Origin of the sequence: Acinetobacter sp. V89_4 (assembly GCF_029967875.1) — a bacterium.
GTDB classification, from domain to species: domain Bacteria; phylum Pseudomonadota; class Gammaproteobacteria; order Pseudomonadales; family Moraxellaceae; genus Acinetobacter; species Acinetobacter oleivorans.
Window position 1 is genome coordinate 1 of the sequence record NZ_JASCAI010000020.1, and the last position, 115343, is coordinate 115343.

Here is a 115343-nt window from a genome sequence, read left to right on the forward strand (position 1 = left end):
GGGGGCGTGGCGAAATTGGTAGACGCACTGGATTTAGGTTCCAGCGCCGCAAGGTGTAAGAGTTCGAGTCTCTTCGCCCCCACCATTAAAAGAAGCAAGACGATGTTCTTGCTTTTTTTATGATTAAATCATGAGTAGTTTAATCATAAATATAGAGGATTGGTGTAATGGTAGCATGACGGTCTCCAAAACCGTTCGTCAAGGTTCGAGTCCTTGATCCTCTGCCAATGATTTAAAAATGAAGCTCCTGTTTAGGAGTTTTTTATTGCCTGAATTTCTAAAAGCTAAATTATTTAAAGTCTATTTTCATATTTTTTATTCTGTTACTTAATACGTCATAAGTGATGATCTTTCTATTCTTCAACAACTGATCCAATCGGTTGTAAGTTGTTGGTTAAGTAGGGAATATATTAAGTTTTTAGTTGCGCTATTAAGTTATTGTTTTTTGGTTTTTTATTAGAATTTATAAAATTTTTCTCATAAAAAGCTTGAATAGAAATTTATTTCATGTATCATGCTCTTAACTAGAAAAAAGTCTTGTTAGTAAATCTTCTTTAAAGTATCGTAGTTTTAGTCATAATCCTTCGTTTTTTAAGATCTTAACTCAATTTGTTATTCTTTTTTCAAAGTTATGTTAGTGTCATTATTAAATGATACTAAAATATTAGAAATCAGTAGGATATATCATGTCTAATACAGTAAGCGGTACAGTAAAATGGTTTAACGAAACTAAAGGTTTCGGTTTCATTCAACAAGACAATGGTCCAGATGTGTTTGCACACTTCAAAGAGATCTCTGGTTCAGGTTTCAAAACTTTGCACGAAGGTCAACGTGTAACGTTTACTGTTACTCAAGGTCAAAAAGGCCCAAATGCTGTAAATATTATTCCACAATAATATTTCAGTAAGAAAAAAAGCACTATTTAGTGCTTTTTTTATTTTAGTCTTTTAAAAGAAATTTCGTTGTTCTTTTAGAAGCTATAAAAGCCCTCTATAAGAGGGCTTTTTATTTTCTTGTTAATATAAATTATTAGTAATAGAGATATGGTAGATTAAAAAATCTTTAAATAAAGAAATTTTATATTTCACGGAATTGCTAATGAACGTTCGCTTGTGTTATGCCAGTCAACGAAACGAAAAAAATGAAGATTTATTGCAAGATTTACGTGATATTTTGACAGAAGCACGAGATTTCAATGATTTGAATCAAATTTGTGGGGTGCTCTATTATGCAGATAATGCTTTCTTTCAATGCTTGGAAGGTGAACGGGAGGTAGTTGAACGATTATTTGAAAAAATTCAAAATGATCAAAGACACTACAATGTTAAATGGTTGTGTACATATTCCATCGAGGAGAACTCTTTTCAGCGTTGGTCAATGAAATATGTACAGCGTAATACAAATATTGAATCTTTCTTTTTAAAGATGGGAGAAACTAGTTTTAATCCCATTCGTCTTGATGAGCAAAATTTAAAAATTTTCTTAAATGAATTATTAAGTGCTGAACAAACCAAAATTAATACAGTTAAGAAAGTAGGTATGGTTAAGCGTGGGGTGAACCCTTTTTAGCTATAACACCGATATGGATGGTCTTGAATTTAGGAATCATTTTAGTCATTACTAGGTAGACAATCACTGAACTGGCGAGCATCCATATCACCTCTAAACTTTGACTAATTACAAACATTGCCCAGTAAAAAAAACTAAATAACGCGAGACATAGTCCGCTACCTTTGTAATACCAAGTAATAAATATTCCAAAAAGTGCTGAAGAGAGCAGAAGGTTAGTCGTCTCATTCATTCCAAGGTAGTTAAAGAAAATAATCAGTAAGCATAAAGCTAACATTGATAGTAAATATACAAATATATTTTTTGCAATAAACATTTTCTATACCCTATCTGATGATTAAAAAAAGATCTTTCCTCTGTTTCCAGAGGAAAGATAGTACATATTAATTTTTTGAGATTCTTTTTCTATTATTAAGAGTTTTTATATTAATAAAGATAACGTTACCGTTTCTCCAGATCTCTTCATTAATACTCAGCTTTCTATTTAATAGTAAAGAGTGCTTATATGTACTGAAATTAATTATAGGAAAAACAATTGGTTGTGTTGTACTCTTTGGCTTACATGATTGTGAGAAATTGCCTACATTTGTATAAAAAATATACAAATTTTACAAAATAAAATTAAAGAAAAATTATATTTAACAAATAGTTATTTGATTTTATTGTTAAGCTAAGCTTTACATAAATAACAAAAAGTAACATCTACTTGATAAGGATAATTTTAAAAATGAAAAATATTAATTTGATGGCAGATACTATGTTTGAATAATTTTTAACGATTGATAAAATATTTTATTCTTAAAATATATTCTTTATAAATAAAATTTATATTTTTGGATGATTTAAATACTTTTTTGTGAATTGAAATACTAATATATCTTTATAGTATCTATATATTTTAAAATAAGTTGCTTTTAAAATTTCTTAGAAAAATACGATTCAACATACATAAAGATAAACAGAATAGTTTTGCAAAGTTTGAATATTAACCAGTGTAGATATGACTACACTGGTCTGATGATGTGTGAGTGAGTTAATCTGAACGTGTAGCTAGCCAATGACTCATTTCTGGCCAAACCGCAGTAGGGGCTTGGCTTCCAGAAACGACACCCATATGACCACCAGGAACGACTTTAAAGGTTTTGTCTTGGCTGCTAATCAAAGTCATGAGTGGCTTAACAGCATCAGCGGTCACAATAATATCTGTGCTACCACCGACCGCGAGCACTGAACATTCAATATCTTTTAGATAAGCTGTAAGTTCGCCAAATTTAATTACACCATTGGATAGTTCATTATCAATCCAGAAACGAAGGATAATGTCACGCATGACTCCACCTGGATAGGCGAGCATATTATTGATAAATGAACTTGAGGTTGCATGGTCGACAATAAACTCTCGGTTATCAAGATTCTTAAAAAGTTCCCAATATGTTTTCAAATTTCCAATCGGGTCAGTTAATTTAAAGCCCAGCGTGTTTTGCCAGCCATGAATATGAAATGCTTCACTTGACACGTGGTGGCGAATACGAAATGGCGTATGTTTACGAACCCATTCGGCAGGTTTAGTCAGACTGCCATAAAGTTTCCCCATATAACCCGCTTTATGGGTATCGATAGGGGAAGCGAGAATAATTAGATTCTTAATATCTTTATCTTTAAATAATGAGGTATAGCAGAGTGAAAGTGCGCCACCTAAACTCCAGCCATGTAAAGACAACTGTTGCTGACCACTGTGCTCTCGAACCTGCTTTAGCATTTCGGGCATAAAGACTTTAATGTAGGTACCGAAATTGTATTTTGCTTGGTGGCGGGTTGGCACACCCCAGTCGATTAAATAGACATCAAACCCTTGTGCCAAAAAGAAACGTACAAAACTGCGAGTAGGAAACAAATCATAAATGAGCATGTTCACAGCTAATGGCGGAACAATCACTAAAGGAACACGGTGTTTAGGTGTAGAGATATCGGCTTCGTTTCTATAATGGCGTAAGCTAATAATTTCATGCTTATAGATCACGTCAAAAGGTGTTTTTCCTGACAAGGCAATTTCAGGCCCTCTAAAAAATAGATCCGATGCATTGATCAGCATGTGAGGTATTTTTTGACCAGCACGTGTCTGAAGAGATTTTTTAATAGACTGTAGCTGTGGAACGTTCTGACGAACTTTAAGCAATAAACTCATTGAACATAAAACCTATAAAGATGTTGCCCAGAACAATAACGAGCTGGTCTTTTAAGGATATTAAAGGGAATAAGAGCGAAGTTCAGTGACTTAAAAGACAGGATTTTTTGCTTAAGGTATCAAGGGGTAATTATTTTTAATTAAGAGTATTTGGGACTAGATTATTGAAATTAAATAATTAAATTAATTGTATGGGATAATTTTGTATAAAATATTTAAAAATTTAAGTTTTTCTTAAGAATCGTGAAAATTGATTGCTAGGGTAATTTTGTAAAGTTTATTTGTGTTTTTTTTACATATTAAAAAATAAAATATAATTATTTTACAATCCGTTAGGAATGTAATTAGAAAGTAGTATATATGGAATTTGTTTTTAATGGTTTTTATACACTAATTTCGGCGGTCATCGTTCTATTATTGGGCCGCTTTCTTGTTAATCGAATTGATTTTTTAAAACGCTACAATATTCCCGAACCTGTAGCAGGCGGTTTAGTTGCTGCGGTCGTCTCGCTACTTGTCCATACCATATGGGGATATAGCATTGTTTTTAGTAGCGAATTACAAACCAGCTTTATGCTCGTATTCTTTGCTTCTATTGGTTTAAGTGCCAATTTTATGAAGCTTAAAGAAGGCGGTATGGCTTTGGTTATCTTCTTAGTTTGTGTAGCATCCTTCATTGTTGTGCAAAATGCGGTCGGCATGAGCCTTGCAACTTTGCTTGGCCTTGACCCATTAATTGGTTTAATTGCAGGTTCAATTACCTTAACAGGTGGTCATGGTACAGCCGGAGCTTGGGGTGAAATTTTAGAAACTCAGCATGGCATTCAAGGTGCTTTAGCACTGGGTATGGCAAGTGCGACTTTTGGCTTGATTATTGGTGGTGTGATTGGTGGGCCGTTAGCTAAATTGCTCATCAATCGTTATAGCCTTGCACAACCGAAAACCAACGCTGAAATCCAACATCGTGATGGTCATGTTGAGCAAAATTCGGATGACCTTGCGCCGTTTGAAAACCCGCATCAAGTTCGTTTAATTACAGCCGACAATGCAATTACTACACTAGGTATGTTTGCAGCGTGTTTGGCATTTGCTGAATTTATGACAGGTTTTAGTAAGGGAACTTGGTTTGAGTTACCAACTTTCGTTTGGGCACTCGGCGGTGGTGTAATCTTAAGAAATATTTTAGAAAGCGTGTTGAAAATTGATATTTTTGACCGTGCGATTGATGTTTTTGGTAATGCGTCTTTGTCGCTTTATTTAGCAATGGCATTGCTTTCATTAAAGCTTTGGCAACTTGCAGATTTAGCAGGTCCACTTGTGGTGATTTTAGGTGCTCAAACGATTACGATGGCGTTATATGCAGCATTTGTGACGTTCCGTGTAATGGGCAAAAACTATGATGCAGCGGTGTTGTCAGCAGGGCATTGTGGTTTTGGTATGGGCGCAACGCCAACAGCAGTAGCAAATATGCAAGCGATTACCAACATGTATGGTCCATCGCATAAGGCATTTTTAATTGTTCCGCTTTGTGGTGCGTTCTTTGTCGATTTAATTAATGCCACGGTTATTCAGCTCATGTTGAAATTTGTTGTTTAATCAAAAAAAGCCCGTCAGGGCTTTTTTTATGGATTCTTCTTCTCAAAACTAATAATCGCCCTTAAACCTAGTTTCACATAGAATAAATTGCAGATAAATAAAATGAGAAATGTATGAGCTCAGAAGCACATTCAATTAGCTTGGTTGCCCCCGTAGTTTTATTGGCAGCAGCTGTCATTGCAGTCCCTATTTTTAAACGTATTGGCTTAGGTTCTGTACTAGGTTATTTAATTGCGGGTCTGATTATTGGCCCATTCGGTTTCGCCTTTTTTCAAGATTCCACCGCAATTTTGCATATTGCCGAGTTGGGAATTGTGATGTACCTATTTGTGATTGGTTTGGAAATGCAACCATCGCATTTATGGAGTCTTAGACGCGAAATTTTTGGCCTTGGTACGCTACAAATTATCATTTGTGCGTTGGCTTTGACTGGCGTCGGATTATTATTTGGTTTTACGTGGCAAGTCGCTTTTATTGGTGCGGCAGGTTTCGTACTGACCTCGACTGCTATTGTGATGCAGTTGTTGGGTGATCGGGGTGACTTGACTCAGCCTCGTGGGCAAAAAATTGTAGCCATCTTACTTTTTGAAGATTTACTAATTGTACCTTTGCTGGCTATTGTTGCTTTTATGGCACCGAATCATGTGGTCGAAAGCACATCTGTACGTCTAGAAAATATAGGAATTGGCTTGGTCGCAATTGCAGGTCTGATTGCGGCAGGGTATTGGCTACTGAACCCATTATTTAGGCTTTTGGCTGCCGCTAAAGCCCGAGAAGTCATGACTGCCGCAGCATTATTAGTGGTGTTAGGGGCAGCGTTACTCATGCAAGTCAGCGGTTTGACCATGGCAATGGGTGCTTTCTTAGCAGGTGTGCTTTTATCTGAATCGACCTTTAGACATCAAATTGAAGCTGATATTGAACCATTTCGAGGAATCTTGTTAGGTCTGTTTTTCCTTGGCGTGGGCATGTCACTGGATTTATCAGTTGTCGCTCAGAATTGGCAACTGATTGTGAGTGGGGTAATTGCCCTGATGCTTGCCAAAGCGCTCATGATTTATATAGTCGCCCGAGTAACGAAAAGCTCTCATACTGAAGCGTTGGATCGCGCTTTACTTATGGCTCAGGGTGGAGAATTTGCTTTTGTGCTTTTCTCTGCCGCGCTAAGTGCACAAGTTATTGATAGTACGGTTAAATCTAATCTTACTGCTATTGTGGTACTTTCAATGGTGTTGACCCCAATTGTCGGTATTATTTTCAAACGTTTTACTCAAACTAAAGCGGATGTTTCATTAGAAAACGTCAATATTGCCGAGGGTTTAAGCGGTAGTGTTTTAATGATCGGTTTTGGACGTTTTGGACAGGTCACCAGTCAATTATTGTTGGCAAGAGGTGTCGATGTCACCATTATTGATAATAATACGGACATGATTCAAAACGCCGAAAAATTTGGTTTTAAAATTTATTATGGCGATGGCTGCCGTCTAGATATTCTACATGCTTCTGGTGCTGCAACAGCACAAGCGATTGTGGTGTGTGTGGACAGTAAAGAAACCACAAATAGAATTGTGGAACTCGTCACCCATGAATTTCCTTTAGCGAAACTATTAGTCCGTTCATATGATCGTGAGCACTCACTGCATTTAGTTAAACAAAAAGTGGACTTTATGATCCGTGAAACCTTTGAATCTGCAATTAAGTTTGGCGGCGTGATTTTGCAAGAACTGGGTGTAGATGAAGACGAAGTAGAACGAATTACCGAGGAAATTCGAGATCTCGATAACGAGCGTTTTGAAACTGAAATCGCAGCAGATGACGTCAATGCGGGAGTAGGAATGCAATATACACATACGCATCCACGACCAACTGCACCATTGATTCGACCAAAACGGGAAGGGCGGATTTTAAATAAAGAAGATAACTCAGATAACGATTCTTGATATATATGAAGTTCAGTAGAAGCCTCTTTAGAAGAACTTCTACTGAACAATTTTATGGACAGAAAAGCTTAGACCGCTAAATCCGACTATAAGTGCTCTAATGCTGTGCCTTTAACTGGGTTTCTGCGCCAGTAATAAGGTTGCAAAAATCTAAGAAAAAGCTTCCAAGGTGTAATCCACGCGATGCGTCGGTTGGCTTTTTTGTTTTGCATAATTTGCTTTGCTAAATAGGCACAAACCACTTCTGGTGAATCAATCACAAAGAAAAATAAGCGCTTCATTTTTTTCCAGTTTTGTATGTTGCCATTGGTCCAAGAAGAAACTAATAAATCGGTTGCCACCATGCCTGGGCTTAGCGTGCCAGTTAAAATTGCTGTCGATTTGGTCTCTTTATAGAGTGCTTTACTAAAGTAACTGACTGCTCGTTTGGTGGTTGCATAAGGCGTCATGCCAGCACTCCATTCGCCGTTGCTTCCCCAACCTTCCATATTAAAGATTTGACCATGACCTTGTTTGAGCATGCCTTTTAGAGCTACTTGTGAGCCCAACATCGTGCCTAAAATATTGGTTGAAACGGCCGTGTTTAATTCATCAGGTTGAAGGTCAACAAAGTCTTTGGTTGGGTGGCAGCTTCCTGCGTTATTAATCCACACATCGACTTGCCCAAAACGCTCAATTGCACCATCCCATAGGGTTTGCACATCAGACACTTGAGTCACATCGCAACACAGACCAATGAATTTTTCTTTATTGAAATGAGTTTCTAAATGAGAAAGAGCCTGCTTAAGATGCTCTGGGTTTCGTCCAGCAATGACAACTGAACATCCAAGATCTAAAAAAGCATGGGCAAGGGCTAAACCAATACCTTTTGTACTGCCTGTAATGACCACACTGCAAACTTCAGTTTTGGGTAAACTCATTGCACTCTCTATATAAAATCTTTAAAAATAGTTACATGAATGGCTGTAAGTTAATTTAGCTCATTTAATAAGATGAGATAGACAATAGATAAACTTATCATCGAAAGATTCATTACGATAGGGTTATAGGGCAAGATCAGGGTAGATGGTATTAAGAAACCAATTAAAAGAAGTAAGCCAAGCAAACCCCAAATGCTTAAATAGTGAATATATTTATGTGCAGTAAAGAGAAAACATAAACCAAAAATCATTTCGGCAATACCACTTGCATGGCCTGCAAGTTTTGCATGTTCAAGTGATAGTCCTACCCATTGCCACACAAAAATTTCATCAGAATTAAGAAATAGGAATTTGGGAACGAGGCCTTGATAGATCCATAAAAAGGCCAGCACAAGGTTTATAAATTTGAAGATATTAATATTTTTCATGCAAATTACTTTAAGAGTTTAAAATTTTCTTTAGATCAAGCTTATTATATTAACTCATCAGATATAGTATTGAAGTAATTCACTATAGAACAATTTAGAATATTTAGAAAAATAGTAGGGCTGAAGTATTTATAATGTCTTATTCCAATTCTTATTCGAGTAGGGCGGGCAATTGGTTCTTTTGGAGTAGTATTCAATAGGTGAGTTCAGATGTTTTTTAATTGAAATGTCATAAAGAAAGGTTAATTTAAACCCATAAGAAAAATTGATGAAAATTGTTGCGAACAATAAAATTAAAAACAATTTTTAAAGACGTGGTCATGAGGTAATTAGAGCTAATTCGAAAGAGTTGGCTTTTTTGTTTTAGTGCATTTGCTTAGATCAAGATGTCCTTTATTAACATTCAATTGCAAATTATCAAGTTCTAATATGGAACTTCATTTTTTAAGTAGATAAAAATAAAGGATCTTAAAAATGCTAATCTCAAGCCATAGATTACCGAAGAGTCTTAAAGACAAAGCCAATCAAAAAGTTGCTAAACTTTCAGGGTCATTGTTAGGAGCTGTTACACCAGAGCGGCAATCGGTATTGCCAAAAGAGTTTGAACTTACTCCTCATACTCTTTATAAACGCTTTGGGAGCACACATTACGGGATCATGGTACCTGACTTACCTGAACCATTTCGATATTTATCTTGGGCTTCAGTTTTAGGTTATGTAGGATTTACGATTACAGATACCAACTATCAAATGTCTAAGGATGGAAAAGGGGATACAGCTTCGTTAGTGCATGGAACAGCCTTATCGACAACTTCTGAAGCTTACAGAACATATTCAATTAAAAATGATATTAAATTTAGCCAAAATCCTTTTGCGATTAATTTTGACAATCAAACTATCATGCATGAGCAAGGCGATGGATTCTTACTCATTACTAAAAGAGAAGATTTAGAGCTAGAACTTTATTTAAAGCCCACAAAAGCTATTTCATGGTTTGCCTATAGTGGCCTGTATAAGCACTTTAGTGTGCTCATGCAATATGAAGGTCATATCAAACAAAAGGGAAATAGTGAAACCGTTCAAGGACTTTGCACGTTGGAGTCTTGGAAAGCTGTAGCTACCTCAATGCTCAAAAACAAATGGTTAGTTGAGAATATTCAACTTCCTGTAAAAGTCTTTAGCTATCAAGTTATTAATATTGACCACGAACAGCAGTTATTGCTGGCTTTTATTTGCTATGAAGACCAACCCATTTTGACTTCTGTTTACTATCGTCATATTGATGGAACGTCAATTCAATATAATGGAGATATACTTTTTGAAGTAACGAGTCTTCAAGAAGAACCGCAGATTACTCCCGATAATTTTTCAATGAATGTACCAAATACTTTTCGCTGGGTTGCTTATCACAACAATCAAAAGGTTTTAGATATTTCAGCACATGTAGATACCCCGTATTGTTTCGGATTGGCAGCTGGTTTTGTTTCTTCATATGCATGGCAAGGTGAATTCTATGATCAGCCATTAGTGGGAAGGGGTTACTTAGAATATATCGACCGAAGGTAGAAACTTATTGCTTTTAACTTGCCAAATAAGCAAGGTAAGTTGATCAGGTTTATCAGTGGATGGGATTTATTGTCCAGAAACTCTAGACGAAGCTAATTTTGCTGTGCATTCTGTTTTCTGAATGTACAGCCTATTCAGACTTTAATTTTTTTCTATATTGATGAGGAGTTATACCTGAATATTTTTTAAAAGCCCTAACAAAGTTAGTAGACTCTTCATATCCAATCAAGTTTGCAATATCTTGAATATTATATTGTTCTTTTGCTAAAAGTTTTTTTGCTTCCTTGAAACGAATCTCATTAAGAAGTTGAAGAAAGCTAGTTCCTTGTGTCTGTAAATGGCGTTTAATCGTTCTTTCAGACATATTTAAACGTTTAGCAATCTCGGGAAGAGAAGGATAGTTTTTATTAAAATTATGTAAAAGTTCCATCTTTATCGAGTTTTGCAAATGATGTGTGGCATCTTTTACTATTAAACCTTTATCTTTTTCACAGTATTGAATAGCTTGTTGGAAGGCAACTAAATCACCTTGTGGATTGGACTGTTTTAAATATTTTAAAGGAAAAGCTATAGCATTCCGCTTACTATTAAAATGATATTTTATATTTTTATTTAAAATCTCTTCATAATCTGAAGATTCACACCAATCTAGAAAAATTTCACATTCCTCTAAATTTTCTTGAATAAGTAGTTCTAATAAATGAATTCCACCAAATAAAAGACTTTCAATTAAAAATGCTCTTAGTTGTTGAGACTGCTGTTCATCACCTAATTTTACTGGATGAACATCGTCTAGATAAATGTATACAAGTTTTTCGTCGAAAGTCCAATTAGGTATGAAACTTTGAATACGTGTACAGAAAAAATGTTGGCAAAGATTTAGAGCTGTTTCTACATCTACGCAACTCAAAAAAGCAAAACCTAATGAGCCATGGGCCGTTGGTCGTAAAGCTGATCCGTATTCTATTCCTAGACGGTTGTTACCAGTCAGCCGAAGTGCATTGGCTACTAATTTAGACCATTGATGTGCACTCATCTTTGCATCATATTGCTTGATGTCTAATAAGGATAGCCCTGTATTTTCTAGAAGAATCGCAGCACTAATATCATATTTTTCGCAAATCTCTAATAAAAGACGGGCATAAGAAATGGATATGGTCTCATGAAATAATCCAAAAGGATCTTGCATATATTTAGTCTTGGCCTAAATTGATCATTAATATGGCATATCTACACCTATTGTGTGAAGAGTTTTTTTAATAACTTATAAAAATAATATTTGATCATTTTGAGTTCCCAGATGCTGGATAAATATTCTTATGCAATTGTTGAAAATCCAAGTGCAATGAAACAGTTTCCTTTCAATGTAGCCTCTAGATTTTTTAATAAAGATGCACCGAACGCTACAGAAGCACAGATAGCATCCTTTAATTGCTTTAGACAAATTGGTGATCCTATAGCAGATAATTTAGTTGAATGTATGCATAGAGTTGGATCTTCATCTAGGCATATGTTTAATCAAGCTCTTGAATATGGAATTGAGACGCTTGATAACCCACCTCAAGAACTCATAGATTTTTTTGCTGTAGTGGATGACTTCCCATATTGGGTAGATCATAAAAGGCTGGAGCGTGCTACTCGTTTTTATCAATTAATAGGTAAAGAAGCTTTTGCCATTTTTATTCCTGGTTTGGCTGTGAGTTATGTCGCTCCAGTTGCCAATCACGTTTTATTAAGATCGGGAGATCTTTATAAAAAAGCAGGAAAGCGTGCTGTAGAAACATTAAATTGGTTTAATGATGTCACTGCTCCGAATGGTATGTCTAGTCGTTTTAGTCCGGGATATAAGGCATGTATACGAATAAGAATGATCCATGCACATATGCGCAAAGCTATGAAATCCAAAAATGACTGGGATTTTGATCAGTGGGATGAACCTATTCATCAAGTTATTTACACTGCAACAATTTTACCATTCGCCTTACTTGCAACTTTGGGTGCAAATATTTTAGGAGTACTTTATGCGAAACAGGAGCGTGAAGATATTTTTCACCTGTGGCGTTTAATAGCACATGTTGTTGGGGTGCATCCTTCACTTGTTCCAACGAATGAACGAGATATTTGGCGTTTAACTTGGATCGAATTACATCAAGTTTTTATCCCTGATGAGACATCTGCCATGTTAGGAGGTGCTCTGTGGCAATCCTTAGATGAAATAATACGCATTGATCAAAATAAACTTATAGACCGTATTCAAAGAAAAATGACCCAAGATTATATTAGTACTCTTGCTCATTTAATGCTTGGTAAAGAGATCGCAAGCTCATTAACTTTCCCAAAAAAATCAATGACAGGCATCGCACTAGTCGGTGGTTCATTTGCTAAGAATTTTGTTGTCACTTCAGTTGCACGTGTTCTACCTAATGGTATTGATCGTTTAGGTAAATATAAAGCTAAACAACGCAATGAGTTCATGCAACAAATCATTAAAAATACTCAGGCTGATCTTAGTTATGAGAGGGGATAATGATTAAATAGTTGTATAAACCAAATTTAATAATAAATTTTAATTATTTATCCTTACTTTTTTAATGATCTAATTTAAAACAGATGTCATTTTGTGTGCTTGACTGTAATAGTGTTGAGAACTATCCTTTGCCTGCTGGTCACATTGCCAGTGGGTTTTAGCAGACCCTTTATACACAAGAGTACTGAAGAGCTTGCTTTTTAGTACTGGATCCTCACGTCCCCCTTTTTCGCTATGGTAGGACGGAGGGGGACGCGCTTGCGCGTGCTGGGTCCTTGTGTACCAGTCTGCTAACCCCTTTCGTTCTGCCACCATTATTTAGCAGTAATCGTGGTAGTTCTTCTTTAATACACAAGGAGTCCGCCATGCGTACTATTTCTTCTTATTCTTTGGCCTTTGCCAAGCTCTCTCTATCCATACCGCTTAACTGGTCTTTAAAACGGTTTAAACATTTATAGGTTTAGCCTTTAGATCGTTACGACTAAAAAATCATATCAACAATAAAGCTTGAGATAGGTTAGCGCATCCTTTTTGTGCAGCTTTCGCATGCCTGTTTTTAGCACTCATTTTAAGAGTGAAGGCCTTTCTATCTCATTTACTTACAACAAAAAAATATTTTATGCGGTACATATGAAAAATTTAGAGGCTTCATCTAGAGCGACGCGAGCGCTTCACATAGCAGCAGATTTATTTAAACAATATGGCTTCAATAAGGTCGGGGTGGACCGAATCATGATTGAGACCAAAATTCCCAAAGCCACTTTTTATAACTACTTTCATTCAAAAGAAAGACTGATTGAAATGTGTCTGGTTCTTCAAAAAGACCAGTTAAAAGAAAAAGTGAGAGCAGTGTGTGAATCTTGCCAATATCCAGATTTGTCTCTTAAGCTTAGACAAATCTATCTTTTACATGCTGACTTAAAAAGTGCTTATTATTTGTTGTTTAAAGCGATTTTTGAAATTGAAAAGCTTTATCCCAATGCTTATCAAAGTGCGGTGAGATATAGACAATGGCTTAAAAATGAAATTTTCAGCCTGCTTATGGAAAATAAGAAAACAGCTTCGTATGAGGAGTCTGATATTTTTGTATTTATGATTGATGGCGCAATTCTTGGGCGTTTAAGTTCAAGTAAAAATGAAGAGCCTGAGAGGTTACTGGATTACTTTTTAAATATGGTTTATTAAGTTGAACTTATTAAATTGAAATAGAAAATTAAAGAACAGAAAGGAAAAAGTGAGGCTGTTAGAGCCTCACTTTATATAGGTACTTATTTTCCTTTTTTAGTTTTTAAATATTCTGCATAAGCTTCATCCGCAAAGCGTCTTAAAGAGTCACCAATAGCGGCATATTGGTATTCATTCAAGTTTGCTAAAGATGCACGGGCAGAAGGGTGCTGAACACCAAAGCCAGAACCCGGTAATAAAACTACACCTGTTTCATCAGCTACTCTAAATAAAAGTTCTGTCGGATTTTTATTTTTCATGACCCAATCCGCAAACTCATCTCCATAGAGAGTACGTGAGGTATTTTCAAGGTTAACTAAGGTGTAGTAGTCAACAGCATTTGGATCTGTTGGTACTTCAACACCAAGTTGTCGGTAAAGTGCCGCATCGCGTTCACGTACAACAGACTTAACGGCTTTTTTGTAGCTCTGACGTGAGTCCATTAGATTAAACAAGGCAAATAAAACCATTTGAACTTGTTGTGGGGTAGATAGGCCCGCAGTATGGTTTAAAGCAACATTACGGCTGTCTGCAACTAAACGGTCAATAAATTTAATGCTTGCAGGGTCGGTAGTTAAAGATGAGTAGCGCTCTTCAAGCTCTTTCTTCTCTTTTTTTGATAAGTTCGAAATTTGTTTATCAAGCACATTGTTATTTGAAAGTGCAATAACACCAAGTCGCCAACCAGTTGCACCAAAATATTTAGAGAATGAGTAAACCAGAATTGTATTATCAGGACAGATTGCAAAAAGTGATTTGAAGTTATCTGCAAAAGTACCGTACACATCATCTGTCAAAATAATTAGATCAGGACGTTTTTTGACGATATCGGCCAAAATCGCAAGTCCTTCATCACTCATTTTTACAGATGGGGGGTTACTTGGGTTGACTAAAAAGAACGCTTTAATAGATGGATCTTCTAACTTTCTGAGTTCCGATTCCGGATATTGCCAACCGAGATTAGGGTCTGCCTCAATGAGTACCTCTTCAAGCTGATAGTCATTAAGTTTTGGAATTTCCAGATATGGCGTGAAAATTGGGCTACCAATAGCAATACGGTCGCCGTTTTTAATAATTTTATTTTCTTTTAATGAGTTAAAGATATAGGCCATTGCTGCTGTTCCGCCTTCAACAGCGAACAAATCTAAGTCTCTTTTTTGCATGCCTTGTACGCCCATTTCCTTTAAGACGTACTCTTTAATAATCGTTTCACTCACTCTAAGCATTCTGTCTGGCACAGGGTAGTTACAGCCTAAAATCCCTTCAACCATTTCAAGTAAAAAAAGATCTGGGTCGAGACCTAATTGGTCACGTACATAAGACACGGCTTTACCTAAAAAGACCACACCAGGTTTGTCGCGGTTTTCCAAAATGAAGTTATCAAAACGTGACTGAAGTCCAACAGGGCGCGGGAAACCACCTAGACCTTCTGGCATATATGAAAATGAAAATTCGGATTCGGTCGCTGAAAATAGACCGAGTTGAAAGAATGCTCTACGCGGAATAGTCGCAAGAAAGTTCGGATTACCACGCCCAGCATTTAACATCATTCGGTCAGTTCTGCTTTGAGCTAATTCTATTAAATTATCTTTAAGCTCAAATGGGCTGAGTTTTGCATATTTAGAATAATCGACTTTCCCCATGGGACGTCTCCTTAATTATAGTGAGATGAATAAAATTTCTAATTCAATGTACAAAGTTAGGCCAAGCCTACGATCAGTGGTCCGAGTAAGGTCAAGAACACATTTGCTAGGGCATAGGTAATTGCAAATGGAACGGTCGGAATTGAGTTTCCTGCTTTATCTAAGATTGCCCCAAATGCAGGGTTTGCACTGCGTGAACCAGATAGCGCACCAGCCATCACTGCAACGTTGTTATAACGCAGAACATAACGAGCAAAGAGCATAGAAAGCAGCAGTGGAACCAGTGTTACCACAACCCCGATCATAAAGAGTGAAAGGCCACTTTCTTTAATGGTTTGAATGGCTTGTAAACCTGATTGTAAGCCGACGGCAGCAACGAATCCTGCCAGACCCAAATCTTTAAGAAGCTGAGAAGCCGCTAACGGCATATTGCCATGCACCTGATTTCTGCTTCGAATCCAACCAAAAAGCAGTCCTGATAGTAAAGCTCCGCCACCCGCACCAAGCGTTAAGGGTACATCACCTAAACGAATAACAAACAGACCAATCACTAAACCGACTACAAGGCCTGCACCATGGAAAATCCAGTCTGTTTTTAAGCTTTCAGGTAAGGCTTTACCAGCTTCTTTCACTAAACGATCGAGGTCACTTTTCGTACCGTAGACGGTGACTACATCACCTTGGCGTAAAACGGTGTCATCACTTAAAGGTTGTGGCTCATCGTTATGCTTAATCGCAAGTACATAAATACCGTGCTTTAAATACGCAGGCGTATTGGCCTTAATATCTCCTAATGTACGGTTAATGTATTTAGAATTTCTTAGGATGACATCGCTGGTATCCATAATCATTTCCATACCTTGCGATGACTGTAATTCGCTACCGATTTGCTCGGCAACTGAAACTACATTGGCACGACGACCAACCAGCAAGACGACATCATCAGTTTGTAAGGTCAGTTCGGGAGCAACATCAATAAATTGATCTTTACGTTTTAACCGTTCAATCGTAATACTCGGTTCTTTTGCTTCAATCTCCGCAATAGTGTGTCCATTGGCTTGCTTAACTTTATAAATACGACCAACAATTTCCGGCATTGCCAGTTCTTGACCTGGGGCTAATTCGAAAGCACCTTTGAGTCGTTCACTTTGAGCTTTTAATGCATCGTCGTGAATTTCTTTACCCATAAATTTAGGCAAGATATTCACACAGACAATAATTGCTCCCAATGATCCGAAAATGTAAGTCACTGCATAGCCAATCGCGACATTGGCTTGAAGTCTTTGAATTTCTGCGAGTGGAAGATCGAGTCTGGAAATAGCATCTCCAGCAGTCCCAATAATGGCTGATTGAGTCATGCCGCCCGCAGCGAGACCCGCAGCCAAGCCTTTATCAAGATGAAAAATTTTAGCCATCACTAAGACGGTGACTAAACCACACACTGCCATGAATACTGCTAATAAAATTTCTTTTATGGACTGTGGACCCAGGGATTTAAAAAACTGAGGGCCACTTTCAAAACCTACTGCATAAATGAAGAGGGCAAACAAAATTGCTTTAACACCATTATCGACAGGTACGCCAATAAGGCTTAAAACAACTGCGACGAGTAAGGAGCCTGCGACTCCACCAAATTGAAATTTTCCAAATTGGAATTGTCCAATCCAGAAGCCGATTGCGAGTGATAAGAACAATAATATTTCGGGGCTGTGCTTTAAAACACCTTGTAACCATTCAATCATTTTGATCTCACTTTTATTATTAGATCTATCTTTAATATATGAAATTATTTATTTTTCCTTTTTTAAAATACAGTATGAAAATTGCTTAAGCAAACCTTCAAATCTGGTGACTTTCTTAAGTTTAATTGTAGAAATAATATATTTAAAATGCTTGTGATCCAGATATATCGGTAATTCTGAGTGATTAAATCAACTTTCGTTTTTAACTTGGAGTAAAATTTAATTACAATAATATAAAGAATGTTTCATAATGTAAAAGAGCACACATACTAATTTTTGATTTAAAATTTTTATTAAAGTATTGATTTTTATAATTAATTATTTTTTTATTGTTATTGGGGATGTTAATTTGTAAAAAATTAAAAAATAATCTACTTAAAATTAAATTTTTGTTAATTGTGTCGCATAATTTATTTTTTATATTTAATTTAATCTTCATAATAATATTTAAGTTTTTAAATCTGCTTATATTTAAGTGAGGTTTTGTTGGTATTTAATTTTTATATTTAAATAAATTTATCATATTAAAAAGAGAGCTTTATTGTGATTTTGAATTTGAGAGCTAGTTTATCGATACTAACTTTTTTAATAAAACATTTACTCGTTTGCATGACCAAAGTACCAATCTTCTGCTCTATTTTGCCCAATCACAAACATGACATCCTGCTTAGGAATGCTAAATTTTTTGCAGGAACTGTTCTGTCACATGCTGCATTAAATCTGATTCTTGTTGCAGCGTTCAAGGGATAAAAGTGATCTAGAGCATCATGAACTTTTCAATAGGGAAAGATGTTAAGCAATAGTTAGGGTTTACTTATTTGACGCTCAGCTACTTGGGGCAAAAAGTGTATTATCTGAACTTAAGCTTATGACTTTATATAACTATTTTTATTTGATCACCGAATGTGTACAGATTATTTAGCAGTTTCAACAATATATTGAACAGTACTTATGGTAATTTCCATTGTCTGATATAGCTTTTAGATTGATTTATATTTTAATTTATCTTAGTAATAAAAAGAGCTTTGTGTGACACAGTAAAACGATAAACCTTAGAGTATAACTATGAAGCTTAAAGAATTAGCAGGTTGTGAAGAATGCGATACTGTCTATCGTAGAACCCCACTTGCTTATGGAAAAAGAGCTTATTGCTTATGCTGCGGTGCTGAGCTCTATCGGCACACCAAACCTTTTTCGACATTATTAGCTTTAATCTTAACGGCATTAATCGTATTTGTTATTGCCAATAGCTTTCCTATTGTAAAAATTGAATTACAGGGAAACACATCTGAAACCACCTTACTTGGAGCAGTTTGGGTGATGTTTCATTATGATCGGGCTTTCGTTGGTGTACTGATTTTAATCACTACCTTTATTGTGCCGCTTTCCTATCTTCTCTTACTTTCTTATGTATTGGGCACAGTAAGCGTATTGAAAAAAAGACCAACATTTTTGGTGATTGCCTTACGCACACTTTTTTTTATGAGAGTGTGGGGAATGGTTGAGGTGTTCTTAATCGGAATTTTGGTCACGCTTGTGAAGTTAATGGGAATGGTCTTGGTAATTCCTGAGATTGCTTTATGGGCGTTTGCGATCTTAAGTGTATTGTTGGTCTATATTACTTCCATAAAGGTGAGTGATATATGGAATGAAATTGATAGGTCACTGCCATGAAAACGATAAAAAATGTGACCCAAACCCAAAGCTCGCAGCAAGGGTCAGTGCTTAAGCAATATCCAAGAGCCAAAGATCTTTCATTAATTGTGTGTCACTGCTGTGGTGTTGTAAATTCTGCTCAAAATGAGAAAAGAGGACTCAAGCAAAGCCCTCAAGTTTTACGTTGTATTCGATGTAATAGCGTGCTGCATTCACGTAAACCAGCGAGTTTAAATCGAACTTTTGCTTTAGTGGTGGCTGCGACTATTCTCTATATTCCGGCCAATGTACTTCCCATGACGGTGACTGACTCACTTTTGGGAAGTCAGCAAGATACCATCATGAGTGGGGTCATTTACTTTTGGCAAAGTGGGGACTATCTGGTTTCAGTGGTTATTTTCATGGCTAGTATTTTTATTCCCATGTTGAAGCTACTGATTTTGTATTTTTTATTAGTGGCGGTCTATCTTCAACAATCGGCAGGTTGGAAATTTTTACCCGAGCAGTGCGTAAAATTATATCGAATTGTTGAGTTTATTGGCCGTTGGTCAATGATTGATGTATTTGTTGTGGCATTATTAACAGCACTCATTCAGATTCAATCGCTTGCTACCATTTTAGCAGGGCCAGGTTCGATTGCTTTTGGCGCGGTCGTGGTGTTAACCATGTTTGCATCGTTAAGTTTTGACCCACGTATTATTTGGGATAATTTCTACGTATCTCAAAATACAAATAAACCTTCTTCTTTTGCTTCAGAAAAACCAAAGATTATTCACGCAGAACATCCTCCGTTGAATAATGATTCCATTAATCCCAGTCAATAAAAGAACAATGAGTATGTCTGAAAATGAAATAACCACTGGTAACTCAGATCATCGTGATCCGGAAGTTGAACTGGATAACATGAATGATTTGCCAGAACCCCAAGAAAAGAAAAGTCGATGGAAGCCTTTATTAATCTGGCTTATTCCATTAATTGCTCTTTTAATCGCGCTTTCATTGGCTATAAAGGCGTTACTGTCTCATGGCCCTAGCATTGATGTGTCTTTTCGCACGGCTGAAGGGCTAGTTGCCGGTAAAACAACAGTTCGTTATAAGCAGGTGGATATTGGTGTAGTACGGCAGATTGATCTTTCAGATGATCGTTCACACGTTATTGCCAGAATTGATTTACGTAAAGGCGCCAGTAACTTTGCAGCAAAAGATTCACGATTTTGGGTCGTGCGACCGCGTATTGGGACGAGTGGAGTTTCAGGAATAGAAACCTTATTGTCAGGTTCATACATTGAAGTGGATGGCGGTAAATCAGAAGAGGATAAGTTTGAATTTACTGGATTAGAAGTGCCACCAGTCATATCTTCAGACGTTCCCGGAAAAGTATTTTTCTTAAATGCAGATGATTTGGGATCTTTAGATATAGGTTCTCCAATTTATTATCGTCGAATTAACGTAGGGCAAATTACAGCCTATAAATTATCTAATGATGGTAAATCTGTAGAGCTGCAAACTTTTATTCGTGCGCCGTATGACAAGTTTGTCACTACTGATGCACGTTTTTGGCAGGCGAGCGGGATCGATGTAACCTTAAATGCTTCAGGCTTTAATTTAGATACTCAATCTTTGGCAAGTATTGTCGCAGGTGGTATTGCATTTGGATTCCCTGAAAGTTCACATGCCACAATGGCAGCGAATCAGAGTCGCTTTAATCTTTGGGATTCAAAATCTGAAGCATTAAAAGAACCTGACGGGCAACCTCGTGGTGTGATTATGTATTTTGATCATTCATTGCGTGGGCTTTCTGTTGGAGCGCCAATTGATTTCATGGGTATTGAAATTGGTAATGTTAAATCAATTAATGCCGAGTTTTATGACCACTATAAACAGATTCGTATGCGTGTTGAGGCAGTTATCTATCCTTCACGTGTTGAAAATGGTCAAGCGCTTAATCCAAATAGTGAAATTTTCAAAGATTTTGTTGAACATGGCTGGCGTGCTCAAATGAGAACAGGCAATCTGCTCACGGGTCAAAATTATATTGCATTAGATAAGTTCCCTAAAGCTAAACCAGCGACATTACAAATTTTGAGTGATAACCGTGTAGTAATTCCGACTACACCAACCGAATTGAGTGGCTTACAAGCTCAAGTTTCTCAGATTGCTGATAAGTTAACGAAATTCCCGTTAGTTGAGATTGGGCAAGATGTACGTAAAACGCTCAATAATATGAACACCGCCATTGCCTCTACAGACAAACTGATTAAACAGTTAGATGGAAAAGTTGCCCCTGGTTTACAAGCAACTTTAGACGATGTTCGTAAAACTGTAAGATCGTCTGAGTCTATTTTGTCGAGCGATGCGCCGTTACAACAAGACGTACGTAAAGCATTGCAGCAAATGACACGTGCGGCAGCTTCACTACAGTTAATGGCAGATTATATTGAGCAACATCCCGAATCAATTATTCGTGGTAAGACACCAGAGGCCGATGATGAAAAATAAAAACACTCTATCTTTTCAACATCCTAAAGCAGCCAAATGGCTGCTTGGGAGCGGCCTGTTTTTAACGGCAGTTGCCATGACGGCATGTTCGAGTTCGCCAACGCCAAACTATTATACGATTTCCCCTAAAATTACTCCGGCAGTTAGCTCGAGTATTCGAGTCATTGAAGTTTTACCAGTTGGACTCCCTGACCGTTTAGACCGTGCGCCTTTGGTGCTGCAAGACAGTAGTGGCAAGTCTACGGTGTTAAACAATGAGCGCTGGACATCAACCATGAGTACGCAATTACGCGATACTTTGTCGGCGGGTTTGCAACAAAAATTAGGCGCAATTGACAGTTATAGCAGCGGCCTAGCTGGAAACAATCAGCCTTTATATCGAGTTTCTACAGACTTTTCTCATTTTGATATTGTAGATAAAAGCTATATTAATATTGCAGTGTCTTGGGTGGTGAAGCGTCAAATACCGCCTAGTCAATTAGAGTCAAACAATGCAAAAGTCATCACGAATGCAGGATCTCAGTTAAATTGTCGAATTGCTTTTCAGCAGCCGATTGATCAAAAAGCTAAAAAGATGGATGCGATTGTGAATGCTTCAAGTGAGGCAATGACTCAAATAATTAATACGGTTTCTTCTTCAATTGTGGCATTAGATTCAAACAAAAAATCGGTGATTAGCAATGGTGTTTGTTCGTAAAACATATCGCTTTTAACCAACCCCTTTATTTGTGTACAACAGATAAAGGGGTTTTCTATTTTAGTTGCCTCGATAGGTTGAGTAACCGTAAGGGCTGAGTAATAAAGGAATATGGTAGTGGTTTACGCTTCCATCGACTTTAAAAATTACAGGTACTTCGGCAAAAAAAGTTTGTTGTTTATTCTTTTTAAACCAGTCTTCAGTTTTAAAAGTAACTTTATAAACCCCTTGCTCTAATTTTTTATTTTCTGGATAGAGCGCAGTAATACGTCCATTTGAATCGGTCACTTGCTGATTAAGTTTAATCCACTGGTTATTGGTGTTTTTTTCTAAAACCACTTCAACCTGAGAAGAGGGCAAACCCGTCTCTAGATTTAACACATGCACACTTAGCGGATTAGTTTGTGCAAATGTAGCCGAAGCAATAAATAACGAAGATAAAGCAATAAATGATTTAGGCATGTTGAAGCTCCTTATGAATGAAAAACGGTTTCAATGGCTTTGCTTGCGCATTGATTGTCATTTTGTGCGCCGCCAGCACCCGCAACGCCAATCGCGCCGATCACTTGGTTCTCAAAGCGAACAGGTACGCCGCCTCCTAACAACAATAAATTTGCCAGTGTGGTTAAATTTTTTGCATCGGGGTTTTGGTTACTATTTTGGCTTAAAACTAAGGTCGATGTTTTGGTAGATAACGCGGTATATGCTTTTTTCTCGGCAGCCATTAAGTTATGCGGGCCCACCAACTCATGCCGTTCGGCAGTTAATGGATTACCGCCGCGATCTACAACAACAACCGCAATATTTTGATTTAATTTTTTGCATGCCTCTTTTGCACTGTCGGCTAGCAGGTGGGCAGTTTTTAGATCTAACGAATAAACTTGATTCAAAGCAGGGGGCTGTGCAAAAGTACTATTACCGAATAGCACGACTGCTAACATCAGCCAGTTCAATTTTTTCATAATGATTGCCTCTATGTCGCTTTGAAAATCTTAAACAAATTGCTTAACTTCAAGCGTGACAATCACATTACAAAGTTGTCATCTTTCAAATGAGTCTCTATAAAATGCGTATCCTTATTATTGAAGACGAGATCAAGATTGCCACTTATTTGGTCAAAGGATTAAAAGAATCTGGATATCAAGCGGAGTGTGTTCACCTAGGGCTTCAAGGTTTGGAAATGCTAAAGAGAGATCAATATGACTTACTTATTCTTGATGTGATGTTGCCGGACATAGACGGCTGGAGCGTATTACAAGTATTACGTCAGTTTTCAAAAATTCCGGTGATTTTCTTAACGGCAAAAGATCAGGTGATGGATAGAGTGAAAGGGTTAGAGCTGGGTGCAGATGATTACTTGGCTAAACCATTTTCCTATATTGAACTGTTGGCACGGATTAAAAGTCTGTTAAGAAGACAGCAATATTTGCAAGAAAATGAGCTGTCTGTTAGCGATTTAAAAGTGGATGTGGTCGCTCATAAAGTATGGCGTAATGGAAACTTAATTGAGCTGAGCAAAACCGAATTTAATTTGTTGCGTTACATGTTGCTTAATAAAGAACAAATCGTGACACGCAGACAAATTGGCTCCGAAGTTTGGAACATTAACTTTGACACCGATACCAACTTTATTGATGTCGCTGTACGCCGTTTACGAAGCAAAATTGATGAGGGATATGAATTAAAACTCATTCATACCATACGTGGTTTGGGCTATAAAATTTCGGTTAGCTTATGAACTTTACATTTCTGCGTTCTCTTGAAGTCCGTATTACATTACTGGTCACGCTCTGTTCTGCCTTAATTTTATGTTCCGTCGGCTTTATGACCTATTTAGGCATTAATCAGATTTTATTAAAGCAGCAAGATAAAGCTTTAGCAGACAGAATTAACCGTTTGGAAATTTTGCTGCAAGATAGCGAAAATGTAGAGCAAATCATTGCGCGGCCTAAGCTGTATCAAAACATGCTTGGCAATCAAGACAACTTGTTTCTGCTCATCCATAAAGACAAAACTTTAATTAATATCAATCCGCTCCATATTCAGTTACCTGAACTTGCACAGCGCACGGATCTTCAATTTCAAGATTTAGCCAACAACTCATATCCAACGCGCATTGCTTGGAAAACCATAAAAATTAATAACGAGCCTTATCTACTGATTGCAGGTAAACAATGGTCGGAACGCATTAATATTCTTTTACCTTTTCAAGAAAGTCTTTTGATGTATGTGGTCGGGGGCGTGTTTGCAATCTTTGTGCTTTGTATTCTAGCGTGTCATTTAGGTTTAAGATCGCTGCAACAGCTTCGCAAACAGACTCACTCTATTAACGTAAATCAGCTACAAAAACGATTAAACCTCCCAAATTCACCTTTAGAAGTTGAGCTACTTTCCAAAGATATAAACCATATGCTTGAGCGTATTGAAAAGGGCTATACGCAGCTCAACCGTTTTTCTGAAGATATCGCTCATGAGTTCCGTACGCCTTTAAATAATTTGATTGGGCAAACCGAGATTGCTTTAACTGGTGAACGTTCGGTTGAGCAATATGAAGATTTGCTGGTTTCTCATTTAGACGATTACCACAGATTAAAACGCATGATTGATAGTATGCTTTTCTTGGCAAGAGCCGATCAGAAAATGGTGCTTGTAAACAAACAGGAAATAAACGTCCAAGACGTTATAGATGGCCTATGCCAGATTTTTGAATATCAAGCTGAAGAACAAAAGTGTCATTTTAGTTTTAACTTAGAAGCTCAAACGTTATTTGCAGATCCTGAGTTATTTCAAAGAGCTGTTTATAACCTGATTTTAAATGCGCTGGTTCACGGTGGTGACAAGCGGACTATTTATATCGCAACCAAATATAAAATGATTGAGCATAGGCAATGGGTCAGTCTGACTGTGGTAACGGCTGGTGTTTCAATTGCGGATCATCAACTTGAGCATCTTTTTGAAAGATTTTACCAATGCCATTCAAGCCGAAGCGATGAGAACCAGACAGGTGGACTAGGTTTATCGATTGTTGCTTCAATTATGGATCTACATCATGGCCTCTATCGAGTTTATAACACAGTCGAAGGTGTGTGCTTTGAGCTTGCTTTTCCAATTGCAGATGCTGCAAAGGAATACAATTAAATCCTTATTAATGTTCCTTAATTTTTAAAATTCACACTTTGTTCACAGCCCTCTGACGTATGTTTAATCATATGAAATAAACAGAAGAGGGTAGTCATGAAATTATTATTTAAGTCACTGGTCATGAGCAGCAGTCTTACAGCGGTCAGCTTAATGCTTCCTTTGAGCACCTTTGCCGACACAAATACTAAACCTGTCGCTGTTGATTCTATCGATATTAATAAATACGCGGGTAAGTGGTATGAAATTGCGCATTTACCCATGTTTTTTCAGCGTAATTGTGTAGCCAATACAACTGCAAACTATTCTATTAACGCGGACAAAACCGTTGGTGTTTTAAATAGCTGTACGAATAAAAATGGAGAAACGATCTCATCTGAAGGCGTTGCTTATTCGCAAAATGAAGGCAACAGTAAATTGAAGGTGAGCTTTCTACCTTCTGGACTAAGATGGATTCCTTTTACAAAAGGCGATTATTGGGTTTTAAGAGTTGACCCAAATTATCAGGTCGCTTTAGTGGGTGGCCCAAGCCAGAAATATTTATGGATTCTTTCTCGTAGTCCTCAAATTGATGAGGCGACATATCAATCTTATCTGCAAACCGCAAAGAGCTATGGCTACGACGTTTCTAAACTCGTTAAGACAACACATTCTAAATAGCGAAGTGCTGGTTGCGTAGATGCTCATATTTATCTCGTAACTGAGTGAACTTCACATAAAATTCATTGCGCATTTTCTAAATTAGAACCAAAAGAAATGCTTTAGATCAGGAAGAATCAATGTCTAAATTTTTTCTGCGCTGGATCGATAGCTGGTCAGATTCAGAAAATGCGCAAGTGGGTGCTTCTAGCGAATATGTCATTGAAAAGAAAATTCAATGGTTAAGAATTATTCCTTTTATTTTATTACATATCGCTTGTTTAGCAGCATTTTGGGTGGGCGTATCTTGGTTCGCGGTTGTTTTCATGCTTGGATTTTATTTTCTTCGCATGTTTGCAATTACTGCTTTTTTTCACCGCTATCTTTCGCATAAAACTTTTCAGACATCACGTATTGTTCAATTCATTTTTGTACTGATCGGGACGATGAGTGCGCAGCGCGGGCCGTTATGGTGGGCAGCACATCACCGTTATCACCATCATTTTACCGACACTGATCAAGACCCGCATTCATCGAAAGCAGGCTTTTGGTATTCCCATGTAGGCTGGTTTTTAAATGAGCAGAATTTTGCTACTCGAAAAAAAGTCATTAAAGACTGGTTGAAATATCCTGAGTTGATTTGGCTAGACCGATTTAGTTTGCCTATTGTGATTTTGACGGCCTTAGCAATTTATGGTTTAGGTTCGTGGCTTGCACAACATTTTCCTGAGTTGGGCACGAATGGTTTACAGCTTTTAGTGTGGGGATTTGTGATTTCCACTGTTCTATTAACACATGCAACCTTGTGTATTAATTCACTCGCTCATCGTTATGGGTCACGTGAGTTTAATACCCCAGATGATAGCCGTAATAACTTCCTACTTTCTTTAATTACCTTGGGTGAAGGATGGCACAACAACCATCACTTTTACGCGGGCAGTGTGCGTCAAGGCTTTTATTGGTGGCAGATTGATATCACTTTTTATGTGCTCAAGCTGATGTCTCTATTTGGTTTGGTGTGGGGACTAAAGCCAGTACCAAACAAGGTTTATCAATATAAAAAGATTAAAGACTTATCGCTAGAGAAAATTGAAAACGGTGAAGTGTTATGAAAATTGCCATTATTGGTTCAGGTATATCTGGACTTTACGCAGCTTGGAGATTGTCAGAACAACATCAGGTCACTGTGTATGAAAAAAATAACTATTTTGGCGGTCATACTGACACTCACGAGCTAGAGATAGAAGGCACTAAAGTCGCGGTAGATAGTGGTTTTATTGTGTTTAATGACTATAACTATCCGTTATTTACCAACATGCTTAAAAAATTAGGTGTAGAAACTCAAAGTAGCGATATGAGTTTTTCAGTAAATAATTTGGTGAGTGGACTTCAATATAATCCTTCAAAAAAATGGTCACTCTTTGCCCGTCCGCAGAACTTTTTAAACCGTAAATTCCTGCAAATGCTCTCAGATTTGCTGCGTTTTTATGATGACAATAAAGATATAGATGTGGCGGATATTGATCCTAATTTATCGATTGAAGAGTATTTAGACCTTCACAAATATAGTCATGAGTTCCGTTATGAACATCTTTATCCGATGTGCGGTGCCTTATGGTCAGCTCCGGTTGAGCAGGTAGGCCAAATTCCATATCGATTTGTGGTGAGCTTTTTTCAGCATCACCGCATGTTACAGCTAAAAGAGCGGCCGCAATGGCAAACGATTAAACACGGTTCAGCAAGTTACATTCGTGCTATTCAAAAGAATTTCCCATCCATTGAGTGGAAGTTTGCAGAAGTAAAAGCTGTGAGCCGTTCACTAGAAACAGTTTTGATCGAAACTTCAGAAGGACAAGCCCAATACGACTGGGTAATTTTTGCAAGCCACGCTGACGATAGCCTAAGTTTAATTAAAGATGCATCAGAGCTTGAAAGGGAAATCTTAAGCCAATTTGGTTATCAAGATAATCGAATGGTGGTTCACCGTGATCTTTCAATTATGCCTAAAAGCCGTTTGCAGTGGGCAAGCTGGCATGTACATGTAACTCCTGCATCTCAAGTTCAAAACGAAGTATCCGACATACATTATGGTTTTACCTACTGGATGAATAATTTGCAGAATTTATCCTGCGCTACTCAGATTTTTTCTACGTTAAATCCGAATATGAAAATTAAAGCTGAAGACATCTTGGTTGAGCGTAAATATCGTCATCCTGTGTTTGATACAAAAGCGATTAAAGCTCAATCTCGTTGGCAAGAAATTAATGGACAAAATCGGACTTCGTTTTGTGGAGCGTATTGGGGCTGGGGGTTTCATGAAGATGGTGCCCGCAGTGCAGCACGTGTTGTAGAGCAACTCTTAGCGTTATAAAAATAGGTAAGGAGCTTTCAAATGTTATTAAATAAACTTGCTATCGCTCCTGCACTTATTCGTCACAGACGCTATAGCCCGAAACCGCATCAATTCACATCGACCTTAAATTATTTATGGTTCGATCCAGACCAATTAGATGATATTACAAAAGATTGCTCACTTTGGTCGACCGATCATTGGAATGTACTAACACTATCTAAAAATGATTTTTTAAACATGTATCGCGGTTCTATAAAGGATCGAGTCGAGAAAGCGATACTGCAAAATAACAACTCACATCTTCGGCCAGACTGGCAAATCAGAGTCTTGGCTTTGCCTCGTAGTTTGGGTTTTAGGTTTAATTCGGTCGTATTTTATTTTGTTTTAAATAAAACTGGAAAACCCGTATTTATTGTCAGTGAAATTACCAATACCCCGTGGAATGAACGAAAAGTTTATATACACGACTGCTCAAAACAACAAAGAAATATGGGTGATTATCAGAGTTTTGATTTTCATTTTGAAAAATCATTTCATGTTTCGCCGTTCATGCCTATGCAGTTGACTTACCACTGGCGGTTTAGTTTTTCAGATCAGCAAAATGTCATTCATATGCAGCTCTTTGAAGAACAAAAACAACTCTTTGATGCCACTATGTGCTTTGAACTTGTGCCCATCACATTTCCTTCACAGCAATATCGATATGCTCTTATAAACAGCCTAGCGCCTTTTAAAATGTTGTTTTCAATATATTTAGAGGCATTTAAGTTGTGGCGAAAAAAAGTTCCATTTTATCGCCATCCTAAAAAGATCAAGGTAGATAAGACATGATAAAAACATTTCTTTATGGTGAAGATGAGTCACTACCATTGTTACTCAAGAGTCTTCTTAAGCTACGTCATGGACAGATTACTTTTCAGGGCGCGTGGAGTGGTACGGTTGGCGAGGTTTCAGACTTACATGCTGTGATTGAAGTTCGCAATCCTTTGTTGATGGATCTGATTTTAAAAAATGGAGTTTTAGGGGCAGCGGAAGGCTATATCCGTGGGGATTGGAGCAGTGAACAACTAGTAGAATTGGTTCAGATATTGGCACGTAATCGAGATGTATTAGACCAGTTCAACCAGAATGTTATTGCACAGGCGAGCCAGCTTTTTCTTAAAGCTTGGTATAAAAATAGAAAGAATTCTTTAAGCGGTAGCCGTAAAAATATTGCCGAGCATTACGACTTAAGCAATGATTTTTTTAAATTATTTTTAGATCCTTCTTTAATGTATTCGAGTGCATTTTTTGAAAATGAAAATATGACACTCGAAGACGCATCTGATTTAAAAAAAGAGCTCATTTGTAAAAAACTAGATTTAAAACCAATGGATCATTTGGTTGAAATCGGAAGCGGTTGGGGCGGTTTTGCAATTTATGCGGCTCAACATTACGGCTGTAGAGTGACCACCATTACCATTTCACAAGCTCAATATGATGAAGCGATTACTCGTGTAAATGACGCAGGCTTAGCACATCGAATTGATGTGCAACTCAAAGACTACCGTTTGCTCGAAGGCAAGTTCGATAAGCTGGTTTCAATTGAAATGGTTGAGGCCGTTGGTGCGCAATATTTATCGACATACTTTGATCAGTGTAAAGCGCTATTAAAACCAAAAGGTCTAGCATTTATTCAGGCCATAACCATTGAAGATTTTCGATATAAAAAAGCATTAAATACAGTTGATTATATTAAGCGCTATATTTTCCCAGGTAGCTTTATTCCTAGCATAAGTGTATTGACTCAAACTGCCTCTGAGAGTGGTTTAAGGCTAAAGCATTTAAATGATATCGGTTTAAGTTACGCACAAACAATTCATCACTGGAGAGCACGGTTTTTAACCGCACGAGAAGAAGTATTGGCTCTGGGTTTCGATGAAAACTTCATTCGCATGTGGGATTTCTATTTATGTTATTGCGAGGGTGGTTTTAAAGAAGGCGTGATAAGCAATGTTCACTTGTTGTTTGAGAGTGCTAGTTATTAACTCAAACAGCTCAAGTAAGGAGACTGCTGATGTTTTTGAATTTACTGATTCTAGATTTAATGATCATGTTACTGAGCTGGCTACTTGCCACTCTAAATGGTCGAGCTGGAATTGTAGATGCTGCATGGAGTTTCTGTCTGGCAGTAAACATTATTGTGTCTTCTTTACTCATTTCAGTTGCTCCTGTTGAGGTGCGTCTGTTTATTGGTATTTTTAGCGGCTTATGGTTTCTAAGATTATTTTGGCATCTGTTAAGACGTTATCAATCTGAACAAAAAGAAGATGGCCGTTACGCGAGCATGCGTAAAGCCATGGGAAAATTTCAGCATTTTGGCTTCTTCTTATTTTTTATCTTTCAAACATTTTTAGTGCTTTTGTTCTTCTTACCAATGTGGACGCTACTGAATGTAGAAGCAACTGAATGGAGTAGTGGATATAAAGTCACTTTAGTGATTGCGGCCGTCATCATGGCGATTGCCTTTATTGGAGAGCAGCTCGCTGATCAGCAACTATACCGATTTAAATTAAATCCAGATCATCATGGCAAAACGATGGATCAGGGTTTGTGGCGTTATTCACGTCACCCCAATTATTTTTTTGAATGGTTACATTGGTTTGCCTATCCAATCATTGGTTTAGCGGCAGGCCAATATTTATTGTGGATTTATCCGTTAATGATGTGGCTGTTTTTATATTACGTCACGGGTATTCCATTTAGTGAAAAACAAGCAATTAAAAGTCGCGGTCAAAATTATCGTGATTATCAGCAAAAAACATCAATGTTTATTCCGCGAAAACCCAAAAAATAGGTGCGCATATGGATTTTATTGTTCATCAGTCTTTGAGAATTGTTGAAAGTGGTGTGCTTCCAGATCATGCAATTCGAACTGCAATCCGTGCTTTAAGCAAAAAACGCTTAATTCAAGAAGGCCGTTATGACCCTGAACAAGGGGCGCAGCGATACATTGATGTGCTTAATATGCTAAAACGGAGTGAAATCGCCGTTGAAACGGACAAGGCAAACGAGCAGCACTATGAATTACCGACCGAGTTTTTTCAGGCGGTGCTTGGAAAAAGACTCAAATATAGTGCCTGTTATTTTCCGACTAAAACGACAACTTTAGATCAGGCAGAAGAGCTCGCACTTCAGCTTTATTGTGAAAGAGCACAACTCAAAAATGGTCAACACATTTTAGAATTAGGCTGTGGTTGGGGTTCTTTAACTTTGTGGATGGCAGAAAACTATCCACGCTCACAGATTACAGCTGTTTCAAATTCTGCCACTCAGAAAAAGCATATTCTCGGGCAAGCAGAATTGAGAGGTTTAAACAATATTGAAGTGCTCACCTGTGATGTGAATGTACTTGAATTAGACCAAGCCCAGTTTGATCGTGTTGTATCGGTTGAAATGTTTGAACACGTTCGTAACTATCAACGTCTTTTTGAGAAAATTCAGGGCTGGTTAAAGGCAGATGGCTTACTTTGGTGTCATATTTTTTGCCATCGCTTTTTACATTATCCTTTTGAAGTGAAATCAGATTATGATTGGATGTCCAAGTATTTCTTTACTGGCGGATTAATGCCGTCGACTTCAACTTTTTTGCATTTTCAAGAGCATTTAGAGTTGGCTCAACAGTGGCAATGGTCAGGTGAGCATTATATGAGAACGGCAAATGCTTGGCTTGAGAATATGGATAACCAAGAAGTCGAACTGAAGCCACTGTTTAAAAAAATCTATGGAAAAGATGCCAATATTTGGTGGCAACGCTGGCGTATTTTCTTCATGGCTTGTGCTGAGCTATTCGGTTTTGAGCAAGGACAAGAATGGGTCATTGGTCACTTTTTATTTAAAAAGAGAGCATTGTAATTTCTACTGCCTATCCCGGCGATAAAGATATGATAAGAACTCGAAACGATGGCAAAGCGAGTCATCCATTAGCCCAAATGTTCAATCGATATTATTGGTTGCAGATTGGTCTGATTGCATTATCGATCGTGGTCGGGTTGGCGTGTAGTGCTTGGGTGATTAAAGGCTCTTTACTTAAAACTGCTTTAGAGCAGGAAATGGAACACTATTGGTTACGCATCGAACATAATCCAAATGCAGATTTACCAGATACCAAAAATTTATATGGATATCGGTGGAATACAGAGGTCGCACCTCAACCTTTTAAAGACATGCGTTTAGAAAGTGGTGTGCACCGAGTATTTGTTGATGGTAAAGAACGGATGACGGTCTATGGTGAGCATAACGGTCAGCATGTTCTATTGGTATTTGGCGAAAGTAATGTCAATAAGCTGATCTGGTTATTTGGACTTGCTCCACTCATGTTCAGTTTATCTGTTTTATATAGTTTTTTATGGTGGTCAAACCGAAGAGCAAGACGCTATTTTTCCCCAATTACGCGCTTAGCGAATGCTTTAGAAAATATTGATTGGGCACATCAAGACACTCAAGCTTCTCCTTTTAGAGATATTAATACCAATGGCAATATGGAAGCAGAATATCTCAAACAAGCCTTGGAAAAATATCATCAGGTTTTAAGCGATTTTATTCGACGCGAAAGAGAATTTACGGGAGATGTGAGTCATGAGTTGCGCACTCCGCTCACAATCTTAAAGGGTAATGTGCAACTTTGTCAGGCGAAATATGGAGAGGATAAAGCCCTGGTTCGACTTCATAATACAATTGAAGATATGCAGTTATTAGTCGATACCTTGCTAGCAATCGCACGTAATACAATAAAAAGCTTACCATCTGAAAAGAATTTTTTATCTAGAATTGTGAAGGATTTAGTCGAAAGTTTAGATGCGGTCAGCGAGAGTAAGGGCATACATATTCATATTCAACCCGATCTTTCTGAACAGCCGCGTTGGTTATATCCCTCTATGACACAAATGGTGTTAAGCAATATTTTACGTAATGCGCTGAACTATTCTCAAGGCTCACAAATCGACATCATTCAACAAAAAAACAGCCTAATTATTGCAGATAATGGAATTGGAATTTCTTTACCAAACGATGTGAAGGTGCAAGAGCTCAGTGATTCACAACTTTCTTTAAAGGCTAAAGGCCATGGAATTGGTTTGCAATTGGTACAGAAGCTTTGCAAACAATTAGGGTGGCGAGTCGAATTGTTTGATCGACAATATTATTTAACCACTCATCCTGAACTCGATTTGGAGCCGACCACGGGCTTAATTGTTGTGGTCTATTTAAGTTAAGTCGCGGAATCTTCCAAAGCAATTTTTAAACCGACACCTGCTACTGTGTGTAATAGTTTTGGGTCAAAAGGTTTATCAACCATTTTTCTTAAGTTGTAGATATGACTGCGTAACGCATCGCTCTCAGGTTCTTCGTCGCCCCATAATTCCATCATCAGTTCTTGCTTGGTCACCACTTTTGGAGACTGACGCATCAAAATTTTTAATAGTTTAAATTGAATAGGGGGTAACTCGATATTATTGCCGGCACGAACTACAGTTTGAGTTGCGCTATCAAGAATTAAGTCGTGAATCTGAATTTTATGATGAGTAACTTCACCAGCTGCTCTTTTTATTAATGCACGAATCCGCATCACTAATTCATTAAAATCAAAAGGTTTGACTAAATAATCATCTGTGCCAGCAGTAAAACCTTTAAGTTTGTCATCTAAAGTATCTCTTGCTGTGAGCATAAGAACTGGAATATCAACACCTTGTTCGGTACGTAACCAGTTGCATAGGTCATAACCCGAGCCATCGGGCAGATTTATGTCGAGCAGTAAAAGGTGATAATGCTGAGATTTAAGAAAAGTCCGTGCAGCATCTAAATTACGCGCATGGTCGACGACATAACCATGCACTTCAAGAAATTCGCAGACCGTTGCTGCAAGTTCAAAATGGTCCTCAACCATGAGGATAAAGTGATTACCCATGAGATTTTATTAAGCCATTAATTTAATAGTTGTTGTTTTAATTTAGCATTAAACGGTTCGCTACCAAACCAGATTTTAAAATATTGATTTGCATTCGGATTGTCTATAGAACCGAGCAGCTTCTGGTTTAATTTTAGTTCTAGTTTTTGATTTTCATGTTGATAGTAAAGACTGTAAAGATCTCCACTCTTAATTGGTCTGTATAGTTCATTAATATGATTAAGCGGAGATTTTGCATCAAAGCCGCTAACATTTTTCTTCAAAAAGTGGGTTGCTGCGCGTTTAAATGCCCACTCGGGAATATCGCGGTTATAGCTAAAGTCCATTTTGATGCTTTGACTTTGCCAATTTTTTAAGCAATCTTCAGCAAAGTAACTAACATTTCCCACTTTCTTGCTCGTCACCATTAAAGGAGCTGAACTGCATTTTTTTAGTTCAGCCGCATTCGCTTGAGATACGATTAAGATTCCCAGAAATATCAAGATTCGACTTTTTTGAACGGTAATACCCATTTATATACTCCTCCAAATATTGGTAAAGAACGATAAAGGCCATTCGCCGGATCCCAATAATCTTGCTGGAAAATAATTTTTTGCTGCTCATTAATCTTAATTTGACTAATTCCATAAGAAGCCATGGTTTTTGAGCGACCTAACATTTTAAAGTCATAGGTCATGTACCAATGAATGTAGGCTGTATCTTGGTGATGAGTTGCACTAATGAGTTTTACAGTGACATTACTCACTCGGGCATTCATACCTTCAAAATGCTTAATCAGATCTTTTTTCTGAGAGAACTGCGAGAGTGTATCGTTGATATAAAGTTGATCAGCGTAAAGATGACTCGCGTTATTCACAAAAGAAGGGGTACCAAGCGTATTAAATGCGGCAACAAAACGGTTGCCAATGTCTAGCGCTTGTTGGTCATTTAATTCTATTCCAGTAATTTTTTGTTCGGCTTTGCTGTAGTCACCCGAGTAACTAGGCACACTTTTACACGCTGTTAAACCTACCAAGGTAATCAACCCTAGGGCTGTAGTTATAATTTTCATGTCTATATCCGAGCCAACTTTATAAGATTAAATTAAAGAGCTGGTCGTGAAGTTTGCGTGAATTCTTGTTTTATGATTTGGGTTTAATGGAGAGCATTTTCTGTTTTAGAATTTTCATCAATTAGGTCTATTCAACTTAGACGTTTCTTTGGACGTCACACCGTTTAAAATTAATAAATAAGATAAGCTAGAAAAAATTTAATAAAGCAATTTTATTCTAGCTGCGCTTTACCCATAAGAGATATAGATAAGTTTTGCATAAATAGAAGGATTCAATAATGAAAACAATCGGTTTATTAGGCGGAATGAGTTGGGAATCTACAGCGCTTTATTACCAGCAAATCAATAAAATGGTTCATCGTAAATTAGGAAAATTGCACTCTGCTAAGGTCGTTATTAATAGTGTCGATTTTGAAGAAATAGCAGCCTTGCAAGCGAAGGGTTTATGGCAAGAAGCTGGCGCATATTTAGCTGAGCAAGCACAAAATTTAGAAAAGGCAGGAGCAGATTGTATTTTGGTGTGTACGAACACCATGCATAAAGTTGCTGCACAGATTGAAGATTCAATTACGATTCCGTTCTTACACATTGCTGATGCAACGGCAAAAGAAATTTTGAGTCAAAACATTGGTAAAGTTGCACTGTTAGGGACAGCTTTTACAATGGAGCAAGATTTTTATAAAGCTCGATTGCAGGATTATGGAATTGAAGTAATTATTCCCAATGAAGTCGATAGAAAGATAGTTCATAGCATCATTTATGAAGAACTTTGTTTAGGTGTGATCAACCCAAATTCACAGCAACAGTACAGAGCGATTGTAGAAAGACTCATAGCTGAAGGCGCCCAAGGCGTTATCTTGGGTTGTACTGAAATTTGTATGTTGATTGGTGAGCTTAAATTCTCAGTTCCTTTATTTGATACGACCACCATTCATGCAAAAGAGGCGGTCAGTTTTAGCTTAAACGAAAATAAAAACTCTAGTAGCACCAATCTACATAAGTCTGCTGCAATTGCTGGGAGTATTCTTTAGCAATATTTGGAATATCCTTTGTCATTAAACGTTAAGCTTGTGTCGTGAAATGTAAAGTGGCCCATATCCTAACTGTTGTAATTTTGGTTATTGCTTTTATAGGCACTCAATAAAAAACCAAAATATGGAATAGGACATGACGTTGACGAAAGCTATACGTTTCTATGGAACAGGAACGCCAGAAGTAATGCGCTATGAAGATGTAGAAGTAGGAGATCCAAAAGCTGGAGAAGTACGCCTACGTCATGTGGCAGTCGGTCTAAATTATGCCGATACATATTTTCGTAATGGAACCTATCAAATTCCAATGCCTAATGGCATGGGCGTCGAAGCTTCAGGTGTCATTGAAGCTTTAGGCGAAGGAGTGACTCAGCTTAAAGTTGGTGATCGAGTTACTTATACAGGTTTTTTAAATACCTTAGGTGCATATAGCACCCACCGTCTAATTCCAGCAAATGCTTTAATTAAATTACCCGAAGAAATTTCTTGTGAAACAGCGGCTGCCATGACCATGAGAGGGCTGACCGCTGCTTATCTGATGCGCCGCATTTATGACTTTAAAGCGGGCGATTCAATTTTATTACATGCAGCCGCTGGTGGTGTTGGGCTGATCGTTTCTCAATGGGCTAAATTACTTGGCTTGACTGTTATCGGTACCACATCTTCAGAAGAAAAAGCTGCCGTAGCGCGAGCTCATGGTTGTGATCATGTCATTAACTACAGCTATGAAAATGTTGCCGAACGTGTACGTGAGTTAACAGGTGGCGTTGGTGTAAATGTCGTTTTCGATAGTGTTGGCCAAGCCACTTTCATGAGCTCATTAGACTCTCTCAAACGCCGTGGTTTGTTGGTCTGCGTAGGAACAGCGTCTGGTCCAATTCCTGCTTTTGATCCGGTATTACTTGCCGTGAAAGGTTCATTGTTTGTCACACGTCCAGCTTTGGCAGATTACATTGCAGATCCAACCGAGAAGAAAGAACTTGCAAATGAATTATTTGATCATGTTCGGCATGGACGAATCAAAATTGAAATTAATCAGCGCTATGAGCTAAAGGATGCAGTACAAGCTCATCGTGATTTGGAAGCACGTAAAACAATAGGTTCATCAATCTTTGTAATTTGAAGGGATTTCTTATGCAAATTGAACAGTTAACTTGCAATATTGGTGCAGAGCTCAGTGGCGTCAAACTCGCTGATGCGATTTATGATGATGGATTATTTGCTGAAATTCGCACACAACTACTTAAACACCGTGTGTTGTTTTTACGAGATCAGCATTTAACCCGTCAGGATCATGTCGCATTTGCAGAAAAATTTGGACAGCTCGAAGATCATCCTGCGGTAGGCAGCCATCCTGATCATCCGGGTTTGGTGCAGATTTATAAACATCCTGAAAGTCCTGTTGATCGTTATGAAAATGCTTGGCACAGTGATGCAAGCTGGCGCAAGGTTCCACCGATGGGATGTGTGTTGCACTGTGTTGAATGCCCACCAGTGGGTGGCGATACTATGTGGACCAATATGGTCATGGCCTATGCGTCTTTACCCGACGATATTAAAAATAAGATTGCTGACTTACGTGCCTACCACAGCATAGAGGCGAGTTTTGGTGCTGCTATGCCACTTGAAAAACGCTTGGACTTAAAAGCAAAGTTTCCCGATGCTGAGCATCCAGTGGTACGTACTCATCCTGAAACTGGTGAGAAAATTTTATACGTCAACGCGTTCACAACCCACTTCAGTAACTATCACACCAAAGAGCGCGTTAGATTTGGACAAGATGCCAATCCGGGCGCAGCTGAACTACTGCGTTACTTAATTTCTCAAGCGTATATTCCAGAGTTTCAAGTGCGTTGGCGTTGGAAGCCTAACAGCATTGCCATTTGGGATAACCGCAGCACACAACATTATGCAGTCATGGATTATCCACCTTGCCACCGAAAAATGGAGCGGGCCGGCATTATTGGTGACGCAACCTATTAAATCTATAGGTTAATAATTTTATCTAATTGAAAATTCTAAAAAATATATGAGGAGATGCACATGCAATTCTTTGACGACTCATTGCACCCGGAAAATATGGAAAAAGTGGTAATCACGGTTGCGCCGTATGGTCCCGAATGGATGCCAGAAGACTTTCCTGAAGATATTCCAGTGACCATGGATGAGCAAATACAAAAAGCGGTTGAGTGCTATGAAGCAGGCGCGACGGTGCTGCATTTACATGTCCGTGAGCTTGATGGCAAAGGCTCTAAACGCTTGTCAAAGTTTAATGAGCTTATCGCAGGTGTTCGTGAGGCTGTGCCTGACATGATTATTCAGGTAGGTGGTTCGATTTCATTTGCACCAGAGAGTGAAGGTGAAGCGGCTCTATGGCTAAGTGATGACACCCGACATATGTTGGCTGAACTTACACCAAAGCCCGATCAAGTTACGGTAGCAATTAACACCACACAAATGAATATTATGGAATTGCTCTATCCTGAATATTTAGAAGGGACTTCATTGGCACATCCAGCGACTCAGGCAGCATATGCAGAGATGACTGTGCCAGCTGGGCCTGCATGGGTAACTGAACACATCAAACGCTTATGCAAAAACAATATTCAACCGCACTTTCAATTAACCGGTATGCATGGGCTTGAGACGCTAGAACGTATGGTGCGTAAAGGATTGTATATGGGGCCGTTAAACTTAACTTGGATTGGAATCGGTGGCGGTTTCGATGGTCCAAACCCATTTAATTTCTTTAATTTTATTCATCGCGTACCTGATGGATGTACTTTGACATCTGAGTCTCTACTCAAAAATGTATTGCCTTTTAACACTATGTCGATGGCAATGGGTTTACATGCTCGTGTAGGTAATGAAGACACGATCATTGATCATCACGGACGCCGTTTTTCATCTGTAGAGCAAATTAAGCAAACCGTTCGGATTGCCCATGAACTAGGCCGTGAAATTGCCTCAGGAAAAGAAGCCCGTGAAATTTATCGTATTGGGGTGCAATACAACAGTATTGAAGAAACCCTAATCGCAAATGGTATGGCACCCAACCGTAAAGCAGGGCAAAAAGGCGTGCCGCAGCGTAACTAATGTGACAGGGTCTAACGGAATTTAGACCTCAAATGTAGTGCAGCTTATTCGCTTTGTTTTTAAAAGTGCGTTGCTGCACTAGCTAAATAGAAATTATAAAAAATACAAGGAGGTCGTATGAATGCACATCAGTATTCAGATCAGATGAGCGATGTTGATACGTCAATCAGTATACCTCGTCGTTACGCATGGCTTGTTTTTGCTTTGACATTTGGTTTGCTCATTTCAGATTACATGTCTCGACAAGTCTTAAACGCAGTCTTTCCTTTACTTAAAAATGAGTGGTTACTCAGCGATAGTCAGTTAGGTTTGCTCAGTGGCATTGTCGCGTTAATGGTGGGTTTATTGACTCTGCCTTTGTCTTTAATGGCAGACCGTTTTGGAAGAGTTAAAAGCTTGGCCATTATGGCGGCTTTATGGAGTTTGGCGACTTTAGGATGTGCACTGGCTGAAAATTATGAGCAAATGTTTATTGCTCGTTTTATGGTTGGTGTGGGTGAAGCTGCTTATGGCAGTGTGGGAATCGCGGTGGTTGTGGCTGTTTTCCCAAGAGAAATGCGTGCAACACTTGCCAGTGCTTTTATGGCGGGTGGTGTATTTGGCTCGTTTTTGGGTGTGGCTTTAGGTGGTGTACTCGCACAGCATTTCGGTTGGCGTTGGGCATTTGGAGGAATTGCTTTATTTGGTCTTATTTTGGCTTTTCTATATCCAATTTTAGTGAAAGAAAACAGAATAAACGCAACACCTCAAAATAAAATTCGTAGTAAAACCCAGCACATTAAAAGCCCTTTAAAAACTTTATATTCAAGTCGTTCAGTCATTGCCACTTACATTGGTAGTGGTCTGCAATTATTTGTTGGTGGCACAGTGATTGTCTGGATGCCGAGTTATCTCAATCGCTATTACGGCATGAGTACCGACAAGGCAGGTGTGATGGCAGCGGTCATTTTGCTATGTAGTGCAGTAGGCACAATTCTATGCGGCATGTTGTGTGATTATTTGGGCCGTAACCGTCCAGATCGTAAGGTCAGTTTAGCGATTACATACTGCTTGCTCGGTTGTGTTCTTTTATTCATTGCTTTTGCTGTGCCTGCGGGACGTAACCAGTTACTTCTCATCTGCCTCGGAATGTTTATTGCCCTAGGAACCAATGGGCCATCTAGTGCCATGGTCGCCAATCTCACACATAACTCAGTTCATGGTTCTGCATTTGCAACACTCACCTTAGCTAACAATTTTCTTGGTTTAGCGCTTGGTCCTTTAGTCGTTGGCAAAGTATCTGATGTGATTGGTTTGCACAGCGCATTTCAACTCATGCCATTGGTCAGTATTGCAGCAGCAGCCGTATTTTTTTATGCCAAACGCCATTATCACAAAGATATTGCACGCTTTGAGCAGCAAGGAATAACTGAGCTTAAAAATCATTCAGATAACCAAATACAAAAATGCGGGATGAATAACAAATGATGATTCGGCAATTACACATTGATGTATTTTTTGACTTTATTTGTCCTTGGTGTTTGATCGGAAAACGTCAGTTACTGATCGCTATAAATAGATTTTATCAGCTTCACCCCAGAGTCAAAGTTGTTGTGCATTGGCGAGGTGTTCAGCTCATACCTGATTTAGCTGTTGAAGGTGTACCGTTTCAAACGTTTTATTTGAAACGGTTAGGTAGCTTGACAGCAGTTCGTATGAGACAAGAGCAGGTCAATAAAGCCGCTAATAAAGTGGGGCTTAAGATCGATTTTGAACAAATTAAACGGATGCCAAATACGGCCAAAGCTCATCGCTTATTTGATAAAGCTTTAAAAATAGGGACTCCTGAGCAGTGCAATGCGTTGTTAGAACAACTCTTTTCTGCCTATTTTTATGATGGGTTAGACATCGGAAATACCACCACTTTATACAAAATAGCGAAACGTTGTGGTTTTTCACCTGAGCTTATCAAAGATTTACTTATTCAAGATCATCAAGATTTTATCTCTGCAAGTACAGGAGGTAATGGCGTGCCTTACTTTATTTTTGATCGGGCTTCAGCCTTGGTGGGCGCACAGTCAGCAGATGCACTTTATCAAGCGATGCATGAAGCACTTTTGGGGCAAGGAGAGTTGATATGACCAACCGATTTGAAGTGCCTTTTGAGAAAATACCGAATTCAGGTGAGCGGGCTTTTTTAAAAGTTGGAGATAAAACTCTCGCACTATTTAACGTTGCGACTCAATTTTATGCAATCGATGACAGCTGTCCTCATCAGGGGGCATCACTGTTTAGTGGACGTCTAGAAGGACGAGTGATTCAGTGCTGTGCGCATGGTCTACGCTTTGATTTAACAAATGGCTGTTTGGTTAATTCTGCTCATCTTAAAGTTGCAACTTATCCCGTAGAAGTGGCCGAGGACAAGGTATTTATTGTGATGGGTTGTGGGGAAAATCATGAGTAGTTTAGTTTTGAAAAATTTTTCCCAGCGTACAAGAGAATTAGCACCAGGCTTTGTGGTCAGTTCGGTCGTTGCTGCGGCTGCCTGTTTTTTATCAGAGCACTATGGTGCGCCAGTCATGCTATTTGCACTACTGCTCGGCATGAGCGTGAATTTTTTAGCAGCTGAAAGTAAATGCAAGGTAGGTATCGAGTTTACCGCACGTAGTGTGCTTCGGATGGGTATTGCCTTACTCGGAATGCGTATAACTTTGGGGCAAATTACTGCACTAGGTTGGCAGCCTGTTGCGTTAGTCGTTACTCTGGTTATTGTCACAATCGCCGTTTCTGTCATTGCTGCTAAGATTTTAGGTTTCCAAAAACTATTTGGCATGTTGACTGGTGGATCAACGGCAATCTGCGGTGCCTCAGCCGCACTGGCACTATCCGCTGCTTTTCCAAATCATCCGCAAAAAGAAAAAGCGACTTTGTTTACCGTGATTGGCGTGTCGGCACTTTCAACATTTGCAATGATTGTCTACCCGATGATTGCGAAGTGGCTAGAGTTATCGCCACAAGCGGCTGGTGTGTTTCTTGGTGCTACGATTCACGATGTGGCGCAAGTGGTCGGCGCTGGTTATAGCATGTCTACTCAAACGGGGGATACGGCGACTGTAGTTAAACTCATGCGTGTGGCAATGTTGCTTCCAGTAATTGTTTGTGCGGCTATGATTACCCGTATGCAAGGTGCAGATTCAACGGGGGAACGACCGCCATTACTGCCTTGGTTTGCTGTTGGCTTTTTAATACTCGCTTGTATTAACAGTACAGGATGGGTACCAGCGATGGTTCAAAATGGAATCAATGATTTATCACGCTGGTTTTTAGTCATCGCAATAAGTGCTTTAGGTATGAAAACTCAGTTAAAAGAATTAGCATCGGTCGGCATTAAACCGATTCTTTTAATGATCGGCGAAAGCATATTTTTAGTGGTATTGGTTCTTGGGCTTATGCGCTTGTGGTTTTAATTTTAAAAATTAGATTTTTAAGGAAGTTCTGGAGCAGTTCTCCAGCTTCCTTACATTTTAAATGACTTCATTTCGCTTCAAATAAAGAGGAATTAATTGAGCAGGGCTTTATTGTGACTACGCCACATATTTGGTGACATACCAAATTGGCTAATGAACCAACGAGTAAAAGAACTCGGCATTGAGTAACCTAAAATATCAGACACTTGAGCAAGTGAATAATTTAGATTTTTTAAATAACGAAATACGAGATCTTTGCGTACTTCATTCATTAAATCACTAAAACTCGTCTGAGCTTCTTCTAATCGACGTTGTAAAGTCCGTACGTGAATACCGTGTGTTTGAGCGACTTGATCAATCGTAGCGCGGCCCATTGGCAAAAGAAGATAAATACTTTTACGAATATCAAAAATCATGGTCGATTCATTACTATTCTGCAAAATATCTAAATAACGCTGTGCATGGTTGGCCATCGCCAAATTTGCTTGAGGGTTTGTTGTATCTAGTTCAGCAGTAGTACAAACAATGCCATTAAAGTCACTACCAAACTCGAGCGCACAGCCAAAAATCCGCCGATGCAAAGTTAAATCACTAGGTGGGTTATGAGTGAAATGTACACTTAACGGTCGCCATTTTTGCATCATGAGTGCTGCGCAAAAACGATGGGTGATTCCTAAAGCAAGTTCCGTCGCTTGGCGACTATACCCGCAAGTTGTGGTTATAACTTCTTCTCGAATAACAACCGTATCATCAATTTCTTCTATATATATTTCAAGTGAGTTATTGAGTAAATTCCTATAACGAACAATCGTTTGCAGCGCTTCTCTCAAGGTATATTGGTAACTTAATAATAAGCTCAGTTCACCAAAATCCGCGATTTCGCGTTGCTCTGCCATATGTAATCCGAAAACATCACAATTACTCATCTGGGCTGAGTCTTCAAGCAAGGTAATGGCCTTATCTACAGGAATACGTTGCTTAAGATCATTCAATTGAGTTTGGCTAAGCCCAACACGTGATAATAAATGGTAGGGATTTATATCTAATTGCTGAGCAACTGCCAAATAATTTTTTAAAGAGGCGGTATGCGCAAGAGGCACCATTTTATTATCTCCTGTTCTTAATCAGCCATATTCCTTACAGCTCATATCTAGTTATAACTAAAATATCTACATTACAAAAGCTTTTATTTAAGAGCCTAATCGTGATGTCGAATCAATTTTAAACCTGTTCTTTTAATTCACTTGTAATTACAAAAACTATTGTAATTAATTTACGAAATTTTAAAAAGATGTGTCGTCAAATGAAAAGTGCGTGACGCCTTATGTACACCATTCACTGAAATGAGCCTTTATTGTGAATGGAGTTTTATAAAAATTCTTATGCATCCTAGATGGCAAAATTCACAGGCGTCGAAATGGAAAAAATACAAACCAAAGCAACAATTTTAATTATTCCGGGGTTACGCGATCATGTTCCCGAGCATTGGCAAACGATCTTAGAAACAAAGCTAGCAAAGGTTCGCTCTGTACCCCCTGTGCAAACCAATAAACTCAATTGTGAAAATAGAGTTGCTGCTATTCAGGCACAACTCGAACAAATACAAGGGCCTGTCATTTTGGTTGCACACAGCGCAGGTGTGCTGATGACAACACACTGGGCTGCAAAATATCAAAGACCAATTCAAGGAGCTCTACTTGTGGCTCCCCCTGACTTAAACGAAAGCTGGCCAGAAAATTATCCAAGCCCAACTTTACTTCATCAAGAAGGATGGAGTCCTTTACTAGATCAAACACTACCTTTCCCCAGCATTTTGGTTGCAAGCACCAATGACCATTTAGCTCGTTATGAAGCTGTAAGTGAAATGGCAGAAAAGTGGGGTAGTCAACTCGTAAATTTAGGTGAAGTAGGACATTTAAACCCTGCATCTGGCTTTGGCTATTGGCCTTTAGCTGAACAATTCATTCAACAGTTAGATCAGGTCGAACAACCTGCCTAGTACAAAAAATACCTGCTTATGTAAACCATTTAAAAGCCAATGGATGGCTTTGAGTAATAAGCAATAAATAAAAAAATCATATTTATAGGGAGATAATATGATGGGTCATTACGTCTATTTAAATCAAAGAAATAATCACGTTTTATATATTCAAAAAATAGGTGTTTCATTAAGCCTAATTTTATTCATGTTTAAAGCGAACGCAGCCAGTTTTGATATTGATAAAGACTGGAAGTTCGAGACAAAAACGACATTAAGCCTAGGTGCCAGTTGGAGTACCCAAGATCCATCTGTTTCATTACTTTATCGGCCTGACGCAAACAAAATAGGGAAACAAGGCGCTAGCATTGATGTGAATGGTGATGATGGGCGTATGAATTTTAGTAAATATGATGCCATTTCACAGATTATTAGAGGCATAACTGAAGTTAAGCTAAATGGAAAACAACAAGGTGCGGTCATTAGCACTAAATACTGGTATGACCATGCCTATGAGACAGGACAAGGAGACTTTAAACCCTTTAATGATTCAGCGTGGCCAAGGCTCGCAAAGTTTAAAGGTATCGATTTATGGAATGCCTATATATGGAAAGATTTTGAATTAGATGGTGGAAAAAGCATCAATTTAAAATTAGGCAAACAGACTTTAAATTGGGGGAAATCTCAGTTTTTTCAAAACGGTTTAAATTCGGTGAGTGCCTTTGATTTTGCTGAAATTAACCGACCGGGTGGTGATGCAAAAGAAAGAATCATTCCAACCGAAATGTTTTCGTTCGACACAAGCATTAATAAAAATTTGAAAATAGAAGGGTTCTATCAATTTAAATTTAGACCTTCAGTTGTTGATGGTAACGGAACTTTCTTTGAGATTTCAGACTTTGTGCCCGAAAATGCAGGTCCAGTTCTGATTGCTGGAGGGGGAGATAAATTATCGGATACCGCAATTCGTTTACGTACCTATATTCCACGTGCAGAAAGTAGAAAAGCAAAGGATAACGGCCAATATGGTATTGCTTTAAAACAGACATTACCAAGTTTAAATAATGCTGAGTTAGGTATTTACTATGCGAACTACCATAGCCGTAATGCAAACTTTGATGGAACCGCTGTAACGGCATCGGGACCTGAACATTTTAATACCGCGAGTTATTTTTCTATCTATCCTGAAAATATCAAAATGTTTGGATTAAGTTTGACTGGGAAAGTAGGAACAACAACTGTTTTTAGTGAGTTAACTCACAAACCTAATCAACCTTTACAACTAAACGGTACAGACATTGTCTATGCTCAAGTGCTATCGGAAGGAACACCATTTACGCCGCCGGGAAAAACTGTTGAATTAGGTCAATATATTCAAGGATATGTACGCTTACCCGTAACACAATTTTCGGTTGGTGCAACTGACAGCATATTCAATATTTGGGGCGCAAATTCGCTGACATGGTCTACAGAGTTTGCCTTAAACCATATTGCAGATATTGGTAATCATCGGATTGGCCGGACAGGCGCATTTGGCCGTAGTGAGCTTTCAACAGGGGCTTATAATCCTGAAACAGGTGAGTTTAAATGTACGCCGTATGGTACAGCTCATCTTACAAATGCAGAAATAGACAATTTAAATGAACGCTTTTGTAATAAAAACGGATTTTTTAATGAATGGTCATTTGGCTACCGATTACGTGGCGCATTAAATTATCAAGATATTTTACCCTCTACAGTGATTACGCCAAGTCTTAGTTTTAGACATGATGTTTATGGATATAGCCAAAACTTTCAAGAAGGGCAAATGAGTGTAAGTGCAGCGTTATCTATGACTTATCAGCAAAAATATACAACAGAGATTGCCTATAATAACTTTTTTGGTTCTAATGAATTTAGCACGATAGATGATCGAGATTTTGTATCATTAACATTTAAAGCTAATTTTTAGTTCAATTATTTTATAAAAAATATATAGAAATACTCGTTATAAATGAGATTTAGACGTGGAGGATAACTTTTGAAATTTAGATCAAAAATTGATTGGTGGCTTTTATTAATATTTGTTGTTATCACTGCCAATATCCTTATGAAGATTTATGAAGCAAATCATCATTATTCTTTAGCTTCAAATTTTCCACATCTCGTCATTTATAGTTTAATCATTTTTCTTATTTGGCTTCCCATCTTTAATACTTATTATGTGATAGAAAACAACACTTTAATGATTAAGAGTTTGGTATTCCGATGGAAAATTAATATTGATGATATTACCCAAATAGAGCCTACTCATAATCCACTTTCATCTCCAGCACTCTCATTAGATCGACTCAAAATTTATTATATGAAAAATGGAGAAATTACTTCAGTGATGATTTCACCAAAAGATAAAGAACGTTTTTTTCAAGCCATAAACAAAAGACTCCATTAAAGTTGCTTGTTTAATTGCAAACATAAATTACGCTATTTCCATGACGACAAAAAATAAATGGAGATAACCCATGACGACACGTTTTTTACTGCCAATTTTGGGCACTACGGTTTTAATTACATTAGCTGGATGCGCTTCATCCTCTCAATATCCAATTACCGACAGTTATGGGCCAGACCCAAAACTTCCTGAACCTAAATCAAGCCTATTACCAACTGTTAATATAGCTCCAGCAGAAGGCTGGCCGAGTGGGGTAATGCCAAAACCAGCAGAAGGTTTAAAGGTCAAAGCATTTGCCAAAGGACTTGAACACCCACGTTGGCTTTATGTATTACCAAATGGCGATGTATTGGTTGCTGAAACGGATGCCCCGCCTAAACCAGAAGACAGCAAAGGGATTAAAGGTAAAATTATGTCTTTTGTGATGAGACGTGCAGGCTCATCTCATCCAAGTGCAAACCGTATTAGCTTACTTCGTGACACCAATGGGGATGGCGTCGCTGACCAGAAAACAGTATTTCTTCAAAACTTAAATTCTCCATTTGGTATGGCATTGGTCGGTAATAACTTATATATCGCTAATACAGATGCACTGGTGCGTTTTCCTTATCAAGAAGGTGAAACTCAAATTACGGCCAGTGGAACCAAAGTGTTGGACTTACCGGGTGGCCCTTTAAATCACCATTGGACCAAAAATGTGATTGCTAACCCAGCTGGTACCAAGTTGTACATTACCGTTGGTTCTAACAGTAACGTTGCTGAAAATGGTTTAGATCAAGAAAAAGGCCGTGCACAAATTACGGAGTTTGACATCGCAAGTGGTCAGTCACGCCCATTTGCAACGGGCTTACGTAATCCAAATGGTATGGCTTGGCAACCTCAAAGTGGAAAACTCTGGACGGTGGTTAATGAGCGCGATGAAATTGGGAGTGACCTAGTACCCGACTATATGACGTCAGTTCAAGATGGAGCTTTTTATGGCTGGCCTTACAGCTACTATGGTCAACATGTTGATGTACGAGTTAAACCACAAAATCCAGCAATGGTTGCCCGTGCAATTAAACCAGACTATGCACTAGGCAACCATACGGCTTCTTTAGGTCTAACATTTTATGCAGCAGAACTCATGCCGCAATTTAGAGGAGGTGCATTGATCGGTCAGCATGGTTCTTGGAACCGTAAGCCTCACAGTGGTTATAAAGTCATTTTTGTACCATTTAGAAGTGGTCAACCTTCTGGTCCGCCGCAAGATATTTTGACTGGATTCCTCAGTGATAAAGGCAAAGCGTATGGTCGTCCCGTGGGTGTGGCAATTGATTTCTCAGGTGCCGTGTTAGTTGCAGATGATGTGGGCAATACGATTTGGCGCGTTTCGCCAGTTGCAGAGACAACTTATGACGCTCCAATGAAATATGCTATTGGAACCCCGCCAGGCACACCATAAAGTGTTTTAACCATCATTTCTTAGCATGGGCGGCCTTTAGGCTTTATAGAGGCTCGCCCAAATGGCTATTATTTAATTTTTAAATAATTGAACAAAAAAAATACTAATTGGACTTTATAAGCCAACTTCTCAAAAATGAATATGTGAAAACGATAATGATGTTTAAGGAACAAACACATGAATACACATATTCGAATTGCCGTGGTCGGTGGCGGTATTGCTGGTCTGGCTTTAGCAAGTAATTTAAGTAAACACGCCCATTTAGATGTCCAAATGTTTGAATCTGCACCTCAGTTTTCTGAAATTGGGGCAGGGATTTCTTTGGGTGCTAATGCTGTCAAAGCCATTGAACTGTTAGGTTTAGCCAACGAATATCATGGAATTGCAGATAAAGTATCGCCACCATTTCAAGATGTTTGGTTTCAATGGCGCAATGGTTATACCGATGAATATTTATCTGCATCCATTGCGACAGGTGTTGGACAATCATCTGTTCATCGTGCTGACTTTCTTGATGCCATTATTCCTCACATGCCTACGCAAAATGTCCACTTTTCTAAACGCCTAGAGGCTATTGAAGAACAAGATGATCAGGTGATTCTGCATTTTAATGATGGTAGTCAGCATGAATGCGATTATTTGATTGGAGCTGATGGTATCCGCTCGGTAGCTCGCCAATATGTTTTAGCTTCTCATCATTTACCACCAGTTCATCCACGTTTTTCAGGAACTTGGGCTTATCGTGGCATTATTTCTCACGCTTCATTTAAAGAAGCTTTGCAGCAAATAAATGGCGATACAGATTTAGCAGATATTCCTCAAATGTTATTGGGCAAAGACAAACATATTTTAACGTTCCCAATTCGTAAAGGTGAGCAAATTAATATCGTTGCTTTCAGCTCAAACCGTCAAGATACGGTATTACCAGCTGATACACCGTGGACTAAGCCTGTCGATAAAGCTCAAATGCTTTCCGATTTTTCAGACTGGAGTGAAAGCTGCCAAACATTACTCGGTTTAATTGAACAGCCTACCATTTGGGCCTTACATGAAATTGAAGAACTTTCGACTTATAAAAGTACCTCAGGTCATGTCATTGTCATGGGCGACGCTGCACATGCCATGTTACCTCACCAAGGTGCAGGAGCAGGTCAAGGTCTTGAAGATGCATTAATCCTTGCGGCCTTATTATCGACAAAAAACTTACAAGCAGATCAGTTAAACGATGTGTCTTCGATATATGAAAAGCTCCGTTTAAAACGTGCTTGTCGTGTTCAGCAAACTTCTCGTGAGTCTGGCGAAATTTATGAGTGTTATTCGACTCAGTACCCAACGTTTGCCGAAATTGGCGAACATCTTGAGCATCGCTTTGATTGGTTATGGCAACACGACCTAGAAAAGGATGTTGCAGAAGCACAGCAACAATTACATCAATTAGGAATGGCAACCATTTAAATAAATTTTTGTTTTACACACAATTTGCTAAGGAAAGCAATTATGGAAAAACTAAATGCAAATCAATTGATTGATGATGCAAGATTAACACCATTACATTGGCGGGTGATCTTGCTGAGTGCGCTCATTATTATTTTTGATGGCTATGACTTAGTCATTTATGGTGTGGCATTGCCTAAGCTCATGCAACATTGGCAGTTAGATAGTATGACTGCTGGATTGCTGGGCAGTGTTGCATTATTTGGCATGATGTTTGGTGCAATGATTTTCGGTAGTTTGGCCGACAAATTAGAGTCCTATGGCTTTAGCCGTAAGCGTTTAATTATGCTGTGTGTCTTTATTTTTAGCGGTTTTACGGTGTTATGCGGTTTTGCCAACAGTCCTAAAGAGTTTGCCATTTATCGTTTTATTGCCGGCCTCGGTTTGGGCGGCGTAATGCCAAATGTTATTGCCATAATGACCGAGTTTGCCCCAAAGAAATTACGATCAACTTTGGTATCGCTCATGTTTAGTGGCTATGCAATTGGTGGCATGAGCTCAGCACTTTTAGGCATGTGGTTGGTTCCTAAATTTGGTTGGCAAATCATGTTTATTTTGGCGGGTATTCCACTCATTTCATTACCTATTATTTGGAAATTTTTACCCGAATCAATCGATTATCTAGTTCGCCAGAAAAAATGGAATGAGGTGCATGATTTACTTCAACAGCTAGCACCAGAACAAAACATAGCTGATCATACAAGCATCGTATTACACCAAGAAAATCAACAAACCGCCGCTCGTCCTTTGGTTGCTCTATTTACCGAGAACCGTGCTTTAGTCACTGTGTTTTTCTGGATGAGTGTATTTATGGCTTTACTGATGGTGTATGCGCTCGGTAACTGGATACCAAAACTTATGGTCGAGGCCGGATATGATTTATCAACCAGTCTGGTCTTTTTATTGGCGCTAAACTTGGGTGGGATGTTGGGTGCAATCGGTGGTGGTTACTTTGCTGATCGTTTTCACCTAGGCAAAGTCATTTGTTTACTCTTCTTAGCGGGTGCAATTTCACTTTACTTGCTGAGCTATGCTTTACCCATGGTCATTTTATATCTCTGTATTGCCATTGCAGGAGCGGCTTCTATCGGCGGGCAAATTTTATTGCTCGCTTATATGGCTCAGTTTTACCCTTCACCAATTCGCAGTACTGGCATTGGTATGGCTTTGGGCGTAGGCCGTATTGGGGCGATTTTAGGTCCGATTTTATGCGGCTGGCTTTTAAGTTTGCATTTACCCATTGAATATAATTTTATCGCGCTAGCCATTCCTTGTGTGCTGGCAACCTTAAGTGTTATTGCCATAAGTATTTGTAATCGAACCAAACGTGTAATGCTAAATTCAAGTATATCTCCATAAGAATTAAGCATTTTCATTCCTGTAAAAGGAACTAAACTCTAAGCAAAGAAGTTAAAGTCTTTGTTTAGAGTATTTAAAGGATCAGAACCATGGATTTAGGTTTGATTAAAGTTTTTGTCTGTATTTATGAGTCTCGGCATATTAGTAAAGCTGCTGATAAATTGAATTTGAGTCAGCCTTCTGTGACTTATAATTTGAACCGTTTACGCCGTCAATTAAATGACGAGTTGTTTACCCGAAGCCGAGGTGGGGTCGAACCTACAAAAGTTGCACATGAGCTTTATCCAATTTTTCATCAAGCGATTTTTAATATTGAATCAGCGATTGCTCAAGCACAGGAGTTTCATCCTCAAAACTCCAATAAAACTTTCCGAATCGGACTGTCCGACGCAGGGGAGATTTGCCTATTGCCTAGTCTTATGGCCTTTTTGCAGAAAACAGCGCCCTATATTCAAATTGAGATTGAAGAGATTCAGTCGTCTAAGGTTGAACAGTGGCTTATTGATGGCTTTTTAGATCTAGCTGTATTTAATAGTACACAGACCATAATGCCTAAAATAGAAACACGTACTTTATTTGAAGAAAGATATGTATGCATTGCTAGAGCTGACCATCCAAGGCTACAGCAGCAACTGACATTAGAGCAATATTTGCAAGAAGATCATATTGCTATCAAGTCATCGACAGGGCATATCCAAGTTGAGCAATATTTAAAAACAATGGATTTGAAGCGACGAATTCGTTTAGAGGTTCCACATTTTAGTGTTTTACAAGGTGTTTTGCAGAGTTCAGATATGTTGGTGACATTACCATCGCGAGCAGCTCGACATTATCTAGCTCATGGTAATGTCCAAATGTTTGAATTACCTTTCGCTATGGATTCTTTTAAAGTGAGCTTGAACTGGTTTAATCGTAGTGATGATATTATTGCCAGAAAATGGCTGATTCAATCTGTCGGTCAAATATTTGAAGTTTTATAAAAACTATTTACAGCTATTTAAAATTTCATTTTCAGATTAAGCGCTTTGATCTGAGAACTTAAAGTTCTTTCCAATTTATTATTAAATTTTGATAGCATTCGCGTTATACACAATAAGAATTGTATATGAATTATGACAGATCAATTAAGAGCAAAATTTGAGAATTTAGAACTGAACGCAGGTTTAGGGAAAATCAGCGCCTTTATTTCAATGTCACTCAGCTTACTTTGTCTGTTTGGTGCATTATGCTTTTTATTTCCCAGTGTATTAACGACTCCAGAACTCCGTCCTCTTTACGCAAAACATTATCATATTTTTTATTATGGCCTGATTACGGGCATTATTATTAGCGCTGGTTTCGGTGCATTTAGTGCAATTGTCCGTCAAAATCGTTATGGCTTTTACGGACTGTGTTTTTCACTTGTGGCAGCAGTTTTAGGCTGTGGTGTAATTGAGGCGCCCGTTTTACCAAGTGTACCATTTTATGCAGGTATCGATTATTTTGTACTGACCTTATTCATTTTAGCGTTCATTTTTATCCCCCTTGAAGGTTTTTTTGCTAAAAATCCTGAACAGAAAATATTAAGGGTGGGCTGGGTGACCGATATGAAGTATTTCATGGTCAGCCATGTGGGAATTCAATTATTCAGCTTTTTAACGGTCATGCCGATTCAATATTGGATTACGCATCTACCTGATAATCCAATTGTACCTTATGTACAAGCTCAGCCGATTTGGCTGCAATTTATTGAATTACTAATTGTGGTCGACTTCACGGTGTATTGGTTACATCGTGCCATGCATGAAGTTAATTTCTTATGGCGCTTTCACGCGATTCATCATTCGACTGAATATATGGATTGGTTAGCATCTTCTCGTTTGCATGTCATTGAAGTGCTAATGACTCGCTTTATTGCCACTTTACCGATTTTCCTATTGGGTTTTCATACTTCAGCTGTTTTTGCTTATTTAGTTTTTATTTCATTTCACGCTATTTTCATTCATTCCAATGTACGTTTTCGTTTTCCATATTTGCGCTGGATTATCGCAACACCAGAATTTCACCATTGGCATCATTCTTCAGAAAAACCTGCCATTGATAAAAATTACGCTGCGTTTATTCCACTCTATGATGTCATTTTTAAAAGCGTATATATGCCTAAACATTTGGCGAGTGTATATGGAACAGTAGGCTATAAAATCCCAAATAGTTTTGTAAAACAGTTTACTTGGCCTTTTAAAAAGTATGTAAAACGTTTTTTGAAGCCTTGGCGTGATCAGTAAAGTAAAAAAACAGCCTCGGTGGAGGCTATTTTTTTTAATCCTTATTTACTTTTAATATTTTTAAAAATCATTAGAAGAGCAATCACTGCAAGACCAATAATTAAACTCATATAAATATTGGCGCTGTTCATAAGTCCGATTTTACCCACAAAGTAGCCTGCTAGAATTGCTGGAACACTAAAAGCCAAATAGCTTTCAACAAAAAATGCAGCCATTAAACCTGCGCGTTCTTCCGGTAAAGCGAGGGGCATGACTGTGCGAATTGCTCCCATGAAAGCTGTACCAAAACCCACTCCGGTAATAATAGAACCAATAAGTAGAACCACAGCACTTGTAAAATTGATCGCTAAAAATAAAACGGTTGCACCAATAATGATGGATAAGGTGCCCGTGAGCAAAATACGAAAATTGGTAGATTTTCTAAGCGTCAGAATCCCTGCCGCACCTGAAAGGGCGAGTGCCATAAACATACTGCCGTTTAGCCAAGCTGAAGATGTCTGAAAAATTTTTGCCAGTAAAGAGGGCATAAGTGATAAGAAAAAACCACTCACCATCCAAAGCGCAATATTAATAGGGCTAATACTTAATAGAGCACCTCTTGCTTGATGAGGAATAGCCATGTTGGGTTTTAATGAAGCCAAAGCTCCTGATCTTTTGCGTACAGTCTCAGGGTTAAAGAAACTTAGAATAAGTTCAAGTGCAAACAAAACACATAAGAGTTCAAAAACCAAATGTAAGGGTTGAGCTGAAAATTGCAGAATAAAACATGTAATAAAAACGCCTACTGCCATGCCGACCATTGGAGCAATACTATTAATTAAGGAACCATGATGCTTACTAAAATCTAAGATTGCAGCTCCAATGGCAGAAACGGCAAGACCTGTTGCGATACCCTGTAGGCCACGCGCAATAAATAACATAGAAACATCTGAGGCAAAAAGAAAAAAACTCATTGAAGCGATTTGCAAAAAAATTGCTGAAATAATGACGGGCCGACGTCCGATATAATCAGATAAAGAGCCAATAATGAGTAAAGAAGCAAGTAAGGTAAACGCGTAGGTTGCAAAAATTAAAGTTAAGATAACGGGCGAAAATTGCCATATCTGCTGATACAAACGATATAAAGGCGTAGGGGCACTAGACGCCGCCATAAAGGTCATAAGCGTGATTGTGTTTAAGGTCAACGCTACTGTTGAATCTAACTGAAAAACTGATCCAGACCGTTTTGAACTTGAATTGTTCATATAAGATGAATAACATAAAAGCGAATATTTAGCTTTTATACATGATTTTTACACTAAAGCAAATCATTAGCTTTAGTGTATTTTGTATATACAAATATTATTTTAATCGTTTTTATTGAAGTAGAGCTAATTAATGGCAAAAGTTGTTACTGGGTTACGCCCGGGTGGTCGTAGTGAAAGAATTCAAACTGCGGTACATCAAGCAGTAAAAGAGCTTCAAAAAAACTTGGAGCAAAGCCAAATTACTATACCCATGATTGCTGATAAAGCAGGTGTAACACCTTCTACAATTTATCGTCGTTGGGGAGATATCAATCAGTTATTTTCAGATGTAGCCCTTAATGAACTGAAACCCGATATGGAGCCAAAAGATTTAGGCTCATTTCAGCTTGATATCACGACATGGGTCGAACAATATTTCGAAGAGTACTCTTCTGAAGTAGGGCAAACACTGCTACGAGATTTGCTATATGCAACTGAATCTTCAAACGCTCGAAAGTGCGAAACTTTAATTGTTCAACAACTTGATATTATTCAAGCTAGAGCTAAGGCGCGTAGTGAATTAACTATAGAAAATCAAGAAATTATCGAAGCTGTGATTGCACCAATGTTATTCCGCATCTTATTCACTGATCGTACATTAAGCTTAGACTACGTCCATATTTTATTAGAGCGGTTATTTAAGGCCAACCCTAATTTTAATTAATTTATCACATCTTATTAGTGTAATTTTTTAACAAGAAATAGACATTTTCTCTTGTTAAAAAATTATATATCAATTTTTCTTATTATTTTTAAATTAAATTTTCATAATTTATAATTTACATGTTTTTAATAAAATCATTTATTTAATAAATGGTGGTCCTGAATCAGTTAAACAAGTTCTTAAAGCCAATTTTATTACCTTTAATAGAGTTAAATTTTAATATAAACAATAATTTAATCTTATTTTTAATGAATTTTATAATTTTTTAAATCTTAAAATAAAAAGTATTCTATACAAATTAATGCATGATTTTTGAATTTGACATTTTTTAAATTTATAACACAGGGTGTTTTTTATTCTTTACAATGGCTTTTCCTTGTTAAAGCGGCTTGTGGTGCTAGCTTTATATTTTATTTTTTTATCCCCATCGAAAAGGTATTTAGATAATGGATTTCAATACCCTTGACCAAGAAACGGTACAGAAAAAACAGAAATTTCACCAAATTTTGTATGTACAGGTCATTTTTGCAATTATTTTGGGCATTTTAATTGGTCATTTTTACCCAGAACTTGGCGAAAGTTTAAAACCGCTTGGTGATGCATTCATCAAGATCGTTAAAATGATTATTGCTCCCGTCATCTTTTTAACAGTTGTTACAGGCATTGCCAGTATGACAAACATGAGCCGTGTGGGCCGTGTAACTGGTAAAGCGATGCTTTATTTTCTGACCTTCTCAAGCTTGGCTCTTGTGGTTGGTATGATTGTGGCAAATATTATCCAACCGGGTAAAGGCCTTAACATCGATCCTGCTACCTTAGTCAACGACAAAGTAAATACTTATGTTGAGAAGGCACATGCAACAAATATTACCGATTTCTTCATGAATATTATCCCGCAAACCTTAGTCAGTCCTCTGGCTGGTGGCGAGATTTTGCAGGTTCTATTTGTAGCGGTTCTATTTGGTATTTCTTTGGCTGCTTTAGGCGACCGAGCGCGCCCAATTACCGATTTCTTAAATAACTTAACAGCTCCAGTTTTCTACTTGGTTGGTATGTTAATGAAGCTTGCTCCAATTGGTGCTTTTGGTGCAATGGCTTTCACGATCGGAGCTTATGGAATCGAATCAATTGGTAATTTATTACTATTAATTATGACGTTCTATATTACTGCGGTGTTATTTGTCGTAGTGATCTTAGGTGCAGTAGCTCGTTACAACGGTTTTTCAATTATTCATTTAATTCGTTATATCAAAGATGAGCTTTGGTTGGTTTTAGGAACAAGTTCTTCAGAAGCAGCTTTACCATCTTTAATGGACAAAATGCAAAAAGCAGGTTGTGAAAAATCGGTGGTAGGTCTAGTCATTCCAACAGGTTATTCATTTAACCTTGATGGTACAAATATCTACATGACTATGGCAGCTCTGTTTATTGCACAAGCGTGTAATGTAGATTTATCAATTAGTGAACAAATTGCATTACTTCTTGTTGCAATGGTAAGTTCTAAAGGTGCAGCAGGGGTGACTGGTGCAGGCTTTATTACTCTGGCTGCAACTCTATCCGTTGTGCCGGCTGTTCCTGTCGCAGGTATGGCTTTAATTCTTGGTATCGACCGTTTTATGTCTGAATGCCGTGCATTAACAAACTTAGTTGGTAATGCTTGTGCAACAATTGTGGTGGCACGTTGGGATAAGGCTTTAGATAAAGATCTTCTTGATAAAGCATTAAAGAACCATAAAGCAGATTAACCTTACAAAATAAAAAAATCTGTAGCTAAGGGCAATTTGGGAGAGTAGCCCTGCTACAGATTTTTTATTTAATAACTAAAAAATATATTTTAATTAAGCCATTCTAAAGTTCTGCAAGATTACTTGTCTTTCAAGAAAGACAGTACTGTAATTAAAATCAAGTCGTAAAAAATTATGCTTTTAAGTGATCCTCAAACTCTTCACCTAATTGCATAGCTAATGAATTACCTGCTAACTCACAAGTGACCAAACCATATTCTTTTTTAAAACTAAAAGTAAAACCTTTCCCGTCAGCGAGATTTTTAACTGAATACCCTAACTTTTCTAACCAAATACGAAACGCAATCAAATTTTTAGCTTTAACAACCTTTTTCACGTGAGAACTCCTTCTATCCGTGGCATTACATCTTATTTATTAATAGGGTTTTAATTGGATTTTTTAAAGGGGTAAAACTTTTTTTTTATTTTTCAACTTGTAAAAAAGTAAGAAAAGATTTTATTTTTATAAAATAATAAATTCATTATGTGTATGAAAAATAATAAATTTTTATTTAAAGAGCAGTCTTCTTGAGTGTTTTTTGAAAATATAAACTCAACGTTATTTTTAGAATAGTGAGTAAATAAAAAACAGAGTAAATGTAAAAAATAATTACAGACAACAGCTAATAAGCAAAAAGATACAGCTCTTAAAATGAAACCGTATCTTTTTTTAAAGCTCAATTTTAGAAATTATCTTTAAGAGTACGTATATGTGCGAAGTCTTCAACACTTTCTGCGCGAAGAAAGGGGTTGGTCGCCAATTCAAGTTCAATCGTACTTGGTAGCGTGATTAAACCTTGTTTTCGTAGTTCACGGACTTCTTGAGCTCGTTCTGCTAAGGCAAGATTATGCGGTTCTACTGTTAAAGCAAATTCGGCATTTGAAAGCGTGTATTCATGTGTGCAATAAACTTTTGTGTTGGTTGGTAATGCTGCTAGACGGCTCAGTGAGTGATACATTTGTTCAGCCGTACCTTCAAATAAGCGACCACATCCCATTGCAAATAAAGTATCACCACAAAATACAGCTTCTAATTCTTCAATAAAATATACAATGTGCCCTAAGGTATGACCTGGGGTTGCAATAATCTCTACTTTTAAATCATTAAATTTTAGATGATCGTCATGTTGTAAGGGGTGGGTAATTCCCGGAATTTTTGTGAGCTCATCACGGGGACCATAGACAGTAATATTTTGGGCAGCCGTTAAATCAGCAACACCACCTATATGGTCTTTATGCCAATGAGTAAGCCAAATTTGTTTTAAATTTAACTGATACTTCTGACAAAATTGGGTGACTAGTTCTGCTTCTGTTGGGTCAACTGCTACAGCTTCTTGGGTTTCAGTATCTTCTAAAATCCAGATATAGTTTTGGAGGGCATTCTGCACATCAATAAAATGAATTCTATAACGCATTGTTTTATCCTGAAACTAAATCCAAAGAGTAAATGAATAATAATGACTAAGTCTGATCATACCAGAAAATGGTATTGAGCCATGTACTCAACTATCTTTAAGAAAAGAGTTGTATAAAACAAAAAAAGCCCTCTAGAAGAGAGCTTTTTTGTATGGATGACTTAACGGAGTTTAGCGAGCCAGTTTCCTAGCGTTTGTACAATCTGTACTAATAGTAATAGGATAATGACTGTTAAAATCACAACGCTGGTATCAAAACGTTGATAACCATAAGAAATCGCTAAATCACCAATACCACCTGCACCAACTGCACCAGCCATAGCGGTTGCACCGATAAGACTGATTGTCGCTGTTGTAAGGTTTAAAATGAGCGAACTGCGTGCTTCAGGCAAAATAAAGCGATAGATAATTTGCCAAGGTGTAGCACCCATTGCTTGAGCAGATTCAATAATTCCTTCATTGACTTCAAGCAATGAAGTTTCAATCAGACGTCCCATATAAGGACCAACATAAATAGTCAATGGAACAATAGCTGCCCATGTACCAATTGAAGTACCTACTAACAGCTTAGTAAGAGGAATCACTGCAATAAGTAAAATAATAAAAGGGAGGGAGCGTAAAGCATTTACAATTGGATTAAGTAAATGATAAATCACTTTATTCGGTAAAATGCCATCTGGACGGGTAACTAATAAAATAATTCCCTGAATAAATCCCCAAATACCACCAAACAAAAGTGCGAAGAAAACCATATTAAAGGTTTCTTGCAAAGCTGTAACGAATTGATCAATAGAAAGGGAGCTGTGCCAGAAAGGTTGAGTAAGTTCAGTTAACCATTGTACGATTAAATCTCTCATACTTGATCTCCTGATTGAACTACACCTACTTCATTTTGTTCCAAAAACTCAATAGCCTGCTTAATTAGCTGAGGATCACCTAAAAGCTGCACAAACATTTGACCAATGACTGTGCCATTAATTTCAGTCATGTTGGCAAATAAAATATTTAAGCTAATATCGAATTGTTTAATCAGTGACTGAATTACAGGTTCTTGAGCAGAACGCCCTAAAAACTGTAAACAGTAAATACTATGATGATGCTGGTTTTCAAGCTGATTTAAAATGTTCACAGGCAACTGTTGATGTAAAACAGTTTGAATGAAGTTTTTAGTCGTTGGATGTTGAGGTTTACTAAAGATATCAATCGTTGAACCTTGTTCAATGACTTTACCTGCTTCCATCACAGCCACATGATCACAAATAGTTTCGATAACATCCATTTCATGGGTCACCATAACAATCGTGATTTTTTGCTCTTGATTAATTTTCTTCAGCAGTTCTAAAACTGATTTGGTAGTTTGCGGATCTAGAGCAGAAGTTGCTTCATCACACAAAAGAATTTTTGGATGATTTGCCAAAGCACGGGCAATACCGACACGTTGCTTTTGTCCGCCAGAAAGTTCATCTGGGTAAGCATCTTTTTTATGCTTAAGATCAATGAACTCCAATAACTCATTCAGGCGTTTTTCACGTTCTACCTTATTGTAATTCAGTAGGCGCATTGGCATTTCAATATTTTCAGCAACTGTCTTGGTTTGTAGCAAATTGAAGTGCTGGAAAATCATTCCAATACTTGCACGTTCCTGACGTAATGAGCGCGCATCCAAAGCGGTGAAATCTTTCTGATTAATAATGATTTGACCTTCTGTTGGTCGCTCAAGTAGGTTGATCAGGCGGATTAAGGTACTTTTACCTGCACCACTATAGCCAATGATGCCAAAAATACTACCCTCTGGAATCTCTAAATTGATTTCGTCGAGTGCGCGTATGGTTTGACTTTTGAGCTGATAGTGCTTTGAAATGTTTTTAAATTGAATCATATCTTCAGAAACTATGCTGGAAAGAAAAAACAGGCAAAGAGAATTTGCCTGTTTCACGTTTGGGCTATTATATTACTATTTAGCTTCTGAGAGATAGCTGATTGGTTTGTCTACGTCAACTTTTGTTCCACCAAAGTGTTCTTCAATGTATTTTTTAACAGCTGCATTGTGGTAAAGCTTACCAACTTTTTGCAAGACAGGATCATTTTTACGTGATTCAGCAGTTGCTAGAACGTTGACACTAATTTTTGAGATTTGATCAATAGGTTCATAGAACATAGAATCTTTGAGTACGTTTAAACCTCCCTCGAGTGCTATGGTATTATTTAATACAACTGCATCAAATTCATTTTTAAGACGTAATGCAGTTTCCATTTTGATTGGTTTGATGTTGATCTTTTTGGGATTTTCGATAACATCAATTGGACTGCCTTGAATAGGATTAAAGTCAGCTTTAAGCTTGATTAAGCCAGCAGTTTGTAACAAGAGTAGCGCACGAGATTCGCTGGCAGCATCATCCGGGATTGAAATAATTGCACCTTCAGGAAGTTCTTCAATTTTTTTGTATTTACTTGAATAAATCCCCATTGGCTCAATATAAGTGGTAGAAACCGCTGCAATCTTATCCGGGTTTGAATTATTAAATGCAGTAAGATAAGAATAAGCTTGGAATGCGTTCAAATCTACTTCTTTATTTGCAATTGCTGTATTCATTGAAACGGAGTCTGTGAAGTTTTTCACTTCTAACTTTAAGCCAGCAGCTTGGGTTTCAGGTAAAGTTGCGATATAACGCCAAATATCAGCATCTGAACCTGTAGAGGCAATTACTACCTTTTGTACTTTGGAACTATCATTGTTTTGTTCGGCTTGTTGAGCATTTTCTTGTTTGCTACATGCTGTCAATAATACTACTGACATGCTTAAAAAAAGGCTGATCAGCTTTTTCATTTAAAAAAGTCCTAAGATATAGAACAATAAAGATTGATCTATATCAATATGAAAAGAGAGGAGTTGAAATTACAACTAGTCTAAACTCTGTGATCTTTTTCTGGGGTTCCATAATTTGCTTGCATATTTTGGCTATAACAGAGGGTAATTGTTTAATAAACAAAAACTGTTTCCCCAAACAGTTCATCCCCAACAGTAGCCAAACGAGCATTCATAAATTTAGAATATTAAAAAACTCTCTACAGTCATAATGTGTAGAGCAAGTCTTTATGGAAATTATTAAAACAGCAGTGTCTGATGACAGTTACAACGTATGCTAATGATATCAATAAAAGTATGCTTGATATAGGGGGCTTCTTTTTATTTGTTGATATCTTTAGCAAAATTTTAAAGATTTATACGATTTTCTTATATCGTGATACGTAATAAAAAAGCCTCTATATAGAGGCTTTTTTATTAGCATTTTAAACTTGTAGGTTTTTTAAGCTTTTTCACGTGCAATTGCGCGGTAGCCAATGTCATTACGATATTGCATACCAGTAAAGGTAACTTGACCACATACTTCTAGCGCATTAATTTGTGCTTCAAGAACGCTGTCGCCCAATGCTGTTACGCAAAGAACTCGACCACCAGAAGTCACAATGTGACCATCTTCACGAGTTGCAGTGCCTGCATGGAAAATTTTAGTATCTTCAGGTGATTGTCCGATACCAGAAATTACATCACCTTTGCGTACGCTATCAGGATAGCCTTCAGCTGCGAGTACAATACCGATTGACTTGCGTTCATCCCATTCAGCTTCTTTTGGTAAATTACCAGCAATACCAGCTTCTACCAATTCCACAAGAGATGATTTTAAACGCATCATGATCGGTTGAGTTTCAGGGTCGCCAAAACGACAGTTAAACTCGATCACACGTGGTTGGCCTTGTTCATCAATCATTAGACCAGCATATAAGAAACCAGTGTAAACATGTCCATCAGCAGCCATACCATCAACAGTCGGACGCATGATTTCAGTCATAACGCGTTCGAAAATGTCAGAAGTTACCACTGGAGCAGGAGAGTAGGCACCCATACCGCCGGTATTAGGACCTTGATCGCCTTCAAAAATACGCTTGTGATCTTGTGAAGTTGCCATTGGTAAAATATTTTTACCATCAATCATACAAATGAAAGAAGCTTCTTCACCCGCAAGGAACTGTTCAATCACAACGCGTGAACCAGCATCACCAAATTTGTTGCCAGCAAGCATGTCATCAATTGCTGCAAAAGCTTCTTCGTTGGTCATTGCAACGATTACGCCTTTACCAGCAGCAAGACCATCAGCTTTAATTACAATTGGTGCACCATTTTTTTCAACATATGCTTTAGCTGCATCTACTTCAGTGAAAACGTCATAGAAAGCAGTTGGAATGTTGTGACGCTTTAAAAAGTGCTTAGCAAATGCTTTTGAACCTTCAAGCTGCGCTGCATATTGAGTAGGTCCCCAAATTTTTAAACCTGCTTCACGTGCAGCATCTACCACGCCATTAACTAATGGTGCTTCTGGGCCAACAATAATAAGATCAACATTATTTTCTTTAGCAAAAGCAATGATTGCTGAGTTGTCTAAAATATCAAGTTGAACATTAACACATTTGTCTTCTGTTGCAGTTCCAGCATTACCTGGTGCAACAAAAACTTGAGTAACATTGGTATCTTGCGCAATTTTCCATGCTAAAGCATGTTCACGACCACCACTACCTAAAACTAAAATATTCATTTTTAATTTGTTCCTTAACTTTAATCCTTTTCATCTCCCTCTATCCCTCAAGTTGGAGAGTTAGCTCCATTATTGTGGAAAACCCTCCTGAATAAAAGGAGGGTTAGGGAGGACTAAATTTAAATTAGTGGCGGAAATGGCGCATACCAGTGAAGACCATTGCAATACCAGCTTCGTCAGCTGCTGCGATTACTTCTTCATCACGCATAGAACCACCTGGTTGAATAATGCATTTAATGCCAGCTTTAGCTGCATTATCAATCCCGTCACGGAACGGGAAGAATGCATCAGATGCCATTACAGCACCTTCAACAACCAAACCTGCATGTTCAGCTTTGATGGCAGCAATACGAGCTGAGTTAACACGGCTCATTTGACCTGCACCAACACCAATAGTCTGGCGATTTTTCGCATAAACAATTGCATTTGATTTTACATATTTCGCAACTTTCCAAGCAAAGATGAGGTCATCAATTTCTTGTTCAGTTGGTGCGCATTTAGTTACTACTTTAAGATCATCTTTAGTAATCATACCTAAGTCTTGATCTTGAACTAATAAACCGCCATTAACGCGTTTGTAGTCAAGTTGTGGTGCACGTGCATCAATCGCAGGTAATTCGCCACATACTAAAACACGTACGTTTTTCTTAGCGCCAGTAACTTCAAGCACCCCATCAGCAATACTTGGAGCAATAATCACTTCAACGAATTGACGGTCAACGATTGCTTGAGCAGTTGCAACATCTAACTCACGGTTAAATGCAATAATGCCACCGAAAGCAGATTCTGGATCTGTTGCATAAGCTAAATCGTAAGCAGCTTTAATGCCGTCTAAAGAAACAGCAACACCACAAGGGTTAGCATGTTTTACAATTACACAAGCAGGTTTTGCAAATGATTTAACACATTCAAGTGCAGCATCTGTGTCAGCAATGTTGTTATAAGACAATTCTTTGCCTTGTAACTGTTTTGCTGTAGAAACTGATGCTTCTTTTGCATTTGCTTCAACGTAAAATGCAGCAGATTGGTGTGGGTTTTCACCGTAACGTAGATCTTGTGCTTTGTTCAATTGAGTATTGAACGTACGAGGGAATAAATCAGCTTCACCTTCGGTCTTACCAACGCGAGCGCCTAAGTAAGAAGCGATCATGCCATCATATTGAGCAGTATGTTCAAATGCTTTAACAGCTAAATCAAAACGTGTTTCATAAGAAAGTGAACCAGCAGTTTTTAATTCATTGATTACGGTGTCGTAATCTGAAGCATTTACTACAATACCTACAGAAGCATGGTTTTTAGCAGCTGCGCGAACCATTGTAGGACCACCGATGTCGATATTTTCGATTGCATCAGGAAGGGTACAGTCAGGTTTTGCAACTGTCGCAGCGAATGGATAAAGGTTTACAACAACTAGATCAATCGGATCAATGTTGTGTTCTTCCATTACTGCTTCGTCTAAGCCGCGACGAGCAAGAATACCGCCATGAATTTTTGGATGTAATGTCTTAACACGACCATCCATCATTTCAGGGAAGCCAGTATGTTCAGATACTTCAACAACTGCGATGTTATTATCTTTAAGCAACTTGTATGTGCCGCCTGTAGATAATAATTCTACCCCTAAAGCTGCAAGGTTTTGAGCAAATTCGACAATTCCTGTCTTATCAGATACAGAAATCAAAGCACGTTTAATAGTCATGATGTTTAATTCAACAATTTCAAGTCTACGGATTAAAACCAATAAGCATAAAAAAATGCCCACGAAGTCGTGAGCATTTTATCATTTATTCACTCATTAAACCGTGAGCTTTTAACTTTTTACGTAAAGTGCCACGGTTGAGTCCAAGAATCTCTGCAGCACGGGTTTGATTACCACGTGTATATTCAAGAACTACAGATAAAAGAGGTTTCTCCATTTCTGCTAGCACCATGTCATATACCTGAGATGGTTGCTCACCTTGCAATTGTGCAAAATAATGACGAACTGCGCGATCCACGTGGATGCGAAGAGCAACATCAGATTGTGCAGTAAAAATAGGAGATTTGCTATTCATGCGAGTTAATCCGAAAATCAAATACTAACTTGGATAAAGTAGTATATAAATGTGGTCTAAAAATACGGAGTCCTGTTTTAGATCCTAAAACAGTGACTCTAAAACATAAGAACAATTAGCTTGCCATATTTCTTCGTATTGAATAAAAAATAAGCGTAACAATAGTTAAATATTTGTTACAGCTCCCTCAAAAACAAAAAAAGTTAGGCTATGTGCTTAAAGTAGAAAAGCACACATGCTTAACAGTATTTTTTTTGGATTGAGAGCGAGGAGTATATGAGTCAAAGCTTTCGTGGCGCGTATCATACCATTGTCTAGGAAAAAGTGAGCAAATTAACTGCATTTTTTTTTATTTTTTTTTCACTTTTTTTACATTTTAGGGGTGGACAATTTCTAATCGATAATTTAATAGGCTTTTTTTGCTTTTGTTTAGCTCAAATTGGAATCGGAAAGGAGTATCAGAGGGGATGCGCTGAATACCTCTTAAGTTTTCAACAAGATATTGTTGAGGAGTCAATATAATTTCTTCTGTTTTATTTGGCTCTGTTGAAAAACTCAACTTTAGGTTGGGAAGTTCAATACTTTTATCATTTTGATTAAGCAATATGCCTGAGAATTGCGTATGACTTGTGTCAACTTTGCGGAGTTTTAACTTTTCTATATAAATGAGTTGATATTGTTCGGCTGACTTATTGCAGTGCATTATTCCGCAAACATAATTAAACGCATGGCTAACGGTCGGGCTTGCATGCATGAGCTTAGGATTAAACCAGAGAATTTGAAAAGTAAAAACTAAAATTAAAATAAGGTTAGCAGAACTCCAGAGCGTGTAGTACAGCCAACTATGCTTTTTATTATTGTCTTGTTCTTGTGAGGAAGTTTGTTCAGCTAAATTAAGATTTGGTAGGGCGTTAATAGGTTCGTTATGAAAATAATTTAAGTTGTTGAGATAGGTTAAAAGATCAATATTCGAATTTTCAACTTTTTGATCGAAGATATCTAATACGTGCGAATGTGTCATATATCTCGTTTGCATTGAGCCGTTGGCTAATGTAGATGAGTTGACTATGACAGGATTTTCAATATTAATCAGATGGGTGAGTGCATTAAAGCTTGAATCACATTTAGGGCAACAAACCATACCCTGAGCAACAGTCAATTGAGTAAGAGATACTTTATAAACTGTTAAACACTTAGGGCAGCGGGTTTGTTTTTCATTCATGAGTTAAAAGTCTCAATTTATTGTTTTACGTTTTCCTGAAATGCGACACCAGTTCTCTTCGCGCTTTTCGACATCTAATATATCAAAAAATTCAGAATAAACACCTGAAACATCAGCAACTTGCTCTTCAATTACACCTGCGAGTGCGAACTCACCCTCAGATTTAATTAAATTTGCAAACTCTGGCGCAAGTGCCATTAATGGACCAGCCAAAATATTTGCAACTAGAACATCTGCTTGCTGAGGTTTGAACTCTTCATCGAATTCTTCAGGAAGGCCTACATATAGTCCATCTAATACCCCATTAAGTTCAGCATTTTGTTTTGTTGCTAAAACAGCTTGAGGGTCAATATCTGTGGCATATACTTTTTTTGCGCCTAATAATAAAGCGGCTACACCTAAAATGCCTGAACCACAACCATAATCAATCACGATCTTATCTTTGACGTCAGTTTTACCTAGCCATTGTAAGCATAAGAAGGTACTTGCATGGTTACCTGTACCAAACGCAAGACCTGGATCTAACTTAATATTAGTTGCATCTGCTTCTGGTGGCTCTAGCCATTCAGGTACGATCCAGAACTTTTCCCCAATTTGGATTGGTTCGTAATAATCCATCCATGCACGTTCCCATACTTGGTCTTCAAGTTCTTCGTGACGTATAGGAGCATCTGGAAGTTGAGCTTTTAAGAAAGCTTCTAAAGTGTCGACATCAATTGGGTCTTGTTCGTCTTGTTGATAGATGCCTGTCACGATTACTTTGTTCCATAAAGGCGTTTCACCTGGTAATGGTTCAAGTAAAGCCTGATCTTCAGCATCATCCAGAGTTACGCTTACCGCACCTAGAGACATTAAAAGTGTTTCTGTGAACTCAACTTGTTCTTGATCAACGGTAATGTGTATTTGTAACCACTTCACGAAAAGGACCTAAAAATTTTATTTAAAGGCGTATTGTAGCGGACTAGACCATTTTAAAAAAGAAAGCGGCTCATCTTTAATGAGCCGTCTTTGAAAATACTGATGAGATGTGGCGGAAAATAAATGACTTCTTCTCTACCTTATTTCAAAACTGCTTAAGGAGCAGGGGCTTTAAATTGTAGTTTACCGTTTTCGTTTGGTTCACAAGTACCATTAAAGGTTACACCATTATGGCTATAAGATACCCATTCACCTTGCTGTTTTTTTACACAAGCTCTAAGTTCTTTTTGCGCAACTGATTTGCTCGAATCTGCAGTATGACTAGCTGTTTTACTTGATTTAGCCGTATGAGTCGATTTAGCAGTATGATTCGTCGCAGCGTGGGTAAACGTTACGCCTGAAAAACAAAGGAGAGATGCGGTTAAGATTTTTAACATAGTCGTTTTCATTTTGTGTTCCTTCTCGTTGCGTTAATTTTAAAGTCGTAGAAGTGCTGTACATTTTTTATTCTAAGATGAAAAATTCTTAAAAACATTCACTTTGTATTGAATTCATGCAACAAAATGTCAAAACATGTGGAGTACCGTAAACCATGTGAAGACAATTTTGTAATTATGTACATCAATAAGCAGATAATTTTGCTATAATGTTCCGTCTTTTTTTTCTGGTGTTTTGTACTCATGCACTACCCTAAAGTTTATGATGTTATTGTTATCGGCGGCGGTCACGCAGGTACGGAAGCGGCCCTTGCTGCTGCGCGTATGGGACGACAGACTTTGCTTTTGACCCATAACATTGAGACTTTGGGCCAAATGAGTTGTAACCCAGCAATCGGTGGTATTGGTAAGTCGCATTTAGTACGCGAAATTGATGCACTTGGTGGCGCCATGGCTTTAGCTGCCGATAAAGGCGGTATTCAGTTCCGTATTTTAAACTCGCGTAAAGGTGCAGCAGTGCGTGCAACACGTGCTCAAGCTGACCGTGTGCGCTATAAAGCTGCCATCCGCGATACTTTAGAAAATCAAGCAAATCTTGATATTTTCCAGCAAGCAGCTGATGACCTGATTGTTGAAGGTGATACAGTTAAAGGTGTAGTTACCCAAATGGGTATCCGCTTTGATGCTAAAACTGTTGTGTTGACTACAGGTACATTCTTAGGCGGTGTAATCCACGTTGGTTTAGAAAAATCAAGCGGTGGTCGTGCTGGTGATCCACCTTCTATTGCACTTGCTCAACGTTTACGTGAATTAAAACTACCTGTTGGTCGTTTAAAAACTGGTACTCCACCACGTATTGATGCGCGTTCGGTTGATTTTTCAGTCATGATTCCACAGCCAGGTGATTTCCCGTCTCCGGTCATGTCATTCATGGGTGATGCTTCTATGCATCCAGAACAAGTAAATTGTTATATCACGCATACGAATGAAAAAACTCACGACATTATTCGTGGTGGTTTAGATCGTTCACCAATGTATACCGGTGTTATTGAAGGTGTTGGTCCACGTTACTGCCCATCAATCGAAGATAAAATTCACCGTTTCGCTGATAAAGACTCACATCAAGTATTTTTGGAACCAGAAGGTTTAGATACACACGAGCTTTATCCAAATGGTATTTCGACTTCGCTTCCATTTGATGTGCAGTTTGAGCTTGTTCGCTCTATTCGTGGTATGGAAAATGCGCATATTTTGCGTCCAGGCTATGCGATTGAATACGATTATTTCAATCCGCAAGCTTTGAAATTCACCCTCGAAACTAAAGCGATTAATGGTCTATATTTTGCTGGCCAAATTAATGGTACGACAGGTTATGAAGAAGCTGGTGCTCAAGGTTTACTTGCAGGTTTAAATGCTGCTCGCCGTGCGTGGGAGCAAGAAGAGTGGACACCTAAGCGTGACCAAGCTTACATGGGTGTGTTGGTTGATGACCTTATCACTTTAGGAACCAAAGAACCGTACCGTATGTTTACCTCACGTGCGGAATACCGTTTGATGCTACGTGAAGACAATGCAGATCAGCGTTTAACGACTGTTGGTCGTGAACTTGGTTTGGTTGATGATGTGCGTTGGGCTGCTTATTGTGAAAAAATGGAAGCGGTTGAGCGTGAAACCTCTCGTTTACAACATTTGTGGGCAGCACCAAATAACCCTATGGGTAAGAAATTCGTTGAGATGACGGGTGCTGACTTAAGTAAAGAATGTAGCGCAATTGATTTGCTTAAACGCCCTAATATTAGCTTTGGTCAAATTGCAGAACTTACAGGTTCTGAAGTTTCTGAGCATGTTGGTGAGCAAATCGAGATTGCTGTGAAATACGAAGGTTATATTAACCGTCAGCATGAAGATGTGGCACAGTTAAAGCGTCTTGAAGAAACTAAAATTCCTACCGATTTTGATTATGACGTAGTGTCTGGTTTATCTCGCGAAATTACCCAGAAATTAAAAACAGTACTTCCGGAAACATTAGCTCAAGCAAGCCGTATTCCTGGTGTTACACCAGCAGCTGTTCAGCTTGTAATGATCACAATTCGTAAAAACAATATGATTAAGAAAACAGCTTAATCATTTAAATGTAAAAAAGCCCAGTTAAGACTGGGCTTTTTTGTTTTCTGTTCAAAAAATATATGGAAACTTCCTAAGGAAGAAAATAGATTTCGCTTCCTTTTTTTCTTATTTCACATATTTCAGGTAGCCAGTTATATTAAATTCACGTTCAAACAAGAGGGCTTTAACCATGACAATGAAATCAATTCGCTACAATGGATATGAAATGGCATGCCAATGTTCATGTTCAAAATAGCGCAAAAGAAAGAGCAGATCAATTTTGTAGGGGGAGAACAGATTGATCTGAAACAACTATAAATATAAGAGACAATATAAAATTAAGAAAATTATAATTCAAAATCTAAAGAGAACCTTATGGTTCTCTTTTTTATATCTATTTATTCTCAGATTCAATTTCTCGTACAGCGTTGTGTACTTGAATTGGTTTGATATGCAGTAATTTTTTGCCAAAACTACGTAGCCACCACACAAGTTGAGATGTAAAAGGTACTGTTGCGGTAACTTCTACAATATTTTCTTCAAGTGGAATGATAGTTTGGTCCTTACTTAACTGACTTTCATAGAAAGTTCGAGCAGTTTGCTCTGTCATAGTTAATGTGAGTTGGATTGACTCAGTTGGCTGTTTATAGTCCACTCTGAAACCTAAAGCACCTGAATCAATATAATGATCAATATCAAAATTGACAGGATGCAGTGCTCGGCTATCTAAGACTTTTGCTGATTTAAAACGGTGCAAGGCAAACGTTTGAACTTCAGTTTTGTCATGCCGTGTGCAAATCAAATAAATTACTGCACCTTTTTGTACCAAAGCTAGAGGATTTAAAACATAAGTTTTGTCTTCACCTTGATTTACTCGAGCCTGATAAACACATTCAATTTGTTTGTCTTGTAGCAATCCTTCATAAATTGCTTGTTGAGCAGCACGGTCGACTACAGGTGGAATAAGTGGTTGGCTTGCTGGTACGATACGTACGCGGTTAATCCACTGTCTCACATTATTTTGTGTAGAGAGACTGCGTTTAGCTAAGTCAAACCAAGGCCCCATCTCATCAAGTAGACTAGGTGGAAGCAAGTGTTTAAGATGCTCCTCAACCATCATAAAGGTTACTGCCTGAGAGCTCGTCATGTGAGGTAAGCTCTGAATAGGCGCATCGGATTGCCACCGCCAGCCCTGAGGTACGGCCTTATTGCTTTCAATCGGAAAGCGCTGAGCAATTTGATTTAAATCACGCTGAATAGTCCTTAAACTGATATCAATACCTTCACGTTCAAGCATTTCTTGTAATTCCCGTGTTCCGATCCATTTACCGGTTGGAAGGCGCGACAAGATCTGCCATTGGCGATATAAACTATTCGAAGTTTCTTTTTCTATTACAGACATAAGCGTAATACATCTATATCCAATTGCTTTGGTGTCAACACAATAAAAAATCTTTACACATTTAGCAAGTTTGTCAGATTCGGTTTACTGAACCTTTTACAATCGATGTTAAGATTTGGAAGAAGAAAGTTATAACAAAACACCGTAAAAAATATTAAACATATATAAATGGCACTGAAATTGCTTATTTAAAAATGAAATATAGATAAATGATAAGACGAGGTGGTTATGTCAGAACAAGAGCATGAATTACATATTGAAAATGATTTTTTTATACAAGAGCAGACAACTACGGCACTCATTGACCCAACCTCTTTTTTAGAACATATTTCCGTACAAACCAATTTATTTGAACAGCTAAAATCAGAGTTTTTTAATGAGATGCTGGATGATGTGACATCAAATGGAGCGGCTTCTAAAAAAATTGAACAATGGTTGAGTATTCGTACTTTAGATGAGTTAAAAGAATTAAATGCTCAAGCGAAGCAGCATTTTCTTTATCATGGAATTACTTTTAACGTATACGGTGATAAAGAAGGTACAGAGCGAACGATTCCTTTTGATTTAATTCCACGGATAATTGAAAAAAAACAGTGGGAGAAAATAGCTTCGGGCTGTGCGCAGCGCGTTAAAGCATTAAATTATTTCCTAGATGATATTTATCATGGACAACATATTTTAAAAGAACAACTGATTCCCGAAGATCAAATCATGGGGAATGAGGCTTTCCAACCCCATATGCTCAAACATGCTTTGAAAGGTAAAATTTATTCACAAATTAGCGGAATTGATATTATCCGTGATGGAGAAGGAGAGTTTTTTGTATTGGAGGATAATTTAAGAACACCTTCTGGTGTGTCTTACATGATCGAAAGCCGAAACATTAGCCAACAATTGATGCCGGAGCTATGTGCAGCCAATAATTTACAGGGAATTGAGCATTATCCAAAACTTTTAAAAGAAATCTTGCAGGAGAATTCACCTGCGGATCAACCTTTTGTGGTGGTACTAACACCGGGACGTTTTAACAGTGCTTTTTATGAGCATGCTTTTCTGGCACGTGAAATGGATGTGCCGCTGGTTACAAATCGGGATTTATTTGTAGAAAATGATCAAGTTTTTGTCAAAACTATTCGCGGTCGTCAAAAAGTAGATGTAATTTACCGCCGTTTAGATGACGATTTTCTAGATCCTTTAGCATTTAGACCAGATAGTGCATTAGGCGTGGCAGGTCTTATGTCTGCTTATTTGCAAAAAAATGTGGTGATTGCAAATGCACCTGGAACTGGAGTGGCTGATGATAAATCTATTTATCCTTACGTAGACCAAATGATCCAATACTATTTGGGTGAAACTCCAATTTTAAAAAATGTACCTACTTATCAGTGTCGTAAAGATGAACATTTAGATTATGTACTGTCTAATTTAGATCAATTGGTTGTTAAAGAAGCACAGGGTTCAGGTGGTTATGGCATGTTAATTGGGCCTAAAGCTAGTTCGTGTGAAATTGATGACTTTAGGAAAAAATTAATCGCTACGCCTCATATGTACATTGCACAACCTACCTTAGCTTTATCTGTTGCTCCGACTTTAACTACAGGAGGGGTGGCTGAACGTCACATCGACTTACGCCCATTTGTATTGAGTTCACCTTATCGTACAGAAATAGTACCGGGTGGTTTAACACGTGTGGCTATGCAGGCTGGCTCTCTAGTCGTAAATTCGTCCCAAGGTGGCGGTATAAAAGATACATGGGTTGTCGAAACATTACATTCCTGATTGTGGGTTAAAGAGGAACTTTATGGTTTTACTCAATTCGAGTGCGCATCAAATATATTGGTTGGGTCGATATTTAATGCGAGTTAAATTCGCAGCTTCTCATTTACCTTTTACACAAGATGAGAAAGCAACAAAATTTGCAGCAGCATTTGGTTTGGTCATAGAAAATGCTGAATTACTAAATCACTATATGTTAGACAAGAAGCAAACATTTTCATTACTGAACCAGTTCATTATTGCTAAAGATAATATTCAGGGACTAAGAGGTATATTGTCATCAAAAGCTTATGCAGAATTAAATCATGTTATTAACACGCTTGAAGCTCAACCTGAAATCTTGAGAAAAGCTGTTGAACAATGTACTCAAATATTAGAAGCGGAAAATGAAGATGTTTGTTTATTTCTGCATTTAGGTCAAAAAATAGAGCAATTTGATATTGAGTTACGTTTTGGACAAGATTTATCAGCTCTTATTACTGAGCTAGATATTTTGGTGAAACGGCTTGCTGATTTAGGGTGGAAGACTATAGATCAAAATTGGCAAGTGCTGAAACAGCAACTTACGTGGGACGCTTATTATACTTTTACGCAGCAGTTGGAAAATATGTTTGAGGTCTAATTATGAAATTGATGGTTAATCATCAAACGCATTATAGCTATACGGAAACTGCTCAAAACAGTATTCAGTATATTAAAATGATGCCTCAAACATCACCGCATCAACATGTTATGAATTGGGCAATTAGCGTGCCGGGTGATAAAACGATCAAAAGGGACATATTTAACAATGTCTGGATGACGGCTAGTCAGCGCTATCAATACCAACATCTTACATTTATGGCTCAAGGGATTGTTGAGCTTCAAGATTTAGAGCTGGGTTGTGTAAATTTATCTACACCTACAAATTTGTTTTTGCAGATGACAGGTGCAACACGATGTGATCCAGAAATGTTGGATTTTGCTAGAAATATTGTAGTAGTCAAAGATCGACAGCATATTGCATTATTAAGTGAATATATTTTACAGAAAATACTTTATCAGCCTGAAAGTACTTCAGTTCAGACAACTGCAGCTGAAGCCTTTCATGCTGGAGAAGGTGTATGCCAAGATCATGCTCATGTTTTAATTGCAATGTGTCGTGCGCTACAATTACCAGCACGTTATGTCTCTGGTTATCTATTTGATCAAAACTATCCGCACCTTGCCAGTCACGCTTGGGCGGAAGTATTTGTAGAAAATCAGTGGTATTGTTTTGATGTAAGCAATCAGTTGTTTACACCCAAACATCATATCTACCTTGCAGTTGGCCGTGACTATCTCGATGTGGCACCTATTCGTGGTGTAAGAGAACAAGGTGGGGTTGAGAACATGATGTCTGTGGTTCAAGTGTTGGCATGTTGAATGTAAAGAGAATGAAATGACTTATTGTTGTGCGCTAAGATTGGAACAAGGTTTAGTGTTTATTAGTGACACGAGGACTAATGCAGGAGTTGACCATATTTCTGTGTTCCGAAAATTGCATACTTTCGGCGTTACCAGAGAACGTTTTATTGCTTTGCAAACAGCCGGTAATTTAGCCACAACACAAGCTGTTATAGGTCATTTGCAAAATGCGCTTACTTTACAGCAAGAGCCTAATTTATATAGTGTTAATACGATGTTTGAGGCAGCAGAACTGATTGGTAAAACTTTAAAAGCAGTTTTAGAGGATATTAGTTCGGACACCCAAGAACAAATGAATTACGCCTGTAGTATTTTGGTGGGTGGACAGATTAAAGGTGGTGACATGCAACTTTATAATGTCTATCCACAAGGCAATTTTATTTGCGCAACGACGGATACACCTTATTTTCAAATTGGTGAAAGTAAATATGGCAAACCGATTCTGGACCGGGCTTTATATTATGCAATGCCATTAGATGATGCATTACGTTGTAGTTTAATTTCTTTTGATTCAACTTTACGTTCAAATGTTTCTGTTGGTTTACCACTAGATGCGTTGATTTATATGAAAGATAGCTTTGTAATTCCGATGGGAAAACGAATTACAGAAGATGATCCTTATTTTTCACAAATCAGTCGGCAATGGTCCGATACTCTACGTCGTGGCTTACAGGAAATGCCAAAACCGACTGATGACTACTGGCGATAAAGTTTTGAATACTTAAATAAAAAAATCCAAGCATGCTTGGATTTTTTTATATTTTATTATTTAACTACTTTTACGAGTAGGGCGATTGCTTAGGCGACAGAGTAATTCATATCCTATCGTTCCGTTTGCATCCGCAACATCATCCACTAAACGGTGTGCACCCCAAAGTTCGACTGGCGTATCTAATTTTACTTGCATACCTGTCACATCGATTGCAAGCATATCCATGCTCACTCGGCCTACAACTGCACAGAGCTGTTTATCAATAGCGACATAGTTCTGTTTAATATAAGCTCGTGGGTAACCATCACCATAGCCTATAGAAACAATTGCGATATCCATTGCTTGCTTTGCACAAAAGGTGGAGCCATAACCGACATGCTCATTAGTCTGAATATGGTTTAGTGCAATGACTTCTGCTGAAAAAGTCATGACTGGTTTTAAGTCAAGATCATGGACTTTTTTATCTGCAAAAGGTGAAGCGCCGTAAAGCATAATACCTGGACGAACATAATCAAAATGTAATTCGGGCCATTTATAAATAGCAGCAGAGTTACAGCAAGATGCTAAAACAGGATCACAAGCTTGTTTAACTTGTAAAAATTGTTGCTTTTGTTGTTCGTTAAGCGGGTGCTCTACATCTGCATTTGCGAAATGCATCGCTAGCACACAGGTAAATCCTTCAGCTTTTAAAATTTTAATAACTTCAATAATTTCAGTAACTTTAAAGCCTAAACGGTTCATGCCGCTATTAAGCTTAACCCAGACTTTTAAACCGTGAGCGATGTATTTTTGCTTATGTTTAATTAACCATTCAAATTGTTGTTGATGGTGAATCACACATTCAAATTGTTGTTCAATTGCAATTGGCATTTCATCTTCAGAAAATACCCCTTCAATTAAAGTAACAGGTTGTTGAAATCCGAGTTCACGAATTTCTAAACCTTCTTGTAGGCAGGCGACACCAAAGGCATCTGAGGCATTTAAGGCTGCTAAACAGTCTTTGATTCCATGTCCATAAGCATTAGCTTTCACCATACTTACAATTTTTGAATTTGCTGCGAGTTGTTTGACACGGTTTAAATTATATTGAAGCGCATTGCGATCAATATAAACTGTTGCTTGGCGCACCCTCATTTACTCCTTTGTGCTAGAGATAGAGTTTATTCTTCATCATCATATTGGCTGTAATACTCAGGAGAGAGATTACTAAATCGAGTATATTGACCTTCAAAGGCAAGACGGACTGAACCAATTGGACCGTTACGCTGCTTACCAATAATAATTTCTGCGGTACCAGCTTCTTTCGACTCTTTGTTATAAACCTCATCACGGTAAATAAACATAATTAAGTCGGCATCCTGCTCGATCGCACCAGATTCACGTAAGTCGGACATTACTGGGCGTTTATTTGGACGGTTTTCCAGACTTCGGTTGAGCTGGGAAAGTGCGATAACTGGGCATTGCATTTCTTTTGCTAATGCTTTCAAACTACGTGAAATTTCTGAAATCTCACCTACACGGTTATCACCCATGCCAGGAACTTTCATAAGCTGCAAGTAATCGACCATGATACAACCAATTTTGCCATCATGCATTTTAGCAACGCGTCGAGCACGGGCACGAAGTTCCGTTGGAGGTAGGGCAGATGAGTCATCAATATACAAATGCATTTGTTGAAGTTGTAAAATGGTACCAGTCACCTTGGTCCATTCATCTGCATCTAAGTTACCCGAACGTAAATGTCCTTGGTGAACTTTACCCATTGCGGAAATAAGACGCATCGCAATAGAGTCTGCTGGCATCTCCATAGAGAAAACCAGAGCGGGTAACTTGTTATATTGCAAAACACTTTCAACCAAATTCATGGCAAAAGTAGTTTTACCCATCGATGGACGTGCAGCAACAATAATTAAGTCACCAGGCTGCATACCAGATGTTTTATTATCAAGTTCTAAGAAGCCTGTGGTTAAACCTGTAATATTGCCATCGAGTTTTGAGAGTTCATCAAGTTTACTAATTACATCGGCGGTAACAGAGCTAATAGATTTAGGACCTGCATCCTTTTTATTGTTATTGTGCTGTTCTGCTAAAGAGAAAATACTTGTTTCGGCCAAGTCTAGAATTTCACTAACACCACGACCTTTTGTGTCATAAGCATTTTGTAAAATTTCCGTACTAACTTTAATCATGCTACGAAGCGTAGAGAATTCTTTAATTTTACTGGCATACGTTTCTAAGTTATAGAAACTTGATGGTGAATCAGCCATAAGCTGCATTAAATACTCTTCGCCACCAATTGCATCGAGTAAATTTTGTTTTAAGAGCCAGTCACTTACTAATACAGCATCATAAGGAGAGTTTTCTTGTGCTAGTTTCTCAATGGCACGATAGATATATTTGTGACGTGTTGCATAAAAATCATTTTCTTTTAATAAGTCGCTGACTTGTTCAAAAGATTCGGCAACTGTCATTAAGGCCGCAAGAACAGCCTGTTCAATGGCTAAATTGTGTGGGGGAGTGCGAAACTCTTTAAGTTGGCCTGATTCACTCGTCTTATTTTCTGTTGGAGATGAAAGAGTTAAAGAAGTGGCATTCGCCTGAGACATAATTAGACCTGATGATAAAGAAAGATGTACGCAAATAGCCTGTGAGGCCGAGAACTATCTTAAAACAAAATGAAATAAACTACCTAATTAAAAAACCAATTAAACTAAAGAACTGATCAGGAATTAATATATCTTATTTTAAAAATAGGGCGCATAAAAAAAAGAGCATGCAGAAGCATGCTCTTTTTTTGATGAGAAATTACTCAGATACGATAGTAACGAGAACTTCTGCAACAACATCATGGTGCAATTGGATTGCGATGTTGAATTCACCAGTGTGACGAAGCGCGCCATTCGGTAAACGAACTTCTGCACGGTCAACTGTAAGACCAGCATTCGTTAAAGCGTCAGCGATGTCACGAGTACCGATAGAACCGAAGAGTTTACCTTCGTCACCAGCTTTAGCAGTGATAACGATGTTAACTTCATTCAATTGTTCAGCACGTGCTTGAGCAGCAGCTAAAATTTCAGCTTCTTGCTTTTCAAGTTCAGCGCGACGAGCTTCGAAAGCAGCAGTGTTAGCTTCAGTAGCTGCAACTGCTTTACCTTGAGGGATAAGGAAGTTACGGCCGTAACCAGCTTTAACTGATACTTTATCGCCTAATTTACCAAGGTTCTTAATGCGTTGTAATAAGATAACGTCCACAGATCACCTCACTTATGGTTGTCAGTGTACGGAATCAAAGACAAGTAGCGAGCTTGCTTGATAGCAAGAGCTAATTGACGTTGATAACGAGCTTTAGTACCAGTGATACGGCTAGGAACAATCTTGCCGTTTTCAGTGATGTACTGTTTTAAAGTATCGATATCTTTGTAGTCGATGTACACAACATTCTCAGCTGTAAAGCGGCAGAACTTGCGACGACGGTAAAAACGTGCCATTGATGTTCTCCTTATTCAGCGTCTTGAGCAACTTGCTGTGCTTCTTCACGTTGAGCTTTACGCGCACGCTTTTCTTCAGCACTTTTAGCAAGCAATGACTCTTCAGTGATTGCGTGTTCACGACGAATGATAAGGTTACGAATGATCGCGTCATTATAACGGAACAATTCTTCTAACTCATCAAGTGTAGTTTGACCACACTCAACATTCATAAGAATGTAGTGCGCTTTGTGAATTTTGTTAATTGGGTAAGCCAATTGACGACGGCCCCAATCTTCTAAACGGTGAATTTGACCTTCAGCTTCTTTGATCTGAGAGATATAGCGTTCAACCATACCTACAACTTGATCGCTTTGATCTGGGTGTACTAAAAGTACGATTTCGTAATGACGCATTGTCAGCTCCTTACGGTTTAAACAGCCCCTAATAAATAAAAAAATTAGAAGCAAGGAGTCATAACTTGAAAGTTATGCCGCAAAATTTGCGAAGGCTGAATTATAAGTAAAAGTTAGACTAAAAACAAATCTTTTGATGAGAAAAGTAAAACTTCTTTACTATCGAGGAGGAAATCCTCCCTTATTTAAAAGAGAGGAAGATTTGGAGCAGGGGATTGATAGGTAAAGCTAAAGCTCAAACTTAACAGGGTAATTAATATGACCGAGTAAAGGAAAAAACGTTTAGCCCAAAGTTGGTCATTTTCAGCTTTAAAGCCAATAATTGATAAATAGAACCAATACGCTGTTAATGCATTAAAAGTTACTAGAAAAAATATATTGGTATAGCCAAAACAATATAAACCATTCAATACGGCTGCAAACAACACAATATAAATGACACACTCTATTTTCGTACGATAAATAGAACGTGCAACAGGCAGAATGGGGATTCCCGCATTTTTGTAATCGTCAAAACGATAAATAGCAATTGCCCATGAATGTGGCATTTGCCATAGCGCGTAAGCTAAAAACAAAAGTAAAGCGGCTACATCAAAATGATGAGTTACTGCTGTATAACCAATAACAGGAGGGCTCGCTCCGGAAATACTACCAATGACGGTTTGATGGATTGAGGTGCGTTTTGTCCACAAACTATAAAAACCGACATAGACAACAAAACCAATCATTGCAAACAAGAAAGCGTAAGCATTTACACCGAACCACAAAATACTAAAACCGATAAGTCCAAGAACAAATGCATATATAAGTGCAACAGTAGGAGAGATGGTTTTTTTGACTAATGCACGGTTTTGCGTGCGCTGCATTTTTGTGTCGATGTCTTGGTCTATCACATTATTTACAACACAACCAGAAGCGACAACTAAAGTTGTTCCAAGTAAGGTGAGTAGTAATAATAAGATGTCTATAGAGCCTTGGGCGGCTAAGAAAAAGCCGCCCAAGGTGGTAATGAAATTACCGAAGAGAATTCCTGGTTTAGTCAGGAATAGATATTTTTTCAACATGACAATCAGTTTAGATCATCATATTGTAGTGAAGGTAATTCATAATCCACACAGAACCGATTAAAAGCACAGCGATACATAAGATTGTGTAGATGAATGCAATCATATTCCAGCGTTGTTCAGATGATGTATTCATGTGTAGGAAGTACACAAGTTGTACAAGAACCTGAGCAACAGCAGCGATAGCAATTACTGTAACTAAAATTCCACGACTGAAACCGCCCGCCATCACCATCCCGAATGGGATGATGGTGAGGATAACAGAAAGGATAAATCCAACAGTGTATTGCTTAAAGTTACCGTGTGACGCACCTGCAGCATTATGGTCATGACTACTCATTAGAGAACTCCCAGTAAGTAAACGACGCTGAATACACAGATCCAAACGATGTCAAGGAAGTGCCAGAACAAGCTTAAGCAAGCTAGACGACGTGTATTCGGTAATGTCAAACCTTTAGTTTTGATTTGATACATCAATACCAACATCCACACTAAACCAGAAGTTACGTGGATACCGTGTGTACCAACCAAAGTAAAGAACGATGATAAGAATGCACTGTGAGTTGGACCATGACCTTCTTCTACAAGGTGATGGAACTCATAAAGCTCCATTCCAATGAACGTTGCACCAAAAAGGAATGTAATAAATAACCAAGTGATAACTTGATTCACATTCTTTTTATAAGATGCAAGTACAGCAAAACCGAAAGTTACCGATGAAATCAATAAGGCAAATGTTTCAGTTAAAACGTAACCTAATGAATCATGGAACAGGTCATATGCACTTGGAGTTCCTGGTGGAATATGACTGCTTAATACAGCGAACGCAATGAAGAGTGATCCGAAAAGAATCAAGTCACTCATCAAGTATGTCCAGAAACCAAAGACCGTTAAGTCAGTATCATCATGTTCATGATGACCATCGTGGCCGTGGTTGTCGTGATGAAGTACTTCAGCCATTTCCTTAGTCCTTCTTCAAGTGTTTTTCAAGTAAAGCATAGCGTTCGTTTTCAATACGCTCAACTTCAGCAGCAGGAACGTAGTAATCAACATTCTTAGTGAATGAGCTTACGATCAAGCTAACAACAGCTGAAACGAATGAAACAACAACGAGCCACCAAATATGCCAGATGAGTGCAAAGCCAAGAAGAGTAATGAACATTGCAATGACAAAACCAGCAGCACGATCAGTCGGCATGTGGATGTCTTCATATTTAGTGTTACGTGCGTATGCTACACCATTTTCTTTGTCAGTCCAGAAACGGTCAATACCGCTTGCATCTGGTTCATGCGCAAAGTTATAGAACGGAGCAGGGGAAGAAGTCGCCCATTCAAGCGTACGTGCATCCCATGGATCGCCTGTAAGGTCCATGTTGTCTTTGCGTTGTAAGAAACCAACAATGATTTGCATTAAGAAACATGCAATACCAATCGCAACGAGAACAGCACCAAATAATGCAATTGCAAGGTAAGGGTCCCATTCTGGGTTGTCATATGTATTCAAACGACGAGTCATACCCATGAAACCAAGGATATAAAGTGGCATGAATGCAAAATAGAAACCGAAGAACCAGAACCAAAACGCAGCTTTACCCCATGCTTCATTGAGCTTCCAACCAAACATTTTTGGCCAGTAGTAAATGATGCCGGCAAACATACCAAACACCACACCACCGATAATTACGTTATGGAAGTGAGCGATCAAGAATAATGAGTTGTGTACAAGGAAGTCCGCAGGTGGAACAGCCATAAGTACACCAGTTAAACCACCGATACCAAATGTAATAAGGAAGCCAAGCGTCCATAACATTGGAGTAGTAAAGGTGATGCGACCTTTATACATGGTGAATAACCAAGAGAAGATTTTCACACCAGTAGGAATCGCAATAACCATGGTCATGATACCGAAGAACGCGTTAACGTTCGCACCAGCACCCATGGTAAAGAAGTGGTGAAGCCATACAACGAACGCAAGAACTGTAATCGCGATAGTTGCATACACCATAGACTTGTAACCGAACAACGCTTTACGAGAGAAGGTTGCAACGATTTCTGAGTATAGACCAAATGCTGGTAATACTAAGATATATACTTCAGGGTGACCCCATGTCCAGATCAAGTTCACATAAAGCATTGGGCTACCGCCAAGCTCATTTGTGAAGAAATGGAAACCGAAGTAACGGTCTAGAGTTAACATTGCAAGTGTACCTGTTAATACAGGGAACGATGCAATGATTAATACAGCCGTACAAAGTGAAGTCCACGTAAAAATAGGCATGTCCATTAATTTCATGCCAGGTGCACGCATTTTGATGATGGTAACGAAGAAGTTAACACCAGATAAAAGCGTACCTAGACCAGAAACCTGAAGTGCCCAGATATAGTAGTCAACACCTACACCAGGAGAATATTGAATGCCAGACAGAGGAGGGTAAGCCATCCAACCAGTCGCAGCAAATTCACCTAATACAAGTGAAAGCATCATCAAACCAGCAGCACCAGCGAATAACCAGAAGCTTAAAGAGTTCAATAATGGGAATGCAACGTCACGAGCACCAATCTGTAATGGTACAGAGATGTTCATCATGCCAACAACAAGACCCATTGCTACGAAGAAGATCATGATTACACCGTGTGCGGTGAAGATCTGGTCGTAATGGTCTGGGTGTAGATAACCTTCGCCGCCGCCTTTAGCGAGGAAAAGTTGTAGACGCATCATAATTGCATCGGCGAAACCACGCAAAAGCATGACCACAGATACAAGAATGTACATGATACCAATTTTTTTATGGTCTACCGTAATAAACCACTCATTCCACAAGTATCCCCATTTTTTGAAATAGGTGATACCTCCAAGCACAACAATTGCACCAAGTGCCATAAGGACCATGGTGACAAGCACGATTGGCTCTGTCGGGATAGAGTCCCAACCCAGTTTACCAAAAATCATATCCATGTCTTATTCCCCTTGAGCAGCGTGTTCAGCTGTTGCATGCGCAGCAGAGTGGTCAACACCATGATAGTTACTCATATAATGGTTGATAATTGTTTCAAACAATTGTGGTTCAACTGAAGAGTAATAAGTCACAGGGTGTGGCTTAGTCGGGAACGGTTTCATAGCTTCAGCTTTAGCAAGTGCTTCTTGATCACCAGCAGCTTTAGCACGATTTACTAAATGCTCGATCTGGTGCTTAGAACGGTCACCATCACGTAAGGTTGCTAATTCAGCTTGGTCAAGCGTAGTTTTTTGAACTGCTTCTGGGTTAATAGTAGAACCATTACCCGCTTTTACAGCTGCTACCCATTCGTTGAACTGTTGCTCTGTAACACTATGCGCCTTGAAACGCATTTGAGAGAAACCGTAACCTGAGTAGTTAGAAGAGAAACCACGATATACGCCAGTTTCATTTGCTAACAAATGAAGGTGAGTTTGCATACCTGCCATTGCATAAATCTGGCCGCCTAACTGTGGAATGAAGAATGAGTTCATTGTAAAGTTAGAGGTGATTTTAAAGCTTAACGGAGTTTTTTCAGGGAAACGTACTTCGTTAACAGTTGCAATGTTTTGTTCAGGATAAATGAAGATCCACTTAAACTGTTCTGCAACAACTTGAATAGTTAAAGGAGCTTTATCTGATTCTAAAGGACGGTATGGGTCATACTTGTGGGAACCCCACCAAGTTAACCAAGCTAAAATACCAATAATAATGACAGGGATACCCCATACTACAACTTCAATTGTAGTTGAGTGTGCCCATGTAGGTTTATAGTCTGCATCTTTATTTGACGCGCGATATTTCCAACCAAACCATAATGCCATGATGATTGAAGGAATCACCACAAGTAACATTAAATAGATCGCAGTCATCATAAGGTCACTTTGACCTTGACCAACTGGACCTTTAGAGTTTAGAAGTACCATATCACCACCACACCCAGTCAAAAGTGCGGCAAGCGTTGATAAAGACAATACAGCTAAAATCGTTTGTCTCATTTTACAACCTCGGTGAAGAGTCCCATTCCCTAATTAAATATGGGATAGCGATTAAAGTGTCGCATGATTGAGAACGCTAATCCTTAAATTTAGACTTCTCAATTATATGACACCGCTACGTTGTAGGGCATTATGCCTCATATCGACAAACTAAGCTATACATAAAGTAGTCTGAAATAATTGTTTTAAAACCCGATTTTTTTTGTAGGGTATCGAATCAATATGAAGCTTTTATTTAAATATCAACTCTCTATAGAAAAAAGGAGGCGGGGTGCCTCCTTTTTTTTTAGACCTTAAATGAATGAGTCATTCACTATCATTTGATCACTTTTGTTCTTGCAATTTTGTCATGTAGTGCCTGTCTCTTTTGCCCTAATGCAAAAGCGTAGTCAATAATTGTACTAATAGGCATAAACAACAAGTTGAGTATGATGAAAACAATACTTCTTAATAAGAAGATGCGAGTTAAATTAACTTTACCACTGCTTTCGGCATCTACAATTTTAATTCCAACAATTTTCTTACCTATACTTTGCCCATATTTTGTTAAAAGAAAGGCTTGAATTGCAAGCATGATTACGACGTAAGCAAGCATAGAATGCCAAGCTTCAATAGGAATTAAAGTAAAAAGTTGATGTTGTAGCTCTGCTGCTTTAGTTGAAGCAACTTCAGCTGATTGCATTTGTTTTTGCAATTCAAATAATTGCTTATATTGAGATTCATTAAAGAAAAAAGAAGGAATCGCAGCTATGGGTAACCAAAGTAATAAATCAATAATTTTTGCCAAAGCTCGAGATTGAATTGAGGCAAGTTCGTGAATTTTAGGCTCTACACGAATTTGACGAATAGTTTCATTAGGTGAGCTACTGGTGTTTATAACAGGTGCAGAATAACCGATAGGTTGATATACAAGTTTACCTTGGGTTAATTCTCCTAAAGCTTTCCATTCTGTCATGCCTTCATGCCAAGCTAAATCAGTTAACAAAATTTGTTGGCTAGCCAACATTTGATTTACTTGTTCTAAGGTGTAAGGCCCAGCTTGTTGATTATTACGTGCCAAGTAAATTTGCATAAATAAAAATTCTCTATTCTAAAGATGAAAAAAGACCCACGGATGGGCCTTTTTTTATAACATATTAGATTTGCTTGATTTTTTCTTCAGCAAGGAAGAACCATGTATCTAAAACTGAGTCTGGGTTAAGAGAGACAGACTCAATACCTTGTTCCATTAACCATTTTGCAAGATCTGGATGGTCTGAAGGACCTTGACCACAGATACCTACATATTTACCTGCTTTACGGCAGGCATGGATTGCCATTGAAAGAAGGGCTTTAACTGCTGCATCACGTTCATCAAATAGGTGTGAAACAATGCCAGAGTCACGGTCAAGACCGAGCGTTAACTGAGTTAAGTCATTCGAACCAATAGAGAAGCCATCAAAATGCTCTAGGAACTGTTCAGCTAACAAAGCGTTAGTTGGTAATTCACACATCATGATTACTTTTAAGCCGTTCTCACCGCGTCTCAAACCATTTTGTGCAAGTAACTCAATAACGCGTTTTGCTTCAGATACAGTACGTACAAAAGGAATCATGATTTGAATATTGGTTAAACCCATCTCATCACGAGCTTTTTTAAGTGCACGGCATTCTAATTCGAAACAGTCACGGAAGTTATCAGATACATAACGGCTTGCTCCACGGAAACCGAGCATCGGGTTTTCTTCTTCAGGCTCGTATAATTTACCGCCAATCAAGTTTGCATATTCATTTGATTTGAAGTCAGACATACGAACGATAACTGGCTTGTCACCGAATGCAGCAGCAAGAGTCGCAATACCTTCAACCAATTTTTCAACATAGAAATCTACTGGTGAAGCATAACCCGCAGTACGCGTTAGAACCGCAGCACGAGTTTCACGCGGTAGGCTATCAATGTTGAGTAGGGCTTTAGGATGCACGCCGATCATACGGTTAATAATGAACTCAAGACGAGCAAGACCAATACCTTCATTTGGAATTTGAGCAAAGTCAAACGCGCGGTCAGGGTTACCTACGTTCATCATAATTTTGAACGATAGCTTAGGCATAGATTCAATTGAGTTACGTTGAACTTCGAAATCTAAAGCACCTTCATAAATGAAACCAGTGTCACCCTCAGCACAAGAAACTGTTACTTCTTGTCCATCAGTCAATACTTCTGTTGCGTTACCACAGCCGACAATAGCAGGTACACCAAGTTCACGTGCAATAATTGCCGCGTGACATGTACGACCACCGCGGTTAGTAATAATTGCCGCAGCACGTTTCATTACCGGTTCCCAATCAGGATCGGTCATATCTGATACAAGAACGTCGCCTTCTTGAACTTTGTCCATTTCCTTAATTGAATTAATGATACGGACTTTACCAGAACCAATACGTTGACCAATTGAACGGCCTTCACAAAGAACAGTACCTCTTTGTTTAAGAAGGTAACGCTCCATTGTGCCTACATTTTGACGGCTTTTTACTGTTTCAGGGCGAGCTTGAACAATATAAATTTGACCATCATCGCCATCTTTTGCCCATTCGATATCCATTGGCGCACCGTAGTGCTGCTCAATAATAAGTGCTTGTTTAGCTAGCTCTTGTAACTCATGATCATTTAAAGCAAATTGTTGGCGCTCTTGTTTCTCAACATCAACAACAACAACTGATTTACCAGCAGAACCTTCTTCACCATAAATCATTTTCTGGTGTTTTGAACCAAGGTTACGGCGTAAAACTGAATGTCTACCAGCATTTAATAATGGTTTAGATAAGTAAAATTCGTCTGGGTTAACGGCACCCTGTACCACCATTTCACCTAAACCATAAGATGCTGTAATAAATACAACGTCGCGGAAACCAGACTCAGTATCAAGTGTAAACATTACACCCGCAGCGCCAGTTTCAGAACGAACCATACGCTGAACGCCTGCAGAAAGTGCAACGACGTCATGGTCAAAACCTTGATGTACACGGTAAGAAATTGCACGGTCATTATATAAAGAAGCGAATACTTCTTTAATCGCAATAAGAACGTTATCAATACCGCGAATATTCAAGAAAGTTTCTTGCTGACCTGCGAATGAAGCATCTGGTAAATCTTCAGCAGTTGCAGATGAACGAACGGCAACCGCGATTTCTGGGTTGCCGTTAGAAAGTGTTGTAAAAGCGGCGCGAATTTCTTGTTCTAGGTTTGCAGTGAGTGGAGTCTCTACAATCCATTGACGAATTTTAGCACCTGTTTCAGCAAGGGCATTTACGTCATCAACATTGAGTTGAGCAAGTTCTGCTTGAATTCGAGCGTTAAGACCGCTTTGATCTAAGAACTCACGATAGGCATCAGCAGTAGTTGCAAAACCGCCAGGTACCGATACACCAGCATTTGATAAATGGCTGATCATTTCACCCAAAGATGAGTTTTTCCCACCTACGAGTTCGACATCGTGTTTCCCTAATTTTTCTAGACCGATTACGCGCGCTTCCAAAGTTTTCACTCCACTTTTGCAGTATTAATGTCTATCTTGGCATGAAATTATAAAAATAAAGTGCTTAGTTGAGAATTATACTAAGCGACAGTCATGTAAGATCAGTTTACTATAAAGATTATATAGCACTAAGACAAATGTTTAAGGAGAATTTTAATGTCAGAAAGTAAACAGTTTAGACGGAGCGTTTTTTTTATTTCTGATGGAACTGCAATTACTGCCGAGACTCTTGGACATTCGTTATTAGCACAATTTCCCAATGTTGATTTTGATATTCATATCATGCCGTATATTACAACTGAAGAGGCGGCAATGGATGTTGTGATTGAAATTAATAGATGTCAAACCAAAGATGGTTGTCTACCTTTAGTCTTTGATACTTTAGTTGATCCACACGTACGAGAAATCATTAATACTGCTAAAGCAGTTAATCTTGATGTGTTTGAAGGTTTAATCAGCAAATTGGAACAAGAGTTAGGTACGCCTCCTACGACATTAGTTGGGCAGACACATGCCGTAACCGATTCTGAATCTTATAAAGCTCGTATTGATGCTGTTCATTTTGCGCTTGATAATGATGATGGGGCGCGTACTCGTCATTATGATAAAGCTGATTTAATCTTAATTGGCGTTTCTCGTTCGGGTAAAACTCCAACTTCTATTTACTTATCTCTTCAATTCGGTATCCGTGTTGCAAACTATCCTTTAACAGAAGAAGATTTGGATGATAACCGTTTGCCAGCAGTACTAAGACCGCATCGCAGTAAATTGTTTGGTTTAATGATTGATGCTGAGCGATTAGTTGCGATTCGTAGTGAGCGTAAAGCGAATAGTCGTTATGCAAGTTTTAGTCAATGCCAAATGGAACTTAGAGCAATTGAAGGAATCTATATTTCAGAAGGGATTAAATATTTAAACGTGACGGAAATGTCGATTGAAGAAATTTCAACGCGCGTTTTACAAATGACAGGATTAAAACGTCGTATTGGTTAATTTAATCAACTCTTTATTTTAACCATTCAATTTATATATATTTATTTGTGATTAAATTGAATGGTTTTAAATATAAAACATGAGAAAAATAAAAGTTTTAAATATAAAACAAAAAGTTATTAAAACGTTTTTATTAGTTATCAGCCTGTAAGGTTTTTATAATTCAATTGTGAAATAAAATAAGAATATTGAAAAGAAATGTATATATTTGAGTAAGTTTAAAAATTCTAATTATTTAATTTTGCTAAATATTTTTAAAAATCATGTAAAAATACATTAAATATTTAAAAATGATAAATAGTTCACATTATTTTTGTGTTGTGTGATTAGTTTTTTATTTTAATTATACTTTCTCACCTCGATATGGGACTATCCGATTATCAAAATGCTAAAAAAATGTGTTTTTTCATTGGTATACATCTTGCCTCTCAATTTATATGCTGCTCAAGTGGATGAATTGAGAGAGCAGGCTATTCACACCTACAAAACTGGACAAACTCACCAAGCAATATTTCAACTGGATCAATTGCTAAAAACCTATCCGCATGATCAAAAATTGCTAGCTGATTATTTAGTTGTAATGTCAAATGAAAAAAAAGATCTAGTAACTTTTTCTCAGCATTTAGCGAATATTAATTTAGTTACTTTTCCAGAATATGGACAGCTACCTTTAATACGTAATTTTCGTGATTTTAAACACTTTAAAGATGCGATTGCTTGGTCAAATAAATTTAATATTCAAAAGACGCCTGATGGACAGATTTTGCTGGCAGTTTTATATGCTGAAGCTAAAGATATTGTAAATGGCAAAGCACAGTTAGCAAAGATTAATACTAAAAATCTGAAGACTGAGCAACTTGTACAAATCGCCTATGCATATCGGCTCATTAATTCGCCTGTAGATGCTTTATCTGTAATTGAACAAGCATATAAGCAGCAGCCGAAGTCTTTTGCCGTTTTACAAGAATACAGTTATGACTTAGCAGCTGTAGGGGCCTATAACAAGGCTCAGCAATTATTGCTTGCCAGCGATACAAACCCACAAACAGAATCGTTACAACACTGGCTACAAGTGAGTGAATTTTCTCAACGTGTAAATAACGCAATTACTCGTTATAAATATTTGAATCGGGAAGGCATTGCAGATAGTGAAGCTTTTGCTGAGCTTGATGCTGTGTTAAAGCAAGGCGAACAAATGCAGTCTTTGATTCAACCGTCAGATCCTAATTATTTAAGATTCCATTATGACTATATATATGCGTTAGATTTCCGCGGGCGTAGCCGTACGGTATTAGATCAATTTACTAAATTAAATGTACCTCTAGAAAAACTACCTGCTTATATTCGTCATGCGATCGCTGATAGTTATTTGGCTGAAAGACAGCCGCAACAAGCTGAGCTTGCTTTTAAAACCTTGCTTGCTGAAAAAAACTATTCAGATATGACGGTATATACTGGACTGTACTACTCATATATTGAACAAGAAAAATATAAACAAGCTGAACAACTTTTAAGTGATGTTGATCGGTTAATCCCTACGTATAAATATAGTCAAGCGAAAGGAGTAGATAAATCAAGCCATCCTGATCGTGATGATTATATTGCTTTACAAGGTATGCATTTAGCTTATGCAAATCATTTGGATCAATCAGAAAAACACTTCAACAAACAAGTAGATCTTGCACCTGCCAACGAAGGTTTAATTAATAATTTGGCTCGTGTTGAGCGTTGGAGAGATAAACCTTTACAGTCCAAACAAACAATTGCTCGTTTAAATGGTTTAACACCAGTTGCCAAAGATACTCGAATTAACCAGATGCAAAATGCTCAGGCTTTAGGGAATATTCCTGAATGGCGCAAAAGCACAGAAAGTCTTTTGCAATATTATCCTGAAGATAGCGGTGTAGTTAAAAGTCGAAAAGAGTTGGATGATCGTGATAGAGCAACCATCTCACACTCAACGACTTGGGGGCAGAGTAAAGCAGAGAATAGCGATTCTGTGAGTGGGCAAAATGGTTTAAAAGACCGCGAAATGGAAACTCGTCTTAATAGCCCGTGGATTAAAGATAATTATCGTCTATTTGCTTGGCATCAAGACCGTTTCGGAGAATATCGTTTTGGTGATGTGCATGACCAACGTTATGGCGTCGGTGCTGAGTGGCAAGCGAACCGTAAGGCATTGTCGGCAATTTTTTCGCAAAGTACGGATGGTGGACAAGCAGGAGTTCGTCTTGATTGGTCGCAATGGTTAAACGATCACTGGCAATATCAATTGCAATATGACAGTCAAGCTAATATTCCATTGCAGGCAATTGACGCTGGTGAGGATGGGCAGGCTTACCGTGCCGCTTTGACATGGCAAAAAGATGAGTCGCGTCAAATTGGGGCAAGTTATGGCTTAACCGATATAAGTGATGGTAATAAACAACAAGAATTTTCTACTTTTTGGCGCGAGCGATTATTTGATGCGCCTCACCATATTACCTACGGAACCGTTCGTGGATTTTATGGTAGCAATAGCCAAGATCAGACAGCTTACTTTAGCCCAAGCAATCACTACAGTGCTGAGTTGAATTTAAGTCATGACTGGGTCACTTGGCGAGAATACGAACGCTCATTTAAACAGCATTTTGAAGCTGGTGTCGGGCTTTATAAACAAGCAGATTACTCAGCTCGACCAACATATTCTTTGCAATATCAACATCAATGGCAGCTCTCACGGACTTGGCAACTTAATTATGGAATTGGTTGGCAATACCATCCATACGATGGTCATGATGAACAACATACCTACGGTATTTTTGGATTTGAAGGGCGTTTTTAATGAATAATATGAAGTCAAAAATGTTGAGCTGTGTGTTTGCTTCAACATTATTACCCGTACAATTTTCTCATGCCCGCATTGAAACTGAACTACCAAAAAATCATACGGTTTCTTTAACTTTTCATGATGTGCGAGATGACGTACTAAAGGAAGGCGACCGTGATGTTTATGCGATTCAGACCAATAATCTGGCGCAATTTCTTGATTGGCTCAGTCAGTCTGATTGGAAACCGATTCGTCTGAAAGATATTGAAGAGGCTCGTAAGCAAGGTAAAGAATTACCTCATAACTCTATTCTACTTACCTTCGATGATGGTGCTTTGAGTAGTTATAGCCGAGTATTTCCTTTACTTAAGCAATATAAAATTCCAGCAGTTTTTGCTCTTCCCACCAGTTGGTTAAATGGCAATACTCAGGCAGGTTATGAAGCTTATGGGCAGGGTAACTTGGTGAACTGGGCTCAAGTTCGTGAAATGCAAGTATCGGGCTTAGCCGAGTTTGCAAGCCATAGTGATGATTTACATCATGGTGTATTGGCAAATCCTCAAGGTAATGAGCAACCGGCTGCAACTTCTTATGCTTATTTAAAATCGCAATCACGTTATGAAACAGATGCAGAATATCAACAACGTATTTTGCAGGATTTGAAAAAATCTTACGCTGTTTTGAAAAAAGAAGTCGGTGTTAATCCGAAAGCAATTATTTGGCCTTATGGCGCTGTGAATGAGCAACTGGAAAAACTAGCGCAGCAAGCAGGCTTTGAGTTTTCTTTCAGTTTGGGTCGTGATGGTATGAATCGTGTGAATGATTCAACATTTAAACGAAGCTTGGTTATAGGTAACCCTACAGCTGAACAGCTCACCGAAGGTATGTTAAATATTCTGAATTTCGAAGAGTCAGATTTATTTAAGCAACCTCGTCATTTTGTGAGTATGGATTTAAAGCAATTAGCAGCTCCACAAAATGCTCAGACCGATGAAAAACTAGGACAGTTGTTATCAAAACTATATAGCCTAAAAAACAATGCTCTAATCTTAAAGCCTTTAGAAGATAAAAACGGAGATGGGCAATATGATGTTGCTTATTTCCCTACAAATAAAATGCCAGTTCAACAAGATATTTTAAACCGTAGTTTATGGCAGGCTCAAACTCGGGCAGGTCAATCGGTAATATTAGAGTTGCCAGCTTATCCTCAAAAAGATAAGCCATTTTTAACTGTAGATTTGGCTAAAGATATCGCACGCTTTAACAGTAATTTAAGCGGTGTTCAGCTCAATGCAGGAACAGCTTTAAACTGCGCAATGCAAAAAATAACAGTCCAAGAAAATAGTTGTATTGAGCAATCAAAACAGATCGCACAACTGAGTCAAATGACTAAAAAAGCGGTCAAACCTTATTTAAATATGAGTAATCAGGCGCAGTTTAGTTTATTACTTACACCTGATTTAGATCATGTGGAAAACCTACCTGAACTTATCAAAACGCTTTTATTACAACATGATTTAGTCAATTTGAAGTTCGATGTGATTGGTAAGAAAAAGCAATTTAATGAGTTGTTAATGCTTTTAAATACACTTGATGAAAATGATAAGCAAAGAATAATGCTGACTTTAGAATTACCAGAAAACTCGCAAAAAACGGCTTGGGAAGAAGTACAGCAAGGACTTTTTTCGATTCAGCGAGTAGGAATCCAGAAAATTGGTATCGATGGCTATAACTTTGAAAAATCAAAAGATGTTCATCAATATTTGTATAATCCGATTAGTCTGAATGCTAGTCCTGTGATGTATCAGCCTTTTGCTGAATTGGTAGAGGGGAAAAAGTAATGAGAGTATTACTCGATATTCTATTTGCTTTTGCCTTTTTATATCCCTTACTGATGGCTTGGACATGGATGGTAGGGGGACTTTGGTTCTTCTTTAAAAGAGAATACCGCGAACAAGCACTTCCTGAACCGACCAGCGAAGGATGCAGTATCATCATTCCGTGTTTTAACGAAGAAGCTCAGGTTCGTCAAACAATTCGTTATGCACTACAAACCAAATATCCTAATTTTGAAGTAATCGCCGTCAATGATGGAAGTAGTGACAGGACAGCCGAAATTCTAGATGAATTATCAGCGCAAGATTCACGACTTCGGGTTGTGCACTTAGCAGAAAATCAGGGTAAAGCCGTAGCTTTAAGATCGGGGGTGTTAGTTAGTAAATACGAATATCTTGTTTGTATCGATGGTGATGCATTGTTACATCCACATGCCGTACTTTGGTTAATGCAACCATTTATTAACTTCCCGCGAATTGGGGCTGTAACGGGTAATCCACGAATTTTAAACCGATCTAGTATTTTAGGAAAATTACAGGTTGGTGAGTTTTCTTCGATTATTGGTTTGATTAAACGTGCGCAGCGTACATATGGCCGTATTTTTACAGTGTCGGGTGTGATTGCGGCATTCCGTAAAACAGCTCTCGTTCGAGTCGGTTTTTGGTCAGACGATAAAATTACCGAAGATATTGATATTTCATGGAAGTTACAGCTCGACCACTGGGATATTCAGTATATTCCACAAGCGCTTTGTTATATCTATATGCCTGAGACATTTAAAGGGTTATGGAAACAACGCCTTCGTTGGGCACAAGGTGGGGTAGAGGTTCTTATAGAATATATTCCACAAATGTTCAAACTGCGTGTCCGCAGAATGTGGCCTGTGATGATCGAGGCGCTAGTCAGTATTATCTGGTCTTATGTGATGATTCTGATTTTTACGCTATTTTTTGTCGGATTGTTTATTGAGTTGCCTCAGCAATGGCAGATCAAAACGCTTATGCCACAGTGGTATGGTGTAATACTCGGCGGAACATGTTTAATCCAGTTTTTAGTGAGTTTATGGATTGATCAGCGCTATGACCGTAGTCGCTTTTTTAGAAATTATTTTTGGGTCATTTGGTATCCGTTATTTTTCTGGCTGCTGACTTTGTTCACAAGTGTCGTTGCGGTACCAAAAACTTTATTTAACACTAAAAAACGTGCCCGCTGGGTAAGCCCAGACCGAGGCTTCCGTGGAGATAACCCATGAAACCTGAGGAAAATAAAGATATCGAAACGTTAGATATCCCGGAATATATTGACCAGCCAGAATACGTCAAAAATAAAACGGCAAACTACACATTACAAACCATTGGTTGGTTTTGTTTAATGTGGTTGTTGTTTCCATTGGTTTCACTGTTTTTATGGGTTTTTGAAGGACACTTAATTTATGATTATGTCTGGGTTGACCATATATCAGAAGTTAAGACCTTATTACATTTAGCATTACTCATTGGAATTAGCGCGCTCATTTTAATTTTATGGGCGAGTTATAACTGGATTAGGTTTAGTGGCGAGGACCGAAGAGCTAAGGCGCCTAATAGTTCTGTTGAACTGTTAGCAGCCCAATTTTCGGTTAGTTCCGAGATGTTAAGTGAATTGCACAAGAAACAACGGGTCATTTTGCATTACGATGATCATGGCAATTTGCAAAAATATGAGTAAATAAAAAAAGCATGGCTTAAAAACCATGCTTTTTTTATTTTTATACGGTTGCTCTAATAATGATATCAACAGGTTGTTCTATGCCGTCCATGCTATGAATTGACTTATGGTTAACTTTAACAATGGGCCAAGTTTGTAATTTACAGTTGGATTTTTGGAGTGCTGCATAATAACTATCAGATTTAAAAAATACCTTTTTAGCCGTTGCCATATTGGGGGTTAAAAGGCGCTTAAGCCATGTTTCACTCACCTGAGTATCAAGAAAACGTAAGGCCAAAAGACTTTTTACTCGATTGTTAAATAATCTCCGGTTTTTGATAATGAGAGGATGGGTAATTAACTTATTTGTGCCCATTTGACTATGAGGCAAAATAAAGTGAGGTGTGATTTGAAATACGGTCACAAATTTTGCTTGTTGACAGATTTTTTCAAGATGGGTTACGGTATCTTGATTTGTACCAATAATCGCGACAGATGAATGTGAAAAATCAAATTCTTTAATTGAGGTTGATGGAATCACTTGACCAGTAAAGTCTTCAAAATCTTGAGAAATATTTTGAAAAATTGCTGATTTTGAAGTGTTATTTTTAATATTAATACTCATTTTTCCAAAAGTCCTTTTGGGTTTTAAATCATGATGTTTTTATCGTTTTAATATAAATAACCAAGCAGGAAGTCGGGGTAAAGTCTTTTCAGATAGATGGTCACCCATACTCGAAATCAATTCAAGTATGGGCATGCAAAGCGGAGTTTAATGTTCTGTTTTTACATTCATTAGTTGTGTAAAGCTTTCTAAACGTTTAGCTGTATCGTATATATCGCATGTGAAAATAAATTCATCAACATCGTATGTCGCTAAAAGTTTTTGTAAACCAGAGCGAACTGTATCTACAGAACCAATTTGCGCCATTGCATAGAAGTTCTCAACAGAAAGCTGTTCTGCTGTATTCCATAATCCCTGCATCGATTCAACCGGCGGCTTAAGTTTTAAACTTTCGCCACGAATTAAACCTAATACACGTTGGTACGCACTCGTTGCTAAGAACTGAGCTTCCTCATCTGTATCTGCCACAACAACAGGCACACCCATAGAAACATAAGGTTTATCTAAGTATTCAGAAGGCTCAAAGTTCTCTCGATAGAGCTGAATCGCTTGACCTAACATACGCGGTGCAAAATGAGAGGCAAATGAGTAGGGAAGTCCAAGTTTTGCCGCCAGTTGCGCACTAAAAAGACTAGACCCAAGTAACCAAACAGGAACATGGGTATTTTGGCCTGGCGTTGCAATAATCTTTTGTCCTGCCTGAGGGGCATCAAAATATTTTAGGATTTCGACAACATCTCTTGGAAACTGATCTTCTGTTTCTTGATGACCACGACGTAAAGCTCGCATGGTAAGTTGATCTGTACCAGGAGCACGGCCTAAGCCAAGTTCAATACGGTTTGGATATAACGTAGCAAGTGTTCCAAATTGTTCTGCGACAACTAAAGGAGCATGGTTAGGAAGCATAATGCCGCCGGAACCTAAACGAATATGCTGTGTATGTGCTGCAATAAAACCGAGTAAGACCGCTGTAGCAGAGCTCGCAATTCCATCCATGTTGTGATGTTCTGCAAGCCAGAAACGTTCATAACCTAGTTTCTCTGCATGTTGTGCTAACTCTAATGCATGATGTAACGAAAATTCTATGGTTTTATCATTACGAATGGGAGCAAGTTCCAAAATTGAAAACTTGGTATCTTGAAGTGATCGCATGCGATATTCTCGAATAGGGGTATATCGAAATACTACGATATATGAGGGGTAATGTATATCGTTTTTTTTCGATATTAACTTTTATCTCTCAATAAAAAAGCACCCGAAGGTGCTCTTTTGTTTTATATGTGAATTAGCGATTTTTATACCAACCACGGTGTAAACCATTGTCATGACGGCGATGATGGCCACCTTTACTATAGTAACGACGGTCACCATCGTCATATCTACGATCATCTCGATCATAACGGCTACCACGATCATAGCGATCATCGTAGTTACGATCTTCAGAAACTTTACGACCTAGCGCTGAACCACCCGCAGCACCTACCGCAGCACCGATGTAACCACCGTTGGTACCGCCCATATTTTTACCGACGGTATAACCAGCACCACCACCTAAAGCACCACCAATGGCAGCTTCGGTACGATTGCGACGGTCACTCGCTGCCGCTGCACCACCAGCACCACCTAAAGCAGCACCAATTGTTGCGCCTGTTGTGCCGCCCATGCTTTTACCAATTGCTGTACCAACAACACTACCTAATGCAGAGGTTGCAGCAACACGAGTACCATTATCTGCATGTGCAACTGTCACCATAGACGATGTTGCAATTAATGCACTAGCTAACCAAATATTCATTTTCATCTTGCAACTCCATGTCCTTTTTACTGAGAAGGACAGTATTTTTATCTTGAGATAAATGTAATAAAAAATTTCGTGATAATTATGGAGAACCCCAAAGGAGATACGTTAGTTTTGTGTCTGTTTGTATGGTTTCTATTAATTTATGGATAAATCCTGAGCAAGCGAGAGGTTATGAATATTTATTGATCTTAATAAAAAAGCACCCGAAGGTGCTTAGAGACGTTTCATCAAATTTGATTAGTGATGACGACGGTGTTTTTTCTTCCAGTGTTTAGAAGAGCGATCATAATCGCGGTCTTTAGAAATTTTATTACCTAAAGCAGAACCACCCGCAGCACCTAAAGCAGCACCAATGTATCCACCGTTTGTACCACCCATGCTTTTACCAACAGTATAGCCAGCACCACCACCTAAACCACCGCCAATTGCAGATTCTGTACGGTGACGACGGTCACTTGCAACTGCTGCACCACCAGCACCACCTAAAGCAGCACCAATTGTTGCGCCAGATGTACCACCCATGCTTTTACCAATTGCAGTACCAGCAACACTACCTAAAGCAGAAGCAGCTGCTACATGTGTTGTGTTGTCAGCATGCGCTACAGTAACCATAGAAGTTGCTAAAACAGCACTACATAACCAAGCATTTAATTTCATTTTCTACTCCGTGTCCTTAGCAGCAGGACGCTATATCTTTTGTTACGGCAAATGTAACAAAACACGTTTCTCAAAATATGGAGAACCATCAATTCATTATTGTAGTTTAGTGTCTGGTTTGTATGTTTTCTATTAAAATAGAATATTTAATACCCATATAAATAAACATGAGTCTCATTTAATTTTAATGAGTTGATTACTCACAATCTGAACATGGAAAGTTGATTAAAGCTCTCGTGGCAAAAGACATATATTTATGTTGTGCATATAGTAAAGAGAAGAGACGTGAGTGACCTGCAAATCTCATCTAAAATCATTACATTGATAAGTCGCTATTTACAGTGAAAGTTGATGAATTGGCTGATTATATATGTCATTTAAGCGGCATAATCTGTAAACTATGCGCTATTTTTACGATTTTGCTTATCTTCTATTTATATAGCATTCGATAAGCTTTTTGGACTTTTGAGATATTTCCTCTTATGAAAGCGTCACTCCGTTTACGACTTGATCAACTCTGTGATCGACATGAAGAACTTACCGCGTTGCTTGCAGATGTGGAAGTCATCTCCGATAACAAACGTTTCCGTAAATTGTCTCGCGAACATAGTGATTTATCTGAAATTACCGAAGTTTGGGGCAAATACCGTCAAGCAGAAGAAGACATTGAAACTGCTGAAATGATGAAGTCTGATCCTGACTTTAAAGATATGGCAGAAGAAGAAATTCAAGCAAATAAAGATTTGCTTGTAGAGTTAGAAAGCCAGCTCAATATTTTGATGATTCCAAAAGATCCAAATGACTCTAATGCAGCTTATTTAGAAATTCGCGCTGGAACGGGTGGTGACGAGGCTGCAATTTTCTCTGGTGACTTATTCCGTATGTACAGTAAATATGCCGAGACACAAAATTGGCGTATTGAAGTACTTTCTGAAAATGAAGGTGAGCATGGTGGCTTTAAAGAAGTCATTTGCCGTGTAGATGGTGATGGTGTTTATGGTCGCCTAAAATTTGAAAGTGGTGCGCATCGTGTACAACGTGTTCCAGCGACTGAATCACAAGGCCGTGTTCATACTTCTGCTTGTACAGTTGCAATCTTGCCTGAAATTGATGTTGATACTAACGTTGAAATTAACCCGGCAGATTTGCGTATTGATACTTACCGTGCATCTGGTGCAGGTGGTCAGCACATTAACAAAACTGATTCGGCAGTACGTATTACTCACATTCCCACCGGCACAGTAGTTGAGTGCCAAGAAGAACGTTCACAGCATAAAAACAAAGCTAAAGCGATGGCTCTTTTGGTATCGCGTTTAGAAAATGCAAAACGTGCAGCGGCTGATGCAGCAACTTCTGAAATGCGCCGTGATTTAGTGGGTTCTGGTGACCGTTCTGAGCGTATCCGTACTTATAACTATCCACAAGGTCGTATGACTGACCACCGTATTAACCTAACTTTATATAAGTTAGACGCGATTATGGAAGGTGATTTAACTGAATTGCTTGATAGCTTACATCGTGAATATCAGGCAGATCAGCTTGCAATGCTTGCACAGGAAAATGGCGGCTAATGAATATTGCTCAAGCGCTTGCAATTCGTGGTGAGCCTGATAGTTATGAACGACAAGAAAATGCTTGGTTACTTGAGCATTTTCTAAAAATCAATTCGCTTGAATTGAAGTTTAGACTTGAGCAAGAGTTAACAGCCCAACAAGAGCAAGACTATGTAGCTGGTCTTGAACGTATTCAAAATGGTGAGCCTTTAGCTTATGTAACGGGTTCACAGCCATTTTGGACGCTCGATTTAAAAGTAACATCTGATACTTTAGTGCCACGACCTGATACTGAAATTTTAGTTGAAACCGTTTTAAATCTAAATTTGCCAAATAATGCAAATATTGTTGATTTAGGAACGGGGACAGGTGCAATTGCGCTTGCGTTAGCGAGTGAACGTCCGGATTGGTTCGTCACAGCAACTGATATTTATGCACCTACTTTAGAAGTCGCAAAAGAAAATGCACTAGCTCATAATTTGCAACGTGTAAAATTCGCTTGCGGCGCTTGGTTTGAAGCACTAGAGCCACAAAAATTTGATTTAATTGTTTCTAATCCGCCGTATATCGACCCTGAAGATGAACACATGCAAGCTTTGGCTACAGAACCACGCCGTGCATTGGTTGCAGACCATCAGGGACTGGCTGATATTGAAATTATTATTGTTCAAGGGAAAAACTGGTTAAAACCACAAGGCTGGATTGCACTAGAGCATGGTTATGATCAGGGGCAAGCTGTTCGAAATATATTTGCTGAGCATGGTTTTAGCCAAATTAAAACTATTCAAGACTATGGCCAAAATGATCGAGTCACTTTGGCATGCTGGATTTAAAATTACTTTTGTAGTGTATCCCGCCAACGTAATAACCAGTTTTCAATAAGTTTCATTAAGGTATCGGTTACTTTACCTAATAGGGCTAATAAAATAATTGCAATGATAACAATATCTGGGCGAGAGGTTTCTCGGCCATCACTGAGTAAATAGCCAATCCCTTGAGTGGCTGCAATCAGTTCAGCTGCAATCATAAACATCCAAGATAAGCTTAAGCTGTTGCGTAAACCCGTTAAAATGCCTGGAGAGGCTGCCGGTAAAATAATAGATATAATCCGCTGAAAAGCATTAAGCCGATAAACTTTTCCAACTTCAATGAGCTTTCTATCTACATTATGAATTGCTGCAACTGTATTGGTATAGGTTGGAAAAAATGCTCCAATTGCAATCAATGTAATTTTTGAACCCTCATCAATTCCTAACCAAAGTAATAGCAGTGGGATCCACGCAAGACTTGGAATAGATTTAATTGCTGAAAAAGTTGGTTCTAAATATGCTTCTGCCTCTTTACTTAATCCCACCCAAATCGCAAAAGCTAAACCTAAACCGCTTCCTATAATAAAGCCCAACAGAACACGCCATGTACTAATATAAATGTGGGCAAATAGATCGCTATGAGCTAAATCTAAAAAAGATTGCCATAAACTAGACGGGGCAGGGAGTAGATAAGCATCGATATAGCCATTTCTGACTAAAAATTCACAAGCCCCCAAAAAGATGAGTGGAATGAGTAGCGCTTTAAACCAACGTGTAAATTTATTGTTTAAATGCTTTTTCTGCGATTTTAAAGCCTGCTGAGCTAAGAAATGATTTAGCTCAGCTTTGTTAAGTGAATCACTCATATACTATTTCACGACTTTTTGAGCAAAGCGAGGATCTAACAACTGATCAACCACTTGATTGACATTGGTGCCTTTTCTAACCAAGTCTTCTTCAGTCAAAATTTTCCCAGAACGTTTTAGCGCTTGTGCCTGAGTTGCCGATGGAATGCTTTGATCGAAGTTGGTTCGGCTCAATTGTAGCTTAGCCACAGGCAGAGGGAGTTTTGATTCTTGAGCTAAAAGTGCTGCCACTTTATCTGGATTGGCTTTTGCCCATTTTCGGGCTTGTTCGTAGGCTTTAATAACGGCTTCTATCGCTTCAGGGCTTTGCTTTGCAAAGTCTTCTTTAACACTCAGTACGCTATAACTATTAAATGCTACATTACGATAAAGTAATTTCGCGCCCGATTGAATTTGAGCTGAAGCCATTAAAGGATCAAGTCCAGCCCAAGCATCTACTTGACCGCGTTCTAATGCAGTTTTTCCATCGGGGTGCTGTAAATGAACCAGCTGTACATCGCGTTTACTCAAGCCTACAGTGTCTAGCGCTTGTAGTGTAAATAAGAATGGATCGGTTCCTTTGGTGGCTGCAATTTTCTTACCTTTTAAGTCTTTTAGGCTTTTAATTGGTGAGTCTTTTGCAACAACAAGAGCGGTCCATTCCGGTTGGCTTTGTACGTAAACAGTTTTAATTGGACTACCATTTGCTCGGCTTAATACAGCTGCTAATCCAGCGGTAGAAGCAAAATCGATGCTGTTACTATTGAGGTATTCTAATGAGCGATTGCTGCCTTGACTAAAAACCCATTTAATTTGAGTATTTGGGAGTGCTTTCTCAAGAAGTTTTTGATCTTTGACGACTAAACTGGTTGGTGCGTAGTAAGCATAATCAAGTTTAAGTGTAGCCGGAACTACTGCAAAAGCAGATGAAGCAAATACAAACCCCAATGTTGATACCAACAAAGTCTTTGATAAAGAAAATTTTGATTTTAAAGACATGATAAAAATAGAACCGAAATGAAATAAGAGATTATCCTTTCACGCGTTTGATGGCTTACAAACTTAGTTATTTTGATTTGTAAATCAGATTGAAAGATAAAAGTTTAGATAAAATTATAAATCACTGTTTCTATAGTGATTATTAAGTTTTAAGTAATACACTTATCTGAAATATTGAATTTAAAAGACATAAATATCATAAGCTTAAGGTTTTATGCCTCAAGCTTCATTGAGTGTGGATTTTATTGCTTGTGTGCAGTTAAATTATCTCGATAGGCCCCTGGACTGACGCCAGTCCATTTTTTAAAGGCACGGTGAAAGGCGCTAGGGTCTTGGAAGCTTAAATTTTCACTAATATCTTGAATTGAATCATTCGTTTTACTTAAACGTTCAACGGCAATATCACATCGGATTTCATTTTTAATTTGTTGATAACTGACTCCTTCATGTTTGAGGCGGCGCTGAATGGTGGCTTCCGAAATATTGAGTTGTTTTGCAACATCTTTGAGTTCGGGCCATTGGGCGGGGTGGAGTTTCAATAAATGACGACGAATAAGAACGCTCAAGGCATTTTCATTTTTAAAGCGAACTAAAAGATTTTGTGGAGTTTGTTCTAAAAAATCATAAAGCGCTTTTTTATCTTTTTTAATTTTAATATCTAAATAGTGGGCATCGAATTCAACTCGATTTATCTCGGCATTAAATTGAATATCTTCACCGAAACGTACGAGATAATCCTGAATATCGCTCGGTTTAGGACAACGTACTCTAATACTATTTAAGCCAATTCGTTGGTCTACTAACCAGCACATAAGTCCGTGTACTAATATTAAAAAGGTTGCATAGGTAAACATGCGTTTAGGTTGTTCATGATCATGAATGATCACATACGCTTTTTCTTGATCTCGTATTAATTCTCCACGCATATCATCTAAAACAAAGTTAAAAAACTTCAAAATATCGTAGAGTGCTTTTTCTAAAGTTTCGGCCGTACTGACAAGTTTAGTCAATAATTTATAGCTGCCCCGACGCATGGGATGACTATCCATACCAAAAAACTCATCGTTCATGGTGTTAGCAAGCTCTATCCATAATTGGGCATATGTCGTAACAGGCACACGAGCCTTTGGAGACATCAGTAATTCAGCGGGAATGCCTGCTTTATTTAGAATTATTTGTGTATTTAGGCCTTTGGCATAAGCCGCACTCAGTGCTTCATGTACTAGTGCAATCGAAATTGTGCCTTTACTTAAAGAAGATTGGACAACCATGTCAAAGACTCATATTTTCTTCATATATTTCAAGTGAAATATTTCATATTTAAAATTTGGATTGATCAAAAGCTGCAAGCATTTTGAGGTTTTTTGAAATTGTATCGGAAAACAACAACTTTTACTCTCACAACTAAAGTTAAAGAACATTTCTATAGGATCGTAAATAATGAAAATTCAAGGGAAACATTTCGTGATTACAGGTGGTGGCTCTGGTTTAGGTGCTGCTACAGCTGAGTATTTGGTAAAGCAAGGTGCTTCAGTCACATTGGTCGACATGAATGTAGAAGCAGGCGAACAGCAAGTAAAACAATTAGGGTCAAAAGCTGACTTCGTAAAACTTGATGTAACCGATGAAGCTGCTGCTGAACAGTTCTTTAAAGATGTGTTAGTAAAACATGGTCGTTTGCATGGCTTAGTAAACTGTGCGGGTATTGGCCCTTCTGCAAAAGTAGTTGGTCGTGAAGGTGTACATGATTTGGGATTATTTTCAAAAACGCTGCAAATTAATGTCACGGGTACGTTTAACATGCTGCGTTTTGCAGCAGATGCAATGAGTAAAAACACGGTTGAAGCAGGTGAAGAGGACCGTGGAATCATTGTTAACACCGCTTCTGTTGCAGCATTTGATGGTCAAATTGGACAAGCAGCTTATTCAGCATCTAAAGGCGCTATTGTTGCGATGACATTGCCAATTGCTCGTGAGCTTGCGCGCCATGGCATTCGCATTATGACCATTGCGCCAGGAATTATGGAAACCCCAATGCTTAAAGGAATGCCACAAAATGTGCAAGATGCTTTAGGACAAATGGTGCCATATCCATCTCGTTTAGGAAAACCCGAAGAATTTGCTCGTTTAGTTGGGCATATTGCTGAAAACTCTTACTTAAATGGTGAAGTCATCCGTCTAGATGGTGCAATTCGTATGGCAGCAAAATAATAAAAACAAGGATATTTAAATGATCTTAAATGCTGAACAAAGTATGGTTCAGGAGATGATGCGTAATTACTCGCAAAATCAGTTAAAACCAACAGCTGCACATCGCGATAAAACTCATGAGTTTCCAGCTCAAGAGTTAAAAGATTTAGGTGCACTAGGTGCTATGGGCATGACCGTTCCTAATGAATGGGGCGGTGCGGGAATGGATTATGTCTCTTTGGTACTCGCAATTGAGGAAATTGCCGCAGGCGATGGTGCTATTTCGACAATCGTAAGCGTACAAAACTCTTTGATTTGCGGTATTACACTGGCATACGGTTCAGAGCAGCAAAAACAAACCTATTTGCCAAAATTTGCCTCTGGCGAATGGCTAGGGTGCTTTTGTTTAACTGAGCCACATGTCGGTTCCGATGCGAGCGCAATTCTATGTAAAGCCGAGCGAGATGGTGACCATTGGGTTTTAAATGGCGTAAAACAATTTATTACCAGCGGTAAAAACGCCCAAGTGGCTTTGGTATTTGCGGTCACAGATAAACAAGCTGGCAAAAAAGGCATTTCGTGCTTTCTTGTGCCGACCAATACACAAGGTTACTTGGTGACTCGAATTGAAGACAAAATGGGCCAACATGCTTCAGACACAGCAACCATTACTTTTGAGGACTGTCGAATTCCGTTAGAAAATTTGGTAGGGCAACAAGGTGAGGGTTATAAAATTGCACTTTCTAATTTAGCAGCTGGACGTATTGGGATTGCTGCTCAATCTGTTGGAATGGCAAGAGCGGCTTTTGATGCAGCCGTGCAATATGCAAATGAACGTAAGGCCTTTGGGGTGGAATTAGTTCAGCATCAGGCGGTTGGTTTTCGCTTAGCCGATATGGCAACTCAGATTGAAGCTGCACATCAGCTAGTTTTGCATGCTGCAACTTTAAAAGATGCGGGGCTACCTTGTTTAAAAGAAGCCTCAATGGCGAAACTCTTTGCATCAACTATGGCTGAGCGAGTTTGTTCAGATGCGATCCAGATTCATGGTGGCTATGGCTACGTGAGCGATTTCCCTGTAGAGAGAATTTATCGTGATGTTCGTGTAAGCCAGATTTATGAAGGGGCTTCGGATATTCAACGTTTGGTGATTGCTCGTGAAGTTGCTCAAGTTTAAATATGAAATTTTAAAAAATAGTCACTGACTGCAAAAGACCGCAATTGTTATGCGGTCTTTTGCCATTGAGCAGAAATTTTCTAGGTTGAATTCAATACACTTCAAAATTTAAATGAAACTCGCTTTTTGATGATTAAAGCTGAGCTTTGACTTCTTCACCAATCAAGTAAAACGTTCCACCTGCAATATAGTGCAGGCTTCGAAGTTCTTTCGGTGCATCTTGAAAGTGCCAGTGCCCATCTCTAAAAACACGGCTATCTGCCCATGCACCCACAACAGAACCAATAAATAAATCATGAGCCGACTGATTATGAGGTTCTGGAATAAGTTTACAGACAAGCCATGCAATGCAACCTGATACAAGCGGGCTAGTAAGACCTTCTTGATAAAATAGTTCAACACCACAATGCTCAAGTTTTTGTGGATCATCCAACTTACTAATGGTGCCAAGTTGATGAGTCAGATCAAGCTGTGCATAGCAAGGAACTTGTAGTGTGAAATAGCCACTTTGCTCAACGAGCTGTCGGGTTTTAGTACTTTTATCAAGAACCACGGACACTTTGGCTGGTTTGAACTCTAAGGCACATGCCCAAGCGGCAGCCATCACATTGCGGTCATCACCATGTTGTGCAGAAACAAGCACAGTTGGACCATGATTTAATAAACGATAAGCTTTTTCTAACTCTACAGGTGCAATATATGATTGCGTCATATTTAGCCTAAGTAATAAAGAAAATAGATATTTCTATTGTTGCAGAAAGCTTGATAGATGCAATGTTGGTAAATAAGGTTTATTAGAATAAAAAAGTTGTTTCTATTTTATAGCTTTCATAATGACGAACTTAGTCATAAAATCATTTCGCTTCTAAGTGAAAGGATTAACGCGTGACCGAGCTTCAAGATATCGATTTTGTAGAGTTAAGTGATGAAGAAATGCATCTCTATAGCCGTCAGATTTTACTTGATGGATGGGATATTGAAGCTCAAGAAAGACTCAAGCTTGCTAATGTGTTGATTGTGGGTGCTGGTGGAATAGGCTGCAGCAGTGCAGAACTACTTGCGCGAGCAGGGGTTGGGAAAATTACACTGATTGATGCAGATACGATTGAGATAAGTAATTTACAGCGTCAAATTGCATTTGGTCATGAAGATATCGGACGTTATAAAGCAGAAATTTTGGCTAAACGTTTACAGAAAATTAACCCTTATATCTGTGTCGAATACTATAACGAACGGTTAGACGAACATAACATTGATAGACTGGTTGAACACCAAGATGTGGTTTTAGATGGATGTGATAATTTTACAACCCGCTATTTAGTAAATGCAGCTTGTAAGAAGCATCAGGTCGCTTTAATTAGTGCTTCAGCAATTGGTTTTCAGGCACAAATGTTTATGGTTGAAGGAGATTCAGCTTGTTATGAGTGCCTTTTTCCGAAAGAACAGCATAGCAATGAAGGACTGCGCTGTGCAGAATCAGGGGTACTTGCGACTACTCCTGTAATGATAGCGTCATTACAAGCACATCACACTTTGCTATATTTAGGTTTAAATCGTACACCTTTAAAGCAGAAACTATTATTGTGGGATGGTTTAAATATGACACAACGTATTGTTAGTTTTGATAAAGATGTAAATTGCCCACTTTGTCAGGCAAGCTAATCAGTAAATTAAACAAAATTTGCTACACTCAACCTGAATGATTTGGTTTTGAAGAAATATGAAAAAAAATATTTTGTTTGATGGGTTACGTTCCGTCGCCCGCATTGGTGAAACAGCAGTGGTTGCGGCCAAAGCTGGAATTAAATACGCAACTGAAAAACCAAGTAATGCCAAACTCATGCGAGAGACTTTTGAGTCGCTTGGCTCAACTTATATTAAGCTTGGTCAGTTTATTGCGAGTACACCATCGCTTTTCCCGCGAGAATATGTAGAAGAATTTCAAGGTTGTCTAGACCAGACACCAACACTCCCATTTAGTTATATTCAAGGTGTGCTTGCGTCTGAATTTGAAGGGCGTGATTTAAGCCAAATTTTTAGCTATATCGATGAAAAACCATTAGCTTCTGCTTCAATTGCTCAGGTTCATGCAGCTAAGCTGACCACAGGTGAAGATGTCGTTATTAAAGTACAAAAGCCTGGCGTTGAAACCATTTTATATACAGATTTAAGTGTAGTGCATTGGGCTGCTAAGCTACTTGAACGTGCAGTACCAAAAATCAAATTTGCTGCTCTTTCAGAAATTGTTGATGAAATTAAAAGCCGTATGGTTCGTGAAGTCGATTTCATTGAAGAAGCACAAAACTTAGATGACTTTATTGAATATCTGAATATTTCACAAAACAAAGCTGCGACTGCACCTAAAGTTTATCATCAGTTTTCTACACGTCGTGTTTTGACTATGCAACGCCTATACGGTGTGTCTTTGACTGACTTTAGTGTTGTAAAACAATATGCTAAAGATCCATCGCAAGTACTGATTACTGCCATGAATACATGGTTCGGTAGCCTCATGCTATGTAAGAGTTTCCATGCGGATTTACATGCTGGAAACCTAATGTTGCTTGAAGATGGTCGAATTGGTTTTATTGATTTTGGTATTGTCGGCCAGTTAAAGCCAGAAGTCTGGACAGCATGCATGGCCTTTATGGATGCATTGCAAAAAACTGATTATCAGGCAATGGCTGAAAATATGCTGAAAATGGGTATGACTCATAACAAAGTTGATGTTGGTGTATTGGCACAAGATTTAGAGCGCTTGTTTAACGGCGTATTAATGTCTGACCCTCAACAAATTCTCGCTTCAAATCCAGCCGATTTAAACGACATTATGATGGATATGGTAGGGGTTGGTGAGCGCCACGGTATTAAATTCCCACGTGATTTTGCCTTGTTATTTAAGCAAATGCTTTATTTCGATCGTTTTATGCGCGTACTCGCACCATATACTGATATTTATGCAGACCAACGTTTGAAAATGGTTCAAAATATGGAACCTGCTTCGTTGTTAAAGCACTAAGGTCAGTTTAAATTTATGGATGCCATTATTATTGAAGGCTTGAAGGTTGAGACAGTGATTGGCTGTTTCAACTGGGAAAGACAAATCATTCAACCTTTAATGTTGGATTTAACCATCCATAATGATTTGAGCCGAGCAGCGCAGTCTGACAAACTTGAGGACACACTCAACTATGCCCAGATTTGTGAGTTATCGGCTCAAACCATTCAACAAGCCAAACCTGAGTTAATTGAGCACGCAGCTCATCTGGTTTTGCAATGTTTATTTGAAACCTTTCCAACAATTGAAAAAATTACCATAACCATCCGTAAGCCAGCCATCATTGCAGAAGCAAACGCTGTAGGAATTCGTCTTGAACGCACCAGAAACAATTTTTGCGCTCGCCCTAGCGAGTAATTTAGACGCAGATCAGCACTTTACTTTTGCGTATACGCAATTAGCAACTTTGGGGAAAGTGCAGTTTTCATCTGTTTATCAAATTCCATGCCGAGATGGTATTGGAGATGATTATTGGAATTCAGCATGTCTATTAAAAAGCACTTTATCGTGTGACCGAATTGAATCTTTTTTAAAGCAACTCGAATCAGATTCTGGACGTGTTCGTCCATCGCATCATATCTCATTAGATGTAGATTTGATTGCATGGGGAAGTGATCTGGACCATATGCAATTTAATTCTAAAAAATTACCTTTGGCACTTGATGTAAAAATTCCTTTATATGAACTTTGGTCTTGTGAAACCTTAAAGGCTGATAGCATGCTTTATCCAGTCGTTAACTTTAAAGTTTAAAGGCTTTCAAATTAGATTTTACGCAAACTTTACGCGGTCTTTAATTTCCTCAATAGAGAATTTACGGGCATTTTATCCATACTGAAATTCACTAAATTAGTGTTATTTCAGGACAATAAAGATGCTTATAAATTCTCAAATGCGCATCTTGCATCAGTCTGGCATTGTGTTATGCGGACTTAAAACAAATGATATTTCTTCATCTCTCCTTATTTCCAGTTTGGCAAATCAAGCCAAGGGGTATAGAGGAGAATAGCCATGTTAGAACTTATACTTGTTTTATTTATTGCTATTTTTCTAGCATGGTGCCTCGGTAAATATCTATCCAAAGTGATGACAAATCAGCCGATGGCGGGCGATGGATTATTTCGCTGGATTGAAAATCCTGTTTATCGCTTGTTAGGTATATCTTCACAACAACAAATGAACTGGAAACAATATTCTCTAGCATTTGTTGTTAGCTGTGTTTTTCTAGCTATAGCCGTTTTTGCTATTTTTATGACACAAGCATGGCTACCATTAAACCCCAATCATGCACCAAATATGAGTTGGGATTTAGCATTACACACGGTTATTTCATTTTTAACCAATACCAATCAACAGCATTATTCTGGGCAAGCTCAATTATCTTATTTGTCGCAAATGACAGGTATTGTGGGCTTGCAAGTCATTACTCCAATGATGGGACTAGCTTTAGTTGTCGCGACCTTAAGAGCTTTCTTTTATCAGCGCCCAAGCCATATTGCAGTCGATGTTGCCGAGCAGCCAGACCAAATTTTAATTGGGAACTATTGGGCAGATGTAATTCGCCCTACAGTCCGATTCTTGCTTCCTCTCTGTTTTGTCTGGTCTTTATTGCTCAACAGCCAAGGCGTACCAGCGACTTTCCAAGGCGGGCCAGAAGTACAGCTGATTGATAAAGCCAATACAGTTCAAACCCAAAAAATTCCTTTAGGTCCAGTTGCACCAATGGTAGCGATTAAGCAATTGGGTAGTAATGGTGGTGGTTGGTATGGTCCAAATAGTAGTGTGCCTTTAGAAAATCCGACACCACTTTCTAATTTATTAGAAATGATTGCGATATTACTCATTCCACTTACCGTGATTTTTATGGTTGGGCATTTTACCCAGCGTAAAAAGTTTGCCTACTTTGTGTTTGGTAGCATGCTTTTCATGTCGCTTATTTCAGGTGCAGCCGCCGTTTGGTCTGAGAGTATGTCATCGACAGCATCTCAGCTTGCCGTAATGGAAGGTAAAGAACAACGTTTTGGACCAGCCGCATCAGCAGTTTGGGCAGCGATCACTACGCAGGTGAATAACGGTTCGGTCAATATGATGCATGATTCTTCTGCGCCGCTTACTGGTTTAGTCGAACTCATCAATATGTTGATTAATGCCATTTGGGGTGGTGTGGGCTGTGGTCTGCAACAGTTTATGATTTATCTGTTACTCGCAGTATTTATTGCAGGTTTAATGACAGGTCGTACCCCTGAATTGTTTGGGCGCAAGATTGAAGCGGCAGAAATTAAGTTGCTCGCGATTATTATCTTGATTCAACCTTTAGTCATTCTTGTATTTACCGCATTAAGCCTCAGCATTCCAGGCATATCTGGAATTAGTAATCCGGGACCACATGCTATTAGCCAAGTGTTCTATGAATATGTTTCTGCCTTTGCCAACAACGGTTCAGGTTTTGAAGGCCTTGGAGATAACACCGTATGGTGGAACGTCACTTGTAGTATCGCTCTTCTTTTAGGACGTTTCCCGACATTAATTTTACCATTAATGATTGCAACACGTTTAGCAGCAAAAAGAAAAGCACCTGAAACAGCAGGAAGCCTCCAAGTTGAAACGCCAACTTTTGCCTTAACGCTGATCACGATTGTGGTGTTGCTTACCTTATTACAATTTATGCCAGTTCTTGTCCTTGGGCCAATTGCCGATCAACTTTTGTTGGTTAAAGGCTAAGGAGGCGAGTGAAAATGAATACACAAACTCATGTAAATAGCCATAAAAAAACCATGGCAGTACCAAATTTTGAAGTTTGGAAAAATGCATTTGTGAAATTGCTACCACAACATGCAATTAAAAATCCTGTGATGGCAATTGTATGGCTTGGGACAGTGGTTACTGGAATCAGTACCATTTTGGGTTACACCACACTGTTATTTGGTTTGGCAGTAACAGCTATCCTGTTCATTACCATTTTATTTGCCAACTATGCCGAAGCTGTTGCAGAGGCTAGAGGTCGTGGTCAGGCATCTTCATTGCGTGCAGCAAGAGAAAACTTAACCGCTCGAAGACTCAATTCTTTGACCGACCGTCAAGCGACTCAAGTTGCAGCAACTGAGCTTCACTTAAATGATTTTATTGAAGTTCATGCAGGTGAGCTTGTTCCAGCCGATGGTGAAATTGTAGAAGGTTTTGCCACTATTAATGAATCGGCTGTTACAGGTGAATCGGCACCTGTATTACGTGAAGCTGGAACTGACCGTTCAGGTGTTATTGGCGGGACTAAAGTACTTACAGATCGTATTATCGTTCAGGTTACTGCTGAATCTGGCCAAAGTTTCTTGGACCGTATGATTGCTTTGGTTGAAGGTTCAAATCGTCAAAAAACACCGAATGAGATTGCACTTGGCTTTTTGTTAATGGTGATGACACTCACGTTTTTAATTGTCGTGATTAGCTTGCCGTTTATTGCCAATTATTTGCATGTTGAACTTGATCCAGTTGTGCTCGTGGCGTTATTGGTCTGCCTAATCCCAACAACTATTGGGGGCTTATTGCCTGCGATTGGGATTGCGGGTATGAACCGTGCGCTCAAAGCCAATGTCTTGGCAAAATCAGGTAAAGCCGTAGAAGTTGCTGGTGACATTGATGTTCTTCTACTCGATAAAACAGGAACTATTACCTATGGCGACCGTCAAGCGACTTCTTTTTATCCTTTAACTTCGGTAACTGAGTCTGAGTTACGAGTGGCTGCTTGGGTAAGTTCGCTTGCAGACCCAACACCAGAAGGAAAATCGATTGTTAAATTAGCAAAAGAACAAGGGCTAAAACAGCAAGAACCTGAGCAGGTTGAATTTATCTCTTTTAGTGCATCAACCCGAATTTCTGGTGTGAATTTCCCTAATGGTGATCAAATTCGTAAAGGTGCGTTAGATGCCATTTTGAAATTTGTCGATGAAGATTATTCTCAAGATTTAGAGTTAAAAGCGCGTGTTGAGCAAGTTGCAAAAAAAGGTGCAACCCCATTGGTTGTCGCAAATCAACATCATGTATTGGGCGTGATTGAACTCTCAGATGTGATTAAACACGGCATTAAAGAACGTTTTGCTCGTTTAAGAGAAATGGGTATCAAAACCGTAATGGTGACGGGTGATAATCCGTTAACTGCTGCTGCGATTGCTGCTGAAGCTGGTGTAGATGACTATATTGCCGAAGCAAAACCAGAAGACAAACTGGCTTGTATTCGCACTGAACAACAACAAGGTCGTTTAGTTGCGATGGTCGGTGATGGAACCAACGATGCACCTGCATTAGCTCAGGCAGATATTGGCTTAGCCATGAATTCTGGTACGCAAGCTGCGAAAGAAGCAGGCAATATGGTTGATCTAGATTCAGACCCGACCAAACTACTTGCGGTGGTTGAAATTGGTAAACAGCAGTTGATTACTCGTGGTGCTTTAACAACGTTTTCTTTAGCAAATGACGTGTCGAAATACTTTGCAATTTTGCCTGCATTATTCGCTGCAGCGATTCCGCAAATGCAGGTTTTAAATGTGATGCATCTGGCGAGTCCAAGTAGTGCGATTTTATCGGCATTAATCTTTAACGCGATTATTATTCCGCTATTAATTCCAATTGCTCTTCGAGGTGTGAAATTTAAACCTTCAACTGCAACTCAATTATTACGTCGAAATATGTTGATTTATGGTGTGGGTGGTGTGGTTCTACCATTTATTGCCATTAAAGCGATCGATGTGGTGATTGTTCAATTATTTGGTTTGTAATCTGGAGTTTGAAATGAAAACTTATGTACAAAATTCAGAAGCAAATTTGGGTCAGACCTTAAGAGCATCTTTAGGATTATTAATTTTTACTCTAGTAGGGTGCGGTGCTGTTTACAGTACTATCGCTACTGGCGCCGGACAGGTTTTATTCAATAATCAGGCCAATGGTAGTTTGGTCGAAATAGATCACAAAGTTGTTGGGTCAACTTTAGTGGCTCAGCCATTTGTCGGGAATGAATATTTTCATCCACGCCCTTCGGCAGCAAATTATGACCCAATGGCAATGGCGGGTACAAACTTAGCTCGTACTAATCCTGAGTTACAAAAGCAAATCGACGCTCAGATACTCGCGGTGAAAAAGCAAGATCACACAGGCAATACACCTATTCCAAGTGATTTGGTGACTAAATCTGGCAGCGGTATCGATCCGCATATTAGTCCCGAAGCCGCTCAGTTACAGGTGGCTCGAGTGGCTCAAGCGCGCCATTTAGATCTTAAAGTTGTGGAAGGGCTATTGCAAAAGCATATTGAACCGATGCAGTTTGGTGTATTAGGACAAGCTCGTGTTAATGTATTAGAGCTCAATATTGCTTTAGATCAATTACAATCTACACATTAACTTAAAAATAAAGTTGTTAGTTTACCGGATGATATCAAGTGCAAAGCAATCGCGAAAATCAGGCTGAGGCCTTATTAAATCATGTCAACAGATATCAAGCCGGTCGACTAACGGTCTTTTTAGGTGCGGCGCCTGGTGTTGGAAAAACCTATGCCATGCTTGCTCGTGCCAAAGAGTTGTTTCAACAAGGTACAGACGTTGTTGTTGGCATTGTTGAAACCCATGGGAGAACAGAAACTCTAAAAATTTTGGAAGGGTTGCCTCAGATTGCTAGAAAGGAAATGCAGTATCAGGGGCATAGTTTAGAAGAAATGGACTTGGATGCTATTTTACTTAGGCATCCCGAAATCGTTTTAGTTGATGAGTTGGCTCATCGCAACGTCCCAAATAGTCGTCATGAACGCCGTTGGCAAGATGTCAATGAATTACTAGATGCAGGTATTGACGTATTCACCACCATGAATATTCAGCATTTAGAAAGCCTAAATGATGTGGTGTACCAGATTACGGGCATTAGGGTAAGTGAAACTGTACCAGATAGAGTGTTTGATCGTATTCGAGACATTCGTTTAATTGATTTGCCAGTCAGTGAACTCATTGAAAGGCTCCATCAAGGAAAAGTCTATGTGCCCGATCAAGCAAATCTGGCATTACAAGGCTTTTTTAGCATTTCAAATTTAACTGCACTACGTGAACTAGCAATGCAATGCGTTGCAGAACATGTTGATTCAGATTTAAAAGAGAGTTATGCCTCTAAAGGTTTGAAATCTATATCGTTGCAAAATGAAT

The 115343-nt window shown here is 38.4% G+C and carries 107 protein-coding genes, 2 tRNA genes and 1 pseudogene (1 of these 110 running past the window's edge); 63 read left to right on the forward strand and 47 right to left on the reverse strand.

Translation table 11 applies throughout. The annotated features are described in order from the left end of the window. The 4 genes from QLG01_RS07510 (at position 1) to QLG01_RS07525 (ending at position 1569) form a co-directional block, all read left to right on the forward strand. Positions 1-85, forward strand: a tRNA-Leu gene (locus tag QLG01_RS07510). A gap of 68 nt (positions 86-153) precedes the next feature. Continuing rightward, positions 154-227: transfer RNA gene (locus QLG01_RS07515), tRNA-Trp, on the forward strand. Between the two features lie 459 nt (positions 228-686). Beyond that, entirely contained in the window at positions 687-896 is a 210-nt protein-coding gene (locus QLG01_RS07520) for a cold-shock protein (RefSeq protein ID WP_003650775.1), read from the forward strand. A gap of 202 nt (positions 897-1098) precedes the next feature. Beyond that, a complete protein-coding gene (locus QLG01_RS07525) occupies positions 1099-1569 on the forward strand; it encodes an AnBLUF65 family BLUF photoreceptors (RefSeq protein ID WP_151826864.1) in 471 nt (156 codons plus the stop codon). On the opposite strand, the gene QLG01_RS07530 is transcribed toward QLG01_RS07525, so the two are convergent. Beyond that, a complete protein-coding gene (locus tag QLG01_RS07530) occupies positions 1544-1885 on the reverse strand; it encodes a hypothetical protein (protein WP_151768844.1) in 342 nt (113 codons plus the stop codon). The two genes, QLG01_RS07525 and QLG01_RS07530, sit on opposite strands and share 26 nt — an antisense overlap. Positions 1886-2602: 717 nt before the next feature. Next, complete coding sequence (locus tag QLG01_RS07535) at positions 2603-3754, reverse strand: alpha/beta fold hydrolase (RefSeq protein WP_282496157.1); 1152 nt, start codon at positions 3752-3754, stop codon at positions 2603-2605. A gap of 360 nt (positions 3755-4114) precedes the next feature. Here QLG01_RS07535 and gltS point away from each other — a divergent pair, with 360 nt between their 5' ends. Continuing rightward, positions 4115-5350 carry a sodium/glutamate symporter gene (gene gltS / locus QLG01_RS07540; RefSeq protein ID WP_174744929.1) on the forward strand — a complete coding sequence of 412 codons (1236 nt, stop codon included), beginning with the start codon at positions 4115-4117 and terminating at the stop codon, positions 5348-5350. A 113-nt stretch (positions 5351-5463) separates the two neighbouring features. After that, a complete protein-coding gene (locus tag QLG01_RS07545; RefSeq protein WP_192833829.1) occupies positions 5464-7290 on the forward strand; it encodes a monovalent cation:proton antiporter-2 (CPA2) family protein in 1827 nt (608 codons plus the stop codon). Between the two features lie 86 nt (positions 7291-7376). Here the strand turns inward: QLG01_RS07545 and QLG01_RS07550 are convergent, their stop codons facing one another. Together QLG01_RS07550 and QLG01_RS07555 are read right to left on the reverse strand one after the other, a co-directional pair. Next, positions 7377-8210 (reverse strand): SDR family oxidoreductase, encoded by an 834-nt coding sequence (locus tag QLG01_RS07550; protein WP_192833828.1) that lies wholly within the window; start codon positions 8208-8210, stop codon positions 7377-7379. A gap of 50 nt (positions 8211-8260) precedes the next feature. Continuing rightward, positions 8261-8638 (reverse strand): DoxX-like family protein, encoded by a 378-nt coding sequence (locus tag QLG01_RS07555; RefSeq protein ID WP_192833827.1) that lies wholly within the window; start codon positions 8636-8638, stop codon positions 8261-8263. A gap of 474 nt (positions 8639-9112) precedes the next feature. On the opposite strand from QLG01_RS07555, the gene QLG01_RS07560 reads away from it, so the two are divergent. Next, complete coding sequence (locus QLG01_RS07560) at positions 9113-10204, forward strand: DUF6670 family protein (RefSeq protein ID WP_005306918.1); 1092 nt, start codon at positions 9113-9115, stop codon at positions 10202-10204. A gap of 130 nt (positions 10205-10334) precedes the next feature. On the opposite strand, the gene QLG01_RS07565 is transcribed toward QLG01_RS07560, so the two are convergent. Then, positions 10335-11393 carry an AraC family transcriptional regulator gene (locus QLG01_RS07565; protein ID WP_005306915.1) on the reverse strand — a complete coding sequence of 353 codons (1059 nt, stop codon included), beginning with the start codon at positions 11391-11393 and terminating at the stop codon, positions 10335-10337. A 111-nt stretch (positions 11394-11504) separates the two neighbouring features. On the opposite strand from QLG01_RS07565, the gene QLG01_RS07570 reads away from it, so the two are divergent. Both QLG01_RS07570 and QLG01_RS07575 read left to right on the forward strand, forming a co-directional pair. Then, positions 11505-12731 (forward strand): oxygenase MpaB family protein, encoded by a 1227-nt coding sequence (locus QLG01_RS07570; protein ID WP_282496158.1) that lies wholly within the window; start codon positions 11505-11507, stop codon positions 12729-12731. Positions 12732-13361: 630 nt separating this feature from the next. Further along, a complete protein-coding gene (locus QLG01_RS07575) occupies positions 13362-13916 on the forward strand; it encodes a TetR/AcrR family transcriptional regulator (protein WP_005306909.1) in 555 nt (184 codons plus the stop codon). A gap of 83 nt (positions 13917-13999) precedes the next feature. On the opposite strand, the gene QLG01_RS07580 is transcribed toward QLG01_RS07575, so the two are convergent. Together QLG01_RS07580 and aspT are read right to left on the reverse strand one after the other, a co-directional pair. Then, positions 14000-15598 (reverse strand): bifunctional aspartate transaminase/aspartate 4-decarboxylase, encoded by a 1599-nt coding sequence (locus tag QLG01_RS07580; RefSeq protein WP_282496159.1) that lies wholly within the window; start codon positions 15596-15598, stop codon positions 14000-14002. A gap of 56 nt (positions 15599-15654) precedes the next feature. Beyond that, positions 15655-17340 (reverse strand): aspartate-alanine antiporter, encoded by a 1686-nt coding sequence (gene aspT, locus QLG01_RS07585; RefSeq protein WP_151988494.1) that lies wholly within the window; start codon positions 17338-17340, stop codon positions 15655-15657. A gap of 1065 nt (positions 17341-18405) precedes the next feature. Between aspT and QLG01_RS07590 the strand changes: the two genes are divergently transcribed. From QLG01_RS07590 to QLG01_RS07605, 4 genes are read left to right on the forward strand one after another with little or no spacing between them, the layout of a single operon-like run. Then, a complete protein-coding gene (locus tag QLG01_RS07590; protein ID WP_016137639.1) occupies positions 18406-19014 on the forward strand; it encodes a paraquat-inducible protein A in 609 nt (202 codons plus the stop codon). Next, positions 19011-19820 (forward strand): paraquat-inducible protein A, encoded by an 810-nt coding sequence (locus tag QLG01_RS07595; RefSeq protein WP_282496160.1) that lies wholly within the window; start codon positions 19011-19013, stop codon positions 19818-19820. Before QLG01_RS07590 ends, QLG01_RS07595 begins: the two co-directional genes overlap by 4 nt. Positions 19821-19827: 7 nt before the next feature. Continuing rightward, positions 19828-21495 carry an MlaD family protein gene (locus QLG01_RS07600; protein ID WP_282496161.1) on the forward strand — a complete coding sequence of 556 codons (1668 nt, stop codon included), beginning with the start codon at positions 19828-19830 and terminating at the stop codon, positions 21493-21495. Next, positions 21485-22192, forward strand: a complete 708-nt coding sequence (locus QLG01_RS07605; RefSeq protein WP_023274172.1) for an ABC-type transport auxiliary lipoprotein family protein — start codon at positions 21485-21487, stop codon at positions 22190-22192. The genes QLG01_RS07600 and QLG01_RS07605 overlap by 11 nt, the downstream gene beginning before the upstream one ends. Before the next feature lie 60 nt (positions 22193-22252). Here QLG01_RS07605 and uraH read toward each other — a convergent pair whose 3' ends face one another. After that, a complete protein-coding gene (gene uraH, locus QLG01_RS07610; protein ID WP_005306885.1) occupies positions 22253-22654 on the reverse strand; it encodes a hydroxyisourate hydrolase in 402 nt (133 codons plus the stop codon). A gap of 11 nt (positions 22655-22665) precedes the next feature. Next, positions 22666-23133 (reverse strand): heme-binding protein, encoded by a 468-nt coding sequence (locus QLG01_RS07615; RefSeq protein WP_282496246.1) that lies wholly within the window; start codon positions 23131-23133, stop codon positions 22666-22668. A 125-nt stretch (positions 23134-23258) separates the two neighbouring features. Between QLG01_RS07615 and QLG01_RS07620 the strand changes: the two genes are divergently transcribed. The 10 genes from QLG01_RS07620 (at position 23259) to QLG01_RS07665 (ending at position 33574) form a co-directional block, all read left to right on the forward strand. After that, positions 23259-23930 carry a heavy metal response regulator transcription factor gene (locus tag QLG01_RS07620; protein WP_282496162.1) on the forward strand — a complete coding sequence of 224 codons (672 nt, stop codon included), beginning with the start codon at positions 23259-23261 and terminating at the stop codon, positions 23928-23930. Next, a complete protein-coding gene (locus QLG01_RS07625) occupies positions 23927-25330 on the forward strand; it encodes a heavy metal sensor histidine kinase (protein WP_282496163.1) in 1404 nt (467 codons plus the stop codon). The genes QLG01_RS07620 and QLG01_RS07625 overlap by 4 nt, the downstream gene beginning before the upstream one ends. Before the next feature lie 96 nt (positions 25331-25426). Then, positions 25427-25990, forward strand: coding sequence for a lipocalin family protein (locus QLG01_RS07630; RefSeq protein WP_282496164.1), 564 nt, complete (start codon positions 25427-25429; stop codon positions 25988-25990). Positions 25991-26109: 119 nt separating this feature from the next. Further along, positions 26110-27081, forward strand: a complete 972-nt coding sequence (locus QLG01_RS07635) for an acyl-CoA desaturase (RefSeq protein ID WP_151822694.1) — start codon at positions 26110-26112, stop codon at positions 27079-27081. Continuing rightward, positions 27078-28340, forward strand: coding sequence for an FAD-dependent oxidoreductase (locus QLG01_RS07640; RefSeq protein WP_199942741.1), 1263 nt, complete (start codon positions 27078-27080; stop codon positions 28338-28340). Before QLG01_RS07635 ends, QLG01_RS07640 begins: the two co-directional genes overlap by 4 nt. A 21-nt stretch (positions 28341-28361) precedes the next feature. Beyond that, on the forward strand, positions 28362-29153 hold the full coding sequence (locus tag QLG01_RS07645; protein ID WP_282496165.1) for a DUF1365 domain-containing protein: 792 nt from the start codon (positions 28362-28364) through the stop codon (positions 29151-29153). Continuing rightward, positions 29150-30349: a cyclopropane-fatty-acyl-phospholipid synthase family protein gene (locus tag QLG01_RS07650; RefSeq protein ID WP_282496166.1), complete on the forward strand. Its 1200-nt coding sequence runs from the start codon at positions 29150-29152 to the stop codon at positions 30347-30349. The genes QLG01_RS07645 and QLG01_RS07650 overlap by 4 nt, the downstream gene beginning before the upstream one ends. Positions 30350-30378: 29 nt before the next feature. Next, positions 30379-31158: a DUF1295 domain-containing protein gene (locus tag QLG01_RS07655; RefSeq protein WP_282496167.1), complete on the forward strand. Its 780-nt coding sequence runs from the start codon at positions 30379-30381 to the stop codon at positions 31156-31158. Between the two features lie 8 nt (positions 31159-31166). Beyond that, positions 31167-32216, forward strand: coding sequence for a cyclopropane-fatty-acyl-phospholipid synthase family protein (locus QLG01_RS07660; protein WP_013197297.1), 1050 nt, complete (start codon positions 31167-31169; stop codon positions 32214-32216). Between the two features lie 29 nt (positions 32217-32245). Beyond that, positions 32246-33574, forward strand: coding sequence for a HAMP domain-containing sensor histidine kinase (locus QLG01_RS07665; RefSeq protein WP_282496168.1), 1329 nt, complete (start codon positions 32246-32248; stop codon positions 33572-33574). Here the strand turns inward: QLG01_RS07665 and QLG01_RS07670 are convergent. From QLG01_RS07670 to QLG01_RS07680, 3 genes are read right to left on the reverse strand one after another with little or no spacing between them, the layout of a single operon-like run. Next, positions 33571-34266 carry a response regulator transcription factor gene (locus tag QLG01_RS07670; RefSeq protein WP_000526530.1) on the reverse strand — a complete coding sequence of 232 codons (696 nt, stop codon included), beginning with the start codon at positions 34264-34266 and terminating at the stop codon, positions 33571-33573. The two genes, QLG01_RS07665 and QLG01_RS07670, sit on opposite strands and share 4 nt — an antisense overlap. A 17-nt stretch (positions 34267-34283) precedes the next feature. Then, a complete protein-coding gene (locus QLG01_RS07675) occupies positions 34284-34778 on the reverse strand; it encodes a chalcone isomerase family protein (RefSeq protein WP_282496169.1) in 495 nt (164 codons plus the stop codon). Further along, positions 34745-35317, reverse strand: a complete 573-nt coding sequence (locus QLG01_RS07680; protein WP_282496170.1) for a nuclear transport factor 2 family protein — start codon at positions 35315-35317, stop codon at positions 34745-34747. Before QLG01_RS07680 ends, QLG01_RS07675 begins: the two co-directional genes overlap by 34 nt. Positions 35318-35595: 278 nt before the next feature. On the opposite strand from QLG01_RS07680, the gene QLG01_RS07685 reads away from it, so the two are divergent. The 8 genes from QLG01_RS07685 to QLG01_RS07720 all read left to right on the forward strand — a co-directional run bounded on the left by QLG01_RS07685 (position 35596) and on the right by QLG01_RS07720 (position 42890). Then, positions 35596-36348: an aspartate/glutamate racemase family protein gene (locus tag QLG01_RS07685; protein ID WP_282496171.1), complete on the forward strand. Its 753-nt coding sequence runs from the start codon at positions 35596-35598 to the stop codon at positions 36346-36348. A 136-nt stretch (positions 36349-36484) separates the two neighbouring features. Further along, positions 36485-37471 carry a quinone oxidoreductase gene (locus QLG01_RS07690; protein WP_263614070.1) on the forward strand — a complete coding sequence of 329 codons (987 nt, stop codon included), beginning with the start codon at positions 36485-36487 and terminating at the stop codon, positions 37469-37471. Between the two features lie 11 nt (positions 37472-37482). After that, on the forward strand, positions 37483-38331 hold the full coding sequence (locus tag QLG01_RS07695) for a TauD/TfdA family dioxygenase (protein ID WP_263614069.1): 849 nt from the start codon (positions 37483-37485) through the stop codon (positions 38329-38331). A gap of 60 nt (positions 38332-38391) precedes the next feature. After that, positions 38392-39444 carry a 3-keto-5-aminohexanoate cleavage protein gene (locus tag QLG01_RS07700; protein WP_004791385.1) on the forward strand — a complete coding sequence of 351 codons (1053 nt, stop codon included), beginning with the start codon at positions 38392-38394 and terminating at the stop codon, positions 39442-39444. A gap of 117 nt (positions 39445-39561) precedes the next feature. Beyond that, the gene (locus QLG01_RS07705; protein ID WP_282496172.1) at positions 39562-40911 is read left to right on the forward strand and encodes an MFS transporter; all 1350 of its coding nucleotides are present in this window, start codon (positions 39562-39564) and stop codon (positions 40909-40911) included. Continuing rightward, entirely contained in the window at positions 40908-41564 is a 657-nt protein-coding gene (locus QLG01_RS07710; RefSeq protein WP_282496173.1) for a DsbA family oxidoreductase, read from the forward strand. The genes QLG01_RS07705 and QLG01_RS07710 overlap by 4 nt, the downstream gene beginning before the upstream one ends. Before the next feature lie 14 nt (positions 41565-41578). Further along, a complete protein-coding gene (locus QLG01_RS07715) occupies positions 41579-41887 on the forward strand; it encodes a Rieske 2Fe-2S domain-containing protein (protein WP_282496247.1) in 309 nt (102 codons plus the stop codon). Continuing rightward, positions 41880-42890 (forward strand): putative sulfate exporter family transporter, encoded by a 1011-nt coding sequence (locus tag QLG01_RS07720; protein WP_151767893.1) that lies wholly within the window; start codon positions 41880-41882, stop codon positions 42888-42890. The genes QLG01_RS07715 and QLG01_RS07720 overlap by 8 nt, the downstream gene beginning before the upstream one ends. Positions 42891-42982: 92 nt before the next feature. Here the strand turns inward: QLG01_RS07720 and QLG01_RS07725 are convergent, their stop codons facing one another. Further along, positions 42983-43993 (reverse strand): AraC family transcriptional regulator, encoded by a 1011-nt coding sequence (locus QLG01_RS07725; protein ID WP_282496174.1) that lies wholly within the window; start codon positions 43991-43993, stop codon positions 42983-42985. A gap of 290 nt (positions 43994-44283) precedes the next feature. Here QLG01_RS07725 and QLG01_RS07730 point away from each other — a divergent pair, with 290 nt between their 5' ends. The 8 genes from QLG01_RS07730 to QLG01_RS07765 all read left to right on the forward strand — a co-directional run bounded on the left by QLG01_RS07730 (position 44284) and on the right by QLG01_RS07765 (position 53860). Then, on the forward strand, positions 44284-44889 hold the full coding sequence (locus QLG01_RS07730; protein ID WP_282496175.1) for an alpha/beta hydrolase: 606 nt from the start codon (positions 44284-44286) through the stop codon (positions 44887-44889). Positions 44890-44989: 100 nt separating this feature from the next. Beyond that, entirely contained in the window at positions 44990-46819 is a 1830-nt protein-coding gene (locus tag QLG01_RS07735; RefSeq protein ID WP_282496248.1) for a DUF1302 domain-containing protein, read from the forward strand. Positions 46820-46888: 69 nt separating this feature from the next. Further along, positions 46889-47299: a PH domain-containing protein gene (locus QLG01_RS07740; protein ID WP_252059180.1), complete on the forward strand. Its 411-nt coding sequence runs from the start codon at positions 46889-46891 to the stop codon at positions 47297-47299. Between the two features lie 70 nt (positions 47300-47369). Continuing rightward, positions 47370-48743, forward strand: a complete 1374-nt coding sequence (locus QLG01_RS07745; RefSeq protein ID WP_282496176.1) for a sorbosone dehydrogenase family protein — start codon at positions 47370-47372, stop codon at positions 48741-48743. A gap of 177 nt (positions 48744-48920) precedes the next feature. Then, positions 48921-50198: a salicylate 1-monooxygenase gene (gene salA / locus QLG01_RS07750; protein ID WP_282496177.1), complete on the forward strand. Its 1278-nt coding sequence runs from the start codon at positions 48921-48923 to the stop codon at positions 50196-50198. 42 nt (positions 50199-50240) lie between these two features. Next, positions 50241-51596: an MFS transporter gene (locus tag QLG01_RS07755; protein WP_005306808.1), complete on the forward strand. Its 1356-nt coding sequence runs from the start codon at positions 50241-50243 to the stop codon at positions 51594-51596. Between the two features lie 89 nt (positions 51597-51685). Further along, the gene (locus tag QLG01_RS07760; RefSeq protein ID WP_144731540.1) at positions 51686-52576 is read left to right on the forward strand and encodes a LysR family transcriptional regulator; all 891 of its coding nucleotides are present in this window, start codon (positions 51686-51688) and stop codon (positions 52574-52576) included. Between the two features lie 132 nt (positions 52577-52708). Beyond that, complete coding sequence (locus tag QLG01_RS07765; protein ID WP_151767900.1) at positions 52709-53860, forward strand: sterol desaturase family protein; 1152 nt, start codon at positions 52709-52711, stop codon at positions 53858-53860. 41 nt (positions 53861-53901) lie between these two features. Here the strand turns inward: QLG01_RS07765 and QLG01_RS07770 are convergent, their stop codons facing one another. After that, positions 53902-55104 (reverse strand): MFS transporter, encoded by a 1203-nt coding sequence (locus tag QLG01_RS07770; protein WP_282496178.1) that lies wholly within the window; start codon positions 55102-55104, stop codon positions 53902-53904. A gap of 133 nt (positions 55105-55237) precedes the next feature. Here QLG01_RS07770 and QLG01_RS07775 point away from each other — a divergent pair, with 133 nt between their 5' ends. Together QLG01_RS07775 and QLG01_RS07780 are read left to right on the forward strand one after the other, a co-directional pair. Further along, complete coding sequence (locus QLG01_RS07775) at positions 55238-55810, forward strand: TetR/AcrR family transcriptional regulator (protein ID WP_151988518.1); 573 nt, start codon at positions 55238-55240, stop codon at positions 55808-55810. 446 nt (positions 55811-56256) lie between these two features. Further along, complete coding sequence (locus QLG01_RS07780; protein ID WP_004791418.1) at positions 56257-57555, forward strand: dicarboxylate/amino acid:cation symporter; 1299 nt, start codon at positions 56257-56259, stop codon at positions 57553-57555. A 172-nt stretch (positions 57556-57727) separates the two neighbouring features. Here QLG01_RS07780 and QLG01_RS07785 read toward each other — a convergent pair whose 3' ends face one another. The 11 genes from QLG01_RS07785 to QLG01_RS07835 form a co-directional block, all read right to left on the reverse strand. Continuing rightward, complete coding sequence (locus QLG01_RS07785) at positions 57728-57931, reverse strand: hypothetical protein (RefSeq protein ID WP_003652518.1); 204 nt, start codon at positions 57929-57931, stop codon at positions 57728-57730. A gap of 346 nt (positions 57932-58277) precedes the next feature. Continuing rightward, positions 58278-59009 carry a hydroxyacylglutathione hydrolase gene (gloB, locus tag QLG01_RS07790; RefSeq protein WP_282496179.1) on the reverse strand — a complete coding sequence of 244 codons (732 nt, stop codon included), beginning with the start codon at positions 59007-59009 and terminating at the stop codon, positions 58278-58280. Positions 59010-59170: 161 nt separating this feature from the next. Then, on the reverse strand, positions 59171-59866 hold the full coding sequence (locus tag QLG01_RS07795; RefSeq protein ID WP_005306795.1) for a methionine ABC transporter permease: 696 nt from the start codon (positions 59864-59866) through the stop codon (positions 59171-59173). Then, positions 59863-60888, reverse strand: coding sequence for a methionine ABC transporter ATP-binding protein (locus QLG01_RS07800; protein WP_005306792.1), 1026 nt, complete (start codon positions 60886-60888; stop codon positions 59863-59865). The genes QLG01_RS07795 and QLG01_RS07800 overlap by 4 nt, the downstream gene beginning before the upstream one ends. A gap of 75 nt (positions 60889-60963) precedes the next feature. Next, a complete protein-coding gene (locus tag QLG01_RS07805) occupies positions 60964-61836 on the reverse strand; it encodes a MetQ/NlpA family ABC transporter substrate-binding protein (protein ID WP_005306789.1) in 873 nt (290 codons plus the stop codon). Between the two features lie 481 nt (positions 61837-62317). Next, positions 62318-63601 carry a phosphoribosylamine--glycine ligase gene (gene purD / locus QLG01_RS07810; protein ID WP_013197324.1) on the reverse strand — a complete coding sequence of 428 codons (1284 nt, stop codon included), beginning with the start codon at positions 63599-63601 and terminating at the stop codon, positions 62318-62320. 124 nt (positions 63602-63725) lie between these two features. Further along, positions 63726-65300 (reverse strand): bifunctional phosphoribosylaminoimidazolecarboxamide formyltransferase/IMP cyclohydrolase, encoded by a 1575-nt coding sequence (purH, locus tag QLG01_RS07815; protein WP_013197325.1) that lies wholly within the window; start codon positions 65298-65300, stop codon positions 63726-63728. An 85-nt stretch (positions 65301-65385) separates the two neighbouring features. Further along, a complete protein-coding gene (gene fis, locus QLG01_RS07820; RefSeq protein ID WP_001086304.1) occupies positions 65386-65655 on the reverse strand; it encodes a DNA-binding transcriptional regulator Fis in 270 nt (89 codons plus the stop codon). A gap of 376 nt (positions 65656-66031) precedes the next feature. Beyond that, complete coding sequence (locus QLG01_RS07825) at positions 66032-66877, reverse strand: DUF3426 domain-containing protein (protein WP_151767628.1); 846 nt, start codon at positions 66875-66877, stop codon at positions 66032-66034. A 12-nt stretch (positions 66878-66889) separates the two neighbouring features. Further along, the gene (gene prmA / locus QLG01_RS07830) at positions 66890-67795 is read right to left on the reverse strand and encodes a 50S ribosomal protein L11 methyltransferase (RefSeq protein WP_282496180.1); all 906 of its coding nucleotides are present in this window, start codon (positions 67793-67795) and stop codon (positions 66890-66892) included. Between the two features lie 155 nt (positions 67796-67950). Further along, positions 67951-68244 carry a lipase chaperone gene (locus QLG01_RS07835; protein WP_013197328.1) on the reverse strand — a complete coding sequence of 98 codons (294 nt, stop codon included), beginning with the start codon at positions 68242-68244 and terminating at the stop codon, positions 67951-67953. A gap of 231 nt (positions 68245-68475) precedes the next feature. Between QLG01_RS07835 and mnmG the strand changes: the two genes are divergently transcribed. Continuing rightward, entirely contained in the window at positions 68476-70356 is a 1881-nt protein-coding gene (gene mnmG, locus QLG01_RS07840; RefSeq protein ID WP_282496181.1) for a tRNA uridine-5-carboxymethylaminomethyl(34) synthesis enzyme MnmG, read from the forward strand. Between the two features lie 376 nt (positions 70357-70732). On the opposite strand, the gene QLG01_RS07845 is transcribed toward mnmG, so the two are convergent. Then, positions 70733-71740 carry a WYL domain-containing protein gene (locus QLG01_RS07845; RefSeq protein WP_282496182.1) on the reverse strand — a complete coding sequence of 336 codons (1008 nt, stop codon included), beginning with the start codon at positions 71738-71740 and terminating at the stop codon, positions 70733-70735. Between the two features lie 228 nt (positions 71741-71968). Here QLG01_RS07845 and QLG01_RS07850 point away from each other — a divergent pair, with 228 nt between their 5' ends. From QLG01_RS07850 to QLG01_RS07865, 4 genes are read left to right on the forward strand one after another with little or no spacing between them, the layout of a single operon-like run. Beyond that, on the forward strand, positions 71969-73519 hold the full coding sequence (locus tag QLG01_RS07850) for a circularly permuted type 2 ATP-grasp protein (RefSeq protein WP_199987763.1): 1551 nt from the start codon (positions 71969-71971) through the stop codon (positions 73517-73519). A 22-nt stretch (positions 73520-73541) separates the two neighbouring features. Next, complete coding sequence (locus QLG01_RS07855; RefSeq protein WP_282496183.1) at positions 73542-74138, forward strand: alpha-E domain-containing protein; 597 nt, start codon at positions 73542-73544, stop codon at positions 74136-74138. Between the two features lie 2 nt (positions 74139-74140). Continuing rightward, entirely contained in the window at positions 74141-74920 is a 780-nt protein-coding gene (locus tag QLG01_RS07860) for a transglutaminase family protein (RefSeq protein WP_282496184.1), read from the forward strand. Between the two features lie 16 nt (positions 74921-74936). Beyond that, a complete protein-coding gene (locus QLG01_RS07865) occupies positions 74937-75671 on the forward strand; it encodes a proteasome-type protease (protein ID WP_282496185.1) in 735 nt (244 codons plus the stop codon). Between the two features lie 60 nt (positions 75672-75731). Here QLG01_RS07865 and alr read toward each other — a convergent pair whose 3' ends face one another. The 12 genes from alr to ppsA form a co-directional block, all read right to left on the reverse strand. Continuing rightward, a complete protein-coding gene (gene alr / locus QLG01_RS07870; RefSeq protein ID WP_282496186.1) occupies positions 75732-76802 on the reverse strand; it encodes an alanine racemase in 1071 nt (356 codons plus the stop codon). A 32-nt stretch (positions 76803-76834) separates the two neighbouring features. Continuing rightward, a complete protein-coding gene (gene dnaB / locus QLG01_RS07875) occupies positions 76835-78280 on the reverse strand; it encodes a replicative DNA helicase (protein WP_004791451.1) in 1446 nt (481 codons plus the stop codon). A 199-nt stretch (positions 78281-78479) separates the two neighbouring features. Further along, a complete protein-coding gene (rplI, locus tag QLG01_RS07880; protein WP_004700828.1) occupies positions 78480-78926 on the reverse strand; it encodes a 50S ribosomal protein L9 in 447 nt (148 codons plus the stop codon). 8 nt (positions 78927-78934) lie between these two features. Next, complete coding sequence (rpsR, locus tag QLG01_RS07885) at positions 78935-79162, reverse strand: 30S ribosomal protein S18 (protein WP_004791454.1); 228 nt, start codon at positions 79160-79162, stop codon at positions 78935-78937. Between the two features lie 11 nt (positions 79163-79173). Continuing rightward, positions 79174-79557: a 30S ribosomal protein S6 gene (rpsF, locus tag QLG01_RS07890; protein WP_004791455.1), complete on the reverse strand. Its 384-nt coding sequence runs from the start codon at positions 79555-79557 to the stop codon at positions 79174-79176. Between the two features lie 185 nt (positions 79558-79742). Next, entirely contained in the window at positions 79743-80621 is an 879-nt protein-coding gene (gene cyoE / locus QLG01_RS07895; protein WP_282496187.1) for a heme o synthase, read from the reverse strand. A 10-nt stretch (positions 80622-80631) separates the two neighbouring features. After that, on the reverse strand, positions 80632-80961 hold the full coding sequence (locus QLG01_RS07900) for a cytochrome o ubiquinol oxidase subunit IV (protein WP_004643325.1): 330 nt from the start codon (positions 80959-80961) through the stop codon (positions 80632-80634). Beyond that, on the reverse strand, positions 80961-81581 hold the full coding sequence (gene cyoC / locus QLG01_RS07905) for a cytochrome o ubiquinol oxidase subunit III (RefSeq protein WP_005306751.1): 621 nt from the start codon (positions 81579-81581) through the stop codon (positions 80961-80963). Before cyoC ends, QLG01_RS07900 begins: the two co-directional genes overlap by 1 nt. A 4-nt stretch (positions 81582-81585) precedes the next feature. Beyond that, entirely contained in the window at positions 81586-83577 is a 1992-nt protein-coding gene (gene cyoB, locus QLG01_RS07910; protein WP_004791462.1) for a cytochrome o ubiquinol oxidase subunit I, read from the reverse strand. A 3-nt stretch (positions 83578-83580) separates the two neighbouring features. After that, on the reverse strand, positions 83581-84615 hold the full coding sequence (cyoA, locus tag QLG01_RS07915) for a ubiquinol oxidase subunit II (RefSeq protein WP_004791463.1): 1035 nt from the start codon (positions 84613-84615) through the stop codon (positions 83581-83583). A gap of 316 nt (positions 84616-84931) precedes the next feature. Further along, the gene (locus tag QLG01_RS07920) at positions 84932-85687 is read right to left on the reverse strand and encodes an RDD family protein (protein WP_282496188.1); all 756 of its coding nucleotides are present in this window, start codon (positions 85685-85687) and stop codon (positions 84932-84934) included. 64 nt (positions 85688-85751) lie between these two features. Beyond that, the gene (ppsA, locus tag QLG01_RS07925; protein ID WP_171056848.1) at positions 85752-88139 is read right to left on the reverse strand and encodes a phosphoenolpyruvate synthase; all 2388 of its coding nucleotides are present in this window, start codon (positions 88137-88139) and stop codon (positions 85752-85754) included. Between the two features lie 147 nt (positions 88140-88286). Here ppsA and QLG01_RS07930 point away from each other — a divergent pair, with 147 nt between their 5' ends. The 5 genes from QLG01_RS07930 to pgaD all read left to right on the forward strand — a co-directional run bounded on the left by QLG01_RS07930 (position 88287) and on the right by pgaD (position 95475). Beyond that, positions 88287-89123 carry a pyruvate, water dikinase regulatory protein gene (locus QLG01_RS07930; RefSeq protein ID WP_004791471.1) on the forward strand — a complete coding sequence of 279 codons (837 nt, stop codon included), beginning with the start codon at positions 88287-88289 and terminating at the stop codon, positions 89121-89123. A gap of 385 nt (positions 89124-89508) precedes the next feature. Continuing rightward, positions 89509-91947, forward strand: a complete 2439-nt coding sequence (gene pgaA / locus QLG01_RS07935; RefSeq protein WP_282496189.1) for a poly-beta-1,6 N-acetyl-D-glucosamine export porin PgaA — start codon at positions 89509-89511, stop codon at positions 91945-91947. After that, the gene (gene pgaB / locus QLG01_RS07940; RefSeq protein WP_282496190.1) at positions 91947-93773 is read left to right on the forward strand and encodes a poly-beta-1,6-N-acetyl-D-glucosamine N-deacetylase PgaB; all 1827 of its coding nucleotides are present in this window, start codon (positions 91947-91949) and stop codon (positions 93771-93773) included. The genes pgaA and pgaB overlap by 1 nt, the downstream gene beginning before the upstream one ends. Further along, positions 93773-95020 carry a poly-beta-1,6-N-acetyl-D-glucosamine synthase gene (pgaC, locus tag QLG01_RS07945; RefSeq protein WP_004791476.1) on the forward strand — a complete coding sequence of 416 codons (1248 nt, stop codon included), beginning with the start codon at positions 93773-93775 and terminating at the stop codon, positions 95018-95020. The genes pgaB and pgaC overlap by 1 nt, the downstream gene beginning before the upstream one ends. Next, positions 95017-95475 carry a poly-beta-1,6-N-acetyl-D-glucosamine biosynthesis protein PgaD gene (gene pgaD / locus QLG01_RS07950; protein ID WP_151821856.1) on the forward strand — a complete coding sequence of 153 codons (459 nt, stop codon included), beginning with the start codon at positions 95017-95019 and terminating at the stop codon, positions 95473-95475. The genes pgaC and pgaD overlap by 4 nt, the downstream gene beginning before the upstream one ends. Before the next feature lie 40 nt (positions 95476-95515). Here pgaD and QLG01_RS07955 read toward each other — a convergent pair whose 3' ends face one another. The 5 genes and pseudogenes from QLG01_RS07955 to QLG01_RS07975 form a co-directional block, all read right to left on the reverse strand. Then, positions 95516-96079 carry a flavoprotein gene (locus QLG01_RS07955; RefSeq protein ID WP_151821855.1) on the reverse strand — a complete coding sequence of 188 codons (564 nt, stop codon included), beginning with the start codon at positions 96077-96079 and terminating at the stop codon, positions 95516-95518. Positions 96080-96226: 147 nt separating this feature from the next. After that, complete coding sequence (locus tag QLG01_RS07960) at positions 96227-97231, reverse strand: LLM class flavin-dependent oxidoreductase (RefSeq protein ID WP_282496191.1); 1005 nt, start codon at positions 97229-97231, stop codon at positions 96227-96229. A gap of 133 nt (positions 97232-97364) precedes the next feature. Then, positions 97365-97880 carry a hypothetical protein gene (locus QLG01_RS07965; RefSeq protein ID WP_005306723.1) on the reverse strand — a complete coding sequence of 172 codons (516 nt, stop codon included), beginning with the start codon at positions 97878-97880 and terminating at the stop codon, positions 97365-97367. 237 nt (positions 97881-98117) lie between these two features. Continuing rightward, positions 98118-98537, reverse strand: a complete 420-nt coding sequence (locus QLG01_RS07970) for a hypothetical protein (protein ID WP_005306721.1) — start codon at positions 98535-98537, stop codon at positions 98118-98120. A 196-nt stretch (positions 98538-98733) separates the two neighbouring features. After that, positions 98734-98838, reverse strand: a pseudogene (locus QLG01_RS07975) (LysR family transcriptional regulator); the annotation flags it as partial. A gap of 181 nt (positions 98839-99019) precedes the next feature. Here QLG01_RS07975 and prfA point away from each other — a divergent pair. After that, entirely contained in the window at positions 99020-100108 is a 1089-nt protein-coding gene (prfA, locus tag QLG01_RS07980; protein ID WP_005306718.1) for a peptide chain release factor 1, read from the forward strand. Beyond that, positions 100108-100923, forward strand: coding sequence for a peptide chain release factor N(5)-glutamine methyltransferase (gene prmC, locus QLG01_RS07985; RefSeq protein WP_282496192.1), 816 nt, complete (start codon positions 100108-100110; stop codon positions 100921-100923). Before prfA ends, prmC begins: the two co-directional genes overlap by 1 nt. Before the next feature lie 2 nt (positions 100924-100925). Here prmC and QLG01_RS07990 read toward each other — a convergent pair whose 3' ends face one another. From QLG01_RS07990 to QLG01_RS08000, 3 genes are all read right to left on the reverse strand, one after another. Further along, the gene (locus QLG01_RS07990) at positions 100926-101765 is read right to left on the reverse strand and encodes an ABC transporter permease (protein WP_282496193.1); all 840 of its coding nucleotides are present in this window, start codon (positions 101763-101765) and stop codon (positions 100926-100928) included. A 3-nt stretch (positions 101766-101768) separates the two neighbouring features. Beyond that, positions 101769-102743 carry an aliphatic sulfonate ABC transporter substrate-binding protein gene (locus QLG01_RS07995; protein ID WP_282496194.1) on the reverse strand — a complete coding sequence of 325 codons (975 nt, stop codon included), beginning with the start codon at positions 102741-102743 and terminating at the stop codon, positions 101769-101771. 242 nt (positions 102744-102985) lie between these two features. Continuing rightward, positions 102986-104014, reverse strand: a complete 1029-nt coding sequence (locus QLG01_RS08000; RefSeq protein WP_282496195.1) for an AraC family transcriptional regulator — start codon at positions 104012-104014, stop codon at positions 102986-102988. 169 nt (positions 104015-104183) lie between these two features. Between QLG01_RS08000 and QLG01_RS08005 the strand changes: the two genes are divergently transcribed. Continuing rightward, positions 104184-104954: a 3-hydroxyacyl-CoA dehydrogenase gene (locus QLG01_RS08005; protein WP_151821850.1), complete on the forward strand. Its 771-nt coding sequence runs from the start codon at positions 104184-104186 to the stop codon at positions 104952-104954. Positions 104955-104973: 19 nt separating this feature from the next. Next, on the forward strand, positions 104974-106110 hold the full coding sequence (locus QLG01_RS08010; RefSeq protein ID WP_198308468.1) for an acyl-CoA dehydrogenase family protein: 1137 nt from the start codon (positions 104974-104976) through the stop codon (positions 106108-106110). A 133-nt stretch (positions 106111-106243) separates the two neighbouring features. On the opposite strand, the gene QLG01_RS08015 is transcribed toward QLG01_RS08010, so the two are convergent. After that, positions 106244-106822 (reverse strand): flavin reductase family protein, encoded by a 579-nt coding sequence (locus QLG01_RS08015; protein WP_191900061.1) that lies wholly within the window; start codon positions 106820-106822, stop codon positions 106244-106246. 173 nt (positions 106823-106995) lie between these two features. Here QLG01_RS08015 and QLG01_RS08020 point away from each other — a divergent pair, with 173 nt between their 5' ends. The 8 genes from QLG01_RS08020 to QLG01_RS08055 form a co-directional block, all read left to right on the forward strand. After that, positions 106996-107772 carry a HesA/MoeB/ThiF family protein gene (locus QLG01_RS08020; protein ID WP_282496196.1) on the forward strand — a complete coding sequence of 259 codons (777 nt, stop codon included), beginning with the start codon at positions 106996-106998 and terminating at the stop codon, positions 107770-107772. 58 nt (positions 107773-107830) lie between these two features. Further along, positions 107831-109129 (forward strand): AarF/UbiB family protein, encoded by a 1299-nt coding sequence (locus QLG01_RS08025; RefSeq protein WP_282496197.1) that lies wholly within the window; start codon positions 107831-107833, stop codon positions 109127-109129. A 15-nt stretch (positions 109130-109144) separates the two neighbouring features. After that, the gene (gene folB / locus QLG01_RS08030) at positions 109145-109525 is read left to right on the forward strand and encodes a dihydroneopterin aldolase (protein ID WP_282496198.1); all 381 of its coding nucleotides are present in this window, start codon (positions 109145-109147) and stop codon (positions 109523-109525) included. Continuing rightward, positions 109482-109919, forward strand: a complete 438-nt coding sequence (locus QLG01_RS08035) for a 2-amino-4-hydroxy-6-hydroxymethyldihydropteridine diphosphokinase (RefSeq protein WP_282496199.1) — start codon at positions 109482-109484, stop codon at positions 109917-109919. Before folB ends, QLG01_RS08035 begins: the two co-directional genes overlap by 44 nt. 258 nt (positions 109920-110177) lie before the next feature. Further along, on the forward strand, positions 110178-111887 hold the full coding sequence (gene kdpA / locus QLG01_RS08040) for a potassium-transporting ATPase subunit KdpA (protein ID WP_282496200.1): 1710 nt from the start codon (positions 110178-110180) through the stop codon (positions 111885-111887). A gap of 8 nt (positions 111888-111895) precedes the next feature. Continuing rightward, a complete protein-coding gene (gene kdpB, locus QLG01_RS08045; protein WP_081407578.1) occupies positions 111896-113935 on the forward strand; it encodes a potassium-transporting ATPase subunit KdpB in 2040 nt (679 codons plus the stop codon). Between the two features lie 13 nt (positions 113936-113948). Next, positions 113949-114554 carry a potassium-transporting ATPase subunit KdpC gene (gene kdpC / locus QLG01_RS08050; protein ID WP_282496201.1) on the forward strand — a complete coding sequence of 202 codons (606 nt, stop codon included), beginning with the start codon at positions 113949-113951 and terminating at the stop codon, positions 114552-114554. A 38-nt stretch (positions 114555-114592) separates the two neighbouring features. Beyond that, positions 114593-115343 carry the 5' end (the start) of a sensor histidine kinase KdpD gene (locus QLG01_RS08055; protein ID WP_282496202.1) on the forward strand. Its footprint extends 1904 nt past the window's final position, so 751 of the gene's 2655 nt are visible here — the first part of the coding sequence; it begins with the start codon at positions 114593-114595; its stop codon lies beyond the right edge, outside the window.

What these genes read in the sequence shown, in the direction of transcription:
- QLG01_RS07520 (WP_003650775.1), top strand. Translation starts at nt 687, where the DNA reads ATGTCTAATACAGTAAGCGGTACAGTAAAATGGTTTAACGAAACTAAA.
- QLG01_RS07525 (WP_151826864.1), top strand. Translation starts at nt 1,099, where the DNA reads ATGAACGTTCGCTTGTGTTATGCCAGTCAACGAAACGAAAAAAATGAA.
- QLG01_RS07530 (WP_151768844.1), bottom strand. Translation starts at nt 1,885, where the DNA reads ATGTTTATTGCAAAAAATATATTTGTATATTTACTATCAATGTTAGCT.
- QLG01_RS07535 (WP_282496157.1), bottom strand. Translation starts at nt 3,754, where the DNA reads ATGAGTTTATTGCTTAAAGTTCGTCAGAACGTTCCACAGCTACAGTCT.
- gltS (WP_174744929.1), top strand. Translation starts at nt 4,115, where the DNA reads ATGGAATTTGTTTTTAATGGTTTTTATACACTAATTTCGGCGGTCATC.
- QLG01_RS07545 (WP_192833829.1), top strand. Translation starts at nt 5,464, where the DNA reads ATGAGCTCAGAAGCACATTCAATTAGCTTGGTTGCCCCCGTAGTTTTA.
- QLG01_RS07550 (WP_192833828.1), bottom strand. Translation starts at nt 8,210, where the DNA reads ATGAGTTTACCCAAAACTGAAGTTTGCAGTGTGGTCATTACAGGCAGT.
- QLG01_RS07555 (WP_192833827.1), bottom strand. Translation starts at nt 8,638, where the DNA reads ATGAAAAATATTAATATCTTCAAATTTATAAACCTTGTGCTGGCCTTT.
- QLG01_RS07560 (WP_005306918.1), top strand. Translation starts at nt 9,113, where the DNA reads ATGCTAATCTCAAGCCATAGATTACCGAAGAGTCTTAAAGACAAAGCC.
- QLG01_RS07565 (WP_005306915.1), bottom strand. Translation starts at nt 11,393, where the DNA reads ATGCAAGATCCTTTTGGATTATTTCATGAGACCATATCCATTTCTTAT.
- QLG01_RS07570 (WP_282496158.1), top strand. Translation starts at nt 11,505, where the DNA reads ATGCTGGATAAATATTCTTATGCAATTGTTGAAAATCCAAGTGCAATG.
- QLG01_RS07575 (WP_005306909.1), top strand. Translation starts at nt 13,362, where the DNA reads ATGAAAAATTTAGAGGCTTCATCTAGAGCGACGCGAGCGCTTCACATA.
- QLG01_RS07580 (WP_282496159.1), bottom strand. Translation starts at nt 15,598, where the DNA reads ATGGGGAAAGTCGATTATTCTAAATATGCAAAACTCAGCCCATTTGAG.
- aspT (WP_151988494.1), bottom strand. Translation starts at nt 17,340, where the DNA reads ATGATTGAATGGTTACAAGGTGTTTTAAAGCACAGCCCCGAAATATTA.
- QLG01_RS07590 (WP_016137639.1), top strand. Translation starts at nt 18,406, where the DNA reads ATGAAGCTTAAAGAATTAGCAGGTTGTGAAGAATGCGATACTGTCTAT.
- QLG01_RS07595 (WP_282496160.1), top strand. Translation starts at nt 19,011, where the DNA reads ATGAAAACGATAAAAAATGTGACCCAAACCCAAAGCTCGCAGCAAGGG.
- QLG01_RS07600 (WP_282496161.1), top strand. Translation starts at nt 19,828, where the DNA reads ATGAGTATGTCTGAAAATGAAATAACCACTGGTAACTCAGATCATCGT.
- QLG01_RS07605 (WP_023274172.1), top strand. Translation starts at nt 21,485, where the DNA reads ATGAAAAATAAAAACACTCTATCTTTTCAACATCCTAAAGCAGCCAAA.
- uraH (WP_005306885.1), bottom strand. Translation starts at nt 22,654, where the DNA reads ATGCCTAAATCATTTATTGCTTTATCTTCGTTATTTATTGCTTCGGCT.
- QLG01_RS07615 (WP_282496246.1), bottom strand. Translation starts at nt 23,133, where the DNA reads ATGTTAGCAGTCGTGCTATTCGGTAATAGTACTTTTGCACAGCCCCCT.
- QLG01_RS07620 (WP_282496162.1), top strand. Translation starts at nt 23,259, where the DNA reads ATGCGTATCCTTATTATTGAAGACGAGATCAAGATTGCCACTTATTTG.
- QLG01_RS07625 (WP_282496163.1), top strand. Translation starts at nt 23,927, where the DNA reads ATGAACTTTACATTTCTGCGTTCTCTTGAAGTCCGTATTACATTACTG.
- QLG01_RS07630 (WP_282496164.1), top strand. Translation starts at nt 25,427, where the DNA reads ATGAAATTATTATTTAAGTCACTGGTCATGAGCAGCAGTCTTACAGCG.
- QLG01_RS07635 (WP_151822694.1), top strand. Translation starts at nt 26,110, where the DNA reads ATGTCTAAATTTTTTCTGCGCTGGATCGATAGCTGGTCAGATTCAGAA.
- QLG01_RS07640 (WP_199942741.1), top strand. Translation starts at nt 27,078, where the DNA reads ATGAAAATTGCCATTATTGGTTCAGGTATATCTGGACTTTACGCAGCT.
- QLG01_RS07645 (WP_282496165.1), top strand. Translation starts at nt 28,362, where the DNA reads ATGTTATTAAATAAACTTGCTATCGCTCCTGCACTTATTCGTCACAGA.
- QLG01_RS07650 (WP_282496166.1), top strand. Translation starts at nt 29,150, where the DNA reads ATGATAAAAACATTTCTTTATGGTGAAGATGAGTCACTACCATTGTTA.
- QLG01_RS07655 (WP_282496167.1), top strand. Translation starts at nt 30,379, where the DNA reads ATGTTTTTGAATTTACTGATTCTAGATTTAATGATCATGTTACTGAGC.
- QLG01_RS07660 (WP_013197297.1), top strand. Translation starts at nt 31,167, where the DNA reads ATGGATTTTATTGTTCATCAGTCTTTGAGAATTGTTGAAAGTGGTGTG.
- QLG01_RS07665 (WP_282496168.1), top strand. Translation starts at nt 32,246, where the DNA reads ATGATAAGAACTCGAAACGATGGCAAAGCGAGTCATCCATTAGCCCAA.
- QLG01_RS07670 (WP_000526530.1), bottom strand. Translation starts at nt 34,266, where the DNA reads ATGGGTAATCACTTTATCCTCATGGTTGAGGACCATTTTGAACTTGCA.
- QLG01_RS07675 (WP_282496169.1), bottom strand. Translation starts at nt 34,778, where the DNA reads ATGGGTATTACCGTTCAAAAAAGTCGAATCTTGATATTTCTGGGAATC.
- QLG01_RS07680 (WP_282496170.1), bottom strand. Translation starts at nt 35,317, where the DNA reads ATGAAAATTATAACTACAGCCCTAGGGTTGATTACCTTGGTAGGTTTA.
- QLG01_RS07685 (WP_282496171.1), top strand. Translation starts at nt 35,596, where the DNA reads ATGAAAACAATCGGTTTATTAGGCGGAATGAGTTGGGAATCTACAGCG.
- QLG01_RS07690 (WP_263614070.1), top strand. Translation starts at nt 36,485, where the DNA reads ATGACGTTGACGAAAGCTATACGTTTCTATGGAACAGGAACGCCAGAA.
- QLG01_RS07695 (WP_263614069.1), top strand. Translation starts at nt 37,483, where the DNA reads ATGCAAATTGAACAGTTAACTTGCAATATTGGTGCAGAGCTCAGTGGC.
- QLG01_RS07700 (WP_004791385.1), top strand. Translation starts at nt 38,392, where the DNA reads ATGCAATTCTTTGACGACTCATTGCACCCGGAAAATATGGAAAAAGTG.
- QLG01_RS07705 (WP_282496172.1), top strand. Translation starts at nt 39,562, where the DNA reads ATGAATGCACATCAGTATTCAGATCAGATGAGCGATGTTGATACGTCA.
- QLG01_RS07710 (WP_282496173.1), top strand. Translation starts at nt 40,908, where the DNA reads ATGATGATTCGGCAATTACACATTGATGTATTTTTTGACTTTATTTGT.
- QLG01_RS07720 (WP_151767893.1), top strand. Translation starts at nt 41,880, where the DNA reads ATGAGTAGTTTAGTTTTGAAAAATTTTTCCCAGCGTACAAGAGAATTA.
- QLG01_RS07725 (WP_282496174.1), bottom strand. Translation starts at nt 43,993, where the DNA reads ATGGTGCCTCTTGCGCATACCGCCTCTTTAAAAAATTATTTGGCAGTT.
- QLG01_RS07730 (WP_282496175.1), top strand. Translation starts at nt 44,284, where the DNA reads ATGGCAAAATTCACAGGCGTCGAAATGGAAAAAATACAAACCAAAGCA.
- QLG01_RS07735 (WP_282496248.1), top strand. Translation starts at nt 44,990, where the DNA reads ATGGGTCATTACGTCTATTTAAATCAAAGAAATAATCACGTTTTATAT.
- QLG01_RS07745 (WP_282496176.1), top strand. Translation starts at nt 47,370, where the DNA reads ATGACGACACGTTTTTTACTGCCAATTTTGGGCACTACGGTTTTAATT.
- salA (WP_282496177.1), top strand. Translation starts at nt 48,921, where the DNA reads ATGAATACACATATTCGAATTGCCGTGGTCGGTGGCGGTATTGCTGGT.
- QLG01_RS07755 (WP_005306808.1), top strand. Translation starts at nt 50,241, where the DNA reads ATGGAAAAACTAAATGCAAATCAATTGATTGATGATGCAAGATTAACA.
- QLG01_RS07760 (WP_144731540.1), top strand. Translation starts at nt 51,686, where the DNA reads ATGGATTTAGGTTTGATTAAAGTTTTTGTCTGTATTTATGAGTCTCGG.
- QLG01_RS07765 (WP_151767900.1), top strand. Translation starts at nt 52,709, where the DNA reads ATGACAGATCAATTAAGAGCAAAATTTGAGAATTTAGAACTGAACGCA.
- QLG01_RS07770 (WP_282496178.1), bottom strand. Translation starts at nt 55,104, where the DNA reads ATGAACAATTCAAGTTCAAAACGGTCTGGATCAGTTTTTCAGTTAGAT.
- QLG01_RS07775 (WP_151988518.1), top strand. Translation starts at nt 55,238, where the DNA reads ATGGCAAAAGTTGTTACTGGGTTACGCCCGGGTGGTCGTAGTGAAAGA.
- QLG01_RS07780 (WP_004791418.1), top strand. Translation starts at nt 56,257, where the DNA reads ATGGATTTCAATACCCTTGACCAAGAAACGGTACAGAAAAAACAGAAA.
- gloB (WP_282496179.1), bottom strand. Translation starts at nt 59,009, where the DNA reads ATGCGTTATAGAATTCATTTTATTGATGTGCAGAATGCCCTCCAAAAC.
- QLG01_RS07795 (WP_005306795.1), bottom strand. Translation starts at nt 59,866, where the DNA reads ATGAGAGATTTAATCGTACAATGGTTAACTGAACTTACTCAACCTTTC.
- QLG01_RS07800 (WP_005306792.1), bottom strand. Translation starts at nt 60,888, where the DNA reads ATGATTCAATTTAAAAACATTTCAAAGCACTATCAGCTCAAAAGTCAA.
- QLG01_RS07805 (WP_005306789.1), bottom strand. Translation starts at nt 61,836, where the DNA reads ATGAAAAAGCTGATCAGCCTTTTTTTAAGCATGTCAGTAGTATTATTG.
- purD (WP_013197324.1), bottom strand. Translation starts at nt 63,601, where the DNA reads ATGAATATTTTAGTTTTAGGTAGTGGTGGTCGTGAACATGCTTTAGCA.
- purH (WP_013197325.1), bottom strand. Translation starts at nt 65,300, where the DNA reads ATGACTATTAAACGTGCTTTGATTTCTGTATCTGATAAGACAGGAATT.
- fis (WP_001086304.1), bottom strand. Translation starts at nt 65,655, where the DNA reads ATGAATAGCAAATCTCCTATTTTTACTGCACAATCTGATGTTGCTCTT.
- QLG01_RS07825 (WP_151767628.1), bottom strand. Translation starts at nt 66,877, where the DNA reads ATGAATGAAAAACAAACCCGCTGCCCTAAGTGTTTAACAGTTTATAAA.
- QLG01_RS07835 (WP_013197328.1), bottom strand. Translation starts at nt 68,244, where the DNA reads ATGAAAACGACTATGTTAAAAATCTTAACCGCATCTCTCCTTTGTTTT.
- mnmG (WP_282496181.1), top strand. Translation starts at nt 68,476, where the DNA reads ATGCACTACCCTAAAGTTTATGATGTTATTGTTATCGGCGGCGGTCAC.
- QLG01_RS07845 (WP_282496182.1), bottom strand. Translation starts at nt 71,740, where the DNA reads ATGTCTGTAATAGAAAAAGAAACTTCGAATAGTTTATATCGCCAATGG.
- QLG01_RS07850 (WP_199987763.1), top strand. Translation starts at nt 71,969, where the DNA reads ATGTCAGAACAAGAGCATGAATTACATATTGAAAATGATTTTTTTATA.
- QLG01_RS07855 (WP_282496183.1), top strand. Translation starts at nt 73,542, where the DNA reads ATGGTTTTACTCAATTCGAGTGCGCATCAAATATATTGGTTGGGTCGA.
- QLG01_RS07860 (WP_282496184.1), top strand. Translation starts at nt 74,141, where the DNA reads ATGAAATTGATGGTTAATCATCAAACGCATTATAGCTATACGGAAACT.
- QLG01_RS07865 (WP_282496185.1), top strand. Translation starts at nt 74,937, where the DNA reads ATGACTTATTGTTGTGCGCTAAGATTGGAACAAGGTTTAGTGTTTATT.
- dnaB (WP_004791451.1), bottom strand. Translation starts at nt 78,280, where the DNA reads ATGTCTCAGGCGAATGCCACTTCTTTAACTCTTTCATCTCCAACAGAA.
- rpsR (WP_004791454.1), bottom strand. Translation starts at nt 79,162, where the DNA reads ATGGCACGTTTTTACCGTCGTCGCAAGTTCTGCCGCTTTACAGCTGAG.
- rpsF (WP_004791455.1), bottom strand. Translation starts at nt 79,557, where the DNA reads ATGCGTCATTACGAAATCGTACTTTTAGTACACCCAGATCAAAGCGAT.
- cyoE (WP_282496187.1), bottom strand. Translation starts at nt 80,621, where the DNA reads ATGTTGAAAAAATATCTATTCCTGACTAAACCAGGAATTCTCTTCGGT.
- QLG01_RS07900 (WP_004643325.1), bottom strand. Translation starts at nt 80,961, where the DNA reads ATGAGTAGTCATGACCATAATGCTGCAGGTGCGTCACACGGTAACTTT.
- cyoC (WP_005306751.1), bottom strand. Translation starts at nt 81,581, where the DNA reads ATGGCTGAAGTACTTCATCACGACAACCACGGCCACGATGGTCATCAT.
- cyoB (WP_004791462.1), bottom strand. Translation starts at nt 83,577, where the DNA reads ATGGATATGATTTTTGGTAAACTGGGTTGGGACTCTATCCCGACAGAG.
- cyoA (WP_004791463.1), bottom strand. Translation starts at nt 84,615, where the DNA reads ATGAGACAAACGATTTTAGCTGTATTGTCTTTATCAACGCTTGCCGCA.
- QLG01_RS07920 (WP_282496188.1), bottom strand. Translation starts at nt 85,687, where the DNA reads ATGCAAATTTACTTGGCACGTAATAATCAACAAGCTGGGCCTTACACC.
- QLG01_RS07930 (WP_004791471.1), top strand. Translation starts at nt 88,287, where the DNA reads ATGTCAGAAAGTAAACAGTTTAGACGGAGCGTTTTTTTTATTTCTGAT.
- pgaA (WP_282496189.1), top strand. Translation starts at nt 89,509, where the DNA reads ATGCTAAAAAAATGTGTTTTTTCATTGGTATACATCTTGCCTCTCAAT.
- pgaB (WP_282496190.1), top strand. Translation starts at nt 91,947, where the DNA reads ATGAATAATATGAAGTCAAAAATGTTGAGCTGTGTGTTTGCTTCAACA.
- pgaC (WP_004791476.1), top strand. Translation starts at nt 93,773, where the DNA reads ATGAGAGTATTACTCGATATTCTATTTGCTTTTGCCTTTTTATATCCC.
- pgaD (WP_151821856.1), top strand. Translation starts at nt 95,017, where the DNA reads ATGAAACCTGAGGAAAATAAAGATATCGAAACGTTAGATATCCCGGAA.
- QLG01_RS07955 (WP_151821855.1), bottom strand. Translation starts at nt 96,079, where the DNA reads ATGAGTATTAATATTAAAAATAACACTTCAAAATCAGCAATTTTTCAA.
- QLG01_RS07960 (WP_282496191.1), bottom strand. Translation starts at nt 97,231, where the DNA reads ATGCGATCACTTCAAGATACCAAGTTTTCAATTTTGGAACTTGCTCCC.
- QLG01_RS07965 (WP_005306723.1), bottom strand. Translation starts at nt 97,880, where the DNA reads ATGAAAATGAATATTTGGTTAGCTAGTGCATTAATTGCAACATCGTCT.
- QLG01_RS07970 (WP_005306721.1), bottom strand. Translation starts at nt 98,537, where the DNA reads ATGAAATTAAATGCTTGGTTATGTAGTGCTGTTTTAGCAACTTCTATG.
- prfA (WP_005306718.1), top strand. Translation starts at nt 99,020, where the DNA reads ATGAAAGCGTCACTCCGTTTACGACTTGATCAACTCTGTGATCGACAT.
- prmC (WP_282496192.1), top strand. Translation starts at nt 100,108, where the DNA reads ATGAATATTGCTCAAGCGCTTGCAATTCGTGGTGAGCCTGATAGTTAT.
- QLG01_RS07990 (WP_282496193.1), bottom strand. Translation starts at nt 101,765, where the DNA reads ATGAGTGATTCACTTAACAAAGCTGAGCTAAATCATTTCTTAGCTCAG.
- QLG01_RS07995 (WP_282496194.1), bottom strand. Translation starts at nt 102,743, where the DNA reads ATGTCTTTAAAATCAAAATTTTCTTTATCAAAGACTTTGTTGGTATCA.
- QLG01_RS08000 (WP_282496195.1), bottom strand. Translation starts at nt 104,014, where the DNA reads ATGGTTGTCCAATCTTCTTTAAGTAAAGGCACAATTTCGATTGCACTA.
- QLG01_RS08005 (WP_151821850.1), top strand. Translation starts at nt 104,184, where the DNA reads ATGAAAATTCAAGGGAAACATTTCGTGATTACAGGTGGTGGCTCTGGT.
- QLG01_RS08010 (WP_198308468.1), top strand. Translation starts at nt 104,974, where the DNA reads ATGATCTTAAATGCTGAACAAAGTATGGTTCAGGAGATGATGCGTAAT.
- QLG01_RS08015 (WP_191900061.1), bottom strand. Translation starts at nt 106,822, where the DNA reads ATGACGCAATCATATATTGCACCTGTAGAGTTAGAAAAAGCTTATCGT.
- QLG01_RS08025 (WP_282496197.1), top strand. Translation starts at nt 107,831, where the DNA reads ATGAAAAAAAATATTTTGTTTGATGGGTTACGTTCCGTCGCCCGCATT.
- folB (WP_282496198.1), top strand. Translation starts at nt 109,145, where the DNA reads ATGGATGCCATTATTATTGAAGGCTTGAAGGTTGAGACAGTGATTGGC.
- kdpA (WP_282496200.1), top strand. Translation starts at nt 110,178, where the DNA reads ATGTTAGAACTTATACTTGTTTTATTTATTGCTATTTTTCTAGCATGG.
- kdpC (WP_282496201.1), top strand. Translation starts at nt 113,949, where the DNA reads ATGAAAACTTATGTACAAAATTCAGAAGCAAATTTGGGTCAGACCTTA.